Origin of the sequence: Brucella sp. 22210, from assembly GCF_052045675.1 — a bacterium.
GTDB lineage: Bacteria > Pseudomonadota > Alphaproteobacteria > Rhizobiales > Rhizobiaceae > Brucella.
In genome coordinates, this window is sequence record NZ_JBQEPD010000007.1 from 115,344 (window position 1) to 230,686 (window position 115,343).

Here is a 115,343-nt window from a genome sequence, read left to right on the forward strand (position 1 = left end):
CGATGATTGCAGTTGTACCGAGCGCGCGCAAAAGGCTGACGGTCTCGCGACGCACCTTTGCCCGCAGGCCGCGGTCGAGATTGGAAAATGGCTCATCCATCAATAGAAGATGCGGCTTCGGCGCGAGCGCGCGTATCAGCGCCACGCGCTGCTGCTCACCGCCTGACAGCATATGCGGATAACGCTCGGCCATATGCGACAGGCCGACAAGTTCAAGCAGTTCGCGCACTCGCTCCTGTGCCGCATCACGGCGCATTTTGCGCAGTCCGAACAGGACATTGTCACGCACGCTCAAATGCGGAAACAGCGCATAGTCCTGAAAGACCACGCCGATATTGCGCTTGTCCGGTTCCACGAATGTTGTGGGAGAGGCAAGCACCTTGCCACCCATACTCAGCGAGCCGCCATCTGGCGCGTCGATACCGGCGATTATGCGCAGCATGGAGGTCTTGCCGCAGCCGGAATGGCCGACGAGGCAGATGATCTCACCGGCCTGCACATCGAGCGACACATTGTTAAGCGCAAGGACAGAGCCAAACTGGCGGGTAACGCCCGAAAGCGTCAGAGCCGGACCAGATGCTCCGGCTTCTTCCTGCAATTGCTCAATCTGATTGCGCGCGTCCATGCCTGACCGGAATCCCCATATCCATTCCGTCGCATATAGACACTGTTTTTCAGCTTCGCCACTAAAACAGGACCGATTTTCTCAAGAACTGGATAAGCACCTCCATCTTTTTAAGAATTCGGTGTTGCTTTGGGTATCAACTTGGTTGATTGCCAGCAAAAAGCGGAGCATGTTCGGCACTCTTCCGCATGCCCAATCACACTTCAGGAGAATGATCATGGGGCCCGTCACGGACAAGGTCGCGACAGCCGAACGCCTGCCGCAAGAAACGAAAATTGCCATTATCGGCGGCGGCGTCATCGGTGTTTCCACCGCCCTGTTTCTGGCCGAACGCGGCATCCCGGTCGCCCTGTTCGAGAAGGGTGAAATCGCAGGCGAACAATCCAGCCGCAACTGGGGCTGGTGCCGTCGCACGGGCCGCGATACCCGCGAAATGCCGTTGATCGTTGAAAGCATGCGGCTTTGGGATGGAATGAACGAGCGCACGGGCCGCGAAACCGGCTTCCGCGTGACCGGCATCGCCTATGCAGCTGAAAAAGCCGAACAGATGGCGAGTTACGAGCAGTGGATTGCCGCCGCCCGCGAGCATGGCATTGAAACCGACATTCTGAACAGCCAGCAGGCCGAAGCACTGGCTCCCGGTCTGACCCGACGCCTCGCAGGCGGCATGATCACGCCACTCGACGGCCGCGCAGAGCCGCAAAAGGCCGTGCCCGCCTTTGCCGCCAAGGCGCAGGAAGACGGTGCTGTCATCATGCAGAATTGTGCCGTGCGCGGCATCGAGACGACGAATGGCCGTGTCACTGCCGTTTTAACGGAAAAGGGCCGCGTGCGTTGCGAGGCTGTCGTGGTGGCTGGCGGTGCCTGGTCGCGTCTGATCATATCGGAATTCAACGCCCGCCTGCCGCAGCTCAAAGTGCGTTCATCGGTGTTCCGCACCACGCCGATTGAGGCCGGTGTTGAACCTGCCATCGCCTATTCGGATTTTGCGCTGCGCAAGCGGCTCGACGGCGGCTATACGGTCGCAAGCCTCGGCGGCTCGATCGCCGATATCGTCCCCGACAGCTTCCGCTATCTGAAGGATTTTCTTCCGTCTCTGTCGAGCGGCGAATGGTTCAATGTGCGCTTTCGTTTCGGACAGCGCTTTTTCGAAGAAGCCTTCCAGTGGAAGCTGCGTCCTGCCGATCAGGTCTCTATCTTCGAGAAAGTCCGCACGCTGGACCCGGAACCACACCGCGCCGCCAATGCGGCCATTCTGGCAAAGCTGAAACAGGCGATCCCAGCCTTCGCATCTGTATCGATTGCGCAGGAATGGGCGGGGATGATCGACACCATGCCGGATATCATTCCGACCATTTCGCCAATCCCCGGTGTTGAAGGCCTGATCGTCGCAACCGGCTTCTCCGGCCACGGCTTCGGCATCGGCCCCGGTGCTGGCCGTCTGGTAGCGGATATGGTCAGCGGTGAAACGCCGGTGGTCGATCCATCACCGTTCCACATTTCCCGCTTTTCCGACGGCTCGAAACTCCGCATCGAGAACTGGGGCTAAGCCAGACGCAACACAATCCCCGGAGCCGACAACTCCGGGGCATTTAACGCGGACTATTCAATCACGCCGCAGGCAAAGCGTGCGCCACCGCCACCGAGCGGCTTTGGCTCATCCGAATAATTATCGCCGCCAACATGGATCATCAGGGCACGGCCCTTGACCTCATCCAGCGATTTGAGGCGCGGCGAAACCACACTGCCGGTAATCTTGCCGTCTGCATCCGCTTTCAAGAGCGGCAGGTCGCCCATGTGGCCCTCGCCTTCCGGCCCCATATGGTGCTTGGTATGGCCCGGATCGTAGTGACCACCAGCCGCCTGTGCGGCAACGGTCTTTCCGTCCTGTTCCGCTGGTGCACAACTTCCCTTCTCATGGACATGGAAGCCATGTTCACCCGCAGCGATGCCCTGAAGATTGGGCGTAAATTGCAGGCCGTCAGCGGTTTGCGAAATCGTAATCGTGCCGAGTTCCTTGCCCTGTCCTGTGGGCAGCGCTTCAAACATTTTCACGCTCACACCGTCCGCAAAGGCGGGCACGCTCGCAAGCGCCAGTATCGAACCTAAAATCAAACTGCGCATCGTCTCCTCCATCCTCAAATTCGTTTCCGATGCAGGATTAACGTGCGGACGAGCAAATTGTTCGGTCTTCGCATGGTGCGGATGATTGCGCGGCGGTGTTCCGCCGCGCAATCCGGCATCGGATCAGACCGTCACAAACTGTCCCATCATGCCGACATCTTCATGCTCCAGCACATGGCAATGGAACATAAACGGATGGCTGGGCACGGCTTCACGGTCGAAGTGCACCAGAAGCTCCGCCTTGCCATCGATCAACGCAGTATCCTTCCATCCCGATTGATGGGCGGGGGGAGCCTTGCCGTTCAAGGTCAGGATACGGAAAGAAGCCCCGTGGATATGAAACGGATGCGCCATTTCCTTCGTGGTCAGCTCCCATATTTCCCATGAACCCATCTTGGCCTCGACATCGATGCGCTTCATGTCGAAGGGTTCGCCTGCAATCGCCATGCGCACGCCGGATGTCAGCGCATCCAGCGCCGGACCTGCCTCGGCAGATGTGCGACTGCCATGCATCATATCGTGGTTCATCTCACCACCCGGCATAGCCCCCATATCCATATTGCCCATGTCCATATTGCCCATATTGTGGCCAGCATGGGGGTCTGCGGCAGGCTTTTGCATCATTAGCTTCATGTTTTCAGCCATACGCTCATCAAAGAAGAATGAACGCCTGCGCACCGATTTGCTGAGGTCTGGCACTTCCGGCGCTTCCAGATTTGCCGGTATGTTTTTGACACTTCCCTTGAGAGCACTATCGACAACGAACCGCATCAGCATCTGGTCCTTGCCGCCGCTGTCATCGCTTGCAGTCAGAAGTTCGACACCTTCGTTACCTGTCGAAAAGTCGACCAGCACCTCATAACGCTCGCCGGGGCTGATCGTCAGCCGCTCGACAGCTTCCGGCTTGCCGGTGAAGCCGCCATCGGAAGCAAACACATGCAGCAGACGATTGTCGCTGAAACGCACATGGAAATTGCGCGCATTTGCGCCGTTGAGAATGCGCAGGCGCACGACTGCCGCAGGCACTTTCGCTTCGGGCGCGATAACGCCATTGACGATCAGCCGGTCCCCGCGAAAGCCATGCATCAGATCCATGATATCGGGCTGATACACCTTGTCCCCTTCAATGACACGGCGATCCTGAAGCACCAGTGGAATATCATCCACACCATAGGTTTCCGGCAGGCCGCGCTCCGCATCCTTGCCGTCGCTGACGATCATCAGTCCGGCAATCCCCATATGCGCCTGACGGGCGGTCGAACCATGCAAATGCGGGTGAAACCAGTTGAACGAAGCGGGTTGATTGACCGTTACCTTCGGTTCCCAGCGATCTCCTGCCGGAACGAGATTATGCGGCCCACCGTCAAGGATGGACGGGACGAACAGCCCGTGCCAATGCAGGGTTGTCTCCTCATCCATGCCGTTCTCAACGGCGAGCGTGACGCTTTCGCCATTCTTGAGGCGCACAACAGGACCAAGATAGGTTCCGTTGATACCGGCGGAAGCCGCATCACTGCCCGGCTCGAACGAATGGCGGCCTTTGCCGATCTTGAGCTTTACGACGGCCGCGGCATCGGGTTCCAGCAAGGGCGGCATGGGCAGGCTTGGGCCCTGAGCCGCCGGGGCCATTTCTATGGCGCCATGGTCCATGTTCTGATGCGCATCCTGCGCAAAACCGGTCAAAGGGCGAATGGCGGCAAGACTTGCCGCGCCCGCGCCAAGCGCGAGCAGACGACGGCGAGTTAATCCACGCATGGTGAAGTCTCCAAATAGAATTCCAGACAATAATCCTGACGCCGCCGATGGATCGGCAGCGCATTCGGCGATTAGAGCGAGAGCGCTATTGGAGGTCGTAAAAGGTCGTGCCGGGGATTGCTGCTCATTGCAGCAACAAGCGGAGGAAGACCGAAATCCTGTGACGGTGCAAGCACACCGATATCGGCAGTCAACTGAACAATACAGCCGCAGGCCATCATCACACAGGCGACGGGCGCCTTTGCACCATGATCCGTGGGCGCTTGTTGTCCCGCATGGTGAGACGTCGGCATCGTGCTATCAGCAGATTGCTGTTCGCTCATGTGGCAGCCAACGGAAACGCCTACCGTCGGCATATCATGCGCCATAGCATAGCAAAGCTGTGTGGAAACCAGAAACAGCAGCGACAGAATCGTCACCAGTGCACGCGACTGCACGTGCAGGACGGAAAGTCCCCACATGTTGCGTCTGCCACTGATATTGCGTTTCATGAATTTCATATCCGCATCCGAGCTGATGCCAACTGGTTATCGACCCGAATCTAGGGATGCCGTGCGACAATTGAAAGGCCTATTCTTGCCTCCCATGATTTTGATCCCACTTTCACTTTTCTTTCGAAAAGAAGAGTTCTGCGTTCATAAAATTACGCAAACACCCTTTTCCGCTTGCGATTCCGTATCGCAAGGTTTTAAAGAACCTCATCTTGGCTGCTCCCAATTATAACAGCCCACAAAAACGGATAAGAAAAATGACTGTCGCTCAAGCGGTTGTTCCGCAGCAAAACTCCGCGCGCCGCGTTCTGGCCGCAAGCATGATCGGCACAACGATCGAATTCTTTGACTTCTATATTTATGCAACGGCCGCGGTGATTGTATTCCCGCATCTGTTCTTCCCGGCCAGCGATGGCAATTCTGCACTGCTACAATCGCTTGCCACCTTTGCGATTGCCTTCTTCGCCCGCCCGATTGGCGGCGCGCTGTTCGGCCACTTCGGCGACCGGATCGGCCGCAAGGCAACGCTGGTTGCAGCACTCATGACCATGGGTATTTCCACGGTCGCCATCGGCTTCCTGCCAACCTATGAATCCATTGGCGTCTGGGCAGCTCTCCTGCTGGCGCTGTGCCGTCTCGGTCAGGGCCTCGGCCTCGGTGGTGAATGGGGTGGCGCAGTGCTGCTCGCAACCGAAAACGCACCGGAAGGCAAGCGTACCTGGTACGGCATGTTCCCGCAGCTCGGTGCGCCGGTCGGCTTCATTCTGGCAACGGGCATTTTCCTGTTCCTGGCTGAAATCCTCACCGAAGAACAGTTCTTCGCCTTTGGCTGGCGTGTTCCGTTCATTGCCAGTGCAATTCTCGTCGCGGTCGGCCTCTTCATTCGCCTGAAGATCGCTGAAACGCCGGAGTTCCAGAAGGCCATCGACAAGGCAGAGCGCGTTGAAGTGCCGGTTGCCACGCTGTTCAAGCAGCACAAGCTGAACCTGTTCCTCGGCACCATTGCCGCAGTCGCAACCTTCGTGCTGTTCTACCTCATGACCGTGTTTTCGCTCGGTTGGGGCACGCGCGCCCTTGGCTACAGCCGTGAAGAATTCCTCGTCCTTCAGATGATCGGCGTTGTGTTCTTCGGCCTGACCATTCCGCTGTCGGCTATCCTGTCCGACCGTTACGGCATGCGCCCGGTGATGATCATCGTCACGATCCTGATTGGCGTCTACGGCCTGATCATGGCTCCGCTTTTCATGGGCGGTACGGCTGGCGTTCTGGCCTTCCTGATCATCGGCTTCGGCCTGATGGGCATGACCTATGGCCCAATCGGCGCAGCACTTGCCGAACCGTTCCCGACCTCGGTTCGTTATACCGGCGCATCGCTGACCTTCAATCTGGCTGGCATTCTCGGCGCATCGGTCGCGCCTTATATCGCGACCTGGCTCGCCACGCATTATAGCTTCGACTATGTCGGCTACTACATGGTGGTTGCGGCCCTGATCTCACTGATAGGCTTTACCTTCATCTCGTTCAAGCGCGGCAAATAAGACCAAGCTCAAGAACAAACAAAAGCCCGCGTGGAGCGATCCACGCGGGCTTTTTCTTTTCCTTCGCCGAAGCCTTATTCGACGTCGGCAGCTTCCAGAGCGATTGCGACCGACTGGATGATCGACGCAAAACGCGCTGCCGTCTGAATGATTTCCGTCGTCACATTGGCCTTGCGCAGCACATCTTCATGCGCGTCAATGCACATGCCGCAACCGTTGATCGCCGACACGGCAAGCGACCAGAGTTCGAAATCAACCTTGTCCACGCCCGGATTGCCGATCACATTCATGCGCAGCTTGGCTGGCAGTGTGCGGTAGTCCTTGTTCGAGGCCAGATGCACGAAGCGGTAATAGACATTGTTCATGCCCATGATGGACGCGGCCGACTTTGCAGCCTGCACCACCGATGCGTCGACCTTGCCAGCGGCTTCGGCAGTCAGCGCCTTGCGTACATCCGCATTGCGCGAAGCGATGCCGCAAGCCACGAACAGACCGTATTTCTGCTGCGGGGTCAGCGTTTCGTCGCTGGCCATGGATGACAGGTTGAGGCGGACATCCTTGGCGAAATCCGGAATTTTTGACTTCAGGTCGTCAATCGACATGGAACCCTCTTATTGCTTATTGCTGGATAAAAGAAAGGCGGGCCTGAACCCGCCTTTTGATTGCTTGTACGGGGCAGATCAGGCTGCCTTCAGCGTGTCGCCACCGACTTCACGGTTGCAAGGGCACAGTTCATCGGTCTGCAAAGCATCGAGAACGCGCAGCGTGTCCTTCGGAGCGCGGCCAACATTGAGGTTGGTTGCGTAAACGTGCTGGATCGTGTTGTCCGGATCGACAACGAAGGTGTAGCGGTAGGCAACGCCATCCGGCGAACGAACGCCGAGGCCGTCTACCAGCGAACCATTGGTGTCGGCAAACGACCAGATCGGCAGCTTGTCGAGATCCTTGTGGTCGCGACGCCATGCCAGCTTCACGAATTCATTGTCGGTGGAACCGCCGAGAACAACAGCGTCACGGTCTTCGAAATCCGAAGCCAGGCGGGCAAATTCAGCGATTTCCGTCGGGCAGACAAAGGTGAAATCCTTCGGGTAGAAGAAGATAACCTTCCACTTGCCTTCGAAGCTCGTTTCCGTCAGCTCTTCGAATGCCGAAACGCCGTTTTCTTCGTGATGGTTGAAGCCGGGCTTTACGCCGGTGACCTTGAAAGAGGGAAGCTTATCGCCAATACCGAGCATCTTAACACCTGCCTGTAAATTCTATAAAGATTCAGAAAATTCAGAATTTTCAGAACTTTCTGCTTGCGAGTCATCTATAGTCGGCTTGCCCATATCGGTCAAAGCGATTAAAGCGATTGTTCATATCGATTATAACGATAAGCCCTTCATTTTATGCTCAATATCAGCGTCCGCCAGCTTCACTATTTTCTCTCGCTCGTACAGGCAAGCTCCTTTTCGCGCGCTGCTGATGCTGTCGGCGTCACCCAGTCGACGTTGAGCGCCGCCATTCAGGCGCTGGAAGCGGAACTGGGCGTCACATTGATCGACCGTACGGGCCGACGCATGCAGCTATTGCCCGCCGGAGAGGATTTTCTGGCCCGCGCCCGTGATATTGTGGCGCGCATCGAAGAACTGCCCGAACATGCGCGACAGGCCGAACGTCCGCTGACCACGCGCCTGCGGCTGGGTGTTATTCCGTCCGTCGCACCTTTTTTCCTGCCGAAAGTCCTGCCTGCGACAGCCAGCGCCTTTCCCGAGCTGCAATTGACGGTTCGCGAAGGACTGACGCGCAGCCTGCTTGAAAGCCTGCGCTCTGGCACGCTGGATGTCGCGCTCGTGGCGCACCCCTATGATCTCGACGAGTTCGAAATGGCGGAAATCGGTCATGATCCGTTTTTCCTCGCCGTGCGTCGCGACCACGCGCTTGCCAACAGGGACCGCGTCGATGCCGACGACGTGCTGGATGAACCTTTTCTGCTTTTGGAAAGCGGCCATTGCCTGCGTGAACATGTGATGGCGGCCATCGGTTCGAAGCCTGCGCAAAGCGGTGGCGATGTGCATGCCACCAGCATAATGACGCTGGTTCAGCTCGTACAGTTCGGCATGGGTGTCACACTGTTGCCGGAGCTGGCGGTCAAGGCCAATGTGGCGCGCGGCACCGATCTCAGCATCGTGCCCTATGAAGGCAAGAACAATTACCGCTCGCTGGTTCTGGCGTGGCGGGCAAATGCGGCCCGGCGCAACGAATTTCAGCTATTCGCCAGCCATCTGCGCGACAACTGCATGGGCGACGAAGCCTGACCTGAATTACAGAACACCCCAGGCGCGAAAACGGCCTCGGCCCGTCATTTCCCGCAGGTTGAGTTCACCGACCAGTTTCAGCGCGCCCTGCTGCGTGACTTGCAGTTCCTTCTCGATCATCTGGCTTGAAACCAGCGGATTGCTCAGGATCATCTCCATCAATTGGGGCAAACGCGATGAAGAACGGCGCCCCTTCAGCTTGCGTTGCATCTGCTCGCGCGCCAGCATCAGGCGGTCATGCTCCTTCATTCCCGCCTCGGCAGCCTCTTCGATTGCCGCCAGAAAAACCTTGAGGCGCATCAGCCGGTTCGGCGCACGGCGTTCATTGGGCTTCTTCGTCTGTAACCCGACGCTGATCGCGGGCAGATGATGGGCGGCAATGCCCGACTGGCTCAGAAAGGAAGCCGTCAACAGGCGACCAATCCAGGATGAACGCTGCACCACCTGCATCGAGAACCAGGCGTCATGCATGATCGCGGCGCGCAGGAGCGGCGGCAAATGCCGGGTTGAATCGAAAATATCGCGCCATTCCTGCAGCCGCTCGGCCTCGTCCCAGTCGTCTTCATAGATCAGCGTATCGCGTGGCAACGGTTTCGGCTTGCGGGCTTCACTGGTCACGCCTTTCAACAGGGCATCAGTCCGCGCCAGAAGCGCATCGATATCATCGAGCAGCGGATCGCTGTCATCATCATCTGACAGCACGGATGGCTCCGGCTCCGGTGTTTCGGCGATATCGGGGTTAAGCCCCAAGAGCTGCCGCATACCGACAGGGCTCATCGCCCAGCCCGCAGCACGGTTCGCAATCTGGCGGCGCATGCGCAGCACCGCATGGGCGACGGTCAGGGCATGGCTCGGCGTGCGGCTATCCATCAGCGCATCATGGAGTACGAGGTCTTCCAGATGCACCAGTTCGCCTTCCAGCCACATGGATGAAACGGCGTCATGCATATGCATGCGCCGTATCAATCCGTCACAGATGGGAGAACGTGCCAGCCGCTCATCCAGTCGTGTCAGCGCGGCAGTCGCGCCAGTCACGGCCAGGAAAAGTTCCTCAAGCGGCAGGTCATCGATTTTGTAAGCCATATCCGCATATCGCAGCCTCACGACCGGAAAGGCAAACGGAAATCAATAGCTAGGCAAGAACGTCCGCAACTTTCACCGTGCGGCCCTCTTTAACCGAGCGCAAAGCCGCCTCGGCCAAAGCAAGGGCCTGCAAGCCATCCTCGGCTGAAGGCGACGGCGCTTTGCCACTATCCAGCGCATTGATGAAAGACGCGATTTCCGCTGCATAGGCCTGTGTGTAGCGCGTCATGAAAAAATCGTGCAGCGGCGGACGGGTGTATCCATCCTTGGACGCCACCTCAATCGACACCGGACGCTGGTTTTCTGCCGATGCCGCACCCAGCGATCCATGCACTTCGATACGCTGATCGTAGCCATAGGAGGCGCGACGCGAATTGGAAATAACGCACTGACGACCGGAAGCCGTGGTGAGGATGACGCTGGCGCTATCATAATCGCCAAGTTCGCCAATCTTCGGGTCCACCAGCACCGAGGCGGAGGCAGAAACGCTGTCGATCTCCTCGCCGAGAAGAAAACGCGCCATGTCGAAATCATGGATCGTCATATCGCGGAAAATCCCGCCTGAAACCTTGATATATTCAGCTGGCGGCGCGCCTGGATCGCGGCTCGTGATCGTGACCATTTCGACCTTACCGATCTGGCCATCGTCAATCGCCTTGCGGACGGCTGCAAAATGCGGATCGAAACGGCGGTTGAAGCCGAGCATCACCTTCGCACCGGTCTCCTTGATGACTTTCAGGCAAGCCCGCACCCGGGCGATGTCGAGATCAATTGGCTTTTCGCAGAACACCGCTTTGCCTGCCCGCGCAGAACGCTCAATCAGATCGGCATGGGTGTTGGTCGGCGTGCAGATCAGCACCGCATCGAAATCACCGGACTTCTCGATCTCATCGATTGTGCGCACTTCCGCACCTGCAGCGTCGGCAATGGCATGCGCCGCCGCTTCATTGGCGTCGGCGACCGCGACCAGTCTCGCGCGCTTGTCCGACGCTATCGCGCCCGCATGAACCTTGCCGATGCGACCTGCGCCAAGCAGTGCCAGACGTGTCACCATTGCCTTATCCCTCCTAGGAAACAGCCGTTGAACGGCTACAAAAATGCTTGATATTCCCACCGATGCATTTACCGCTAAATTGCCCCGTTTATTGGGGATCACGCGCAAGGCATATTGGAATATTTATTCTATTTTGCTAGAATGTAGCATAAAGATTGTCAAGACACCCTTTTGGAAAGTCCGCGATGGATAGTGTTTCCACTTCATCCCCAGCCCCAGCGACCGTCAAGGAATTCGAAGCGCGTTTGCTGGAAGTTTCCGACCGTCTGCCGAAACGGCTCAAGCAATGCGCGGATTTTGTCGCGGCCAATCAGGATCGCATCGCGGTTTCGACAGTGGCAGAAATGGCCGATGGTGCAGGTGTTCAAAGCTCTGCCTTCATGCGGTTTTGCCAATTGCTCGGCTTTTCCGGCTTCTCGGAAATGCAGAAGCTTTTCCGCGAATCGTATGCTGGCGGCTGGCCGGATTATTCGACCCGTCTGGAACATCTGCGCGAGACAGCAGCCAACAGCGCGCCTGCCTTGCTGGCCGAATTTGCCGAAGCCGGTCGCACATCGCTTGAAGGCCTGCTCAAGACAATAGAACCGGAAGCGCTGGAAAAGGCCGTGGAGATTCTGGCGCGCGCCGAGACCATCCATCTCGTCGGCATCCGCCGCGCATTTCCGGTGGCAAGCTATCTCGCTTATGCGCTGGAAAAGATGCAGGTTCCGGCCATGCTGCACAGCGCCGTCGGCAAGCTGGAAAACATGCACGCCATCCGCAAAGGCGATGTGCTTCTGGCAATCACTTTTTCTCCCTACTCTGCTGAAACCATTGAGATGGCGGAATCAGCTGCCGCTCGCGGCATCGATGTCGTTGGCATCACGGACACGATCGTCAGTCCCCTGAGCAAGCTTTCACGCCAGACCCTGCTAGTGTCCGAAGTGGATTTCGGCGCTTTCCGCTCTCTTTCCGCAACCCTTTGTCTGGCCATCGCGCTTGCCGTCGCTGTCGGCACCGCCCGCCAATCAGGCTAGGGCGGCGCTGTTTCTCATCAAAGCCGCCCTAGCATTTTGTTTATACGCATTTCCGAACGCAAAACCGCTTCACACTTTTGCTGGAAATGCTTGCATTCCATTTTTCGGTTGAAATGGAATAATAAATCCATTTTAATCAGAAATGGAATAACTGCTATGCGCACAGAATCGCATTGCGGTCATCATAAGAGGTGCCGAGGGAGGAAGCGCATTTCATGGAGAAGCCGCTCGACTTGATAACGATTGGCCGGTCTTCGGTGGACCTCTATGGCGCGCAGATCGGCGGCCTTCTCGAAGATATGGCTTCCTTCAACAAATATGTCGGCGGCTCACCGACCAATATAGCAACGGGCACCGCCCGGCTCGGCCTCAAATCCGCGCTGATCACGCGGGTTGGCGACGAACATATGGGCCGTTTCCTGCTGCGAGAACTGGAACGGGAAGGTGTCGACACGCGTGGCATCGTCACCGACCCGCAGCGTCTGACGGCACTTGTCATTCTCGGCATCCGTGACCAGCAGCATTTCCCACTCATCTTCTACCGCGAGAACTGCGCCGACATGGCGCTCTGCGAAGACGATATCGATCCGGATTTCATCGCTGAAGCCGGATGTGTTCTCGCAACCGGCACTCACCTGTCGCATCCGCGCACAGAAGCAGCGGTCATCAAGGCGCTGCGTCTTGCGCGTCAGAATGGCAGCCGCACTGCGCTTGATATCGACTTTCGTCCCAATCTCTGGGGGCTGTCGGGGCATGGCGATGGCGAAAACCGTTTTATCGAGTCGGTTGCCGTCACTGCCAAGCTGCAATCAAGCCTGCCGCTTTTTGACCTCATCGTCGGTACGGAAGAAGAGTTTCACATTGCAGGCGGCTCGACCGATACGCTCTTAGCCCTCAATGCTGTTCGCAAGATCACCGATGCTGTCCTTGTCTGCAAACGCGGGCCGATGGGTGCGGTGGTTTTCGAAGGCGATATTCCGGACGATCTCGACAAGGGACAAAGCGGAGAGGGCTTTCCCATCGACGTTTTCAATGTGTTGGGCGCAGGCGACGGCTTCATGTCCGGCCTGTTGCGTGGCTGGCTGAAAGGCGAAGACTGGCCGACCAGCCTGAAATTCGCCAATGCCTGCGGCGCTTTCGCCGTCTCCCGGCATGGCTGCACACCCGCTTATCCAAGCTGGGAAGAAATGCAATATTTCTTCCGCACTGGCATTCGCAATCAGGCGCTTCGCAAGGATGCGCAACTGGAGCAGGTGCACTGGTCCACCAACCGCAATGGTGACTGGCCGCATATGCGGGTCTTCGCTTTCGATCATCGCATCCAGCTGGAACAGATGGCTGCCGAGGCTGGCGTGGACAGTGCCAGGATCGGTGAGTTCAAACGGTTGTGCCTCGATGCCGCCTTGCAGGTATCCGGTGGAAGCGGCGGCTATGGCATCCTGTGCGACGGCAGGCTGGGCCGGGATGCGCTCTATCGTGCGGCTGGTTCCGGCCTCTGGATCGGGCGACCCACAGAATGGCCGGGATCGCGTCCGCTGAAGCTTGAACCGGACCTTGGGGCCGATTGCGGCGGGCTTGTGGAATGGCCGGTCGAGCATGTGGTGAAGCTCCTGTGCTTCTACCACCCGGACGATACCGCAGACATGAAGGCTGAACAGGAAGCCACCGTCAAACGGCTTTTCACGGCGGCGCGACGCAACCGGCTGGAATTCCTGCTGGAAATCATTCCGTCCAAGGCAGGCCCCGTCGATGACGAAACCACGGCGCGTGTCATTCAGCGCTTCTATGATATCGGCGTCTATCCCGACTGGTGGAAGCTGGAGCCGATGAAGACCAAGGCGGCCTGGGCCAATGCCTGTGAAGCCATCACCCGCAACGATCCATACACCCGTGGTATTGTCGTTCTTGGACTTGATGCGCCAGCGGAGGAGCTGGAATCGAGCCTCGGAATTGCGGCGGGCTTCGATCTTGTGAAAGGCTTTGCCGTCGGCAGAACCATCTTTGGTGACGCAGCGCGCAAATGGCTGAACGGCAAGATCAGCGATGATGAGGCCATTGCCGAAATGGTCGCGCGCTACAAAAACCTGTGCGATGTCTGGGACAAAGTGCGCAGACACTGATTCATATGTCGGGAGGAGACATGACAACCGTTCGACTGACCGCCGCGCAAGCGCTGGTGCGTTATCTCGCGAACCAGATGACACCGGAAGGCGACACATTCATCGCAGGCGTCTGGGCCATTTTCGGTCATGGCAATGTGGCGGGGCTGGGCGAAGCGCTCTATGGCATCCGCGAGCAACTGCCGACATGGCGCGGCCATAACGAGCAAACCATGGCCCATGCGGCCATCGCCTATACCAAGCAACTTGGTCGCAAACGCGCCTGCGCCGTCACATCCTCCATCGGCCCCGGCGCGACGAATATGGTAACAGCTGCTGCGCTGGCCCATGTGAACCGCCTGCCCGTTCTGCTTATTCCGGGCGATGTCTTCGCCAATCGCGGCCCTGATCCTGTGCTGCAGCAGATCGAGGATTTCGGCGACGGCACCATGACCGTCAATGACTGTTTCCGCCCGGTAAGCCGCTATTTCGACCGCATCACTCGGCCGGAACAGCTTCTCACTGCCTTGCCCCGCGCCTTCCGCACCATGACCGACCCTGCCGATTGCGGCCCGGTGACGCTCGCTTTTTGTCAGGATGTTCAAACGGAAGCCTATGACTGGCCGCTGGAATTCTTTGCGCCCAAAGTCTGGCATTGGCGTCGCCCTCCGCCGGATGAGCTGGAGCTGGCAACCGCCATCGCAGCCATAAAAAGTGCATCCAAGCCTGTGATCGTCGCGGGCGGCGGTGTGCATTATTCCGGCGCACACGAGGCTTTGAAACAATTTGCCGAAGCGCACGGCATTCCCGTCATTGAAACGCAGGCCGGCAAATCCGCGTTGCCATGGGATCATACGCTCAACTTCGGCCCCGTCGGCGTGACAGGTGCCGATAGCGCCAATGCCATTGCCGCCGAAGCGGATCTGGTGATCGGCGTCGGCACCCGCTTTCAGGATTTCACCACCGGTTCATGGGCGCTGTTCAAGCATCCGGGACGGAAGCTGCTGTCGCTCAACGTCCAGCCCTATGACGGGTCCAAGCACAATGCACTGCCTTTGGTGGCGGATGCGCGGATCGGTTTGCAAGCGCTTAACGCTGGGCTTTCGGGTTACAAGCGCCGGCCGGTCGACACGCGCTTGAAAGACAAATGGTTTGCCGATGCGGACCGGATTACTGCTGCACCGGCGGAAGGCAATGCACTGCCCACCGACATGCAGGTCATCGGTGCCGTGCAACGCCAGTCACGTGACAATACCGTTGTCATGTGCGCAGCCGGCACGATGCCGGGCGAGCTGCACCAGCTCTGGAAAGCCGGGCGCGCCATGTCCTATCACATGGAATATGGCTTCTCCTGCATGGGCTATGAAATCGCGGGCGGCCTTGGCATCAAAATGGCTGAACCGGATCGCGATGTCATCGTGATGGTTGGCGATGGCTCCTACATGATGGCGAATTCCGAACTCGCCACCGCCGTGATGCTTGGCCAGAAAATCACCGTTGTCCTGACCGACAATCGTGGCTTTGGCTGCATCAACCGCCTCCAGATGGCCACGGGCGGTGCGGAGTTCAACAATCTGCTCGACCATTCGGCCCATGTGAACCCGTCGCAGATCGACTTTGCCGCACATGCCCGCGCCATGGGGGCTGACACGCGCAAGGTTACCTCGATCAAGGAACTGGAAGCGGCTCTTGCCGAAACGCGCGAAAGCCCGCGCACAAGCGTGATCGTCATCGATACCGATCCCTATCCAACGCCTGATACCGGCGGCTGGTGGTGGGATGTTGCCGTGCCGGAAGTATCGGAGCGCGAACAGGTGCGCACAGCCCGCCGTGACTATGAAGCCCAGCTCAAGGAAAGAAACTGACCGATGATCCTTTACGGCACCAATCCCATTGCCTGGTCCAATGATGACGACCGCAGCCTTGGCGCGCATATCACGCTGGATCAATGCCTTGATGAAGCTGCGAAAATCGGCTTCGACGGCATAGAAAAGGGCCATAAATTCCCGCAGGAACCGCAAGCACTCAAGGCTGTGCTGGAGCCGCGCGGATTGCGCTATGTCTCAGGCTGGCACTCACTGAACCTGCTCGTTAATTCGGTCGAAGACGAGAAGGCCGCGATGCAGCCAGCGCTCGATCTTCTGAAAGCCATGGGCTCGAAGGTGATCATCGTCTGCGAAACCTCCAACGCCATTCATGGTGACAATGACAAGCCGCTTTCCGAGCGCCCTGTGCTGGAAGAAGCCCGTTGGGCCGCGTTCGGCGCAGGCGTCGAAGCGCTCGCCGCCCATGCGGCTGAACAGGGGATCGCGCTCGTCTATCACCACCATATGGGCACGATCGTGCAGAGCGAAGACGAGATCGACTTGCTGATGCAACATACCGGCCCGGCGACGAAGCTCCTGCTCGATACCGGACACTGCCTGTTCGGCGGCGGCGATCCTGAGCGCGCAGCGAAAAAGCACATGGCGCGTGTCGGCCATATCCATGCCAAGAATGTTCGCCCGGCGATCGCGACCGAAGTCAGCGACCAGAGTCTTTCCTTCCTTGAAGGGGTGCGTCGCGGCGTGTTCACGGTCCCCGGTGACAAGGAAGGCGCAGTCGATTTCGTGCCCGTTCTCAAGCAAGCCGCCGAACATGGTTATCAGGGCTGGCTCGTGATCGAAGCCGAACAAGACCCGGATATTCGCAATCCGTTCGAATATCAGACGCTTGGGCTGAAATCGCTGAAAGCATTCGCCAGAGAAGCAGGGCTCGACAAGGGAGACTGAGACATGGCCAATCTGTTACGCAAGCCACAGGGCGCGCATGGCAAAGTCCACGACATCACACCGGAAAGCGCCGAATGGGGCTATGTCGGTTTCGGTCTCTACCGGCTGAAACCGGGCGACACGGTCTCTGAGCGCACCGACGCCACCGAGGTCATTCTGGTTCTGGTAGAAGGCAAGGCCAGAATTACCGCATCAAGCGAAGATTTCGGCGATATGGGCGAACGCATGAGCGTATTCGACAAGCTGCCGCCGCACTGCGTCTATGTTCCGGCGGAAAGCGACTGGATCGCAATGGCGACGACCGATTGTGTTCTGGCCGTATGCACTGCGCCGGGCAAGCCCGGCCGCAAGGCGCAGAAACTTGGCCCCGAAGGCCTGACGCTGGAGCAGCGCGGCAAGGGCGCCAACACGCGCTACATCCACAATATCGCGATGGAAGGCCGTGACGTTGCCGACAGCCTGCTGGTGACGGAAGTATTCACGCCACAGGGCAACTGGTCGTCCTACCCTCCGCATCGGCATGACGAGGACAATTATCCGGATATGACCTATCTGGAGGAAACCTATTATCACCGGCTCAATCCGGCGCAGGGTTACGGCATCCAGCGCGTCTTTACCGAAGATGGCAGCCTTGATGAGACAATGGCCGTTTCAGACGGTGATGTTGTGCTGGTCCCGAAGGGACATCATCCCTGCGGCTCGCCCTATGGCTATGAGATGTATTATCTCAATGTCATGGCTGGACCGCTGCGCAAATGGCGATTCAAGAACCATCCCGACCACGACTGGATTTTCCAGCGTGACAACCCAACCTCGTAGAAGGTGAAAGCGAAGACGGCAATGCTGCCAGCTTGATCGAAAAGCCTGAATTCCTCAAATTTAAATGCAGTCATTTAGAATATTGAGGAAAACCATGCCTACCCTTGTGAAAGTATCCAACGAAACGGTCGGAACGCATATGATGTGTCTACATCAAGAGCTGGATGACAAAACGTTTGCCGTTATGCATTTAGACTTGGCGGGACAAATCCATCACCAAGGATATGATAATTGGATCATGCACCCAATCGAAGAAACGAATGTGCATTCAACAAACCAAACCACTTTCACCTTAGAGATGTACCCGCGCGAAGCCAATTTGGTCTTGCGGCAAGATTCGGACCCTACCAATCCTCACAGCTCTGCTCGGGCATGGGCCGCTAATCTTAGCAGCGCAATGCCAGTGTCTCTTACATACAACCCAGATGCGGGGACAATCACCACGGGTTCCGGATCGAACTTACTGTATCTCAGCACAAACAGAAGCGATCCTAGCGATACTTATGTTTATTTTACTGAAACGTCGACGGACCGCTGGAAAATCGAATACCTCAGATAACCATGAATAGAGCCCCGGAAATCCGGGGCTTTTTCTTATAATCCAGCGACTTTCTTCAGATCATCCACCGCACCTGGACCCGCAACGAAGACCTTGTTCCCCTTGGTGAGGTTTTCACCATCGGTCGGAAAAGGATGGGTATAACCACCAGCCTCGCGCACAAGGCAGATGCCCGCCATGCAGTCCCATGCGCGCATATAGGGCTCGTAATAACCAACGAGACGCCCCGCTGCCACATAGGCAATCATCAGCGCGCCAGAACCGTTGCGAATGAATGTGCCACCAGCTTCAAGCAGGTTCTCAACGATCTTCGCAATCGTCTGCGGGGTGACGTGATGGTTTGCGCCAATACCGGTAACCGCATTGCGAACGGTGCGCGACGGATCGAGCGTCAGCGTCTTGCCGTTGAGGGTCGCGCCCTGCCCTTCGGCTGATACATAAAGCTCGTCGAAGCATGGCGCATAGATGACACCGACAACGGGTTCACCATCCTTGAGAACAGCAATGGAAACGCACCAGCTCGGCATGCCATTGACGAAGGGGCTGGTCCCATCAATGGGATCGACCACCCAGGTATAACCGGACGATCCCGTGTTCAGCCCGAACTCTTCACCGAGAAATCCGTCTTCGGCAAAGGCTTCCGAAACCCGGGCACGAATAAGCTGCTCGACATCACGATCTGCGATAGACACCACATCCTGCAAGTCCCCCTTGGTTTCGATCACAAGCGTCTCGCGGCGATTGAAATAATCCAGCGCCTTCGTGCCCGCTTCCTGTGCAAGCGTCTGTGCGAGCGCCAGCCGCGCTTCAAGATTCTGTCGAGATTGCAATGTCATGACTACTTCCAGTGAGAATCAAACGAACAAATCTTTGTTGCGCTATCCCTCATGGATGACAAGTTTATGAAAAAGGCGGCCCTGAAGCCGCCTTTTTCAAATATGTAAACAGAGTGTGATCAGCCAATTGCCATCAGGCTGGCATTGCCGCCCGCAGCCGTCGTGTTGATCGAAGTCGATACCTCTTCCAACAGCCAGTTGAGGCAGTAGGCGTCATCCTTTGCGGCCAGTTCTTCCGTCGATGCCGCCTGCGTCAGAACCAACGGTCCCGGCAGCCCTGCGATCTTCTGGTTGACCTCAAGAATGCGCGCGCTGTCGCCTTCCACAAGTGCACCGGCGAAAGGCGCATCTGCCTGCCAGTCCTTGCTCCAGCTGATACGGGCAACGATACTGGCCGGAAGGTCCTTCAGGCTTGCCTGCAAGCCTGAAGCCGCATCGATTGCAGCCGTGTTGCCGGTGGCAAGCACTGCCGTCAGCTGGCGATAGAGACCGATTTCGGTCTGCGGCACCAGCAGAATGCGACCACGCGGATGCAGCGCATAGAGGTTGCGTTCGCCGACCGGACCCGGCAGCTCGATATCGAGACCAAGTGCCGAAACGCTACCCGTCTCACGCGCAGCCTGCGCCAGATCATTCATGCCGCGCTGGCCGAGCCACTTGGCGAAATCCTTGAGCGCAGCATCGGTGTGAACCGAGCTGTGGCGCGGCGGGATCGGCGCCGTATCCACCAACCGTCCGAGATAGAGCGGACCACCCGCCTTCGGGCCGGTGCCGGACAGGCCACGCCCACCAAATGGCTGCACGCCGACAATCGCACCGATGACGTTGCGGTTGATATAGACGTTACCGACGCGGATACGGTCGGCGACATTGGCGATGGTTTCATCAAGACGCGTATGCAGACCGAAAGTCAGGCCATAGCCCGTTGCGTTGATATCGTCGATCAGGCGCTCCATGTCATCGCGCTTGTAGCGGACCACATGCAGAACCGGGCCGAACACTTCACGCTTCAGGTCGCGCAGCGTTTCGATTTCGATGATGGTCGGCGCAACATAGGTGCCCTTGGCTGTTTCTGGTCCAAGCGGAAGCTGTTCAACCTTGCGGCCAAGCTCACGCATGCCCTGAATGTGCTTTTCGATGATGCCCTTGGCTTCATCGGTGATGACCGGACCAATATCGACCTTCAGCTTGTCGGTGCGTCCGATGGACAATTCGCGCAGCGCGCCTTTCAACATGGCCAGAATGCGGTCGGCCACGTCTTCCTGAAGGCAGAGCACACGCAGCGCCGAGCAACGCTGGCCAGCGCTGTCGAAAGCGGAAGCGATAACGTCGAAGACGACCTGTTCTGCAAGCGCCGAAGAATCGACGATCATCGCGTTCTGGCCGCCGGTTTCGGCGATCAGCGGGATCGGCTTGCCATTTGGCAGCAGACGGGACGCAAGCTGGGCCTGAATGAGACGCGCAACTTCGGTCGAGCCGGTGAACATCACGCCACAGGTTTCCGGCGCTGCAACCAGCGCTGCACCAATACGGCCATCGCCCGGCAGGAGCTGAAGTGCATCAGCCGGAATACCGGCTTCATGCAGTATGCGCACGCCCTGCGCGGCAATCAGCGGCGTTTCTTCGGCAGGCTTCGCCAGCACCGGATTGCCTGCAACAAGCGCTGCAGCAATCTGGCCGGTGAAGATGGCGAGCGGGAAGTTCCACGGGCTGATGCAAACGATTGGACCCAATGCCTTATGGGCAACGCCAAACGTGCGACGCGTCTGTTCGGCGTAATAACGCAGGAAGTCGATGGCTTCGCGCACTTCGGCAATGGCGTTCGGCATGGACTTGCCCGCTTCACGCATCACAAGGCCGAGCAGTTCCGGCATGTCGCGCTGCATGATGTCGGCAGCGCGATCAAGGCAAGCGGCACGCTCAGCAGGTACAACAGCCGACCAGCTCGCAGTCGCCGTCTTCGCAACAGCCATGGCCTTCGCAACATCAGCGGCATCGATTTCCGTAACCGTGCCGACGACGTCTTCGCGATCACCCGGGTTGAGTACCGGACGGCTTGCGCCTTTGACCTTGTTGCCTGCAACCTGCGGCTCGGACGTCCAGTTGCGATCTGCCGTTGCTTCAAGCTTCTTGCTCAGCGCGTCGAGCGTCACTTCGTTGGACAGGTCGAAACCAGCAGAATTCTGGCGAGCGCCATAGAGGCCTTCCGGCAACGCAATCTGGTCATGGCGCGCACCGACGACAGCCATGGAGCGCACGACCTCGACCGGATCGGCAACGAGTTCATCGACCGACACATTTTCATCGCCAATGCGGTTGACGAAGGACGAGTTTGCGTCGTTTTCGAGCAGACGGCGAACCAGATAGGCCAGCAGCGTTTCATGCGTGCCAACCGGCGCATAAATACGGGCCGGACGGCCAAGCTTGGACGGGCCGACAACTTCGTCATAGAGCGGTTCGCCCATGCCATGCAGGCACTGGAATTCGAACTGGCCGGTTTTAAAATCCTGTCCGGCAATGTGATAGATCGTCGCCAGCGTCTGCGCATTGTGCGTCGCAAACTGCGGGAAGACGGCATCGGTTGCCGCCAGCAGCTTGCGGGCGCAGGCGATGTAGGACACGTCGGTGTGCACCTTGCGGGTATAGACCGGGAAGTCTTCCAGACCGTCCACCTGCGCGCGCTTGATTTCGGCGTCCCAATAGGCGCCCTTCACCAGACGCACCATGACGCGGCGCTTGTTACTCCGAGCCAGATCGATAATGAAATCGAGCACAAACGGGCAGCGCTTGCCATAGGCCTGTACCACGAAGCCGATGCCTTCCCAATCGGCCAGATCCGGATCTTCGATCAGGCTCTGCAACAGATCGAGCGACAGTTCCAGACGGTCGGCTTCTTCGGCATCGATGTTCAGGCCGATATTGTAGGACTTGGCAATGGCCGCAAGCGCCTTCACCTTCGGCAGCAATTCACCCATGACGCGTTCGCTCTGCGAGCGGACATAGCGTGGATGCAGCGCGGAAAGCTTGATGGAAATGCCGGGGCCGTCATAGATGCCGCGACCGGCGGAAGCGCGGCCAATAGCATGAATGGCGGTTTCGTAATCCTTGTAATAACGCTCGGCGTCGGCAGCGGTGGTCGCGGCTTCGCCCAACATGTCGTAGGAATAACGGAAGCCGCGCTCTTCCAGCGGCTTGGCGCGCTTCAGCGCTTCGTCGATGGTTTCGCCGGTGACGAACTGCTCGCCCATCATGCGCATGGCCATGTCGACGCCACGACGGATGACCGGCTCGCCGCAGCGGGCGATAAGGCGCGTCAGCGCAGCCGAAAGGCCGCGATCATTGACGGTGTTGGTGAGCTTGCCGGTAACGACGAGGCCCCAGGTTGCCGCATTGACGAACAGCGAACGACCGCCGCCAATATGGGACTTCCAGTCGCCATTGGAGATCTTGTCGCGGATGAGCGCGTCGCGCGTTGCCATGTCCGGAATACGCAGCAGCGCTTCGGCAAGGCACATCAGCGCCACGCCTTCCTGGCTTGACAGCGAATATTCATGCACCAGACCTTCAACGCCGGTGCCCTTGTGCTTAGCGCGCAGCGCCTCGATCAGTTTGCGGGCCGTGGCGCGAACAGACTTGCGGGTTTCTTCCGGGAGTGTCGCCTGCTCAACCAGAGCCGTCACACATTCCGCTTCCGAACGGCGATAGGCGCTCGTAATGATCTGACGCAGAGCGCTCTGCTCGCGGATCGGCGGCGCGAAATTCTGGAAAACCGGATTTGTAGAGGCAGGAATTTTATCAGTCATGGTGCAAGGCTCGCAAAAGAGAACAGGCCCGGGCGTAGCGCCCAGTTTACCTCTGTTTTATTTGGGTGCACACTATCATCGGCGCAAATTGCATTCTGCCTTGATTTGAACCATATAAAGGAAAATCAATCTTATTATCGCGATCTATAAAGGCAAAATGAATGCGAAAAATAGAGTCTGTGGACGATCTGGATCAGTTCGACCGGCGCATTCTGGAAGTCCTGAGCGAAGACGGCAGAATTCCGGTCACCGAGCTGTCGAAAAAGGTCGGTCTTTCCAAAACGCCATGCCAGGCGCGACTGAAAAGATTGGTCGATGAAGGCTATATTCTGGGCTTTCGCGCGGCGATCGATCCGGAAAAACTGGGCATCGACCACATCGCCTTCACGACCGTCAAACTGTCCGATACGCGCGAGGCGGCGCTCAATGCTTTCAACACTGCCGTTCGCAAGATACGCGAGGTTGAAGAGTGCCACATGATCGCAAGTTCATTCGATTATCTTCTGAAAGTGCGAACGCCCAATATCCGTCGCTACCGTGAAGTGCTGGGCGAAAAGATTTCCAGCCTGCCCAATGTGGCAAGCACATCGACCTTCGTGGTGATGGAATCCGTCAAGGATAACCGGCCGGTGAGAGTCTATCCGGGCGCAATCTAAAAAAATGGCGGGCAATGCCCGCCATTTCCATTTTCCATTGCTGGAACTGATTAGTTCAGGCCGAGCGTGCCGCGCAGCGTGGACAGGTCTTCTGCCAGCGTGGTCACCGGACCGGCAAGCGCCTTGCGGTCGTCTTCCGACAGCTTGTCATAGGTCTCGTAGCCGTCGCCCTTCTTGTACTTGGCAAGAATATCGTCAACGGTCTTGAAGTTGGCTTCAACCTTCTTGATCAGATCAGGATTTTCCTTCTCGATCAGCGGCTTGAACAGCTCGACAATCTTCTGTGCGCCATCGACATTGGCCTTGAAATCCCAAAGGTCGGTGTGGCTGTAACGGTCTTCTTCACCCGAAATCTTGCCTGCGGCCACTTCTTCCATGAGCGCGGCTGCACCACCCACGACCTTCTCAGGCGGAACGGTCAGATCCTTGACGCGCTTCTGGAGTTCCAGAACGTCGGCATAGAGCTTGTCGGCAAAAGAAGCCAGGCCATCGGTCGTGTTCTGTGCGAACAGACCATATTCAAGGCGGTGGAAACCGGTGAAGTCGTCTGACTTCTCGCCATTTTCATGATCGTCAGCGCGGCTGTCGATGGATGCATCGAGATCGGCGAAAAGCTCGGCAATCGGCTCGATCTTCTCATAGGAGACGCGTGAAGACGGATAGAGTTCCTTGGCCTTTGCCAGATCGCCAGCCTTGATCGCATCCGTGAAAGCCTTGGTGTCTTTCACGAGAATGTCGAGGTGCTCCTGCACATAGACCTTATAGTCGGCAATCGGCTGGACGAGATCCAGCGGCGAAACCTCGGCCTTGGCAGCACCGAAGCTGAGCGAGAGCGCGACGGCGCAAGCCGATGCTAGTAATGGCAGACGATACTTCATGTTTAGCCTCTCCATGATGATCGACAGAGCGTTCCGGCCTCAACCGTTCAAAACGCTCTGTCATCTTGTTTGCGCATTTCACCAAACAGCTTGGGGCAGTTGGGAAATGCCTCCACCTCACCCGCGGGCGTTTTGCGGCCCGCTCGCCGCAAGCAATCCACGTGCGTAATAGTCCTGATCGTCCTTCACACCCGGCAGCGCGAAGAAATATCCGCCGCCGATGGGCTTGATATATTCTTCCAGCGGCTCGCCATTGAGGCGGTTCTGGACGGTGATGAAACCTTTTTCGAGATTGGCCTGATAGGCGATGAACAGAAGCCCCATATCGAGCTGACCCGACTTGGTGACGCCGTTCGAATAGTTGAAAGGACGGCGCAGGATCAGGTTCTCATGCGCCATGGCATCGCGCGGATTGGCCAGCCGGATATGTGAATCCATCGGCGTGACCTTGCCTTCATGATCCTTGGCGTAATCCGGCACATCGGCTTCGGTCTTGCCGTCGAACGGCGCGCCGCTATCCTTGCGACGACCGAAAATCGTCTCCTGTTCTTGCAACGGCGTGCGATCCCAGCGCTCCACCATATTGCGGATGATGCGCACCGCGACATAGCTGCCATTGGCAGCCCAATCGGGTTCGTCGCTTTCCTTCTGCACCCAGACGACCTGCTGCATCAGCTTCTTGTCGGACGCATCCGGATTGGCCGAACCATCGCGGAAACCGAGGAAATTGCGTGCGCTTTCCTTGGCTTTCGGCGAATGCGGCGGCTGGACCGGCACAGTGCCTTCCTGCTTCCAGCGCACCATCAGCAAGTCCGGCATGTTCTTCATGATGTCGCGGAGCGCGTGAATATTGGTGTCCGGCGTATTGGAACAGAACTGGATCATCAGATCGCCGTGGCAGATATCTTTCTGCAAGGCGTCGTTGGGAAAGCCGGTCATGCGCTGCAACTGCTGCGGTTTCATCGGCTTCAGACCAAACCGGTCATCGAACAGCGAATGTCCGAGAGCGATCGTCACGGTCAGATTGTCCGGCGTTACAGTCGGGCCAAGAATGCCTGAATCCGATGGCGGAAACTTCGCGTCAAGCTGCTGCGGCTCGCCGCCCTTCATCAGAAAGGCAGCGCGCTCGGTCAAAAGCTTGAACATGCGTTCGAGTTCACTGCGATCTCGCGCCAGAACGTCGAAGGCCGCAACCAGACCGGCCGCCGGACGCGCATTGACAATGCCCGGCTGGTGAACGCCATGGAAAGGCTGGCTTTCGTGAATTTTGTCGCTTTCCGGCGCATTGGTCACGCTGTCGGAAGACAGCGCATGAGCCGGTTGCGGTTTCAACACTCCCGCCACGGCGCCGGCAACGCCGGTTGCCCCGGCGCCAAGCAGCAATGCGCGGCGTGAAGGTGAAACAGGATTATCAGTTTTCAAAAATTTCTTGGTCATTAATCCACTCCCAATTGATCGCGGAGTTTAGAGAATTGGGCGGCAAGCGAAGCTGCGCCGTCCTTGATCTTCGCCTTTTCATCAGACGAGAGATTGTCGTAGGCCTTGAAACCATTGCCTTCGGCATTGGCGCTCAAAAGAGCCTTCACCGCAGCCAGTTCCTTGTCGATGCCTTCAAATGCCTTCGCATCGACCTTGTCCACGATGGGACGCAATACATCAGCCGTCTTGGCCGCACCTTCGATGAGACCGGCAAAGGCTTGCAGGTCGGTATGGGCATAGCGGTCTTCACCCGTATCGCCTGCCGTGGAGGCGAAGCGATCAAGCGCCGATGCGGTGCCTGCGAGCATACGATCCGGCGAAATACGCAGGGCGCGAATACGCTCCTTCAATGCACCGGCATCCTGTGCCAGCTTGTCCGCGACCGGGGCCAGACCTTCCGCTGATTTCTGCTCGAACAGGCCATATTCGATACGATGCAAGCCGCCGAAGGCGGGGTCCTGCTCACGCTTTTCGAAATAATCCGCACGGGCATTGATGGCCGTATCCAGATCGGAGAACGCTTCCGAAACAGGCGCAATGCGGGCATAGGCAGCGCGGGCCGGACCATAGGCGGCCTGCGCGGTTTCCAGATTGCCGCTGGCAACCGCAGCCGACAGATCGCCAGTCGCCTTCTGGAATTCCGCCACTTCGGTTGCGAGATAGATCTGATATTCCGCCAGCGCGCCGATGAAGGCGGTTAGCGGCAGCTTCTTGCCCTTTTCGGCATCGCTTGCGGCGGATGGCGTCACCGTCAGTTTGCCACGCGGATTGGACAGCAGGCCGCAGGTAATCTGATATTCGCCCGGAGCTAGCTTTGCCGTAATGGTCTGTTTGAAACCGGGCGCAATGTTCTCGCGCTCTTCCAGCACCATGACGCCGTCGAGGATTTCCCATTCGACGGTACGGTCAGACTTGTTGATGATCTCGAACACCGAGCGGCCAGCGGGAACGGTCAATTCGTTCGGCTCGCAGCTTTTCGCATTGATCGCCACCTGAATTTTGCCTTCGGCATCCGCATGGCGCGCCTTGTCCGAAACGCGCGAGGCGTAATAGAAGGCTGCGCCCGCCGCCACGAGCAGCAGCACGGCCAGCACCAGTCCGATGCGAACCAGATTGCGGGAAAACGGTTCGGTGGCTTTTGGGTTCGTCATGAAAATCTCGTTGACTAGGCGCTATGCTTGGCCTGCGCACCCTGAACGGGCGCAGACGACGGCATCAGGAAAAGAATGAGGGCTGGAACAAGGAAGGCGACATAGGCCACGACTTCGCTCACGGTCGGCGTGGCGATGTAGCCGAAGATGCCAGCCAGAACCGAACCAAGCGTGCTGTCGAGCGGCAGAACATCGCTCGCATCAAAGACGACCGTCTGGAAATGATTCCACAGACCAGCTTCATGCAGCGCCATCACCGAATTGGCCAGAATACCAGCGGCGATGATCAGGATGAAAACGCCAGTCCAGCGGAAGAAACGGCGCAGATTGAGCCTCAACCCGCCCTTGTAGATGCAATAGCCGACAGCAGCAGCAAGCAACACGCCCAACAAAGCACCAAGCGGTGCCGCTGGTCCTTCGCTTTGCTGGAATGCGGCCAGCAGGAAGAAGACCGACTCTAACCCCTCGCGAGCAACCGCGAAAAACACCATCAGGATAAGGCCGACACCTTTATGCGTCGGCGTTTCGAAAGCCGCATCGATGGAGTGGTGCAGCTCGGCCTTAATCGACCGCGCCGCCTTGCGCATCCAGAACACCATTGAGGTCAGCACGAAAACGGCGATCAATCCGATGGTGGCCTCAAAAAGCTCCTGCGCCTTTTGCGGAAACTCCGCGCTCAGAATTTGCAGGAACGCGCCGACCGTGAGTGACATGGCAAGCGCCAGCAAAATGCCGATCCAGACAACCGGCATCCAGGCGCTGCGTCCCGTCTGATGTAGATAGCTCGCGATGATACCAACGATCAGCGCTGCTTCCACGCCTTCGCGGAACATGATGAGAAACGGTACGAGCATTTCGATCTATCCAAACAGACAAAGAAACCGGCCCGCCCCTTTAATCAGTTCTCGGGCAAGTTCTCGGTCAGCCTAAGCCTTCTTCAATGAGTGCGCTGCGCGACCGGCCGGGCGCACAAAGCACGCACTTAACTTTTCAATCCACGCATCGTGCTTACAAAAAATCGCGCTCGATTTAAGTGCCGACGGTTGGTCACCTTTTATAAGTAGCTCGCGCCCACTGCAAGACAAATGAACATGACTACGATAGGAATGTTTTAGAATTATTCTAATGATTTCATGCGTTTATGGGAGCAAATAAGGCAAGCCTGACAAAATACGGACGTTTGATCCACCCCGACTCATGGGCTATCCTACGGAAAAGATTTTGTATTTTAGCAATCGCAACCTGATCCGAAATGAAACACAACCCATGTTTGCATCGTTAGCCGCGACCATAAACGGGTGAAAAACTTCATAATCTTCCGAAATCGTCAAAAAAAAGCGACTAAGGGGTTGAACAATGGGGCTAACTGATCCATATCGGAGTTACTTACCGCTGTGCCTCCTCCCATTGCGCGCGGTAAGTGTTCCCCTCTGGAGGTTTGCCCAAGTGGCACCTTCATAACTAAGCCGGACTTCTTAGTCCGGCTCTTTTTTTGCCCAGATTTCTGTAGCGCCCAATAAAAAGAAGCTCCACCGAAGTAGAGCTTCCGCATAAAATCAACTTATTTCTGGAATCTACCAGACTCGGTCAGCATGTATGATTTCCATAAGAGTCTATGCAACAACGTTTAGGAGGCGCACCCTCCCACCAACATTGTGCTGCAGCATCAGGCTCATTGGGCGAGACTTCAGCTTGCGATTCAATTGAGGCAAATCCAGTATAAGTAAAAGCGGCCAACGCAATCGAGACAATAAACTTCACAAATTCTCCGTATGATCGATATTCTACATCATTCAACACGTTAAATATATGTGCTAACTCGCACCGCACGCGAAATCCCAAGTTACAATAAAGATATTGCCATTAAAAAAGCGCCGCGTTTCCGCGGCGCTTTTGCATTTTCAATGGCCAGACCGGCAATCAACCATAGGCTGCAACTGGTGGGCAGGAGCAGATGAGGTTTCTGTCGCCACCGACATTGTCCACACGGCTGACTGGCGGCCAGTATTTTGCCGTCGCGTCGAATTCGCCGCCAAGGGCAATCGCCGGGAAAACCGCTTCCTCACGGGTGTAAGGATGCGTCCATTCGCTGGCCAGCGTATCGCCTGCGGTGTGCGGCGCATTGGCGAGTGGATTGTCGTCCTGCGGCCAGACGCCTTCGGCAATCTTCTTCGCTTCGCCTGCAATGGCAATCATCGCATCGCAAAGACGGTCGATTTCCGACTTCGGCTCGGATTCCGTCGGCTCGATCATCAGCGTACCAGCGACCGGCCACGACATGGTCGGCGCATGGAAACCATAGTCGATGAGGCGCTTGGCCACGTCTTCCACGGTCACACCCGCGCTATCTTTCAGAACACGCGTATCCACGATGCACTCATGTGCCACGCGATCATGCGCGCCCGTGTAAAGGATCGGATAAGCGTCCTTCAAACGATGCGCGATATAGTTGGCGTTGAGGATTGCAGCTTCGGTTGCCTTTTTCAGACCCGCGCCACCCATCATGCGGATATACATCCACGTAATGACCAGAATGGACGCGCTGCCGAACGGTGCAGCCGAAACAGCGTGCTTGGAACCGAGGTCGACATGACCCGGCAGATAAGGCACCAGATGCTTTGCAACGCCAATCGGACCGACACCTGGACCACCGCCGCCATGCGGAATGCAGAAGGTCTTGTGCAGGTTCATGTGGCAGACATCGGCGCCGATATCGCAAGGGCGCGCAAGGCCAACAAGCGCATTGAGGTTTGCGCCGTCGAAATAGACCTGACCGCCATTGTCATGCACGATTTCGCAGAAAGCCTTGATGCCTTCTTCGAACACGCCATAGGTCGACGGATAGGTGATCATGAAGGCGGCGAGATTATCGCGATGCTTCTCGGCCTTGGCCTTGAGATCGTCGATATCGATATCGCCATCCGGACGGCAATTGACCACGACAACGCTCATGCCTGCCATCGAGGCGCTGGCCGGATTGGTGCCATGCGCAGACGACGGGATCAGGCAGATGTTGCGATGACCTTCGCCACGCGACTGGTGATAATGACGGATGGCCAAGAGACCGGCATATTCGCCCTGGCTGCCTGCATTTGGCTGCAGCGAAACACCCGCAAAGCCGGTGATTTCGCAAAGCCATGCTTCGACATCAGCCGTCATCTTCGCATAGCCTTCGGTCTGTGCCGCAGGTGCGAAGGGATGCAGATTGGCCACCGTGTTCCAGCTCACCGGCATCATTTCTGCCGCCGCATTGAGCTTCATGGTGCAGGAACCGAGCGGGATCATCGCGCGGTCAAGCGCCAGATCCTTGTCGGCCAGACGACGCAGGAAGCGCATCATCTCGGTTTCGGAACGGTGCGAATGGAATACATCCTGCGTCAGGAAGCCTTCACCGCGCGCGTCGCCCGGAACGAGAACCGCGTCGCCTTCGACAGCCTTCGCGCCGAACAGAACAGCCAGTGCGGCCAGATCGTCTTCGGTCGAGGTTTCATCGAAAGTCACGCCAACTGTGTCAGCATCAACGACGCGCAGCAGACGACCGCCTTTATCGGCTTCGTCGGCGATTTTCGCAGCCTTGCCAGCCACCTTGACCGAAACCGTATCGAACAGGCTGTCACCCGCGATTTCGACGCCAGCAGCCTTGAGGCCAGCGGCGAAGCGGGCAGCAAGACCGGCAATGCGCGTTGCAATTGCCTGCAAGCCTGCCGGACCATGCCAGATGGCATAGGACACCGCCATATTGGCGAGCAGCGCCTGCGCGGTGCAGATGTTCGAGGTCGCCTTGTCGCGACGGATATGCTGTTCGCGGGTCTGGAGCGCCAGACGATAGGCCGCGCGGCCATGCGCATCGACCGACTGGCCGACAATGCGGCCTGGAATGATGCGGGTGAGCGGCTCGGACACGGCGAGATAAGCGGCATGTGGGCCGCCAAAGCCCATCGGCACGCCGTAACGCTGCATGGAACCGACAGCCATGTCCGCACCCCACTTGGCAGGGGCTTCCATGATGGTCAGCGCCAGCGGATCGGCAACGGCGATAACCAGCGCGCCCTTGGCTTTTGCATCGGCAATAACACCGGAGAAGTCGCCATAAACGCCTTTGGTATCCGGCCACGGCACGACGACCGCAGCGGTGTTGTCATCGACCGTGCTGCCAGCTTCAACCAGCCAGCCGAGCGGCTCGGCGCGCGTATTGACGACATCGACGGTCTGCGGATGCAGATCGCCAGCCAGAAGCACGCGGCTGCGCTTGTCGCGATGATGACGGCAGGCAACGCCCACGGCTTCGGCAACAGCCGTCGCTTCATCCAGCAGCGAAGCGCAAGCAACCGGCAAGCCGGTCAGTTCGGCAACCAGCGTCTGGAAGTGGAACAGCAGCTCCAGACGACCCTGGCTGATTTCCGACTGGTACGGCGTATAAGCCGTGTACCAGGCCGGATTTTCAAACAGGTTGCGCTGGATCACCGGCGGCGTGTGCACACCATGATAGCCCGCACCGATGAAGCTCTTCTTCACCACGTTGCGGCCCATGATTTCATTCAGTTCGGCCAGTGCCGCATGTTCGCTCAAGGGCGCTGGCAGATCCAGCGCACGGTTGAGGCGAATGGATGCCGGAACAGCCTGCGTGATGAGGGTTTCCATCGAAGGAAGGCCGAGCGCGGCCAGCATGGCGCGCTCGTCTTCAACTCTTGGCCCGATATGACGGGCAACAAAGGGAAGAACCTGCTGGGTCATCGCTTTATCCTACCAGTGCGTCGTAACCGGCCTTGTCGAGGAGACCGGAAAGCTGGCCTTCATCCGAAAGCTTCAGCTTGAACAGCCAGCCATCGCCTTCGGCAGCCTGATTGATCAGAGCCGGATCGGACGATACGGCTTCGTTGACTTCCACCACTTCGCCGTCAACCGGCGCATAAACGTCGGAAGCGGCCTTGACCGATTCCACAACCACGATGCCCTCGCCCTTGGAGGCGGTGCGACCGACTTCCGGCAGCTCGACGAAAACGAGGTCGCCCAGCTGTTCCTGTGCGTGGATCGTAATGCCGACAGTGGCGACGCCGTTTTCGACGCTGATCCACTCGTGATCTTCGGTGAACAGGATTTTGGCCATGGAAATTATCCTTTGCGATAGCGATGCGGTGTGAAGGGAAGCGCCGAAACGTCAACGGGAACCTTGTTGCCGCGAACGTCAGCGAAAACACGTGTGCCGGGGGTAGCGAGGCTGACCTCGACATAGCCCATAGCAACCGGAAAACCGGCGGAAGGACCGAAACCGCCCGATGTGACCGTGCCGATCTGGCGGCCGCTTTCATCGAACAGGTCTGCGCCGCCGCGTACCGGCTGGCGACCTTCCGGCTTGAGGCCGACGCGCTTGGCGCTCGCACCCTTGGCAATAGTATCAAGCACTGGCTTGGCGCCGTTGAAGGCAGCCTTCTCGCGTACAGGCTTGGTGATGGCCCAGGTCAGACCAGCGGAAACCGGGTCGGTTTCCGGCGTAATGTCCTGACCGTGCAGGCAAAGTCCGGCTTCAAGGCGTAAGCTGTCGCGGGCGGCAAGACCGATCCACGCAACGCGCTCGTCGGCGAGAAGCTTGGTTGCCAGCGCACGCGCCTCATCAGCAGGCAGACCGATTTCAAAACCGTCTTCGCCAGTATAGCCCGAGCGGGTCATGAACCAGCCCTGCTTGGGTTCAAAGCCGCTCATGAAGGCTAGATCGGCAGCGCCGGCCAGACCGGCATCGACGATAACGCTTTCGGCTTCCGGGCCCTGAATGGCAAGGAATACGCGGTCGAGCGGATTGACCGTAACCTGCTTGCCGGATGCGGCTTCATTCAGATGCTCAATGTCGGCATCGGCATTGCCTGCATTGGCGACGACCATGAAGCGGTCTTCGCCAAGGCGCGTGACGATGAGATCGTCGAGAATGCCGCCCTTGTCATTGAGGAAGAACGTATATTTCGACTGGCCGGTTTTCAGCACCGTCGGATCGAGCGGGCAGGTTTCCGCCAGAAGTGCCGCAGCATCGCTGCCGGAGACTTCGACCAGCTTCATGTGGGAAATGTCAAAAAGGCCCGCATGGTCACGCGTATGAAGATGCTCCTTCATAACGCCCAGCGGATAGGTGATCGGCATGTTCCAGCCTGCAAAGCCGCCGAAGCGCGCGCCAGCCTGTTCATGCAAATCCTGCAAAGGCAGGGTATTCAAATGTGCGGTATCGCCCATAACAACTCCAGAGTCGCACGTGTGCCTTCCGCAAAATGCGGTAGCTTCGTGCCCCTCTGTCTCAGGCCTGAGAGACTCGCATAGCAAAGCGCTATACTTACACCTTCGGCGCGGAGTTTCCCCCGACTTTCCAGAGTTGTCTTACCCGTCTGCGGTTCCTTGTACCTGAGAGATTTCGGGCGATTTCCCCTTCGGCGGCCAATTGGCGCTCTCCCGCAGACAGACAGTGAAAAAGCATTTGTAAAACGCATGCTTCGGCACCCGACACAAATCCCTTAGCTCAATCCGCTTTGGGAGTCATGTAGAATTGTGGTCTTCAACCGACAAATTCCAGAACTTTTGCGACAAAACTTGAGCCGCTTCGCCAGCCACCCGAGGATTGGCCGTCATGCATGTATAAATCGGAGATTTTCACTAGCCATACGGAAAATGATAGCGACGGATGCCGTTGAGAATCCAAAAAACGGTGATTTGGCCATGGAGAACGACAATTGTGATAACATAATGACCGATCTGCGTAAAAAACATGCAATCTCCAAGCTTAATTGCACATCAGCTATGCAAATCTGGCTCTCCTTTTTCAGAACGCACAAGCCTATAAGCTGTTTGCAACACAGAGAGATAGATTTTACTAGGTGAGAGAAATGAACCTGATCCGCTCGTACAACAACTGGCGCCGTTACCGTACAACCGTAAACGAACTGAGCCGCCTGAGCCCACGTGAACTGAACGACCTCGGCATCCTGCCATCGGAAATTCCGTTCGTCGCACGCAAGGCTGCTGCTCGCTAATCAGCGGGAAAAGCGCCACCAGAAGGCACCAGCCTTCTTTCAGGATCGCGACCTTCTAACCACGCGGTCCTTATGGTTTCCAGAGCATTCAATCGCTCAAACAAGTTATCGCCGGGGTTTCCTCCTCCCATTTTTCCCTGGCGATCAAAGACCGGACGTCCTCCTCCCCCCATTGTCCGGTCTTCCCCATAAGCACCCGTCGCTCCTCCCGCGACGGGTGTTTTTGTTTGTACGGACCGCTTGGATAGCCGGTCAGCCTTCCTGCGAGGCAAGCGTCGTCGCCGTTCCCCGATCCAGTAACATCGAAATTCCGAAGACAACCAAACCGGCAAGAGCCAACAGCGCGCCGACCGTACCGGTCGATGTCCAGCCATAGCCCCATGCAATTGCCAAACCGCCGAGCCATGCGCCGAGTGCATTGGCCAGATTGAGCGCTGAATGGTTGAGCGCCGCTGCAAGCGTCTGTGCATCGGCGGCCACGTCCATCAGACGGGTTTGTAGTGCAGGCACCAGCGCAAAGCCGCCGCCGACCAGAAGCACATTGAGAAAAGCAGTGAGCGGATGCTGCATCAACAGCGGGAATGCCAGCATCACCGCCATGTCGTAAAGCAGCACGATCCCGACGGTTCCCATGACGGATCGGTCAGTCAGCCTGGAGCCGACAATATTGCCCAGCACCATGCCGAGACCAAACATGACGAAGACCAGCGGCATCCATTTCACATCGATATGCGAAACTTCCGTCACGGTGGCGGCGACATAAGAAAAGACGGAGAACAGCCCGCCGGTGCCGATAGCCCCAATGGCAAGCGTAAGCAGCACCTGCCTGCGGCGCAGCGCACCCAGTTCACGCAGCGGCGACGCGCCTTCAGCAGCGGGCAGCTTGGGCACATAAAGCGTCACCATCACCATGGTCAGAATGGCAATCAGGCCGACAGAGCCGAACATGGCGCGCCAACCAGCCACCTGCCCCAGCCATGTCGCCAGCGGCGTACCGCACAGCGTGGCAATTGTCAGACCCATCATCACACGCCCTACCGCCTGCGCGCGCTTGCCCGGCTCGGCCAGCGATGCGGCAACCAGCGATGCAACGCCGAAATAAGCGCCATGCGGAAAACCTGCGATGAAGCGCATCATATAAAGACTGGAATAGTCCTGCATGAAAGCGCTGGCGAGATTGCCGAAGGCAAACAGGCCCATGAGCAGGAAAAGCAGCTTGCGCCGGTCGAGCTTCGCACCAATGACCGCCAGAACCGGCGCGCCGATCAGCACACCCAGCGCATAGGAACTGATGAGATGGCCGCCCTGCGGGATCGATACATTGAGATCGCGGGCAATATCCGGCAAAAGCGCCATGATGGCGAATTCACCGGTGCCGATGCCGAAACCACCAATGGCAAGCGCGAGTTCCGCCATACGCTCGGACGAGCGCGGCGAAGGTTCCCGCATCGCAGCGGAAGACTGAAATTCTGACATGAATAGGCCTGAAGGGAGTGGAGGATGCTGTGCAAACCTACCACCCATTTCAGGCAAAGGCGATACGCCTTCTTGTCACGCGTAAAGAATCAGAGCGCGGCGACGACTTCGATTTCGACCTTGAATTCCTCGCGGGTGAAGCCGGAAACGATCATCAATGTCGACGCTGGCGCTGGCTGCGGAAACAGCCGGTCGCGCACGTCCATATAAGGACGCATATGCGCACGGTCTGTCACATAGGCGTTGATGCGCACGACATTGGAAAGCTCCATGCCGCCATCGCGCAGGATGCGGCGGATATTCTCGAAGCAAAGCTCTGCCTGCGCGCCCGCATCTTCCGGCACGCTTCCGTCCGGCGCAATGCCAAGCTGGCCCGAGCAGAACACCAGTTCGGCACCGGCTTTCACCTTCACGCCGTGGCTATAGGCCGCGAAAGGCGCGGCCATGTCGGCGGGCAGCAAATGTTGCAAAGTGCTCATCGAATAATCCTTATGATTTAGGCGCGCTGGCCAGAAGTTCCTTCAAACGCGGCGCACCCGCCGCAATATCGGCTTCCGTGGGATTGATACCGGCAGCCAGCAGACGACGGGCGATCATGTGATCCGCCGGACGATTGATGGAATCGACCGCAACCAGCCTGTCACCGGCAAAATGGAAAACCGAAAAGGCATTATCGTCGGGATTGCCCGACAGAATATGACGGTCGGCTTCAAACGACAGGCCTGCCGTCTGAAGCTTCATGTCGCCCTGATCGGACCAGAACCAAGCCACTTCGCGGAACGGCGTGGCGCGACCGACAATGCTGCGGGCCACATGCTTGGCCTGATCGGTCGCATTCTGCACCGATTCCAGCCGCACACGACGACCGGCATGGAAATGATCGTAGCTCACACAATCGCCGATGGCGTAAACATGGTCCGCAGATGTGCGCATATGGTCGTTCACGACAATGCCATTGTCGATAACCAGTCCCGCGGCAGCGGCAAGTTCCACATTCGGCAGCGCGCCTGTGCCGATCACCACAATATCCGCCGGGAAAACGGTCCCATCGCTGGTCCTCACGCCCGTTACACGACCGTTTTCGCCCTCAATTGCCATCACGCCAAGCCCGGTATGCAGCGTGATACCGGCGGCGCGGCTGCGCGTTTCGACATGTGCGGAGATTTGCGTCGCGACCGAGCGGCCGAGAACACGCGGTGCTGCTTCGATCAGCACGGTGTTTTTGCCGAGCGCCAGCGCGCTATGCGCCATTTCAAGCCCGATAAATCCGCCGCCGATGATCACAACATTGCTGATCGTCGGCATCAGATCGGCAATGCGGCGCGCATCTTCCATCCGGCGCAGCGTGACCACGCCGTCAAGATCGATGCCCGGCATATCGGGAATGCGCGCGCGGGCACCCGTTGCAAAGACCAGATCGGACCAGTTCAGCACGCGGCCGTCATCAAGGGTCACCGTGCGCCCGGTCAGCGACACGCCCTCGACCCGATGCCCAAACAGCATCTCGATATTGTTGTCGCGATAGGCGCTTTCCGGACGCAGCACCAGGCCGCCATGTTCCGGCGCTTTGAGATAAGACTTGGAAAGCGGCGGCTTATGATAGGGAATATCCGCCTCATCGTTGATGAGGACAATGTCTCCGGCGTAGCCTTCCTGACGAAGGCTGATTGCGGCCTGCGAGCCCGCATGGCCCGCGCCTATAATAATGCATCTCTCGTCCATAGGACCTCCGGAAATTTCCGCGCATCATAGTCATGTGCTGGTCTGTCGCGTGGCGCATCTACCACGGATTCACATCTTAATTACACGCCGCCCGCGATTTTTAAACATTTAGTTTGACCAATCGGTCAGATTGTTTAGTAAGGTTCCTGCTTCAATACGCCAAACAAACTTGGAGCGCCGCCTTGAAACGATATTGGTCCGATTACACCAGCGAGGCGTTTTCGCGTCTCGAGCGCGACAAGCTCGTGGCGGTGTTGCCCGTTGGCGCAATCGAGCAGCACGGACCGCATCTGCCGATGTGTGTGGATGCCGCCGTCGCCGACGGCATGGTGGCGGAGCTGATCAAGCGGTTGCCCGACACAAGCAATGTTCTGTTCCTGCCGACACAGGCCATCGCCAAGAGCAATGAACACAAGCGCTATCCCGGTACGCTGACATTTTCAGTCGAGACGGTCATCCGCATGTGGTGCGAGATCGGCGCCTGTGTAGCGGCAAGCGGCGTACGCAAGATGGTGCTGTTCAACAGCCATGGCGGCAATATTCCGGTGATGGACATTGTTGCCCGCGAATTGCGCGTGCAGCATAATATGATGGTCTTCTGCCTCAACTGGTTCGGCCTTGGCATGCCCGATGGCGTTTACAGCGAGCACGACCTGAAGCATGGCATTCATGCTGGCGACATGGAAACATCGGTGATGCTGGAAATGCATCCCGATCTGGTGGTCATGGAAAAGGCGCAGGATTTCCGCGCGCTGACTGAAGTTTTTGCCGACGACTACAAGCATATCAGCCTCGGCGGCGGCGCCAAGCCCGCATGGCAGATGCAGGACATCAACGCCTATGGCGCAGCGGGCAATGCATCGATTGCAACCGCCGAAAAAGGCCGCAAGACCATTAATTTCGCCGCCGACCGGCTGATTGAAGCGCTGGGCGAGATTGAGCGCGCGCCGCTCTCCTGGCTCAATAACCAACCTGCCTGGTAAGGACGATGAGCGTGGCCCCCAACTCGCAGAACCAGTCACCACTGATCGACATCAACGGTTGCTACAAGCAGTACGGCACCGGCGTCATGGCCGTGAACGACATGTCGCTCAAGATCGAGCAAGGCCAGTTTGTCAGCTTTCTTGGGCCTTCGGGCTGCGGCAAGAGCACGGCTCTGCGCATGATCGCCGGACTGGAATCGGTTTCGGCGGGCGAAATTCGCGTCAATGGCCACGCTCCGGGCAAGGGCCCTTCAGGCGCGCAGGACATCGGCTTCGTTTTTCAGGAGCCGACGCTGATGCCTTGGGCCAGCGTCTACGACAATGTTTATCTGCCGCTGCGGCTTTCCGGTGTTTCGCGCAAGGAAGCCAAGCCCCGCATTGAAGAAGTGCTGACGCAGGTTGGCCTGTCTCGCTTTGCCAATGCTTTTCCGCGTGAGCTATCGGGCGGCATGAAAATGCGCGTTTCTATTGCGCGCGCTCTGGTCACGCGCCCACGCCTGCTTTTGATGGACGAGCCCTTTGCAGCGCTCGACGAGATGACACGCTTCAAGCTCAATAATGATGTGCTGCGCCTTTGGCAGGAGCACGGGCTGACTGTGATCTTCGTGACCCACAGCGTTTACGAGTCGGTCTATCTCTCCAACCGCGTGATCGTGATGGCGGCGCGTCCGGGCCGTGTCGTGTCCGATATTCCCATCATCGGCACTTATCCGCGGGCTGAAAACTACCGCACCACGGATTCTTACGCGAAATATTGCGCCAAGGTTTCCGATACGCTGACCGCGACGCTTTCCTCTGAAGATATCGATCACTGAGGACATGCAAATGAACCAGATGCAAAACGAACTGCCAGTCCTCAATTCCGAACAGGATCGTCTCGCGCGGCGCGAGCGCACCCTCCGCATCCTCATGCCGACGCTGGCGATCATCATCGCGCTCGGCTTCTGGGAAGGTCTGGTGCGCTTCTATGAAGTGCCGCATTACCTGATCCCGGCCCCGTCTCTGATTGCCGAAACGCTTTTCAAGGATGGCCCGTCGCTGATGGCCTCCATGTGGTTCACCGTCAAGCTGACGCTGATCTCGCTGGCCTGCGCCATTATTGGCGGCGTTCTGCTCGGCATGGTGTTTGCGCTGTCGCGCCCGATTGAAATGGCTTTCTTCCCCTTTGCCGTCATCCTTCAGGTGACGCCGGTGATCGCCATCGCACCGCTTATCCTGATCTATGTGCGCGATACTTTCTCGGCCCTGCTCATCTGCGCATGGATTGTCGCTTTCTTCCCGATCCTGTCCAACACGGTGATCGGACTGCGCAGCGCCGACCACAATCTGCGCGATCTGTTCAAGCTCTATCGCGCCTCGCCGTGGCAGCGCCTGCGCTATCTGCTGGCTCCGAGCGCTCTGCCCTATTTCATGGCGGCCCTCAAAATTGCTGGCGGCTTGTCGCTGATCGGCGCTGTGGTGGCTGAATTCGTCGCTGGCACCGCAGGCCAGAGCACCGGCCTTGCATCGCGTATTCTCGAATCGAGCTTCCGCAATGAAATCCCGCGCATGTTTGCAGCACTTTTCCTTGTTTCGCTGCTCGGCATTGTGATCTTCCTGATCACCAGCTGGCTGTCGCGCCTTGTCCTTGGACGCTGGCACGAAAGCGAAATCCGCAGAGATCGCTAAGATGAAGCCCGCTGACACGCTACACGGCGTTGCCATCGCAGGCCGTTCGGGCCGATATGACCTGCATGTCGAGCATAGCCGCATTGCCGCGATCACGCCATCGCAGTCGACGGGCGGCGGGTGTGTGACGCCGCTTCTGGCCGATGTGCATGTGCATCTCGACAAGACATTCACGATCCAGCGCATTGCGCAGAATGGCGACACCAAGGTCGAATGCCTTTTCGACGCCATAGACCTCATGAACACCGACCGCCAGAACTGGCATGCCGATGACATCCGCGCCCGCGCCACCCGTGGCCTTGAGGCCGCGTATGTGCAGGGTGTCGGCGCCATTCGCAGCCATGTCGACTGGACGAACCCGGGAGTTCCGACTGCTTGGCCGGTTCTCAACCAACTGCGTCAGGAATGGAAAGACCGCATCGACCTTCAACTCGCGGCCCTCGTCCACGGCGATCTGGTGCTGGAAGCCGGTCGTGATATCGCGGCCCGGGTGAAAGCCGATGGCGGCGTGCTTGGCGCATTCTTCTATCGCAATGCCGATCTTGCAGCCAAGATCGAGGAAATGTTTCTTCTCGCCGTCGAAAACGATCTCGATCTCGACTTTCATGTTGATGAAGGTCTGGATGTCGAAGCCGACGGATTTTCGCTGATCGTGGATGCCGCGCGGCGGCATCACATGGCGGGCCGCGTGCTGTGCGGCCATGCCTGCTCGCTTTCGCTGCGAACAGTGGACGAACTGACCCGCATTCTGGGTGCCGCCGCGCAAGCAGGCGTCGCACTTGTCTCGCTGCCCACCACCAATCTTTATCTGCAAGACCGGATCGGTGGAAAATCGCCGCGTCTTCGTGGCGTGGCTCCGTTGAAAGAAGCACGACTGGCCGGTGTTGAAGCCATGCTCGGCTCCGACAATGTGCGCGATGCCTTCTACCCCTATGGCGACTATGATCCGCTTGCGATCCTGCGCCTTGCAGCGCCTGTCTGCCATCTCGAGCCGGCAGAATGGCTCGACAGCATCACCACCCTGCCCGCACGCCTGATCAGGAGCGAGCGCGTGCAGGTGCTGTCAGCTGGCGGTGCCGCCAATTTCATCTGGCACGACGCCGAAGACCTCAACGATCTCATCAGCCGTCCGCAAGCCCTCCGCCGTGTCTGGCGCGACGGCATTGTTTCGGACCATGTTTACGGGAGAAACCCATGAATTCTGTCGCCCCGCAGCGCATCTATGACTGGGCCGCATTCCGCGCCGAAATCGACGGCATCCGCATCTATGACGACCCCAAGCAGGTCGAGCTGCGCTCCCGCGATTACTTCTGGTACAGCCCGATCCTGACCGAAGATATCGGCCATTATGTCGGGGACCTCGTCGTTATTCCGAAGGATCAGGACGAAGTGCGCCGCGTGGCGGCGGCAGCTGCGAAACTGCGCATTCCGATCACGATTCGCGGCGGCGGCACCGGCAATTACGGCCAGTGCGTGCCCCTTGAAGGCGGCGTCATTCTCGACATGACCAAGATCGACCGCATCATCGCCATTGAGCCGGGCAAGGTGCGTGTTGAAGGCGGTGCACGCATTTCGCGTCTTGACGATGCCGTGCGCGAAACCGGACAGGAACTGCTGATGTATCCGTCCACCCGCCGCATCGCCACCATTGGCGGCTTCTTCTCCGGCGGTTCGGGCGGCATCGGCTCGCTGCGCCACGGCATGTTGCGCGACGACGGTAATGTCTATTCGGTCAAGGTCCTGACCGTCGAGCCGGAACCGAAAATCATCGAACTGACGGGCCGCGACATCCACAAGGTCCAGCATGCCTATGGCACCAACGGCATCATTCTGGAGCTGGAAATCGGGCTGACCAAGGCGACCGACTGGATCCATACCGCTGCGCTCTTCGACAGCTATGAAGCAACGCTGAACTTCTGCCTCAAGGCGCTGGAAGAAAATCTGGATTGCTATCTGCTGACCACCGTGGATCGTCGCTTTGCGCGCTTCTACACCAAGTTCGGCGATCTGTTCCCATCCGACAAGGATGCCGTTTTCGCGATGATCGCGCCGGAGGAGCGCGAGCGCTTCGCAGAGCTTGCGACCGAATTCAACGGTCAGGTGTCGTTCTCCATGACGCTGGACGAGTTGCATAAGGCTGGCCTTCAGCCTGCCTATGAATGCGGCTGGAACCACACCACGCTTCAGGCGCTGAAGGCGGAACCGGGCTGGACCTATCTTCAGGTTGCCTATCCGCGCCCCTTCGACCCGGCATTGGTCAATCGCCAGATCGAACGTTATGGCGACACGCAATATATGCACCATGAAATGGCGCGCCTTGAAGGCGAAGTGCAGATTTTTGGCCTGCCGCTCGTCCGCTTCGAAGACCGTGATGCGATGTATAAACTCATCGCCGAACTGGAACAGGTCGACGGTTGCGACATCTACGATCCCCATGCCTATACCATCGAGGATGGCGGCATGAAGGAGATCGACGGCGTGCAGATCGAGTTCAAGAAACTGGCCGATCCTTACGGTCTGCTCAATCCCGGCAAAACGCGCGGCTGGACCGCCGACATGGCACTTTCGAACTGATAACAGGGGAACGAAACGAATGAAAAAAGCACTCTTTGCGGCAGTCGCCGCTTTCTCGCTTGGCCTTTCCGCACAGATGGCCTTTGCGCTCGACAAGGTGACGCTCGGCACCAACTGGCTGGCACAGGCCGGTCACGCCGGCTTCTATCAGGCGCTCGCCGATGGCACCTATGAAAAATACGGCCTCGACGTGAAGATCGAGATGGGCGGACCGCAGGTCAACAACCGTCCGATGCTGGCCGCAGGCCGCCTCGACTTCCTGCTCACCGGCAATCTGCTCCTGTCCTTCAACAATGTCGCCAATGGCGTTCCGACCACGGTTGTGGCTGCCTTCTACCAGAAGGACCCGCAGGCCCTGATGGCGCATGATGGCGAATACAAGGATTTCAAGGATCTGGTGAACGCACCGACGATCCTGATTTCCAAGGACGGCCAGTTCTCGTTCTGGCCCTGGCTGGTGAAGGAATTCGGCTTCAAGGACGAACAGCTTCGCCCTTATGGCTATAGCCTCGCCCAGTTCCTCGGTGACAAGAAGACCGTGCAGCAGGCCTATGCGACCGCCGAACCGCTTTATGCGGCCAAGGAAGGCGCAAAGGTCAAGACGTTCCTGCTCGCCGATGAGGGCTACAACACTTATGCGAACACCATCGAAACGCGTCAGGAACTGGTCGATAAGAACCCTGACCTTGTGCAGCGTTTCGTGACGGCTTCCATCGAAGGCTGGGTCAACTTCATGTATGGCGACCACAGCAAGGCCTATGAGATGATCCTCAAGGACAATGCGGATATGAGCAAGGAAACGCTCGACGCCGAATTGTCAAATCTCAAGGAACTGCAACTCATCGACAGCGGCGACGCTCTCACCAAGGGCATTGGCGCAATCGACATGAGCCGCGTCAAGTCGTTCTACGAGCTGGCGCGCAAGTCCGGCATCGTCAGCGGTGAAGAACTCGACATGAGCAAGGTTGCAACCGACGCCTTCGTCAACAAGGGCGCAGGCCTCGACATCAAGAAGCAGCTGGGCCAGTAAGGCTTCCCACGAAACGGAAAGCCGCCCGCATTTCTGAAATGCCCGGCGGCTTCTCCTCTGACCATGGTTACAAATATGACGATCGACGACGAGAATGATGACATCGAGCCGACCGGACGGGACAAGGTTCTCGACCGCCGGCGGCGCATTCTCGGCGCGATCCGCACCGCTGCTATCGATGAATTTGCGGAAAAGGGTCTGGTTGGCGCATCCACGCAAGGCATTGCGCAACGCGCTGGCCTGACCAAGCCGCAGCTGCATTATTATATTTCCAGCAAGGAAGAACTCTACGAGGACATCATCGTCTTCATCCTCGATGAGTGGGAGGATATCTTCCTCGATGCCAGCGCGGAAGACGACCCGGCCAAGGTGATACGTCAATATATCCGGGCGAAACTCGACTACAGCCAGAAGAACCCGAAAGCGTCGCGGCTTTTCACCACCGAAATTGCCAATGGTGCGCCCTATCTCAGCCGCCACTGGACCAAGCATGTCACCGCCACCCATCGCGCGGTCAAGCTAATCCAGTCATGGGTGGATACTGGCCGTATCAAGCCGGTCGACCCGCTGCTGTTCCAGATGCATATCTGGGCGGTGACACAGCATTATGCCGACTTTGAAACGCAGGTGCGCAGCATGATGGAAGTCGGCAAGGACGACCCGCTGGATTGCGAGCGCATCGAAAAAGAAGTCTCGACGCTGTTTTTGCGCGCCTGTGGGTTGGCTGACTGAAGTCAGCCGCATCGGTACTTGAATAGCAAAGCGCCGCCTGAAAACAGGCGGCGCTTTTTGTTGTTATGCAGTCGCCAGATTGCCGAGAGCGCTTTCCGCCTTTGCCCGTTCTTCAGGCGTCAGTTCGAGGCGCTCAAGCTGTTCATCGAGAAGGATCGGCAACGTGCCATCCGGATGCGCTGCGACAACGCCGAATGTCTCATCGCTCTTTTCGTCGTAATGGAAGAAAGGCGCTTCCTTCTTGCCGAAAACGGTCACGATATGCGGCGGCTTTTTCACACCGGTCAGCGGGCTGTAACCGATGCGCGACTTGCCCATGCTGTCCTTGCGCGAAAGAATTTTCGCCCAGTAGAGCTGCAATTCCGCTTCGCTTTTCGCGGCGCCGACCGTCTTCGAAATGTTGAGAAAACGCTTGATGAACAGGACAGAACAGCCAAGCATGATGCCAAGCAGGACGACGCCCACCGTCAGGCGGTTCCAGAACTCATCGAGAGCCAGCGACAGCGTGACATTTTCAGGATGCGATTTCTGCATCACGACATCGGTTTCATAATCGCCGCTTGAAAAGCTGACGAAAGAGAAATCGACGGATTTGATCAGGCGCTCGCCTTCATACTCATAGGAGATATTGGCCTTGCAGTCGGTGATCATCTTCTTTGTCCGGCAATTGCCGTCGAAAATGGTGGCATCTTCGATCACCACCGGATCCTGCTTGATCTGATAATCCGCATAGAGGCCCGGCCCCCAAGCCCAGACCACGACGAACGAAATGACAGGGAAAATAAGCGCCAGAAAAAGCATGCGCCAGCGATCGGCGAAGCCAGCTTTTCCTACCTTTATTTTGCGCGCGGGGAGAATGCCGGATAAATCCGGAAGAGAATAGGTTGGAGCCATGTTGCTAATAATTTCTGGATATTTTCTGGTTGGGAGGAACCCGAACCTAACGCAACGTTAGCAATGACTTAAATAGCTTTTATCGACTACTCAGTAACGTAAAGTTACACTTTTGAAACGAGTTGAACGCTGTTTCGGCGAAATCAGCGCAATCCTTCCAGTTCGGCAATGCGTGCGGCGCTGTCCTTTTCCAGCATCCGCGTCATTTCGCGAATAAGGGTTTCGGCCAGCACGAACAGGGCCGCCGACGAATCCCATGCGGAGGGTACAGCCGTGCGGCCAGCCAGCACATGGCGCGCAACACGGGCAATCGGCGACAGCCACTGGTCAGTCACGAGAATGACCTCCACGCCTCGCGCCCGCGCCTTTTCCGCAAGCTTCAGGAGACTGTCCTGATAGCGGCGAATGTCGAAGACGACGAGCACGTCGCGCTTGCCCATATCGAGCAACCGGTCGCGCCAGATACTTTCCTGTCCGCCAAGATGAAACACATGCGGACGGATGATCGTCATATGCGCCGTCATATATTGCGCGATCGGGTCGGTGAAGCGACCGCCGATCAGATAGATATTGCCCTTGGCATTCGAAAGCGCCGCCACCGCTTGCCGCAACTGCTTGGCGCCGAGGTGACGGAATGTCTCGCGGATATTCTCCTGCGTGTGCTCCACCGCCGGATAGGCCGTATCCGGGCTTTTGTCCGAGTGTTCATTGCGATGGTGCGGCGACTGCAATTGCGCTGCAAGTTCGTTTTGCAGATGTGCCTGAAACTCGGGATAGTTCTGGAAACCGAGTCGGTTCACGAAACGCAGGATGGTCGGAGAACTGACCCCTGCCTGCGCTGAAAATTCGGCCACCGTCTTCAACCCCAGTATGGGGTAATTGGCGATCAATGTCTGGGCTGCGGCACGCTCTCCGGCGGGCATCGTATCGATCCGTTCATTGATGCGTTCGGCGACGCTGGCGGTTTCCGACAAGGCGTTTTCCATTCGACGTTTCGGCCCGACAACACTTGTGAATTGTGAGCCAAATTATATTTGACAAATTATCATACGGCGTATCAAATAATCCGCAATAGCGCAGAATTTTAAAAAACGTAACATAAGTTACAGCGCAGGGAACAAACAGATGGCGGACGAGCGAGAGGGACGCCCGGCTTCGCATGAGCCGGTTTTTGTCGTCAACGAAACGGGGCAGAGTCCCTGGCTTTTCGTTTGCGAACACGCTTCCAATTTTGTGCCGGAACGTTTCGACGGTTTGGGTCTGGGCGAGGATGCCCTCAGCGCCCATATCGCCTGGGACCCCGGTGCAGTTGAGGTTGCACGGCATCTCAGCGCCGCGCTCGACGCGCCGTTGGTTGAGTCACGCCTGTCGCGGCTTTTGATTGATTGCAATCGACCACTCGACGCGCCGGACCTCATTCCCGAGGTCAGCGAGATGACCGTCATTCCGGGCAATCACGAGCTGAACTCGCTCGAACGCACGGCGCGAATCGACCTGTCGCACCGCCCGTTTCATGCGCGCATCGAACAACTGATTGCGGCGCGCGCAGTACGCGGCCTGCCATCATGGATCGTCACGATCCATTCATTCACGCCGGTCTATCGCGATGTGGCGCGGCCCTGGCAGATCGGCATTATTCACGACGCGGACGACCGTGTAGCCGCGCCATTGATTGCGGCGTTGAAGCAGGATTCCGCGCTCAATGTAGGCGTTAATGAGCCTTATGCGCCTTCTGACCGTGTTTATTACACGCTGGAACGCCATGCGCGCCCGCGCAATGCGCCCTGCGCCATGATCGAAATCCGCAACAATGAAATTGCCGACGCAAAGGCGCAGACAGCATGGGCTTCACGGCTTGCGGAAATCTTCCGCAACCTGAAAGCCTGATCAGGTTTTATGACAAGAGTAGAAGACTGAAAGTACCATCCGCATGAGTGAGTAGAGAGCAGAGATCAAAGGGGAACAACCATGAGCTCAGATTACTCCGATAAAGATAAAAGCGAGGACATCAAAGTCCTGCATGGCATGGGTTACGCTCAGGAACTGCAACGTTCCATGAGCCGATTTTCGAACTTCGCAATTTCATTTTCCATCATCTGCATCCTGTCTGGCGGTATCAACTCCTTCGCCCAGGCTATTTCCTCGGTCGGCGGCGCCGGCGCAGGTATTGGCTGGATTGTCGGCTGTCTGATTTCCGGCATGTTCGCCCTGTCGATGGCGCAGATCGCTTCGGCCTTCCCGACCGCTGGCGGCCTCTATCACTGGGCGTCCATTCTCGGTAACCGTTTCACCGGCTGGCTGACCGCATGGCTCAACCTGCTCGGGCTGATCACCGTTCTGGGCGCGATCAATATCGGCACCGCCTTCTTCTTTCAGGGGACATTCGGCCACCTGATAGGCATGGATACCTCGGCCGGGCATATCGTGCTTTTCGTCTCGATCATCACAATCGGGCAGGCCCTGTTCAACCATCTCGGCATCAAGGTCACGACATTCCTGACCGACATTTCGGGCTATATCATCTTTGTCACCACGGCCGCTCTGGTCGTCGGCTGTCTGGTCTATGCGCCAGCGCTGGATTTCTCGCGTCTGTGGACCTTCACCAACTATTCCGGCGCAGCGGGCGGCGAAGTCTTCCCGCAAAGCGACAATATGGGCTACCTGTTCCTGCTCTGCCTGTTGCTGCCGGTCTATACGATCACCGGTTATGACGCCTCGGCCCACACCTCCGAGGAAACCATCAAGGCAGCCCATACGGTTCCGCGCGGTATCGTATCGGCAGTGTTCTGGTCTTCGCTCGTCGGCTGGATCATGATCTGCGCCATCACGCTGGCGATCCCGGACATGAATGCAGCCGCCGCACAAGGCTGGGGTATGTTCTTCGGCACCATGGACGCTATCCTGCCCGGACCGCTGAAGAATGTGATCTATTTCGCCATCGTCATCACGCAGCTTCTCTGCGGTCTGGCGACGGTTACGTCCGCATCGCGCATGCTGTTCGCCTTCTCTCGCGATGACGGCATGCCGATCGGCTCCAAGACGCTCGCCAGCGTTTCGCCGAAATACCGCACGCCGGTTGCCGCGATCTGGACTGCTGCCTTCCTCGAAATCATCTATGTTTTCGCGGCGCAGTTCGTCTCCATCGGCGGCACCAACCTCTACACCATCGTCGTCAACTCGACGCTCGTCTTCCTGTTCCTGTCCTTCACCATTCCGCTCGTGCTGGCGATCTTCGCCTATGGCACGCCGAAATGGCCGAACCCGGGACCATGGGCCATGTCGGGCGGCCTCTACAAGCTGGTGACATTCCTTTCAGTCGTCGGCATGGCAGTGATCTTCTACATCGCCGTGCAGCCGCCAAACGACAAGGTGCTGTGGATCGTTGTCGGCTTCGTCCTGCTTGCCGGTGTTCTCTGGCTGACCGTCGAGAACAAGCGCTTCCAGGGCCCGCCTGTCGGTGACCGGATCGCCAAGCGTGCTGCTGAAATCGCAGCCGCAGAACGGGCCGTCGGCGAAACTGCCCACTAACCAGCAACTCTGGCCGGTTCATCCGGCCAGAGTTTCCCATCGGATAATTTTTGGAGAGCACAAGAATGGCTGGATCCCTATCGTTTGAAGAACTCAAGAAAGCCGTTTCCGCCGGAGATATCGATACGGTTCTCGCCTGCATCGTGGATATGCAGGGGCGCCTGATCGGCAAGCGCTTCTATGCGCCGTTCTTCGTGGAATCCGCCTATGACGAAACCCATGGCTGCAACTATCTCCTTGCCGACGATATCGACATGGAGCCGGTGCCGGGCTACGAGGCCGCGAGCTGGGACAAGGGTTACGGCGACTTCGTCATGAAGCCAGACCTTTCCACCATCCGGCTTGCGCCATGGCTGGAAAAGACCGCCATCATCCTTTGCGACGTGCAGGATCACCACCATCACGATCTGGCTCATTCGCCACGCGCTATTTTGAAAAAGCAGCTCGCCCGCCTGCATGAACGCGGCTATCGCGCCTATTTCGCATCCGAGCTGGAATTCTATATCTTTGACGAGTCCTACAAGACGGCCCGCAACAAACATTGGCAGGCTATGGAAACGGCCTCGCCCTATATTCAGGACTATGTGATCCACCTCACCACCAGAGAAGAGCCGGTCCTGCGCGCCATGCGCAATCAACTGGCTGCGGCAGGCATTCCCGTCGAAAACTCGAAGGGCGAATGGGGCCCCGGTCAGGAAGAGTTGAATGTGCGTTATGCCGAGGCGCTGGAAATGGCCGACCGGCATGTGATCATGAAGACCGCGATGAAGGACATTGCCGAACAGCACGGCAAGTGCATCACCTTCATGGCAAAATATGATTACAACAAAGCGGGCAGTTCCAGTCATGTGCACAATTCCGTCTGGAGCGCCGACGGCAAGGAGCCGCTCTTCTTCGACCCGAAAGCGCCGCATACGATGACGCCGCTGATGCGGTCATGGGTGGCGGGCCAGCTGAAATATGCGACTGACTACACTTATTTCCTCGCGCCCTACATCAATTCCTACAAGCGCTTTCAGGCTGGCACCTTTGCACCGACCAAGATCACATGGAGCGAAGACAACCGCACGGCGGGCTTCCGTCTCTGCGGTGAAGGCACCAAGGCGATCCGTATCGAATGCCGTATCGGCGGGGCCGACCTCAATCCTTATCTCGCTTTCGCAGCGCTAATCGCCGCCGGGCTTCAGGGCGTGGATGAAAAGCTGGAACTTGAAGAGCCTTTCGTGGGCGATGCCTATGGCGCGGTGAAACTGAAGGAAATTCCCTATACGCTGCGCGAAGCCGCCCTTGCTCTCAAGAACTCGTCTTTCCTGAAAGAGGCGCTCGGTGAGGATGTGGTCAGCCATTATGTTCACACGGCCCATTGGGAGCAGATCGAATATGATCGTCGCGTCACGGACTGGGAACTGCATCGCGGCTTCGAACGCTACTGACCGGCCACCATCTCGAATGACATATGAAGGACATGCCCGATGAGCGGCACCGCCAAGATCACCTCGCCTATCGACGGTTCGGTTTATGCCGAACGCCCATTTTTGAGCGAAACCGCCATCCAGTCCACGGTTGCTGCCGCGCGCGCAGCTCAACTTGCCTGGGCCGAATTGAGCATAACGGAGCGGGCGCGTTATTGCCGTGCCGCGCTTGCAGCGCTTGCCGCGATGCAGGATGAAATCGTGCCGGAGATTGCCTGGCAAATAGGGCGTCCAACCCGTTACGGCGGCGAAAATGGCGGCGTTCAGGAACGCGGTCAGTACATGATCGACATTGCCGGGGAAGCGTTGGAACCTTATCTCCCAGCGCCGAAAGACGGTTTCCGCCGCTATGTCAAACATGTGCCGCTTGGCGTCGTGCTGGTGATTGCGCCGTGGAACTATCCGTATCTCACCGCCGTCAACACCATCATTCCCGCCCTGATGGCGGGTAACAGCGTCATCCTCAAACATGCAATGCAGACGCTTCTGGCTGGCGAGCGCTTCGCACAGGCGTTTGAGAAGGCCGGGCTGCCCAAGGGTGTCTTCCAGAATGTCGTTCTGGATCATGCTTCCACCGAAAAACTGCTGGCTTCCGGCACGGTCGATCATGTGAATTTCACAGGATCGGTCGGAGGCGGGCGGGCCATTGAAAAGGCAGCCGCTGGCACCTTCATGACGATGGGACTGGAACTTGGCGGCAAGGACCCGGCCTATGTTCTGCCGGACGTCAATCTGGACCATGCCGTGGCCAATCTGGTCGATGGCGCTTACTTCAATTCAGGCCAATGCTGCTGCGGTATCGAACGCATCTATGTGCATGAAGATATCTATGATCGCTTTGTCGACGGCTTCATCGATCTGACACGCCAATATGTCGTTGGCAATCCGCTGGATGCTGGCACAACGCTTGGGCCGATGGCGCAGGCGCGTTTTGCCGATCTCATCCGCGAGCAAAAGGCCGAAGCGCTGCGCAAGGGTGCCAAGGCGCATGTGAATATGAAGGTCGATCATGATGAGGCCGGCTCGCCCTATATCGCGCCGGAAGTGCTCACCCATGTCGACCACCAGATGAGCGTCATGCGCGAAGAGAGTTTCGGCCCTATCGTGGGCATCATGAAAGTGCGCAACGATCAGGAAGCGCTCGCCCTGATGAATGACAGCATTTACGGTCTGACCGCTTCGCTTTGGACCACGGATACGGACCGCGCCGCAGCGCTCGGTGACCGCATCGAAACCGGTACGGTTTTCATGAACCGTTGCGATTATCTCGATCCGGGCCTTGTCTGGACGGGTGTCAAGGATACGGGCAAAGGCGCGTCCCTTTCGCCTATTGGCTACGGCAATCTGACCCGACCAAAATCCTTCCACCTGCGTGAAAAAATCTGATCTGATCCCTGTTCTGCCCCACTTTGAAAGCAATTGATATGACGACACTGACCGCTAAATGGAACTTCCCGACCACCGTTCTTTTCGGACCCGGGCGCATCAAGGAACTGCCAGCCGTTTTAAAGGCAGCAGGCATTGCGCGTCCGCTTTTCGTCACCGATCCGGGTCTGGCGAAACTTCCCGTGGTCGCTTCCACGCTGGCCATTCTTGATGCGGCGGGCGTTCAATATGGCGTGTTTTCCGACGTAAAGCCCAACCCGGTTGAGAGCAATCTCTATGCGGGCGTCAAGGTCTATCAGGATGGCAAGCACGATGGCGTCATCGCCTTCGGCGGCGGTTCGGCGCTCGATCTGGGCAAGCTGATCGCCTTTCAGGCGGGCCAGACGCGCCCGGTCTGGGATTTCGAAGATATTGGCGATTGGTGGACCCGCGCCGACAGCAATGCCATCGCGCCGGTGATCGCCGTTCCCACCACCGCCGGCACTGGCTCGGAAGTGGGCCGCGCAGGCGTGTTGACCAACGAAGCCACCCACACGAAGAAGGTCATTTTCCACCCCAAAATGCTGCCGGTTACGGTCATTGCCGATCCGGAACTTTCCACCGGCATGCCGCCTTTCATCACGGCAGGCACCGGCATGGATGCGCTGGCGCACTGCCTTGAAGCCTATTGCGCACCGGGCTTCCACCCGATGGCAGACGGCATCGCGGTTGAAGGCATCCGTCTTGTGTTCGAAAATCTGCCCAAGGCCTATGCCGACGGCAACAATATCGAAGCGCGTGCCAATATGATGGCCGCTGCCGCGATGGGCGCCACCGCCTTCCAGAAAGGGCTCGGCGCGATCCATTCGCTGTCGCATCCGATTGGCGCGCTCTACGACACCCATCACGGCATGACCAATGCTGTTTTCATGCCCTATGTGCTGCACCACAACCGCGCCGCGATCGAAAAGCGGGTCGAACGGCTTGCAGATTATCTGGGCATCAAGGGCGGTTTCGACGGCTTCGTCGCTGCCATCGTGAAGCTGCGCAAGGACCTTGGTGTGCCGAACACATTGCCGGAATTCATCAAGGGGCTGGAGATGGACGACGCCCGCAAGGATCTGATTGCCGAGATGGCAATTGTTGACCCGACAGCAGGCGGCAATCCGACCGAACTTACCAAAAAGGATGCGCTTAAACTTCTTGAGCAGAGCATCGTTGGCAACGGTTGAGGACAGCGATTATTTCCCGCAAAACTGCGTAACGTTTTGCTTGCAACATAAATATAGAAAGCTAATAGTTAGGCTGACAAAACAAGCATCGCTTCGAAGCGGGGGGCGATGCATCTGGAGAGCGGGTTCTTGGGGAGGAGCCCGCTCTCCTTCATTCTAGTGCTAGAGCGGTTCCTGTAATGACGGAATCGTTGGAACCGCTCCATCTATTTTTCACGTATTATCCGACGCATCGAAGCGGGACCAGAAATCGGTCCAGCGGACTGATTTCCCCGCGTAGGCGCTTCGCACTTTTGCTGGAAATCCTCTATTCATTGGATCGATAGTCAGCGCGGGTGATGCCATGGCGCTGCATCTTGTCGTAGAAAGTCTTGCGCGGAATGCCGAGCGCCTTGATCGTTTCCTGCACATTGCCGCCGTGGGCGGCAAGCGTTTCACGGATCAGCGTTTCCTCATAGCGCTCCAGACGCTTCGGCAAAGATTCCTGATCATCCGACACTGGACGAACCCCGCCGCTAGCGGACGAAACACCGAGCGCCACCCGGTCGGCGAAATGCGCCAGTTCACGCACATTGCCCGGCCAGGCATGGCCCATCAGATGGCGATGCGTGGCGGCGTCGATCTCCGGTACATCGCGATTGAAGCGCTTTGCCGCGCGCGTCAGAAAATGCGCGAAAAGCAACGGAATATCCTCGCGCCGTTCGCGCAGCGGCGGTATCGATAGCGTCACCACATTGAGCCGGTAATAGAGGTCTTCGCGAAAATCTCCGCGTTGCACCGGATCGCCGAGATCGATCTTGGCAGCCGCCACCACGCGCAGATTGACGGGGCGGACCTCATTGGTGCCGAGCGGGGTGATTTCACGCATTTCCAGCACGCGCAGCAGCTTCACCTGCGTTGCCGCGGGCATGCTTTCAATCTCGTCGAGAAACAGTGTGCCGCCGCTTGCATGTTCAATGCGTCCCAACCGCTTTTTCTGCGCACCGGTGAAAGCACCGGCCTCATGGCCGAACAATTCGCTTTCAATCACGGTTTCCGGTAGCGCGCCGCAGTTGAGTGCAACGAAATTGCCTTTGCGACGACGGCTCCAATTGTGCAGCAGTTGGGCCACCACCTCCTTGCCGCTGCCCGTTTCGCCCGCCACCAGCACGTCCACATCCGTATCCGCAATGTCGCGCAATGTCCGGCGCAGGTTTTCCATCGCAGGTGTCTGGCCGATCAGCGGCAGATCACCTTCCGCATCCGTCGCTGCGGCGCGCAATGCGCGATTTTCGAGCACAAGCTGGCGCTTTTCACCGGCACGCCGAATGCTGTGCACCAGACGGTCCGCTGCAAAAGGCTTGGCTATGAAATCATAGGCGCCGTCCTGAATGGCCTGAACCGCCATTGGAATATCACCGTGGCCGGTAATCAATATCACCGGAAGCTCCGCGTCGATGGCCTTGATACGTGCAAAAAATTGCAGGCCATCAATCTGTGGCATCCGCACATCGGAAACGATGACACCCTCAAAATCCGTCGTGATATCCGCCAACGCGTCGATGGCATTGGCATAATCGGCGACCTTAAACCCGGCAAGCTCCAGCGTCTGCCGCGTAGCGCGGCGCAATGCCTTGTCATCATCGACCAGAATAACGGGAAGAGAATTATCCATCATGCCTTTCTCAATTCGACGCGGAAGACGGTGCCCTCGGCACTGCTTTCCGCAGATATGGTCCCGCCATAATCGGTGACGATTTCCTTGACGATCACCAGACCGAGACCAAGGCCCTTTTCCTTCGACGTGTTGAAGGGCGAAAACAAGTTGTCGCGAATGTGTTGCGGCATGCCCGGCCCGTTATCGGATACGGTGACCAGCACCGTCTCGCTCTTTTCCGTGGCACGCACTTCGATGCGCCCTTCATTGCCTTTGACTTCAACCGCCTCCAGCGCGTTCTGAAACAGGTTGATGAGAACCTGTTCCAATCGAAGGGAATGTCCGACGACGCGCAGATCGGGCGGCGGCAACTCAATATCGAGCTGATCCATACGGCCGGAAAAACGGCTGCGCAGCAGCACGAGCGCACCCGATATGACCTGGCTGAGTGGTGTCGGCTCGGAAGGTGATCGCCCCTTGCGGGCAAGGGCCTTGAGGTCGCCGGTAATGGTGCCGATGCGGTCGGTCAGTGCGGCAATTTCGTCAAGATTTTCGGTCGCGGCATCCAGCTGGCTTCGCGTGATGAAGGTTTTCGCATTGTCCGCATAGGCCCTTATCGTCGCGACAGGCTGGTTGATTTCGTGCGCGACGCCCGCTGCAACCTGCCCCATAATGGCCAGACGGTTGGCGTGAACCAGATCCTGCTGCACCCCCTGCAACATGGATTCCGTGCGATGGTGATCGCTGATCTCCGCTTCGAGGCGATCTCTTGCCAGACTGAGATCGCGGGTACGTTCCTCGACGCGCTGTTCCAGCTCCAGTTGCGTACGTCCGGCGGCGGCTATACGCGCCACGACCTTCTGCCGCCTGCGCAGCAGCAGCCCGGCGATTGTCGCAATGGCCGCCAGAATGATGAAGGCAATCAGGCGCGCCTCGCGCACCGCGCCGGGAATCTGCGGTTTTGTCGGGGCCATGCTGTACATCTGCCAGGGCGTGGACGACACCGCGGAATGTATGGCCAGAAACTGCGTACTGCGCCCCTCGCCCGGCAGTTGTGCATTCATCAACAGCACATCGCCCTCGCCCACCGGCATCATGGACAACGGCAGAGGTTGCAACGAGACATCGCCAAATTGCAGGCTGTCGCGAATGGATTGCGATTGTTCCGGACCGATCCGACCGATGGTCATGAAACGCCATGACGGCAGGCTGGTTATGAGCACGATGTTGCGCTCGTCTGTCACGAAAGTGGGGCGGCCCGCATTGCGCCAGTCCTGTTCCAGATCGTCGAATTCCAGTTTGACGACGATGACACCAAGCGGCCCATTGGGGCCATCAACACGCCGCGAGATGTAAAGGCCCGGGCGAAAACTCACATTGCCGAGCGCAAAATATTCCTCGCCGCCATTGATCAGGGCTTGCTGGAAATAGGGCCGGAACTTGTAATCATTGCCGACGAAACTGACCGGTCCGCGCCAGTTGCTGGCCGCAATCGCGATACCGTCCATACCCACCAGATAGATCACCGCCGCCTGCGTACCCTCCGCTAGCGTTTCCAGTTTCCGGTTCGCGGGAGCGATGGTCGTAACCGTCTTGTCCTGAAGCGCCGATGCCAGTTCCTGATCCTTCGACAGGACAAGCGACAGAGCGCGTTGCTTGTCGAGGACAGCGCGTAGCAGCGCCGTGTTGAGATTAGCGTCGATGCGCGCCTGTTCGCTCAAAGCCACGACGGCCCGCTCATGCGCGGTGTTGCCGACCAGCCAGAACGCAAGCGAGAAGAACATAGCGCATATAAGCGCAAACAGAGCCCAGGCCCGCCGATTGGAGGCCCGAAGGGCTGCTTCGTCAATGATAGGCGGCACAAGCTTGTTCATCAAAATTATTGTGCGATATTTCGCACAAATAGAAAAGGGGAATGTGTAAAAGTTCGCACAGTATTGGGTAAGCTCAACACTGCATTTCTAATAATATTTATATTATTCAATAGGATAATTGATACCGCACAAACTGGCACGGACATTGCAAATAAAACCTCCAACAGCGGTCGAGGGCCGTTGAAATCCCAGACTGAAAGGCTCGGGAGGCTGGACAGTATCCAGACTGAGCCAAACGGAGGACACAATGATTGCAGTTCCGACAGGCACCGCGGATGAACCGCGCGGCCGCATCCCGCTTTATCGGCATCTCTATTTTCAGGTACTGGTTGCGATTGCCGCCGGTATTCTGCTCGGCCATTTCTATCCAGAGCTTGGCACGCAGCTAAAGCCGCTGGGCGATGCCTTCATCAAGCTGGTGAAGATGATCATCGCCCCCGTCATCTTCCTGACGGTCGCAACCGGCATTGCCGGAATGACCGACATGAAGAAGGTCGGTCGCGTTGCTGGCAAGGCGATGATCTACTTCCTCACCTTCTCCACGCTCGCTTTGATTGTCGGCCTCATCGTGGCCAATGTCGTGCAGCCAGGCGCTGGCATGCACATCGACCCGGCCTCTCTCGACCCCAAGGCCGTCGCGGATTACGCCACCAAGGCGCACGAGCAGAGCATTACCGGCTTCCTCAGCAACATCATCCCGACGACGATTGTGGGTGCCTTTGCCGAGGGTGACATTCTTCAGGTTCTGTTCTTCTCGGTCCTGTTCGGTATTTCCCTCGCCCTCGTTGGCGATCGCGGCAAGCCTGTCACCGACTTCCTGCACGTCCTCACCGCACCGGTTTTCAAGCTGGTGTCGATCCTGATGAAGGCTGCCCCCATCGGTGCTTTCGGCGCGATGGCTTTCACCATCGGCAAATATGGCATTGGCTCCATTGCCAACCTCGCCATGCTGATCGGCACTTTCTACCTGACCTCGCTGCTTTTCGTGCTCGTGGTTCTGGGTGCCGTGGCGCGCTATAACGGCTTCTCCATTCTGGCCCTGATCCGCTACATCAAGGAAGAGCTGCTGCTGGTGCTCGGCACCTCCTCGTCGGAAGCAGCCCTGCCAGCCCTGATGAACAAGATGGAACGCGCCGGCTGCAAGCGCTCGGTCGTCGGCCTCGTCATCCCAACCGGCTATTCGTTCAATCTGGATGGCACCAACATCTACATGACGCTGGCCGCCCTCTTCATCGCGCAGGCGACGGACATTCCGCTGTCGTTGAGCGACCAGATCCTGCTGCTGCTGGTGGCGATGCTCAGCTCCAAGGGCGCGGCAGGCATTACCGGCGCGGGCTTCATCACGCTGGCGGCAACCTTGTCCGTCGTTCCGTCGGTTCCCGTTGCGGGCATGGCGCTCATTCTCGGCATCGACCGGTTCATGTCGGAATGCCGCGCACTGACCAACCTCGTTGGCAATGCCGTCGCCACCATCGTCGTCGCACGTTGGGAAAACGAGCTGGATCAGGACAAGCTTGCAGCCGCACTGGCTGGCGCACCGGTCATCACTGATGCAGTGCCACAGCTGGAGCCTGCGGAGTAAACCTTATTCTCCCCCAAGCAGAAACGGCCCGCTTCACGCGGGCCGTTTTTTAAATGCTGCCGCCTTCGTCAAGAGAGCTGAAATGCTCGATCATGCGGTCGACTTTCGGCGTCACACCCGTGAACAATTCGAACGCGCCGACGGCCTGAAAGACAGCCATGCCACCGCCATTGACGACACCGCACCCGCGCTTTACCGCTTCGAGAAGAAGCTGGGTCTGAAGCGGGAAATAAACGATATCCGCCACCCAGTGCCGGGGCATCAGAAGGTTTGTATCCAGTGGTACGCCGGGATGCTTGGCCATTCCGGTCGGCGTGGCATGAGCCAATCCGTCGGCAGCCTCCAACGCGGCGGCAATATCCTTGCCCGATTCAAACCGGCAGGCATCGTGCCTTGGTGCAAGTTGCGCGATCAGAGCTTCGGTTCGGGCTGCATCCAGATCGAAAACCTGAACGGTTCGCGCACCCATCGTCGCCAATGCATGCGCAACGGCCACTCCCGCCCCACCTGCACCGATCAGCACAACATTGTCGACCCGGGCGTCAGGCAAAGCACGGCGGAAGCCTTGCGCAAAGCCCCACCAGTCGGTGTTGTAGCCCGTCCTACGGCCATTTTTGAATGTTACCGTATTGATCGAACCGAGTGCCGCCGCATCGGGCGACAATTCATCCACAAACTGGATCGCCGCCTGTTTGCAGGGATAGGTGATGTTTAACCCGGCAAAGCCATCTTTCTCCGCCTGATCCATCAGATGAGGCAACGCTTCCACGCCAACGCCCAGCACCGACAGGTCGAGCCGATCATAGCGGTAATCGATGCCGTTCAAGCGTCCTTCGTGCATATGCATGGCTGGAGTGCGAGAGGCGCCTATGCCGCTGCCAATCAAGCCCACGCGAACCGACCGCGTCACTGTTTCCGTCACGGAATTTAAACTCCACCCCTATCGTCCCGCCATTTTCGCACGGCAGGTTTCTTTATTGCGAAAATGTACGAACTAGTTAGTCAGGTCAATCTGGCATAACGACTATTTTTGCAAAGCGCACGACATTGACCGCGCTTTGAGTCTCACGATTTCAGGTAAGCCAGGATCATATCCGCGATCAGTTTGCGATGTCGTGTCCGGTACTCATCGGCCATCAAATCCCGATCGAAAAGCGCGCCGAATGTATGCCGGTTGGCAACCCGGAAAAAGCAGGCGGCGCTGATCATCTGATGCAGGTCAACCGGATCGACCTTACGGGTAAAAACACCGCTTGCTTCGCCGCGCGCCAGAATTCCCGCAATGATCCCGATCACGCCGGAATTGGTGCGCTGGAAAATGCTGGAATTTTTCAGGTGTTCGGCGCGATGGATGTTTTCGATGCTAACCAGCTGAACGAAATCGGGGTTGGTATCATCGTGATCAAATGTGGCTTCGATCAATCGGCGCATCGCCTCTTCCGGCTCGAAATCCTGAAGCTGAAGGCGGTTTTCCAGCGCCCTGATCTTGGCATAAGCGCGCTCCAGAACGGCCAGATAGAGGCCTTCCTTGCTGTCGAAATAGTAATAGAGCATCCGCTTGGACGTCTTGGTCTTCTCGGCAATCGTATCGACACGCGCACCCGAAAATCCCGAATGAACGAATTCCTCGGTCGCGACTTCGAGGATGTTTTCCTTGGTGCTGTCGGGATCGTTTTTCCGTCCCGCGCGGGCCTGTGCAAGCTCCACTGCGCTGTCCATTATAATCGCTAGGCTGTTTTAGAAATGTACGAACTGGTCTGTTATATATGCGTATAGCGCCGCAAGGGGCAAGCGTGAGCAGCCGGGCAGCATACAATTAAGACAAAACCGACGGCGGGACCTTTTGTACAGCAGCCAATTTGCGGCACATTGCCAAACAGCAATATTATTTCGTATAGACTTATTTATGTAGATATAATGCAAAGCGCGATCAGCTTTCCATTGCGCCTTGTTGCATGCCCGGTATAGGAAAGGCTGAATTGAACGTTAGCGCGCTTCATTCGCGACATGCAAGGCCACCCCTTTTTCAGGCCGTCTTGCCCAACCCCCATCGTTGAAGCTGCGCCTTCGGAGGAGTGATTATATGCAATATTGCGGCAAGGCGCCTCGTCGGCTTCCCGAGGAGAGAAGACGATGAACGCCCAAGTGAAGCTCGCCCAATCGAGCGAACCCGATACGACGGCCATCGAGCTGAAGAATGTACAGATATCGTTCAAACTGGCCGATGGCGGTCGGTTTGATGCGGTTGCCGAAAGCAATCTCAAGGTCGCGGAAAACGAATTCGTCGCCATTGTCGGGCCGACCGGATGTGGGAAGTCCACCTTGCTGAACGCGGTTGCTGGCCTTCTGACGCCTGCACAAGGCATCGTCGAGATCAATGGCCAGCGGCTGCAAGGGCTTAATCGCAAGGCGGGTTATCTCTTCCAGCAGGATGCATTGATGCCCTGGAAGACCGTTCTCGACAATGTCGCCATCGGCCTTGAGATTGCTGGCACGGCCAAGGCCGAGGCCCGCAAGAAGGCTCAGGAATGGCTTGCCCGCGTCGGGCTTTCGAGCTTCGGCGACCGTTATCCGCACATGCTTTCCGGCGGCCAGCGCAAGCGCGTCGGGTTGGCGCAGGTGCTGATCCGCAACCCGAAATATCTGCTAATGGATGAACCATTCGGTCCGCTCGATGCGCAAACCCGCGTCATCATGGGCGATTTGCTGCTTGATCTCTGGTCGCAGGACAAGAAGGCGGTCATGTTCGTCACGCATGATCTGGAAGAAGCTATCGCCCTTGCCGACCGCGTCGTCATCATGTCTGCCGGTCCACGCGCCCGCATCATGGCAGAATATCGCATTCCGCTCGAACGCCCACGCGAAATCTCCGAAATTCGCCTCGACAACCAGTTCCACGAAATACACCGTGAAATCTGGGGGGCGCTGAAGGAGGAAGTCCTCAAAGGCTATCAGCAGACCAGCGGAGAACGCGCATGAAAAAGCCCGTGCTGTTTCTGGCGCAGCTCAGTGTCGCTGTCGCCATTGTTCTCGTGTGGCACGTCTTCACCGCCACACATCTTTTCGGCAACCCCGCCAAAGCGAAGTTCTTCTTTGCCGCGCCGGGCGACGTCGCCTTGCGCATCTATAAATGGTTCGCCGAAGGCACGATCTGGTATCACCTCGGCATCACGCTGCTTGAAGCCATGCTCGCCTTTGCCATCGGCTCGATTGCCGGTGTTTTGATCGGCTTCTGGTTTGCGCGCAAGCCCATATTGGCAGCGGTTTTCGATCCCTATGTGAAAGCCGCCAACTCCCTGCCGCGCGTTGTTCTTGCACCGATTTTCGCTCTCTGGCTCGGCCTCGGCATCTGGTCCAAGGTTGCGCTTGGCGTCTCGCTGGTCTTCTTCATTGTCTTCTTCAATGTCTATCAGGGCGTGAAGGAAGTGAACCAGACCGTGCTGTCCAACGCCCGCATGCTCGGCATGAACGAGCGGCAATTGCTGCGGAATGTCTACCTGCCATCAGCCTTGTCGTGGATGTTTTCGAGCCTCCACACCGCCGTCGGCTTTGCCGTCGTCGGCGCGGTTGTGGGCGAATATCTCGGTTCGTCCGCCGGTCTTGGCTATCTCATTCATCAAGCCGAAGGCGTGTTCGACGTGACCGGCGTTTTTGCCGGAATGCTCGTGCTGACCGTCTTCGTCCTGATCATCGACTGGGGCGTGACCATCATCGAGGAACGCCTGCTTGTCTGGCGTCCGAAAGCGGCAACTCACAACGCATAACGGCGCATGCATTCTTACTAGGAGGAAAATCATGAAGATTAGTCGCAGAGACGCCCTGCTGGGCGCTGCCGCCCTTGGGCTGGCTGGCATTGCTTCCCGCCTGCCTGCCTATGCGCAGGATGCATCGGCAACGCCAGAAAAGCCCGAACTGATGTTCGGTGTCGGCGGCAAGCCGCTGTTCTATTACCTGCCGCTGACGATTGCCGAGCGCAAAGGCTTCTTTGAAGAACAGGGCCTGAAAGCGACCATCAATGATTTCGGCGGCGGTGCAAAGTCGCTGCAAGCCTTGATTGGCGGTTCGGTGGATGTCGTGACCGGCGCTTACGAGCACACGATCCGTATGCAGAACAAGGGCCAGGACATCAAGGCAATCTGCGAGCTTGGACGTTTTCCGGGCATCTGCATCGGCGTGCGCAAGGACCTCGCAGGCGAGATCAAGACCATTGCCGATCTGAAAGGCCAGAATGTCGGCGTCACGGCGCCAGGCTCCTCGACTTCACTATTCCTGCAATATGCATTGATGAAGAACGGTCTGTCGGAAGACGCCGCGTCCATCATCGGCGTTGGCGGCGGTGCGAGCGCGGTTGCAGCGATCAAGAAGGGCGAAATCGCTGCTCTGGTCCATCTCGATCCGGTCATCACCCGTCTCGAGGTCGATGGCGATATCACCTTGCTGATCGACACCCGCACCGAGGAAGGCACGCGCCAGCTGTTTGGCGGCGCCAATCCGGCTGCTACGGTTTACGTGCAGCAGAGCTTCATTGATGCGAACCCCATCACCACGCAGCGCGTCGTCAATGCTTTCGCCAAATCGCTGGACTGGATTCACAAGGCTTCGGCAGACGAAGTCGCCGACGCTGTGCCGGAGGAATATCTGCTCGGCGACCGCGAACTTTACAAGACCGGCTTCGAGAAATCCCGCGCCATGTATTCCGAAAAGGGCCTGATTGCCGAAGAGGGTTTCAAGAGCCTCTATGAAATGCTGAAAGCGCTCGATCCGGAGCTTGCTAACGCGGACATTTCATTCGCACAGACTTTTGACCCGCGTTTTGTGCAGGCGGCAAAAATCTAACAAACAAAAAGACCGGGATCGCTTCAGATCCCGGTCTTTTTTAATATCCAAATTGCGATAGGGAATTATACGCCGTCATGCGATGGACGGGCGATATGTCGTTTCAACAGCGCGGCTGCAAATTCGAAATCCCCGGCCTCAATGGCCTGGAGAATTTCCAGATGATCCGTGCAGGCCTGATGAATGCGCGCGTCGCACAGACGATCAACTTCGCAGGATTCCGTCAGTCGCCGCAGATGATTTTGCCAGCGGATGGTCTGGGTCAGGAAGCGGTTATTCGCCCATGATACAAGCGTTTCATGGAAGTTCGCATTGACGTCGAACCAGTAACCGTCTGGAAAATCGGATATCGAGCGTTCGAGTATCTCGATCTGCGCCTTTTTCAGCTCCTGAAGCTCGGACTGTACCGGGCTGTAATCGGCTTGCGTCAGCGCACCGCATTCGATGACCATCCGAAAAGAATCGCTTTCATGAACGGCATGTTCGTTATCGAGCGTTTCCGCAAAGCGCCAACCGTAGCCGGGCAGACGCTCAGCCAGCCCTTCAGCAGCAAAGCGCATCAATGTCCGACGCACCGTGCCGCGCGTTACTTCGAACTGGTCAGCAAGGGCAGCTTCCGAAATTTCGAGACCGACTGCACCGGACGCGCGGGCGTTCATCAGCCTGTGATAGAGGTCTTCGAAGTCGGAGGGTGGCAAAATCTCGTTCGACAGCTCATCGTGCTCGGGAAAACGCTGCAGCAGATAACCACGGTTCGGCGCCTGCGCGACAATTCCCCGTTGCACCAGAAGATGCAAAACCTGCCGGACCGGTGAACGGGAAACATGCAGTTCGCGCGCAATGGCAGCATCGGAAATGCGATCACCGATCTGCCAGCGCTCCTTGGTGATGAGCGCCAGCATCTTATGCGCTACCTCCACCTGAAGATTGCTCAAACCGGTTTGCGTCACTGTTCCGTCCGTCTTGGGTGCTGTCACGATGATGTTCACGCGCGGTAAATCCTCCATGACAAATTTATAACAGGAAACACTACGCGCGGGAGTTCCATTCACGCGTGGGCACGCCAATGTGATCAGCGCGTGATGACCTGAGACGACAGCGTTTTTCCAAGGGGAGTGGCATGTTTTTAACGACCGGGGAACGACTGTGCTCGACCCGGAATGGTGCGCCTCAAAGAAGGAAGCAGACGCCACAATAAAAAACAGGCGACAGATCGGAGACCTGTCGCCTGCCTATAACAATGGACTGGAGGTCACATTATTATCAGTTCGTCTTTTCAAGCTTCATCAGACGACTCGACACATTTCTGCGCACATGAGCCCAGGCGAAGCCTATTTGGATATCGGGGGATTACCCCGATATCCGATCTTCATACCCGTTATTAGAACGAGCGCTGGAAGCGAACGATACCGCCCCAAGCGTCCTTCTCGGAAACGCGATCGCGCCATTCGCCACCGAACTTGGTGTACGAAATTTCCGGGGTGATGGTGAAGCCAGGAACGAGCTGGTAAGCAACGTTAGCCGTAGCTGCGGTCTTGCCCCAATCGTCGTGTGCAGCCTGAATGTTGAAGACAGCCTTGTCGGTTGCCTTGAACTTCGCGCCGCCCCAGACAGCCCAATCGCCGCCCCACTGGCCGTAGTTCTGCAGCGGGGATTCTTCCGAAGCGTAACCGCCCTGTACCCAAACCGAGAAACGGTCCGTGATGTTCACGTCGCCGCGAACCTTTGCAGACCATTCTTCGATAACCGAGTCGTAAGCTGCGATACCAGCGATCGAGCCCCAGCCGCCTTCGTACTTCAGACCGCCGAGGATGTGCGGGGTGTAGCCGTCGATGACGTAGCCCGTGCCGCCTTCTTCAACAGCCAAGATAGCCGAGAAGCCGTTGCCACCCTTGTAGGTGTACGAAATCTGACCGGTGGTGTAGCTGCCTGCGCCGATCACGTCATCGTTGATGACGCCGCCGAGGTAACCGGTGAAGGTGTGGAATGCGGATTCATCGATACCGACGCGGAAGCCGCCGAGCTGGATGTAGCCGATACGGAAATCAACGCCGCTGTTGGTCGAGCCGTATTCACCGTCGTCGCGGGAATTGTTGGCGCCGTAGTTGAAGCGGGTTTCGGTGTAGGTCTTCAGGGTGCCGAGTTCGGTTTCTGAAGCGGTGTGGGTGCGGAGCGTAAAGCGAGCGCCCTTGTCCCAGCCCTTACGGTCGCTACCGGTGTAGACGTCATCGCCGCCCTTTACGTCGTAACGGACGTAGCCGCTGATGCGCAGGCAGGTTTCGGTGCCCGGGATGTAGAAGTAGCCAGCGCCGTAAGCATCGCAAACGCGGACATATTCAACTGCTTCAGGTTCCGGCGCAACGATTGCGTCGGCGGCCTGTGCACCGGAAGCTGCAACCAGAGCTGCAGCGGAGCCGAGAAGAAGGCTCTTGATGTTCATTTCTGACCTCCAGGATCAAGTGGATTGAAGTTTCGATTTTTTTACGAGTCGTTTTTTACGATTGCATAATACGATTTTCATTGATGGTTTCGTTAGTCAATGGCGTTTTTTCCTAATAAGATACAGACCGTTACTTCCACGACGACCGTTGAAAATCTGCAACACCTAGATCAAGCCACGGCTCATCCAGCCCCCGGTTTTGCGGGAGTTTCAGATTTTCATTGTCCCGGCAGTCCGGAACGCTGTTTGGAGGATTTCTGCGCTATCTTCGGCCCGGCAGAGCCGTTCAGAAGACCGGCCCGTCCGGGCACATGCAGATGACGGAAACGGCTACATGCCGCCTGCAACTTTCACGCATGCGAGCAACATCATGCGCCGCATCTGCATCGCGCAAGACATTTTCCCGACAGTGCCGATTGCCAAACCCGCCATATTTCACCCCTCTTGAACACAAAAACCAAAGCTCGTTGTCCCCCAACGAACTGCGGAATGGCCGGATGCTTCTCCTACTTCTGTTACAATCAGATGACGAACAGTGAGCGTTGCAACCTTTCTCTGCCTTTTTAAACAAACCGTGGCGGAGTTCAGCTTATAATTTTTCATTGTTTTGCAGGGATTTAGCAAAATTCCCTACTGACGCAGGTATTTTGTTTTACTGACGCTAATTTTCCGGCCAGCTTTCGGGAAATTCAAAGTGCGCCTCATCAGAAGCCCGCAATTTGGCGCAAATCGCGCACGATGTGATTTGCGGCACTGACTCGTCAAGCCGACACAAAATATAAAGCCGACAAACAATCAGGCGCCCTTGAAAAATAAGTTATATATGCGGCTCAATGGAGAACCGCTCTAATAAATGACCGTACAGAAAATCATTTGTGACATTTATATGTAGGAATCTTTAGTTTTAATCAGAATTATACAAAAAATTACATTCATTCACTGATACATATCGCCGAGCAATATTCATATAAACTTCATTGGAGGACTGTGTTCGGACCCGTTATTAGGGCGTGCGCTCAAAAAGATGCGCGTCTCAATATCGAGGGTTCTCATGCAGACCAAGGTTTTCAGCGCTATCGGCGCAGTTATCGCTACGGCTTTCCTTGCAAGTCCGGCTGCCGCCGAAAAGACCAAGATCGATTTCTGGTTCGGCAATTCCGGTGATATCGCCAAACGCGTCGAGGAACAGTGCGACCGGTTCAACAAGTCCCAGAACGATTATGAAGTCGTCTGCACCACACAGGGCACCTATGATGCCTCGTTGCAGAACACGATCGCCGCATTCCGCGCAGGCAAGCAGCCGACCATCGCGCAGGTATCGGATGCGGGCACGCTCGACATCATGCTTTCGGGCGCCTACTACCCGGCGAACAAGCTGATGGCCGATATGGGCTACAAGGTCGACTGGAACGATTATTTCTCCCGTATTTCCAGCTATTATGCGACGTCCAAGGGTGAAATGTATTCGTTCCCCTTCAACTCCTCGACCGCATTGTTCTACTGGAACAAGAACGCTTTCGCCAAAATCGGCAAGGACCATGCGCCTGCAACCTGGGAAGAAGCGGCAGCCGATTTCAAGGCTCTGAAGACTGCCGGCTATGCCTGCCCGTTCGGCTTCGACATTTCCAACAACGAAGTCTGGCAGCTCGTCGAACAGTTCGAAGCCGTGCATGGCGAACCGATTGCCAGCAAGCGCAATGGCTATGAAGGCCTTGACGCTGAGATGACCTTCAACAAGGGCAAGCTGGTCAATTTCATCAAGGAACTGAAGGGCTGGTACGATTCCGGCGAAGCCGTCATCAAGTCCAAGGCCACCGGCCAGACCTTTATCGAAGCTTTCTCGGCTGGTGATTGCCAGACGATGATGACCTCGGTCGGCGATCACGGCAATATCGGTCGCACGGCCAAGGAAGGCATGAACTGGGGCGTCGCAATGCTTCCGGTTTACGAAGGCACCGAACGCAAGAGCTCCTTCGTCGGCGGCGCTTCGCTCTGGACGCTGAAGGGCAAGTCGGAAGCCGAATATAAGGCTGCCGCAGCCTTCTTCGACTTCATCGCCAAGCCTGAGGAAGCCCTCACCTGGTCGACCGTTACCGGCTATATTCCGGTGCGCAATTCCGGCTTCGAATATCTCCAGAAACAGGGCTTCTACGACAAGGCTCCCTATGCCGGTCGTGAACTCGCCATCAAGAGCCTGACCGCCTCGCCTGCCAACGATCCTGCGCCGCATGGCATCCGTCTCGGCGGCCTTCTGCAGATTCGTCAGGAAATCGCCAACGGCTTGCAGGCGATCTTCATCAACAATGAAGATGTTCAGGCGTCGCTGGATGCTTCGGCAGAACGCAGCAACCAGATTCTCCGCCGCTTTGAGCGCACCTACAAGGGCGCGCAGCTTCCCTGATCGTTCAAACCACAGCCTGATCGGCGCGCTCTGCGCCGATCAGCTTCGTTGCATGCACTATCATTCGGCTGCTGCCACACCAGCGCCGAGGAAAGCGAATGACCTTCCATGGAAAAGCGCGTCACTTTTTCTTCCACGACAATCGGCCTTTTATTCGCATTGCCGATGCTGCTTCTCATCTTTGTCTTCTTCTATTGGCCGAGCGCACAGGCACTTTATTGGGCCTTCACGCTGGAGCAGCCATGGGGCGGCGGCAATGTCTGGGTCGGCTTCGATAATTTTACGCAATTGCTACAAGATCCGGTCTATTGGGGCGCCATCACCCGCAGCCTGATTTTCGGTCTCGCATCAACGTCGATTGCCATGGGCATCGCGCTGGTTCTGGCCCTGATCACCGACCGCGAACTGCGCGGTAACAAGCTTTACCGCTCGGTTTTCATCTGGCCTTACGCCATTGCAGCTCCTGCTCTTGGACTGGCGTTCCGTTTTATTCTGGCTCCCGAAGCGGGACTTCTTTCGGTCATCAACCAGGTATGGCCCGGTTTGTGGAACCCGGCCCTCGACGGCAAGGATGCGATGATCGCCGTCATCGTCGCCTTTTCCTGGAAATATATTGGCTATAATTTCATCTTCTTCCTGTCAGCACTTCAGGGCATTCCGCGCCCGCTCATCGAAGCCGCAGCCATGGACGGCTCAGGCCCGATGCGCCGCATCTGGGATGTTCAGCTGCCACTGCTGACGCCGACCCTTTTCTTCCTGCTGGTGATCAACATCACCGAGAGCTTTCAGGATTCCTTTGGCATCGTCGACGTTCTGACTCAGGGCGGTCCGGCCCGTGCCACGGAACTGATGGTCTACAAGATCTATTTCGACGGTTTCAAAGGCCTCGATTATTCCGGCGCTGCGGCACAGTCGATCATCCTCATGCTGCTCGTCATCCTGCTCACCATCGTCCAGTTCCGCTTTATCGAGCGGCGCGTGCATTACAAGTGAGGTCAGGATCATGATCGAACGCACCCCCGTCTTCAATTTCATCTGCTATGCGATCCTGGTACTCGGGCTCATCATCGCTCTGCTGCCCTTTGCAATCGTCATCATTGCATCGACACTCGACATCGCAGCCGTCAACACAGTACCTATGCCGCTGACGCCGAGCACCCATTTCTGGGAAAATATCCAGACCGCCTGGGCGCGTGCGGATCTCGGCACCAAGCTGCTGAACAGCCTCATTTTCGCCGCCGCTGTTGCGGCGGGAAAAGTGATCCTGTCGGCAATGGCGGCCTTTTCGATCGTCTATTTCCGCTTTCGCGGACGCCAGTTCATCTTCTGGATCATCTTCATCACTTTGATGCTGCCGCTTGAAGTGCGCATCGTGCCCACTTACTCGATTGCCGCCAACGCCTTGCAACCATTCCAGACGATCTTCGATTATACCGGCATTTCATGGCTGTTCGCGCACCTCTTCGGCATTGAAATCAAACTCGAATGGGGTCTGCTGAACTCCTATACCGGCCTTGTGCTTCCACTGGTCGCAACGGCCACCGGCACGTTCCTTTATCGCCAGTTCTATCTCACTGTTCCGGATGAACTTGCCGAAGCAACCAAGATGGACGGTGCAGGCGCGATCCGCTTTTTCAAGGATGTGCTGCTGCCCCTGTCGCGGCCCAACATGATCGCGCTTTTCACGATCATGTTCGTCTGGGCGTGGAACCAGTATCTCTGGCCGCTGCTGATCACCACCGATCCAAAATTCGGCATCGCCGTCACGCAGCTCAAGACACTTATTCCCTCCGAATTCGGCCTGCCCGACTGGAATGTCGCCATGGCCGGAACTCTCATCATCATGTCGCCACCGCTGATCCTCGTCATTCTGATGCAACGCTGGTTCGTGCGCGGCCTTATCTCCACCGAGAAATAAAGGATACTCTCTTGGCACCGATCTCCATTCGCGGCGTAAAGAAGAGCTACGGCAAAAACGCAGTCGTTCACGGCGTCGATCTCGAAATCAAATCCGGAGAATTCATCGTCATTCTGGGCCCGTCCGGCTGCGGAAAATCCACGCTCCTGCGCATGGTCGCCGGGCTGGAAGAAATCACCGGCGGCGAAATCGCGATAGACGGCACGGTCGTCAACCAGATGGAACCCCGTGCACGCGGCTGCGCCATGGTTTTCCAGAACTACGCCCTCTACCCCCACATGACCGTAGCGCAGAACATTGGCTATGCGCTCAAAGTGTCAGGCGTTTCAAAGGCCGAGCGCAACCAGCGCATTGCCGATGTGGCGAAGACCCTCGGACTGGAAGCCTTTCTGGATCGTCGACCCGCGGCATTGTCAGGCGGGCAGCGTCAGCGCGTCGCCATGGGCCGCGCCATGATCCGCGAGCCGAAGGTGTTCCTGTTTGACGAACCACTCTCCAATCTTGATGCGAAACTGCGTATCGCGATGCGTTCGGAAATTCGTCGGCTGCACCGCAAGCTCGGTGCGACGTCGATTTTCGTGACACATGATCAGCACGAAGCCATGACCCTTGCCGACAGGATCATCGTCATGAATGCGGGCAAGGTCGAACAGGTGGGCACACCCGCCGAGGTCTATCACCGGCCAGCAAGCCGCTTTGTGGCCAATTTCGTCGGCACGCCATCGATGAACCTGCTGGAAGGCAAGGTCGGCGACAACGGCATTCTGGTTCTCGATGGCGGCCAGTCGGTTGCCGTGCCACCCGCGAAAGTAAACATGCTGGCAGGACAGCGCGTGGTACTTGGCATTCGTGCCGAATCGACACGCCTCGTCTCGGCGGAAAAGCCGGGCGCATTGATTGCCACCACCGACTTTGTCGAAGAGTTGGGGGCAAGCCGCGTGGTCCACGCCGATCTCGACGGGACGCTCTTTGCCATCGCACTGACCGAAGCAGCCGATCACAAAACCGGTGAACGGGTGGGCATCGAGATTGATCCGCAGGCGATCCACCTTTATTCGGTTGAAACCGGCGCATTGATCGACACCGCCGCCGCGAACAATGCGGTTAAAGCCAAGACCACCACATTTGCGTGAGAACAGCGATGAACTTTCAGTCTTTCTTCACGAACCCGCACTTTTCCACCCGCGCAGGCAGTGATCGGTCGATCGTGACGCAAACCGTTGAAGCGCTCGACGTGCCGACCTCATCCTTCTGGGAGGATGCACGACAGGCAGCCCCGACGATGGAAGAACATGACCGGCTGATCGCGCAGCTTCCGTCATTGTCATCCATTGAGGTCAGTCTGCATGATGCCACAGCGCCGGCAGCTGAGACCGGCATGCTGTCGGTCGCCGCATGGAATGCGGAGCGCCTCAAATATCATACCGGCTCCGTCGCGCTTCTGGCCGCGCACCAGCCCGATATCGTGCTGTTGACGGAAGCCGATATCGGCATGGCCCGTTCCGGCAACCGGCATACGGTGGCCGATCTCGCCCGCGATCTGGGCATGTCCTACGCCTATGGTGTCGAGTTTGTCGAAATGGGTCTCGGTGATCGGCGCGAGCGCGAATGGCACAAACATGAGACGAATTCCATCGGCTTTCACGGCAATGCGGTGCTGAGCCGCCTGCCTCTGCTCGACGCCGCACTCATCCGTCTGGACGACGGCGGGGTCTGGTGGATCGACGAAACCGACGGTCAGGGTCGCTTCGGCAGCCGTATGGCGATAGCCACCCGCATAGAGACAGCGAACGGACCAATTGTTGCCGTCGCGGCGCATCTCGAAAGCAAGAGCGACGCGGAAGACCGTGCACGCCAGACCATTCGTCTGCTCGACGCTATCGACAAGCTTGCCGGAGATTTGCCAGTGGTGATCGGCGGCGATTTCAACACCAATGTCCTACCGGACGGAACCCGCGACTCGGCCCGGTTCGAACCGCTATTCGATGCGCTCACCCAAAAGGGCTATGACTGGGAAGCGGCCAATGATTTTGCGCAGACGCAGCGCATCCGCCCAGATGGAACACCGCAACCGCCTTTCGCCCGACTGGACTGGATTTTCACGCGTGGCTTCACGGCGCAAGAACCGCAAACCATTGCAGCCGTCGACAAGGACGGCGCAGCGATTTCCGACCATGAACTGATCGTCGCGACGCTCAGCGCCTGAATATTCAATAAAGCGCCTGTCTATTTCAGGCGCTAACAATATTTAAATACCGCGCATCGAAATTCATGGCTAAATATAGTCAGAACTCTCTTTCCGGATTCTGGCTATGATCATTGACCATCCGATGCGTCGGCAGCTCCACAACGAACTTCACGCACGGCCGTCGATCTATTTCGACGCGCCTGCGGTTGTCTGGCATGACGCCTTCTATGTTCAGGATGCGATCAGCGAAATTCCGCAATCCCTGCTAGATCTCAATGGCGCCAATACGCTCGACGGAAAGAGCGGCATCGTCCGCACGACCAGCGGCCAGATCAAATGGGAAATGCACACCGAATTTGTGTCGCTCACCTATGTCGTGCCGTGGAACGGCGACCCGGATGTCATTCCGCTAAAGGACGCCACCTGGACCGACCTTGTCGGAAAGATGCCGGGCGAGCGCATCACCTCGGTGGAAGTTCTGGTGGGCAAGGCTGGCACCCATGACGCCAAGCAACTGCTCGGTTCGCATTCCGATGCGGTGGCCTCAACAGTCGGCGCTGGCGACGCGGAAGTTTGGACGACCTTCCGCCTGAATGAGCGCAATGCGATGCGCATCGTGGTGCTGAACCGTGCGCTGAATGACTACCGAACCGGGCGCATGGTCCGGCGCATTCTCGAAATTGAAGACTATCGTATGATGGCCCTTCTGAGCCTGCCCTTGGCGCAGGACGCGTTCGTACAAGGCGCCAAGTTCGACAGCCGGTTGCGTTCAATCGTCGACGAGCTGGGCGCAGGCACCAGCAGACAGGACGCCCTGCTCGACCGGATCGCCAAGCTTTCCGCAGACATCATCGATTTCTCAGGCAAAACGCGTGAGCGTTTCAGTGCTACGGCGGCCTATGCCGATCTGGTTTTTGCCCGGCTGGAAGAAATTCGCGAGCAAAGGCTTGATGGCCATCAGCGGCTCGGTGTCTTCATCGACCGCCGCTTTCGCCCTGCGGTTCGCTTCTGCCATCAGGCCGACAAGAAAATCGAGAATTGCGCAGTGCGCACATCCCGCGCCAGCGATCTGTTGCGGACCTCCGTTCAGGTCGAACTTGAACAGCAGAACGCCCTGCTGCTCGAATCCATGGAAAAGCGGGTCTCGCTGCAAGTGAAACTTCAGGAAGCCGTCGAGGGCCTTTCCATCGTGGCAATCAGCTATTACGCGCTGGGTATCATCAAAATGTTTCTGGAGAGCTTCGGCAAATATTACCACAATGAAGAGGTGCTCAAGGGGCTCTATCTTGCCGCCATACCGGCGGTGATCCTGCTGGTATGGTTCATCATAAAACGAACGAAGCAGAAGATCACCGGCGGCGGACACTAACCCTTTGAAAGCGCGATAACCGGATCAAGCTGCGAGGCGTTTCGCGCCGGGAGATAGCCGAACACGACACCGATCAGTGTTGAACACAGGAAGGCCGCGACAATCGACGTGGTCGAATAGATCAGGCTGAAATTCGAGCTGATCAGGCTAAACAGCAATCCGAAGCCAAGCGCCGTCAAGATACCCAGAACGCCACCGATCAGGCAGACGAGCACAGCCTCGATCAGAAACTGCTGCAAAATATCACTCTGCCGTCCGCCGACAGCCATGCGCACCCCGATTTCCGAAACACGTTCGGAGACGGTGACGAGCATGATATTCATCACCCCGATGCCGCCGACAATCAGCGAGATGATAGCAATTGCCGCTACCAGAAGCGTCAGCGTCTGGGTCGTGCTGGTGATCGTCTTGCGAATATCGTCGGTGTTCAGGATATAGAAATCCTTGGTGCCGTGGCGCTGTAGCAGAAACTCGGTGACTGACTGCTCGGCCAGCGCCGTATCGATTCCGTCCTTGACCTGCAAGGTGATGCTGCGCAACGAATTGCTTCCCAGAAACCGCGCCTGAACAGTCGTATAGGGCAGATAAAGCGACAGATTCTGGTTCGAGCCGAAACCGCCTTGCTGCGGCTCCATCACGCCGACAATCCGTGCCGGAACATTGCCGATCAACAGCACCTGCCCGACCGGATTGGTATCTGCAAACAAGGCGTTCTTGGTGTTCTGGTCGATAACGACATCCGGCGCCGTGGTCCGCACGCTTTCGCGGTCGAAGAATTGCCCATCGGCAATCTTGCTGCCCTTGGCAACAAAATATTGCTCGCTGACGCCGTTCACCAGCGCATTGGACTCCTGTGAGCCGAAACGCACCGTGCTGTTCGTTGAGACCGTCGGCGTTGCAGCGGCAACATAGGGCTGTTTGGACAGTTCTATTGCGTCGGAAACCACCAGCGTGGTGATTTTTCCGGATCGCACATCGCCAAAATCCTTACCGGCAAAAATTTCCAGCGTGTTGGTGCCGAGGCTGGAAATATTGGCCAGAACCCGTTCCTGCGAGCCGCGCCCCAGCGCCACGACGCTGACGACCGACGCAATGCCGATGATAATGCCGAGCATGGTCAGGAAGGTGCGCAGCTTGTGCGCACGCATCGAGAGCAACGCCATCAGAAAGGCTTCGCGAATAGACCCCATCAGCCCGTAGAGCGACAGCGCGCGCTTGCGGGTCGACGCTGCATCGTCGGGATTGACGGTGCTTTCAACGATCTCGGTCTTTTCCACCGGGCGGTCGGCGATAATCTCGCCATCGCTGATTTCGATGATGCGCTCCGCCCTGCTGGCAATCGACATATCGTGGGTGACGATGATGACCGTACGCCCCTCGGCATGCAGCTCTCCCAGAATGCGCAGCACCTCTTCGCCGCTGTGCTTGTCGAGTGCGCCGGTCGGCTCGTCGGCCAGAATGAGGCTGGCATCGTTCATCAGCGCGCGCGCAATGGATACGCGCTGCTGCTGGCCGCCAGATAGCTGACCCGGACGGTGATGCATCCGGTCGCCCATGCCAAGACGCGTCAGCAAGGCCCCGGCACGCTTGGCGCGTGTCGACGGGTCAATCCCGGCATAGATTGCCGGTATCTCGACATTGCCGACTGCCGTCAGTTCGGGCAGCAGATGATAACGCTGGAAAATGAAGCCGAAATGCTCGCGCCGCAGCGCGGCCAGCTCATCGACATCCATGGAGGCGGTTTCCCGCCCGTTGATTTCGTAGCTACCGGACGTCGGGCGATCCAGACAGCCAAGAATATTCATCAGGGTGGACTTACCCGACCCCGACGCACCGACAATCGCCACCATCTCGCCAGCCTCGATGGTGAGATCGACGTCTTTCAGGACTGCGATAGAACTGTCACCCGACGGATATTCCCGCCGGACTTTTCTGAGACGGATCAACGGTTCCGTCATGATCAGAAGCCCATCGGCGGGCCGCGTCGACCGCCCGAACCGGAACTCGCTGCAGAACCTGCCGCCAATTCGCCACTGATGACGCGATCACCTTCATCAAGGCCGGATTTCACCTGAACCATGACCTTGTTGTTCAAGCCGATCTCGATCTTCTTGCGTGTGATATCGCCCTTGTCGTTAACCACTCGGACCGTATAGCGACCATCCGCATCGGGCGCGCCCAAAGCAGAAGACGGAATGGTCAGGACATTCTTTTCCTGACCAAGAACGATATGGACTTCTGCCGTCATATAAGTGCGCAAATGCCCATCTTCATTCGGGATGGTGAAGAGGCCATTGTAATAGATCGCTTCCGACGAGGTGCTGGTCGACGATGATGTCGATGTCGAGCTTGAAGAACTGAAACTGCTGTCGCTCTTGATCGATTCCGGCGCCGGTTCCACCGATTCAAGGCTTGCTTCATAGCGGCGATCCTGATCGCCGAGCACCGTGAAATAAAGCGGCAGACCTGGCTTGACCCGAACGATATCGGCCTCGGAAATTTCCGTATAAACCGTCATGCGGTCGAGCTGGCCGAGAATGACAATGGTTGGCGCGGATTGCGTTGCATTGACCGTCTGGCCTTCCTGACTGACGATGGAAAGAACGGTTCCCTCAATCGGCGCAGTGATCTGCGTATAGCCAAGATTGGCTCTGGCGGTCTCGACGGCGACTTCGGCCTCCTTGATCTGGGCCTTGATAGATTCAATCTGCGCCTGCGTGACATTCAGATCGGCGGCAGCCGTATCGTAATCGGCCTGCGATACGGCACGTTTGGCGAGCATGGATTTCTGGCGCGTCAGCGTCTGCTGGTTCAGCACCAGTGTCGCCTGCTTTTCCTTGAGCTGCGCCTGCATATTGGCAAGCGACGCCTCGGAGGTTCGCAGATCGTTTTTCTGTGTCGTGGAGTCAATCTCGGCAATGAGATCGTTCGCCTTGACGGTCTGTCCGAGCTTGACTTTTACCGATGTGATACGGCCCGATGCCTGCGCACCGACGGCAACCAGACGAACAGGCTTGACGGTTCCCGTGGCAAGCACCGTGACTTCGATATCACCCCGCGCCGCAGCAACGGTCATGATCGACTGCGACTGTGATCCCGATTGGCTGCGCCAGTAAAAATATCCGCATACGGCCACAGCGATGATGGCTGCGATCGTGACGACGAGACGTTTAAAGCGCATTCAGGGAACCTTGCATCTGCTCGTGGATTGAATGTGACCTCTGAAACCGGCCAGACGGGCCGCATGATCAAGTGTCGTATTCGAAAAATCCACTAAAAATCTGTAATTGCCAGCAATCTTTTCAACTCCGGCATCTGCTCAGGCTCAGTTGTGAGGCTGGAAGCAGATGCCGGAATAAGATCGCCAATCCGGGTGAAGGGCCGGATAACCGGGTTTGCGTTTAGTTGCTGGCGGCTGCCGCCACCGCTTTTTTCTTCGGAAGACGTGGACCCGTATTCACGTCCACCACTTCCGGTTTGGAAACCTCGATGGCACCGCTCCAGCCGCCGCCAAGCGCCTTGTTGAGTGCGATGTAATCGGTCGTGATCAGAACCTGGCTGGCGATCAGCGAATCTTCCGCCGAATAGAGCGAACGCTGCGCTTCCAGAAGATCGAGGAAGCTCTGCGTACCCGACTGATAGAGCGAACGTCCAAGCGATGCCGCTTCGCGATAATGACCGGCTGAGGTTGCTAGCTTGGAAGACTTGATGCGCTCCTGCGCCAGCGACACGATCGCGTTTTCAACTTCTTCAAGCCCGGTCAGGATCGAAGAACGATAGGCGATGAAATACTGGTCGCGCTGTGCTTCCGCCAGCTCGACCGCTGCCTTGAGCTGACCGCCATTGAAGATCGGAACCGAGAGGCTTGGGCCAAACGACCAGCTGATCGAAGAGCTTTTGCCAAGATCGCCGATCTTCGTGGCTGATGTCGCAATATCGCCCGTGAGGCTGAGGCTCGGATAACGGGCGGCTTCCGCCTGACCGACCTTGGCTGTGTATTGTGCATATTGACGTTCGGCCAGCCGCACATCCGGGCGCGACAGCAGAATATCTGCCGGAATGCCGGTGGGCATTGGCAGCTTCGGCTTGGGGATCGCCTTGACCTTCTTCATCCGCTCGGCCAACGCCGCAGGCGCACGACCCGTCAGCACGGACAGGCGATGCACGGAAGCTGCGTAAGCGGCTTCAAGGTCTGGAATATTCGCTTCCGTCGACGCAGCCTGCCCCGATGCATTGGAAAGATCGACCGCCGAGGACGCGCCCGCCTCGAACTTGTTGCGCGTCAGTGTTGCCGTCTCGCGTTGCGAAGCGGCAGTCCGTCGGGCCAGAGCGATACGGGCCTGATAACCGCGAGCTTCAACATAGTTGGTCGTCACATCGCCGATCAACGTCACGAGCGTGTTGCGCAGGTCTTCCTCGGAGGCGTCCATACCGTATTTCGCGGCTTCCACCGACCGGCGGTTGGCGCCGAACAGATCGATTTCCCAGCTTGCATCCAGTCCGCCCTGGAACTGGTTGCTGGTGCTCGCAGCGCCATCCACCGAAGAGCCGGTCCGGCTGCGGGTCGCCGAAGCAGAACCGTCCAGCGATGGCAGCAATGTACCGACCGACTGGCGATAGGTCGCACGCGCTTCACGCACACGGGCCTTGGCGGTCGCAACGTCCAGATTGCCCGCAACGGCTTCCTCTACGAAAGCATTGAGCAATGGATCGTTGAGCCGCTTCCACCATTCGGCCAGCTCTGCCGGCTTGGCCGGCTTTTGCTGCTTCTTGTTGCCCCAGTTCGAAGGCATGTTGATCAAGGGCGACTGATAGTCTGGCCCAACCACACAACCACTGACGGTGGCGACGAGGCACAGGGTGCCCAGCACTTTCAGATAGCGGCGGACACGCTGATCCTGTCTGGTGCAGGGCTTATGGTCAAAAGTCGCTGCAACGCGGGTAAGATCATTTGTCGTCATGGTTTGATTCCGTCTGCGTCTGCGGCGACACCGGTTGAGTTTGACTGGATTTGCCCTTGAACACACGTCGAACGGTAACGAAGAGCAGCGGAACAAGGAAGACACCTACCACGGTTGCGGCGATCATCCCACCCATAACGCCGATACCAATTGCGTTCTGTGCACCGGAACCGGCACCGCTTGCAATGGCCAATGGCGTAACGCCCAGAATGAAGGCGAAGGATGTCATCAAGATCGGTCGCAGGCGCTGTCGCGAGGCTTCCAAAGTCGCCTCTACCAGCCCCATGCCTGCGGCCTGCCGCTCTATCGCAAATTCGACGATCAGAATGGCATTTTTGGCAGCAAGGCCGATGGTCGTAAGAAGACCGACCTTGAAATAAACGTCGTTGCTTTGGCCGAATAGCGTCGCCCCAAGCAGAGCGCCGAAGATGCCGATTGGCACCGACAGCATGACCGCAAACGGGATCGACCAGCTTTCATAGAGCGCCACGAGGCACAGGAAGACCACCAGAACCGAGATTGCATAGAGAGACGCGGCCTGATTACCGGACAGCTGCTCCTGATAGGAAAGCCCCGTCCATTCATGCGCAAAGCCGGAAGGCAACTGCTTCATCAGATTGTCGATTTCATCCATGGCAACGCCGGAGCTGACACCTTCAGCGGCAGCACCCTGAATTTCCACAGCGGACGACCCGTTATAGCGTTCCAGTCGGGGCGAACCGAATTTCCAGTAGCCGGTCGCGAAGGCCGAGAACGGCACCATGGTTCCAGCCGAATTGCGAACCTGCCATTTGGCCAGATCTTCCGGCTGCATGCGGAACGCGCTGTCACCCTGAATATAGACCGGCTTGATGCGTCCCCGGTCGATGAAATCGTTGACATAGGCGCTACCCCAGGCGGTGGAGAGCGTGCTGTTGATATCGGCCAGAGAAACGCCAAGCGCGCTCGCTTTTTCCTGATCGATATTGATGCCGAATTCCGGCGAGTCTTCCTGCCCGTTCGGGCGGGTGCCGGACAAAAGACTGCTCTTGCCGGCGAGCGCCAGCAACTGATTGCGCGCCTCGATCAGCTTGGCATGGCCCACGCCATTGACATCCTGCAGGAAGAAATCGAAGCCGCTCGAATTGCCCATACCCTGAATGGCAGGCGGCGCAAGTGCAAAAACCTTACCGTCGCGGATTGTCGAGAAATATTTCATGGCGCGTCCGGCAACAGCACTTGCCGAGAGATCGGCAGTCTTGCGCGTTTCGAAATCTTTCAGGCGCACAAAGGCCAGACCGACATTCTGTCCCTGCCCGCCATAACCGAAGCCGATGACGCTCATCACGCCTTCGACGGCATCTTTCTCCTGATTGAGATAGAAATCCGTCACCTGCTTCATGACGCGCTCGGTACGGTCCTGCGTTGCGCCCACGGGGAGCTGAACGCTGGTCATGAGCGTGCCCTGATCTTCTTCCGGCAGGAACGAGCTTGGGAGGCGGTTGAACAGCCAGCCCATAGCGATGACGATCAATACGAAAATCACCAGAAAGCGCGACGAACGAGAGAGAATTCCGCTGACGCCGCTGCGATAGGCGTTCGTCGTGCGGTCGAAACCGCGATTGAACCAGCCCGAAATTCCGCGCTGTTTCGCATGACCATGAACCGGCTTCAAAAGCGTGGCGCACAGCGCCGGTGTCAGGATGAGTGCGACCACCACGGACAGAATCATCGCCGATACGATGGTCACCGAAAACTGGCGATAGATAACGCCGACCGAGCCTCCGAAGAAGGCCATCGGGATAAACACGGCAGAGAGAACCGTCGCGATACCCACCAGTGCGCCGGTGATCTCGCCCATGGATTTGATCGTGGCTTCTCTTGGTGGAAGCCCCTCCTCCTCCATCACGCGCTCGACATTTTCCACAACGACAATCGCGTCATCCACCAGAAGGCCGATGGCCAGCACCATGGCAAACATGGTCAGTGTATTGACGGAATAGCCGAAGACCGCCAGCACCCCGAAAGTACCCAGCAGAACGACCGGAACGGCGAGTGTCGGGATGAGCGTTGCGCGGATATTTTGCAGGAATACCAGCATGACCACGAAGACGAGAACAATAGCTTCAATAAGCGTCTTGATCACTTCCTCGATGGACAGGCGCACGAATGGCGTCGTGTCATAAGGATAAACGACCTCCACACCGGCCGGGAGTGTTTCCTGAAGGTTGCCGATGGCGGTCTGTACGCCTTCGGCGGTGCTGATCGCATTGGCGCCGGTGGCAAGATAAATACCGATGGCGCCCGAAGGCAGACCGTTATAGCTGGATTGGCTCGTATAGCTTTCCGAGCCAAGCTCCACGCGGGCCACATCATTCAGCCGCACCAGCGAACCGTCGGTCGTGCTTTTCAAAATGATATTGCGGAACTGCTCCGGCGTCTGAAGACGGCTCTGGGCCGTCACCGTCGCATTGAGCTGCTGGCCTTTTTCAGCGGGCATCGCACCGAGCTGACCCGCAGAAACCTGCGTGTTCTGCGCTTCGATGGCCGTAGTAATATCGCTCGGCATGAGCGCGTATTTCGTAAGCTTGTCCGGGTCCAGCCAGATGCGCATGGCATAGCCAGCACCGAAAATGCGTGTATCGCCAACGCCTTCGACACGCTTCAGCGTATCGTTGAGCGTGCTGTCGATATAGTCAGCGAGATCGTTCGCCGTCAGCTTTTTGTCTGTCGAGACAAAGCCGATGACCATCAGAAAGCTTTCGGACGACTTGCTGACCGTGATCCCGGTGCTCTGCACGATTTCCGGCAGCTGCGACTGGACGAGCTGCAGCTTGTTCTGCACCTGCATCTGCGCCACATCAGGATCAGCGGCGCTGGTGAAGGTCAGCGTGATGGTTGCAGCCCCGGTCGAGGTCGAGTTGGCCGTCATGTAATCCAGATTATCGATACCGGTCATGCCTTGCTCGATCACCTTGGTGACCGAGTTTTCGACCGTTTCGGCATCCGCACCCGCATAGGTGGCGCTGATGCGCACTGTTGTCGGCGCAATCTGCGGATATTGCGAGATGGACAGCGAATTGAGGGCCAGCAAACCGCCAAGCATGATGACGATCGCGATAACCCAAGCGAAATTGGGTCGGTTGATGAAGAAATTCGACATGGTCTATTCCTTCACCGCCGCGCTGCTTGCCTGACCCTGAGCAAGCTGGGTGGCGGAATCTTCCGTCGCCTGAGCCTGCTTGCGCTCGCGCACTTCGCCCGTCGTATCGTCGACGGTTACATCCACTGGCTCGACATCCTGACCGGCGCGAACGAGCTGCGAGCCTTCGACAATAACCCGGTCGCCAGCGGCAACGCCGCTGATGACCAGCCAATTGTTGCCGACGCTCTGGCTGACTTCCAGAACACGTTCCTCAATCTTGTTTTCCGCATTGACGAACAGACCGGTCGGCTCGCCCTTGGCGTTGCGTGTCACACCGCGCTGCGGCACGAGGAAACTGTTGGGCGCGACGCCTTCTTCAACCAGTGCACGAACAAACATGCCCGGCAACAGCAGGCGATCCGGATTGGGGAATGTCGCGCGCAGCGTGAAGGTGCCCGTGGTTTCGCTCACGGCGGATTCGGCAAATTCCAGCTTGCCCGACAGCGGATAGATCGCGCCGGTTTCGAGCTTCAGGCGAACAGTGACATTTTCACCGCTGATCTTGATGCGGCCGTCCTGAATTGCCTGACGCAGATTGAGCAGATTGGTGCTCGATTGCGTCACATCGACATTGATCGGGTCAAGCGTGCGGATCGTGGTCAGCGCCGTATCCTGGCTGGCTGTCACCAGCGCGCCCGGCGTCAGGGTCGACCGGTCGATGCGCCCGCCGATGGGGGCTTTGATAGACGTATAATTGAGATTGATCTGCGCTGTATCGAGCGCCGCCTTGGCAGCCGCAACATCCGCATTGGCCTGCGCCAGCGACGCGATTGCATTGTCGAGGTCCTGCTTGCTGACTGCGTTCTGCTTGATCAGGCCCTGATAGCGCGTCACCATGGATTGCGCGCTCGGCACAGTGGCTTCCGCTTTCTGGAGAGCCGCCGCCGCACTGTCATAAGCAGCCTGATAGCTGGCGGGATCGATCTGATAGAGCGCGTCGCCCTCATTGACCTCGCCGCCTTCGGTGAACAGTCTTTTCTGAATGATACCGCCAACCTGCGGCCTGACTTCAGCCACCAGCGACGCCGTCGTGCGCCCTGGCATTTCCGCATTGATGGACACCGATTGCGGCTGCAAGGTCACAACACTGACCTGCGGCTTGGGCGCACCACCGGCGGCGGCATTCTGGGATTGCTCTTGAGAACAGGCCGACACTATCAGAAGCGAGGCGGCTGCGAGCGCCATTCCGAAAGACCGCACACCTGGGAGGGAGCTGCGGGGCTTGCCATGGGAGATCAGCGGCTGAACCATACTATAGACCTTGTTTACTGAGCGATTTGGTTGCGACCGGCAGTGTCACCGTTTGTGCAATGCCGTTCGGCGTCTTGTTGGCGATATCGATGCACCCTCCCATGCGTTCGATAATCTCCTTTGCGATAGCTAGTCCAAGTCCTGCACCGGGATGCATTTTGCGGCGTCCCGCATCCACCCGGAAAAACGGCTCGAAGATGCGTCCCATCATCTCCTCCGGAATGCCCGGTCCGTCATCTTCTATAAGAACGATTGCCTTGCCGTTCTTCTCAACACTCGACACAACCGCGTGATGACCATGGGTTGCAGCATTGATCATCAGGTTGCGCAGCGCCCGTGTCAGCGCAATCGGGTTTGCCTGCACCATAATGGGCTGTGTGACTTTTGCTGTCTGCAACTCTGCCGAATAGCCAATCGCCCGCAATTCCGTGACCAGTTCGGTCACGAGGCGGTCGAGTTGCAAAATCTCCGTCGCACCATTGCTGTCCACTTCCTCGCGCACGAGGCGGATCGCGCTATCGGCAATCGAATCGAGTTCTTGCAGATCGGCCAGCCACTTTGTGCGCTCCGTCTCGTCCGTAACGAATTCGGCACGAAGCCGCATACGCGTCATGGGAGTCCGCAAGTCGTGACCGGCGGCAGCGACCAGCCGCATACGGCTTTCCATCGCGGCTTTAAGCCTTGTCGAAAGCTGGTTGATAGCCTTCGCGGTGGCTCGCACCTCGCCCGATCCCGTCTCGGGTATCAGCGGCAGCACGCCATCCGGCCCGATACGCGTGACCGCGCCTTCCAGCAGGCGCAGCGGTTTGGTAATCTTGTCGGCGGCAAACAATGAAATGGCGGCACTGCCCAGAACGATCAGACAGATCCACAGCGCCAGCACCCGGGCCGCTCCATCCGGTGGGCCCATCTGCGGGATTTGCAGAATCAACCATTGCTCTTCACCAAGCTTGACAGAAACATTCTCTGTCCTCGGTGCATCCGCGCGACTGACAATCAGCGGCCAGTTTTTGCCATTCGCCGCCAATGCGCGTGAAATGAAACTTGTGCCTCTTTCATCGACGTCATTATCGACCGGCTGCTTTTGAAGCGTGAAACCGAGCTTCTCTGCTTCCTCCGGATTTTTATCAAACAACGAAACGAGCAGGATGATCTGGCGCGCCAGCGGATCAGATGTCAGTTCACGCGACGGCGGGCTGAGCACACGGTCTGCCGCAAAAGTCGCAAGCCCCACAACGGCGACAATGGCGCAGATCAACAACAGCGCGATTCGATTGCGCAACGTGTTCATCGCGTCACGACCGATGTCTTGACGGGCACGGTCAGCTGATAGCCGCCATTGCGAACAGTTTTAAAAATATCCCCGGCCTGACTATCATCCAGCTTGCGGCGCAACCGGCTCATGAGAACGTCAATCGAACGGTCCAGCGGGCCACGGCCACGGCCCTGCGTGAAATCGAGCAGCTGATCGCGCGACAGCAGGCGTCCCGGACGTTCCACAAACACTTTCAACAAGTCAAATTCAGCTGCCGTCAGTTCGATCTGTGCGCCATCCTGCTTCACAACCTTGCGCAATTGCGGGTCGAGCGAGAAATCACCGAAATGAAAAATCGTCACATCGTCGTTCGTCGTTGAGGCAACATGCTGGCTGCGGCGCAGCACAGCCTTGATGCGCGCCGTCAGCTCCCGCGGATTGAACGGCTTGCCGAGATAGTCATCAGCACCGATTTCCAGACCGATGATACGGTCGACATCCTCTTTCAATGCCGTCAGCAGGATGACCGGAATACTTGGCTCCCGATCCCGCAGCCGCCTGCAAATATCGAGGCCGGAACCGTCCGGCAGCATGACATCCAGCACGATCAGATTGGGGTTGGTTTCCGTGAAGCGCTTTTCGCATTCGCGCCGATCACCCGCCACAGAAACACGAAAACCCTGCTCGCTGATATAGCGAGACAGCAGTGATCGAATTTCCGGGTCGTCATCGACAATCAGTATATGCGGAGGAACACTCATTCAGACTCGTGTCGTTTAACATGCAGATATTGTTGCACGCTACTATAGCTGCTTCACGACGAGTATTTCTTATTTTTTTGTAACTGAATATTTCCAAGTGAAAGCGAGAAACATTCAGCAACAAATTTGCTGAGACCGCATGCACAGCAACACTTCGGATGTTGGCGATCAGGCCCTTTCGCTGATTACTCGCCGTAAAAGCGTGTTGGCCGTATTGATATCCCTGCTCTCAAACTCCCGGAATATTTTCTGATGTACACCATCAAGGAGCTTTTGCATGATGGAAACGACGCGGTGCCCCTCTTCGGTCAGCCTGATCCTGTTCGCTCGTCTGTTGTTCTCATCCACCTCGCGACGCGCAAGCTGAAGTGCTTCCAGTGAATCGATCATCCGCACCAGCGATGCCGCCGTCAGCCCCATTTCCGTTGCGATATCAATCTGCTTGGCGCCATCCCCCACATGCGCAATCCAGAACAGGCAAGCCGCGATCCCCGAATCAAGTCCGAGATCGAGTAACGCCTCGTTTGCGAGTGATCGCCATATTTTCGCGGAAACAAGTATATTTGCCATCAAATCCCGCAACAAAGTCAATTTTTCTGCGTCAATTGCCATCGATAATACTTCTTTTCCAATTACTCGCCCCTCAAGGCACGATTAAAAGCTCACATTCTGAAACGAATGGTTATACTATCAGTCAAATTCAAAAAATCGCAACTTTTTGAAAAGTAATGACAATTATATAATTAGCCTACCAATTATCATTTAGACATAATTATAAAATGAGCACCAATTTGATATAAATAAAAAGTATAAATAATAATATATTGTGGTAATTGGTATCATTGCTGCAACATTTAAATAACAATTGAATGAATTACTTTTTACGTTGTTGAGGCAGAACGGTCACGGATGTATAAATGGGCCTCATAAAATTCACGCTGAATCGAGGCAAATCTTATGAAAATGAAGACCGTTCTGATCTCTTCGGCTGCGACGATGATCTCCTTTTCATCCTATGCTGCCGACGCAATCATCGCGCCAGAGCCTGAAGGCGTTGAGTATATGCGTGTTTGCGACGCCTATGGCACGGGCTATTTCTACATCCCCGGCACAGAAACCTGCCTGCGTATCCACGGCTATCTGCGTTACGATATTAAGGGCGGCGACGATGTCTACTCTGGCATTGATCGCGAAGGCTGGGACAAAACTGCCCGTTTTGCGCTTCGCACCTCGACCGGTTCGGAAACCGAATTCGGCACCTTGAAGACTTTTACTGAAACCCGCTTCAACTATTAGGCAAACAGTTCCGGCATCAGCGATGTATATGGTGATGCGGATTCGGATGTTGTCCTGCGATATGCCTTTATCGAACTCGGCGGTCTGAGGGTCGGTATCGACGACTCGGAATTCCACACCTTCACCGGCTATCTCGGCGATATCATCAATGATGACGTGGTTTCACCCGGCGCTTATCGCACCGGCAAGATCTCGTACACATTTGGAGGCAGCAGCGGCTTTTCAGCGGTCATTGCCCTCGAACAGGGTGGCGACAATGACGGCGGCTATATCAACCCCGACGGTCACGACTACACCATTGACGGTTATGTGCCGCATGTCGTCGGCGGATTGAAATATGCGGGCGGCTGGGGGGCGATCGCAGGTGTCGTGGCCTATGACTCAGTCATTGAAGCGTGGGCGGCCAAAGTCCGCGGCGACGTCAATCTGACCGACCGTTTCTCGCTCTGGCTGCAGGGCGCATATTCTTCTGAAGACGATCCGGATCAGATGTATGGCCAGTGGGGCGGCGACTGGGCGGTATGGGGCGGCTTGAAATTCAAGGCGACCGACAAGGTGGCTTTCAATCTGCAAGGCGCGCATGATGATTGGGGCAAGACCGCTGCTGCGGCCAATATCGCCTATCAAATCGTCCCCGGTTTCACCATCACGCCGGAAGTCAACTACACCAAATTCGGTGGCGAGTGGAAGCGCTATGAAGCTGATGTGCGCGACAATCCCGTTAACGATGCCTGGGGCGGCACAGTTCGCTTTCAGCGGTCGTTTTAAAAGCAAAGCCCAATCCGGCATTGCCATTGTGATGATCTGACCTCCAGTCGAGATAACATCACAAAGGGGCAGCGACAGACATCATGTCTGTCGCTGCTTTCTATACTGCAAGCAAAGATCCGTTTGTTGCCTTATGCAGACAGTCTTCCATAGCTGGCCAGAACCTCGCGCAGCTTGTCGTGGTCGATAGCCTGAATGAGCAGACGGTCATAGGAAGTCCCGCCCATATCCTCAGCTGCAATCATCGCATTGACCACCGCTTCCTCCACGCTGTCGACCGCAGCGAGATAGAAAGGATCAAGCGGTTCGTCATTGACCACTTCCATCTGGAGGAAGGGCTCGGAGCGGTGTTGCATCGGACGCTGATTGGCCGTCGAGAAGGCCAGGAAAATATCGCCTGAGTTGTTGCCGCCCGGCGTGCCGTTGCGACCGATACCGATAGCGGCGCGGCGCGCCAGCCGCTGCAGCTGATGTGGCATCAAGGGCAAATCGGTTGCCAGCACCACGATGATGGAACCGCGCTCCTGCAACTGGCTTTGCGGGGTGCCGTCGCGCATATGCTTGCCGACCGGAACACCGGCAATGGTCAACCAGTCGCGCTGGCCATGATTGGCCTGCACCAGCGCACCAATTGTGAAGCTGCGACCACCGAACTCCACAACGCGGGATGCCGTACCCGTGCCGCCTTTGAAGCCATAGGTGACCATAGCCGTACCGCCACCGCAATTGCCTTCCTGCACCGGGCCGGAAGCAGCGCTGTCGAGCGCCTTGCGCACATCGGTTTCCGTGACGGGAAAGCCGTTGATGTCGTTCAGCGCACCATCATAGGTTTCGGCAATAACCGGCATGATCCAGAGGAAATCGTCAGTCTGGTAGGTCGAGGCATAGCGGTCCACCATCCAGCGTGTGGTGGCATGATGAGCCATGCCGATACCGTGCGTATTGGTGATGACGACGGGGCCAAGGAAATAACCGCCATCCGCGATCCAGTGCGTGCCCGTCATTTCACCATTGCCATTGAAGCGATGAATACCGGCATAGACCGGAACCGGTGTCTCCGACTGCATATGCGGCACAATTGCGGTCACGCCACTGCGCGCCGGACGCTTGCGACCCGGACGTGGCTCGTTCTCGATGATCGTCTGGAAGCCGACCCCGATACCATCGACATCGGTGATCGCATTATTGGGGCCAGTGCGCCCGGTAAAAGGAATGCCGAGGTCACGGCCACGCGGTTTGCGGATAGGTGTCTGTGAAGTCATGTTATTTCTTCCGAGAGCGAAGATAGAGACCGAGCGAAGCCACGACGAAAGAGAAGGTCAGCATCATGACGGCGATCGCATTGATTTCCGGTTTGATGCCGCGTCGCAGCATGGCGAAGATGAACATCGGCAGGGTCGTAACATCAACGCCTGCGATGAAATAGGTGATGACAAGGTCATCCATGGAAATGATGAAGGCAAGCAGTGCCCCACCAAGAATGCCAGGCATGAGCTGGGGCATGACGACCTTGCGGAACGTCGTCCATTCATTGGCGCCGAGATCTGCCGATGCATGTTCCAGCGTGCGGTCCATACCGGCCAGCCGGGCCGAAACCACGATGAATACATAGGAGATCAGAAACGTGCATTGCCCGATGATGATCGTCGTTAGTCCCAGATGAATACCCGCATTGACGAAGAAGATCAAAAGCGCAATGCCCAGTACGATATCCGGCATCAGCATCGGCATGAAAAGCGTCACCTGATAGAAGCGCTTTCCCAGAAAATTGTAGCGATGCATGGCCAGCGCCAGTGCAGTTCCGAGAACGGTCGAGATGAGCGTCGTCGAAATCGCGATTTTCAGGCTGTTGAACACGGCGGCCACAAGCTGGTCGGTCGATTCGATATAGAGCGCACTTTCGGAAACGCCTGTCTTGAAGCCCAGCACCTGCGCATACCAGTCGGTGGTAAAGCCGCTCCACACCATCATGTTCACCGGATTGGCGTTGAACGAATAGACGATGATGAGCGCAAGCGGGATATAGATGAAGGCGAAGAACAAGGCGACGTAGAGCAGCAATCCGCCGTTGAAGAGAGTACGGGCGACTTTCATGAATATCTCCCCTTACTGCGACAGCGCTTCGGCGGCATTACGCCGGTTGGTCAAAAGCACATAGAACAAGAGCAGCACCAGCATGACGGCCATCACCATCATGGCGAGCGCCGACCCGAACGGCCAGTTGCGCGCCGAGAGAAACTGCCCTTCGATGAGATTGCCGAGCATCATCACCTTGGCACCGCCGAGCACGGCAGGCACAACGAAATTTCCAAGCGACGGAATGAAGACAATCACCGAACCGGCGGCAATGCCGGGTGCGGTCAGCGGCAGGACAATCCGGAAGAATGTCCGCACCGGACCTGCCCCCAGATCCAGCGACGCCTGTACCAGACGCCAGTCCAGCTTTTCAATGCTGGCATAGACCGGCATGAACATGAATGGCAGGAACACATAGACCATGCCCAGTACGATGGCCCCGTCGGTATAGATCATGTCCAGCGGACGCGAAATGATGCCGAGCGACATCAGCGTTTCATTGATGAGGCCTGTCGGGCGCAGGATCATCACCCAAACGAACAGCCGCACAATCAGGCTGGCGAAGAACGGCAGGGTAATGAGAAAAATGCAGAAATTCTTCCACCGGTCGGGAAGCCTGCTGATGTAGAACGCGGCGGGATAAGCGACCAGCAAGGCGGCGATGACCGTCACGATGGCGATCCGGACTGAGCGAAAGAAAATCGATAGGTAGATGGGGTCGTATTCCTCGAATGCCGGGTCGGCAAAACCCAGAATGCGCCCGAAATTATGCGGATAGAACTCCCATTCGACACCGCCATAAAGACCGGGCGCGAGAAAGCTCGTCACCACCATAATTCCGAGCGGAATGGCAAAGAAGACGATCAGGAACAGTGTCGCCGGTCCAAGCAGAACCGTCAGTTGCATGCGCCGCAGGGCAGCGAGATTCATCACGCACCCTCCCCTTCACACAGAAGGTGGACCGTAGCCGGATCGTAATACCAGCGCGCGGCCTGCCCCGGCTGCAGATCATTGACCGTGTTCCGGTCCACCGCCGGAATCTGCGCCATCAGCTTGCGCCCGGACGCGAGACGCCCAAGTAGTTCGAAAGACGAGCCGACAAAGACAATCTGATCGAGCGTGACATCAAGCGCGCCATGTCTTTCATGGCGCGCGACAAGCGAGAAATTTTCAGGGCGCAGAAGTGCGGTAACCTTGCCTTTGGCTTTGCCGTCACCGTCGTGATGCAACACCGTCCCATCCCCCAGCACGAAGCCGTTGGCGTCGGCTTGCCCTTCCAGCAAATTGCTGGCGCCAACGAAATTGGCGACGAAGGCATTGACCGGGCGATCATACACAACACGCGGCGCGTCCAGCTGCTGGATGCGCCCATTGGAGAGCACCGCCACGCGATCCGACATGGTCAGCGCTTCCTGCTGGTCGTGGGTGACGAAGATGAAGGTAATGCCCAATTCGTGCTGCAAGGTTTTCAGCTCGAACTGCATCGCCTCGCGCAGGTTTTTGTCGAGTGCGGATAGCGGCTCATCCAGCAGCAGAACTTTTGGCCGCGCCACAATGGCCCGGGCCAATGCGACACGCTGCTGCTGACCACCGGAGAGCTGACGCGGCAAGCGCGCTTCCATACCAGCCAATCCCACCATCTGCAAAACAGCCCTGACGCGCTCCGTGCGCTCGGCCTTGCCGACACCCGCAACTTCGAGAGCATATCCGGTGTTCTGCCCGACGCTCATATGCGGAAACAGCGCATAGTTCTGAAAGACCGTATTGACCGGTCGGCGATAAGGCGGTCGATCCGTCATGTCGACGCCGTCGATCTCGATCCGCCCGCTATCCAGTGCGGCAAACCCGCTGATTGCCTGGAGCAAGGTTGTCTTGCCGCAGCCCGACGGGCCCAGCAATGTGATGAACTCATTCCGACCGATATCCAGATCGATACCGTCCAGTGCCTTGACCTCGCCGCCCTCCGGACTGGCAAAGGTCTTGGCGGCGGACACCAGCCGCACAATCGCATCGCGCATTTTTCGTTCCCCGAAATGTTATTGAATTAACTCTTGCGTGATTTGGTTATGTTGATACCATATTCCGGTACAAGTCAACGCCTCGAAGACCCATCCTTTCCGTCACCAGCGATAAGCGGGAAAGGTTGCGGCCTTTGAGAAAAATGTGACAAACGACAAGGGGAACTACAATGACGACCTTCAAGGGTGCCGTTCAGCGCCTCGGGCTGATTGCGCTTACGGTTATGGGCATGTCTACCGGCAAAAGCTTCGCAGACGAGTTGAACATCTATAACTGGGGCGAGTATATCAATCCCGCCGTTCTTCAGAAATTCGAGGAAGAGACCAAGATCAAGGTCAATCTTTCCACCTATTCCTCCAATGAGGAAATGCTGGCCAAGATTCAGGGCGGCGCCAGCGGCTATGACATCGTGTTTCCGTCCGTGCATATGCAGGACATCATGGCCAAGCTCGATCTGCTGGCCAAGACCGACATCAACACCTATGAGGGCTTCAAGAATATCGATCCGAAGTTCCTTCGCGCCAAAAGCGACCCGAAGGGCGAATATTGCCTGCCCTATGCCTTCGGAACGGTTGGCATTCTCTATAACCGGCGTGTGCTCGGCAAGGATATAACCGGCTGGAAAGACCTGCTGGCGACGGTCAAGGAAAAGAAGCTCAAGATCACCCTTCTCGACGATATGCGCGAAGTGCTGAGTGTTGGCCTCATCCTCAACGGCAATTCCGTGAATTCGACCGACCCGGCGCAACTTCAGAAAGCCGCCGATACGGTGATCGAGATGAAGCCTTATGTGGCCGCTTTCACCTATGATTCCCGACCGATGGTCGGCGCAGGCGATGTTGCCGCCGCGCATTTCTTCGTCGGCAGCATGATCGACGTCTTCGGCAACCCGAAAGACCTCGGCTATGTCATTCCGGAAGAAGGCGCGACCATGTATCAGGAAGATATGTGCGTTCTCAAAACGTCTCCGAACAAGGACAATGCCATCAAGTTCATGCAGTTCTACACGCGGCCTGAAATTGCTGCGCTCAATGTTGCCCAACAGACCAACGGTACGCCCAATGTGCCGGCCCGCCAGCTGACGCCAGACAACATCAAGAGCAGCACGGAAATCAACCCGACCGACGAAACGATGAAGCGGCTTCAGATCTTCGAAGATCTTGGCTCCGGCGTTCGCCAGCTCGACCGGGTCTGGACAAAGGTAAAAACGGCACAATAAGCTGTTGCGTCACCTCCAGTCGCCGCTATAGCGACTGGAGCACATCCCGAAAATCTTGATACGATTTTTGGATAAGATGTGCTCAAAACAAATAGATAGAGCGGTTGGATGATTCAGTTCCAAGGGGAACCGCTGTGGTGCTTACGGGAGGGGTAAGATTTGGCTAAAGACATTCTCGTACGCCTGCAAAGCGCCGAGCTGCGTAAATCCAAGGCCGACAAGCTGATCGCCAGCTATATCGAGCGCAACATCGCCGATCTTCCATTTGAGACGGCAAAGTCCATCGCCGAACGGCTGGGCATTTCTCAAATGACCGTGGGGCGTTACCTGCGACGGCTGGGCTTCGACGGACTGGAAGAACTGAAAACGGCGCTCAGGCGCGGTCGTTCCAATCCGGCATGGCAGGTGAAGGGACCGGTCGCCCGGCTTCAGCAGGATTTCCGCGAAGGAAAACTGCTCGCCGGTCTGGTACAGGAGCAGATCGAGAATCTCGGCACCGTCTACGAGCTTACCACCAGCCCGGAATGGCAGCAGACCATCGACGCGCTGATCGACGCGCGCGAAGTCTATGTTGCCGCCTATCAGAATGTGCGCGGCATTGCGCAATATTTTGCATCGCAACTTTCCTATTCGCGCCCCGGCGTCTCCTTCGTGGATGGACTGAACGGCACCTATGCGGAACTGCTGGACGGCTCCGTCGAAAACCGCGTGCTGTTTCTGCACGATGTGCGCCGCTTTGCCTCCAAGGCGCGCCCTCTGGCGATCGAAGCGCGCCGTGTCGGCGTGAAGGTGATCCTGCTGACCGACGAGTTCTGTTCCTGGGCAAATGAAGTCGCCGACATCGCGCTCATCGTCCCCGGCTCTCACGGTCCGCTCTGGGATGGCGCGGCGACGATGACGGCCATCATGGACCTCATGCTGTCGCATATCATCATTCTGCTCGGCAGCGCTGTCGATGAACGCGTGCAACAACTGACCCGCTTGCAGGATATTTTCGGCGACTTCGAGAGTTAGGCGTTCACCTGCTCCACGAATTCATGCACGGATATGGTGCTGTTCCCGGTCCCGGCTGCCTGAATCGCCAGCACGGTCGCGAGTGTCATCATGCCATCGCGTGCGGACACCAAAGGCTCCGCCTCGCGACGGATGACCGACAGAAAATGGTCGAGCTGATTGACATAGGCGCGCGACCGATCCAGCGAAACATGCTGGCACAGAAGCGGGTCCTGCCAGTTTCCATCCGGATTTTCGTGCCGCCACAAATCCATACCGGGTGCCGTTAAACAGCCTTTTGTGCCGCCGAAATAGTAGGCATTCTCCGGCTGATGCGGGAAGTAAAGCGCCTGTCCCGCAGCCGTGCCCCAGTTGAAAGACGAGACCACCGTATCGCTCATCAGGAAACTGCCGAGTGCACCGTTTTCAAACCGGAGCCCAATGCTGGCCGTGTCTTCGACTTCGAACGCACGGACAGCATTGGAAGTGAAAGCCTGTACGGAATGGATATCACCGCAAATATATCGCAGGCAATCAATGTCATGGATCAGATTGATTAGCAGTGGTCCACCACCTGCCCGGCGACGCCATTCGGCATTGAAATAGTGCCCCGGCTTGTCGGTGAGCCACATGCCATGCACGGCAACCAGCCGACCGATCATTCCCTCGGCAATCAATTGCCTGCTTTTCTGAATGTCGGGGCTGTGCCGACGTTGATGTCCGACCAGTACCGGCACACCTGAACTTTCGCTGGCCCGGACCAGCGCAACTGCGGTTTCAAGCCGGTCGGAAATCGGCTTTTCGACGAGACTGACGATGCCGCGCTCAACGCAGGCCAACGCTGCCGAAACATGCAATGCATTCGGCGAGGCGATGATGACCCCATCGGGTTTGACCTCATCCAGCATCGTTTCAAAATCGAGAAAGTGGCGAACACCGATGGCGGAAGCATAGAACACGCTTTCATCCGACACATCCGAGATCGCAACCAGTTCCGCATCTAGGTTTGCCGATATCAACGTGACATGTTCACGGCCAATCAAGCCTGCGCCAATCAGCGCGATGCGAAGTGGCGCCATCAGCACACACTCTCTCGGCCAAGCAGACGTGTGATCTTCAAACCGCGCGATTTATCAAATGATCTGTCCGTCATTGTTCCTCCCCAGGATATTTCGTCAGCTCTCACGATCAGGGACGATCCACAGATCATCCGAGAAAGTCTCAAACCCTACCGCAAGTCAGGATATCACATTGTAACAGGAACGCGAGACATGTATGATAAAGTCTCGAATATCTGAGATATCTCCTAATGCGTTACGAATCTTCCAATGAGTCCATCGCTGAAAGCTGCTATCGCCGCATTCGGACCGATATTATCTTCGGGCGTCTGGCGCCTGCACAACGGTTACGGCTGGAAAGCCTGAAGGATTCCTACGACACCAGCGTCAGCACACTGCGTGAAATTCTCAACCGTCTGTCGTCGGAGGGCTTCGTCGTCGCCGAGGGTCAGCGCGGCTTTGAAGTCGCCCCCATGTCGGATGCCGATCTCAAGGAAATCGCCGCACTGCGCCTCCTGCTGGAAACCCACGCGCTTGAGCAGTCCTTCGCCTTCGGCGGCATGGATTGGGAGGCGCAACTGGTCTCGTCGCACTACAAGCTGGCACGGATGGAGCAGATCATGGCGTCAGGTGATGCCAGCCGGGCGGAAGAGTGGAAGCGCTATGACTGGGAGTTTCATCAGGCGCTGATTTCAGCCTGTGGTTCCCGGCTGCTGATGGAAACCCATGCCACCGTCTTCGATAAATATCTGCGCTATCAGATGGTTGCGCTGTCCTATCGCGGCGACGTCGCGGAAAAGGAACACAAGCAGTTGCTCGATGCGGCACTGGCGCGCAATGCGACCGAAGCAAAAGCCATTCTTATCAAACATATAGATGGCGGCGTCCAACATGCGCTGACCGGGGGCACGCTGCCCTGATCGGCGCCCCTTCCCGCTACCACTATTGAACGTGACCGCCACGCAAAAGGAAACACCATGCTGCGGGAAGACAGTGCATCCACCGAAACCGTCAGCGATGTGGTTTTCCGGCAGATCCGCAAGGACATCATTTCCGGAACATTGCCGCCACGAGCCAAGATCAAGCTGGAACAGGCGAAAGAGCGCTATTCGATCAGCGTTTCGTCGCTGCGCGAAATCCTCAACCGGCTGACGACGGAAAATCTCGTCGTGGCCGAGGGGCAGCGCGGCTTCGAAGTGAGCCCCGCCTCCCGCAAGGAACTGGAGGAACTGGCCGATCTGCGCGGAGTTCTCGAAACCCATGCCATCGCGCTTTCCTTTGCAGCTGGTGACCTTGAATGGGAAGGCCGTATCGTTGCGGCCCACCACAAGCTCGCGGCGGCCGAAAGGGTTCTGCTCGCGGGCGATGCATCGCGCACCATCGAATGGGTTCGTTACGACTGGGAATTTCATCAAGCCATCGTGTCGGCATGCGATTCGGAAACGCTGCTGACGGCGCTATCCTCGGTGTTCGACCGCTTTCTCCGCTATCACATGCTGGCACAGACATTTCGCGGACGCCCTGTCGTGGATGACCACAAATTGCTGTTTGAACTGGCCGTTGCGCGGGACGTCGAAGGTGCTCAAGCCGTGATCCGCCGCCATATCCAGAGCGGCGTGGAGCATATTCTCAAAAGCGGACGTATTACCTGATCCACCATCCAGCCGATCACACCGGCTGTGGTGACGGGCGGGAAAATCTGTTTTATGTAAAATTCAAAATCTCATATGATTTTGATAAACTCGGTTGATTTGCCAAGCATCATCTGCCAAACATATAATCATACGGCCATCTGATCCACGGGAGAGGATCGATAGAGCGCCAGTTTTGGGAGGAGGAACGAATGTTTAAGTCTATGCTGACACGTCGTCACATGATGCTGGGCGCGGCAGCGCTGGTGGCAGCCGTTGGGCTCGCCAAGCCCGCAGCCGCCATTACGCCAGAGGAAATCAAGGCGCGCGGCAAGCTCATCGTCGGTATTCAGGGCGACAATCCACCATGGGGTTTTGTGACGAGCGCAGGCCAGCAGGATGGTCTCGACGCCGATATCGCCAATCTGTTCGGCAAGGAACTCGGCGTGCCGGTAGAATTCGTACCGCTTGAAGTGAACAACCGCATTCCCGCGCTGACAACGGGACGGGTTGACGTGCTGTTCGCGACCATGGCCATGCTGCCGGAGCGCGCCAAGGCTGTGCAGTTCAGCAAGCCTTATGTGGCGAATGCCATCGTACTGATTGGCCCGAAATCCATGTCGATCAAAACCAATGACGACATGGCCAATCTCACCATTGGCGTTGCCAAAGGCGCTGCACAGGACACGCAGGTTACCAAGAACGCGCCATCCAGCGCCACCATCCGTCGTTATGACGGCGATGCACCGAGCGTACAGGCACTGGCGTCCGGTCAGGTGCAGGCGCTTGGCGGCAACATCTTCTATATGGATCGCGTCGAAAAGGCCCGTCCGGGTGAGTTCGAAAACAAGCTGGAATTCCAGAAGCTCTATAACGGCGCTTGCACGCGTCTGGGCGAAAAGGAACTCAACGCTTCGATCAACACCTTCATCGACAAGATCAAGGACAATGGCGAGCTGAAGAAAATCTACGACAAGTGGATGAAAGTGCCTGTTCCGGAATTCCCGGAAAAGCTTGAAGGCGTTTCCTTCACGGCGAACTGATAATTCAGCGATCCTGATTGCAGACGCTGGCTAACAGCATTTTCGGCAAAAGCGCGAAGTCGCTTTGCGTTCAAGTGCATAAAAACGAGAATTGGGGAGGCTCCGGGGGGCGCTTTTCCGATTAACAAACGCCAGCGTCTGCAACCGTTTCCTCATGTCGTAAAACGGCCCACCCGCCGTTTCGGGAAGCACCATGTCCAGAACCATCTTTATTTTGAACGGCCCCAATCTCAATCTGCTCGGCGAGCGCGAGCCGACCGTCTATGGCACCACGACGCTTGCCGATATTCGCGACCGCGCGACACAAGTGGCCGAGACGCTTGGTTTTGCGGTGGACTTTCGCCAGACCAATTTTGAGGGCGAACTGGTGGAAAGCGTGCATCAGGCGCGCAAGCAAGCTTGCGGTATCATCGTCAATCCGGCGGGCTATACATTCACTTCAGTCGCCTTGCTTGACGCCTTGAAGATGTTCGACGGCCCGAAGATCGAGCTGCATATTTCGAACGTCCATGCCCGCGAGAGCATCTACCACAATTCTCTCATTTCACGCGTCGCAACCGGCATCCTGATCGGGTTCGGCGCAAATGGTTATGAGTTGGCCGTGCAAGCCATGGCAAAGATGGTCGACAAAGACTGACCGACAGACATCTGGCCGCATCGGTCAATTGGAGCAAAGAGAACAACGGCGACCAAAAGACGACCCGTCGCCCAAGGCTCAGGGCCTGTTGTTCAAGAGCAAACAGACAGAGCGAACGATGAATTATACTCTGGATTTCACGCCGGTCATCGATGGCCTCCCCAACCTGCTGCTTGCCTGTTTGGGAACCTTTACCATGGCCATATTCGGCATGTTGCTGGCAATCGTCATCGGTATTGGCGGTGTTCTGCTGCGCGGCTCCCGCTTCTGGTTTCTGCGCTGGCTGGTCATCGGCTTTGTCGAACTCATCCGCAACACGCCATTTCTCGTCCAGATCTTCTTCATCTATTTCGCTTTACCGCTTGCCGGTGTCCGGCTCGACCCGACGCCAACCGCCATCATCGCGCTGGGCATCAATGGCGGGGCCTATGCCATCGAGATCATTCGCGGCGGCGTTCAATCCATTCCAAAGGGCCAGATCGAGGCTGGCATCGCGCTTGGCCTTCATAAGGCGCAGGTCTTCCGGCTGATCGTGCTGAAACCGGCCTTGCGGGCGATTTTTCCGTCGCTGACAAGCCAGTTCATCCTGTTGACGCTGACAACCAGCATTGCCTCGGCAATCTCGGCCTATGAACTGACTTCCGTTGCCCAGCGCATCGAATCCGACAGCTTCCGCAGCTTCGAGGTCTATTTTACCGTCACGGCGTTCTATCTGGTGATTTCCTGGGTCATGATGCGCCTCTTCTCCTTCATCTCGGCGCGCTATTTCGCCTATCCGGTCAAGTAGGAGTTTCCCCATGGGTCACGATGAATTTGTCTTCCTGCTGATCGGATTGAAGTGGACGGTAGCGCTCTCGGCTGTTGGCTTTGTCTGCGGCTGCACGGCAGGTCTCGGCATTGCCTTGCTGCGCACTTCGGGCATTCCAGCACTGGAACGGATGACGGCAACCTATATCGCGGTCTTTCAGGGAACCCCGCTTTTGATGCAGCTCTTTGTGGTCTATTACGGCCTTGCGCTCATCGGGCTGAAACTCGATGCATGGCTTGCCGTTGCTATCGGCCTGACACTGCATGCCAGCGCCTATCTGGGCGAAATCTGGCGCGGGTCCATTGAAGCGGTGCCCAAGGGCCAGACAGAAGCTGCAAAAGCGCTCAGCCTTCGCTATTTCTGGCGCATGAAGGATGTGATCCTGCCGCAGGCGATCCGCATTTCGCTGCCTGCCACCATCGGCTTTCTGGTGCAGCTGATTAAGGGAACCTCGCTTGCCTCCATCGTCGGCTTTACCGAGCTGACGCGGGCCGGAAACATTATCTCCAACCAGATTTTCGAACCGCTCACCGTCTTCGGCATCGTTGGCGCGCTCTATTTCCTCATGTGCTGCCCGCTGACAATCTTCGGCGCTCATCTTGAACGCAAATTTGCAGCGTCAAGCCGCTGACCACTACGACACTACCCGGAGTGACCCGATGATCCACCAGCCCTCTGCTGAGACTTCCGATGCGATGATCCGCTTGCAGAATGTCGAAAAATGGTACGGCAATTTTCAAGCCTTGCACGACATCAATCTGACGGTGCGCAAGGGAGAAAAGATCGTGCTCTGTGGACCGTCCGGCAGCGGAAAATCGACGCTCATTCGCTGCATCAACCATCTGGAAACCTACCAGAAGGGCGAAATTCATGTCGGCGGCATTCTGCTCGGCCATGCGGGCGAATCCATCGATGCGGTGCGTCGTGAGGTTGGCATGGTGTTCCAGCAGTTCAATCTCTTCCCGCATCTCACCGTGCTGCAAAACTGCATGCTCGCGCCGATGCGCTCGCTTAAGGCCAGCAAGGCAGATGCGGAAAAGAGCGCCAAGGCGCTTTTGAACCGCGTGAAAATTCTGGAGCAGGCCGACAAATTCCCGTCGCAGCTTTCAGGCGGTCAGCAGCAGCGCGTCGCCATTGCCCGCGCGCTGTGCATGAAGCCGAAGGTCATGCTCTTCGACGAACCGACATCCGCGCTCGACCCGGAGATGGTCAAGGAAGTGCTCGACACCATGGTCAGCCTTGCGGATGAAGGCATGACGATGATCTGCGTTACCCATGAAATGGGCTTTGCACGGCAGGTGGCCGACCTCGTGATCTTCATGGCCGAAGGCGCGATTATCGAACAGGCTTCTCCGGACGAATTCTTCGCCAATCCGAAGCAGGAACGCACGCGCAAATTTCTGGGCGAACTATTGCATCACTAACAGTATCAAAGCGCTGTTCCGCCTGTGCCTGCACCGGGCATGGCGCGAGATAGCGAAGCGCCGGAAACATCACGCAATATCTGGATGAGCATTTGCCGCGACCCGGAACTGACCGTATCCGTCCGCATTGTCAGGCCCACAGGGCCGACCGTTTCGCTGGTATCGATCGGCAGCATGACCAGTTTGCCTTCGGTCACATCGCGCGCCACGACACCTTCGGAAATAATCCAGATCGCATCGCTGTCGCGAACAAAAGCGCGCCCAAAGGCATCCGATACGGTTTCAACCTGAATGGGCAACGCGCCGATGCCGTTGGCGATCAGCAGCCGTTCCACAAACGGGCGGATGATCGAATTTTGCGTCGGCATCAGCACCGGATAATCCGCCAGATGATCGAAGACCGGTCGTCCGTCCGTGAGCGGATGCCCTGCCCGGACCAGAAACCGCACCTGCTCGGAATAGAGATGCTCGAAGGAAAAGCCCGTCATCTTTTCCGGCGCGGCCAGACGCCCGACAACAAGGTCGAGATCGCCAACGCGCAATTGCTCCAGCAGAACCGCGTTCTCGCCCGTGACGATCTTCACACGACTGCCCGCCTTCTCCGCCAGAAACAGGCTCATGGCTTTTGGCATGATGCGTGTGGAAACGGTCGGCAGAGCGCCGATACGGATCGGCGGGCCGGAACCGTCCAGCTCATGCGAGACTGAATCGAGCCCCTGCCGCAAGGCCGTCAACGCCGTTCCCGCATGGCGCAGAAACACCTCCCCGAAACGCGTCAGGCGAATTCCGCGACCGTCACGCTCCAGAACCGGAACGCCCAGCACATCCTCCAGCTCACGGATTGTTTTGGTGACGGCGGGCTGGCTGATATTCAAAATCTCCGACGCCTTGACCACGCTCTTCTGACGCGCCACTTCAACGAAGGTGTGCAGATGGCGAAACTTGATCCTGTTCCCGATCACGTGATTAGATAACCTATAAGTTATGATTTCGACTGATAATATCATTTTACTTAACCAATTGGAAAGCGCAACACTGCTGATCAAGAGGAGAAAGCCGTGCAATTCGCCAACGTAAACGACGTCGTGCTTCACTATGATTTGCAGTGGAGCGGGGATGAAAAGCCTGTTCTGGTTTTCATCAATTCGCTGGGAACCGACATGCGCATCTGGGATGATGTTCGGGCAAAGCTCGGCAACGATATCCCGACGCTGGTTTACGACAAGCGCGGACACGGCCTTTCCGATATCGGCGACACTCCCTACTCCATCGCGCTTCTGGCGCAGGATCTGATCGCGCTTCTCGAAAAGCTGTCGATCCGCCGCGTGGTGTTGTGCGGCCTTTCGGTCGGCGGTCTGATTGCGCAGGGTGTCTATGCCGCCCGCCCTGATCTCGTCGCGGGCATGATCCTGTCCAACACCGCACACAAGATTGGCACTGCGGACATGTGGAACGCCCGCATCGACGCTATTTTGCAGAACGGTCTGGCAAGCATTCTGGACGGCACCATGCCGCGCTGGTTCACCGACGATTTCCGCAAGCCGGACAATGATGCCTTCCGCGCCTATTGCAACATGTTCGTGCGCCAGCCGCTTGATGGCTATGCAGCCACCTGCGCAGCCCTGCGTGATGCCGATTTCACGGATGCGGCGAAGGCGATTTCCGTGCCTGTGCTATGTGTCGTCGGCGATCAGGATGGCGCAACGCCGCCTGCACTCGTCAAGGAACTGGCAAGCCTCGTGCCCGGCGCGACTTTCGCTGAAATCGCGCATAGCGGCCATATACCCTGCGTGGAACAACCGGACGCCTATGTCTCGCTGTTGCGCGATTTTCTTTCAACCCGCCTTTCAAATTAAGCTTCCAGGGAGAATAACCATGGGTGACACTGCCGAGCGCTCCGAGCGTTACAAGCTTGGAATGAGCGTCCGTCGCTCGGTTCTTGGCGATGCGCATGTGGACCGGGCATCGAATGGTGCCACGGGTCTTGATGCACCGTTCCAGGAGCTTATCACCGAGACGGCATGGGGAACGGTCTGGTCGCGTCCGCAGTGGACCAAGCGCGAGCGTTCCATGGTAACGATCGCGCTTCTGGCCGCACTTGGCCAGGACGATGAAGTTGCAATGCATATCCGCGCCACGAAGAATACCGGCGCGACCAAGGAAGACATCTGCGAAGCTCTGCTGCATGTTGCGATTTATGCGGGCGTGCCCGCATCGAACCACGCGTTCAAGATCGCCAAACAGACCTACGCACAGATGGAAGCGGAGGAAGCCGAGAAATGAAAAACACACCGCCGGAAACGAGCCCCTTTTTCGCTCGCGATCTGACCATGCATCCACCGGCCTATACGCCGTGGTACAAGACATCCGTTCTGCGTTCGCCCACCCGCGCGCTGCTGTCGCTGGAAGGCACCAAGAGCGAGATTACCGGCCCGGTTTTCGGGCATGGCATGCTGAACGAACTCGATAACGACCTGATCCGCAATTATGCGCGCCCCGGCGAAATGCCGGTCGGCCCGCGCATTCTGGTGCATGGTCGCGTGCTGGACGAAAGCAATCGCCCGATTCCGGGTGCGCTGCTAGAATTCTGGCAGGCCAATGCCGGCGGTCGCTACCGCCACAAGAAAGAAACCTATCTCGCCGCCATCGATCCGAATTTCGGCGGCGTTGGCCGCACCATCACCGATGAGAACGGCTATTACTGGTTCAAGACGATCCAGCCAGGCGCTTATCCGTGGCCGAACGGCGTCAATGACTGGCGCCCGGCCCATATCCACTTCTCGATCTTCGGACATGGTTTCGCGCAGCGTCTGATCACCCAGATGTATTTCGAAGGCGATCCGCTGATCTGGCGCTGCCCGATCGTGAAAACGGTGCCTGACAGAAGCGCGGTCGAGCGCCTCATCGCGCCGCTCGACATGAATGCGACCCTGCCGATGGATATGCTGGCCTACAAGTTTGACATTGTGTTGCGCGGACGCCGCTCGACCTTCTTTGAAAACCGTCCGGAGGGCAACTGATATGGTACAGCCACTGGGTTATCTCAAGGAAAGCGCATCCCAGACCGCGGGCCCTTACGTCCATATCGGATTGACGCCGAATTTCGTCGGCATCCATGGCGTCTTCGCGGAAGATCTCGGAACGAGCCCGCTAACCAACGACAAGACGCTGGGCGAGCGCGTGACCATCAAGGGTCGCGTTCTTGACGGCATAGGCGCGCCGCTGCGCGATGCGCTGGTGGAAATCTGGCAGGCCGATGCCACGGGACTGTACAACAGCCCTTCGGAAACCGGCGGCAAGGCCGATCCCAATTTCCGTGGATGGGGCCGCTGCCCAACCCATATGGAAACCGGCGAATTCACTTTCGAGACGATCAAGCCCGGTCGCGTTCCCTTCCGGGACGGACGCCTGATGGCGCCGCATATCCTTTTCTGGATCGTCGCGCGCGGCATCAATCTCGGCCTGCACACACGCATGTATTTCTCCGACGAGGCCGACGCCAATGCGGAAGATCCGGTGCTGGCGCGCGTCGAGCACCGCATGCGCGTCCCGACCTTGATCGGTCAGCGCGAAGGTGACATCTATACTTTCGACATCCACTTGCAGGGCGAAAAAGAAACAGTCTTTTTCGATATTTGACGCATGAGCATTTCGGTATTCGAACATCCGTTTCTGGCAGGACTTTTTGGCGATGACGAAGAGATTTTAAGTCTCTTCACCGCGGCTGCGGATATTGCCGGAATGGTCCGCTTCGAAGTGGCGTTATCGGATGCCCAGGCTTCACTGGGGATTATCCCCCATGAAGCCGCCAATGCGATCAGGCTTGCAGCCGAGACTTTTGAACCGGACCTGTCCGTTCTTGAAAGCGGGACTGCACGGGATGGCGTCATCATCCCGGCACTCGTCAAGGAACTGCGTCAGGCGACCGGTCCGGAATTCGCGGCCCAACTGCATTTTGGCGCAACCAGCCAGGACGTTATCGATACGAGCCTGATGCTGCGGCTGCGTGAGGCAAACGCCATTTTACGCGGTCGGCTGCAACATTTGTCCGACCGCTTCAAATGGCTTGATGCGACCTTCGGCAAAAATGGCCTGACGGCCTATACCCGGATGCAGGCCGCCATCCCCGTAACGGTTTCAGACCGCATCACGAGCTGGCAGACGCCAATCGCCGATTATGAGCAGAAGCTCGCCGCTCTCGCCTTCCCGCTGCAATTCGGCGGAGCTGCCGGAACACTGGAAAAGTTTGGCGAAAATGGCCCTGCACTGCGCGCCCTTCTGGCAGAAAAACTCGGCCTCTGCGACCGACCGCAATGGCAAAGCCAGCGCGCATTCATTGCCGAGTTTGGCAGTCTTCTGTCGCTGATCACTGGCACGCTTGGCAAATTCGGACAGGACATCGCGCTGATGGCCGAGCTTGGGGCAGAGCTTTCCCTGTCGGGCGGTGGCGGCTCATCCGCCATGCCGCACAAGCAAAACCCGGTGGGTGCTGAAGTGCTGGTCAGCCTCGCCCGTTTCAACGCGGTTCAGGTTTCAGGCCTGCATCAGTCGATGGTGCATGAGCAGGAACGCTCGGGCGCGGCATGGATGCTGGAATGGATGATCCTGCCCCAGATCGTGACCGCCACCGGCAGCGCGCTCAATCTGGCCTTGGCACTCGTAGACAAGATCGTTCGTATCGGTATCGAGTAAACACCCCTTCTTCGTATCAAAATTCGACGCTATCGCCGCCTGAATACGGAACCATTTGTGTTTTCAGGCGTTTAGATGCGTTGTTCCATACGGAGGGTTGCACATGAACATATTGAAAAAGGCGTGCGCGGGGACCTTGGCGCTGGTCTTTGGTATCACATCTATCGTTCCGAGCATGGCTGCGCCGATGAACCTTGAGCGTCCTGCGCTTAATCAGAATGTCGAACAGGTTCGAGATGATCGCCGTCCGCCGCGGGGCCATGCCCAGCGTCATAAACGTCCGCCGAGCAATGCCCACAGGCCAGGCCGCCCGCCGCATCACGCCAACAGGCCGGGGCGTCCGCCACACAGCAGCCACCGGCCTTCGAACCGCCCCGGCTACTGGCACGGTCATCATGGCTCGCGCTATTATCGCAACGGTTATCGCCGCCACAGCGACGGCTGGTGGTATCCGCTGGCAGCCTTCACCGCCGGTGCGATTGTCGGTGGCGCGCTCAACCAGCCGCGTGTTGTGCACACCAACAACCACGTGTGGTGGTGCCAGAACCGTTATCGCACCTATCGCGTTTCGGATAACACTTTCCAGCCGAACAGCGGCCCACGCAGACAGTGCGTTTCGCCCTATCGGTAAGAGAACCATCGACAAACGGAAAGCGCCCCGCGGGGCGCTTTTTTATTGCCTGACGATATGCTGAAGGCGTTGTGGCAACAGTGATCGCAAAGCAACGTGCCGGCACATCTTTCTTCTGGACGCTTTGTTCAAGCAGGAATAAGCAATCTCGACGTCCGTCCTGCCCACAATTGAGAATTTCTACAATTCGATTGCTTTGCGACATGACAGACGGTTTTGGAACATGCGTAGCAGAAAAAATGTGCTGAATTCGCTCTGCAACGCCGGTTCATCTTTCGCATGTCGGACCTCATCGCATGCCCGCAGCATCCATCATGCAGGCGGCTTTAGGCGTTCGACACAAGACCGAGTTTGACCCCGAGTTTGACATGTCGCAGACGACCGCCCCAGAGAGCCCCGTAACGAGCCCAACCCCTTCCAACGCCCAATCCTTTGGTCAGCGCTGGGCCATGCCAATTCTGGTGGCCGGCGGCTTTGCCATTGCCAGCTCGCCGATTTTCGTTCGTCTTTCAGAAGTTGGCCCGCTTGCCACCGGATTCTGGCGCGTGGCGCTGGCGGTCATCCCGCTCATGCTGATGAGCGGGCGTGAGCGCGGTGACATCAAGGACAATGCGCGCCTCACCCTCACGGACTGTCTGCTGCTTGCCGTGCCTGGCCTGTTCATCGCTGCCGATCTCGGCGCGTGGCATTTGTCGCTGCATTACACATCAGTCGCCAATGCGACGCTTCTCGCCAATATGGCCCCGATCTTCGTAACGCTTGCGGCATGGCTGCTCTATAAGGCACATGTCAGCCAGTCGTTTATCATCGGGCTGGTGGTTGCCGTCCTCGGCGTGGTCGTGCTGAAAGGCGGCCCCGGCGAACTCCTGCATTCGCAATCATCCGGCGATGCGCTCGCGCTCCTCGCGGCTGTCTTCTATGCCGGATACATTCTGTCGGTCGGGCGCTTGCGCAACCGCTTTTCGACCATGCGTATCATGCTCTGGAGCAGCGCCATTGCAGCAATCGTATCGCTGCCGGTCGCTTATTTTGCAGAAGGGCAGATCATGCCCACCACGCTCTATGGCTGGCTTGTGCTGGCGGGCCTTGCATGGCTCACCCATGCCGCCGGACAAAGCATGATCGCCTATGCTCTGGCCTTTCTGCCCGCTTCCTTCTCGTCGCTCACCTTGCTGCTTCAGCCGGTTGTGGCGGCGTTCCTCGCCTGGACTATTCTGTCCGAGCCGCTCGGCATGATGCAGGGGCTTGGCGGCGCGATTGTCATCGCCGGTATTCTCATCGCCCGCAGGGGATAAAAAAAGCCCCGCATGAGCGGGGCTTTTCCATCTCTAGACTACCGATTATTCGGCAAGCCATTCCTTGATGCGATCCGGGTGGTCGGCGATATATTTATCGACGGCCTTCTCGTAAGACGTCTGCTGTGCGTCGAACATTGCCGATTCAAGTTCGTTGATCGGAATGTCGATCTTGGTCAGTAGCGCCGCGACCTTCGGGTTTTCTTCCTTGAAGCCCTTGCGGACGATAGCGTCCACATGCTCTGCACCGCCCAGCGCGCCTTCAGGATCGGCGATATAGCGCAGTTGGTACTTGCCGAACATCCAGTGCGGGCTCCACGACGTTGCCACAAACCAACCGTCCGAACGGGTTGCGCGATCAACCGTCGTCAACATGGCCGCTTCACTCGAAATATTGAGCTTGTAATCGAGCCCGTATTTCTTGATTGCTTCCTGCGACAGACGTGTCAGACCGGCGCCCGGATCGATACCCTGAATTTCGCCCTTCAGCTTTTCCTTCACTTCCGGCTTCTTCAGATCGGCAATAGAGCTGATCTCGCTTTCCGGGATGTAATCGGGAACGATCCAGCCAAGCTTTGCACCTTCATAGAGCGGTCCGAGATTTTCGACCTTGCCCTCGATGCGCTTGTAGTAATCAGCGTGGGTTTCCGGCAACCAGGCCATCAGCATGGCATCGATATCGCCACGGCTCACGCCCTGATAAAGCGGTGCAACATCGGTCTGCACCAGCTCGACCTTCTGGCCGAGATTGTCTTCGATCAGCTTCTTGGTCAGCTTGGTGACGAACTCGGCATCGGACCACGGGGCCCAGCCGATCTTTACCGTCTTACCGTCCTGGGCAAAGGCCGCGCCCATTGTCATGGTACCCGCCACCACTGCAGCCAGACCGAAACCTGCAAGTTTCTTCAACATGCCTACTCCTTTTCGATTGGATTCAGTTCCCGTTTTATTATTCTTTGGAGCGCATTTTTGCCCGAAAACCGGTTCCCATTTTTCGGAATGCACTGCCATTATTTTATTGTTCTGTTTCATGCTTCCTGCTTGCGAAAGGATGAGGCAGACTGTGTGTCTGCCGCCTTTCTCATTGATGCCAGCCGCTTGAAGAAGCCGGTGCCATTTCCCTTGCCGAAGCTCTGGGTGATGCGGTCGAGAATGACCGCCAGAATGACCACGGCCAGACCGCCTTCGAAGCCAAGGCCCACATTGAGGCGCTGAATGCCGGTCAGGACTGTATTGCCAAGACCGCCTGCGCCGATCATCGACGCGATGACCACCATCGACAGGGACAGCATGATTGTCTGGTTCACGCCGGCCATGATCGACGGCATGGCGTTCGGCAGCTGCACCTTGAACAGGAGCTGTCGCGACGTGCAGCCGAAGGCCAGACCCGCTTCAACAAATTCCGCGTGAACCTGACGAATGCCGAGATTGGTCAGGCGCACCACTGGCGGCATGGCAAAGATCACCGTTGCAATCGTGCCGGGCACGGCGCCAAGGCCGAAAAACATCGCCGCCGGAATAAGATAGACGAAGGCTGGCATTGTCTGCATCAGGTCGAGCACCGGGCGCACAATCGACGCCACCATGTCGCTGCGCGCCATGGCGATACCCAGCGGGATGCCGATCACCATCGCGATAACGGTCGATGCCAGGACCAGCGACAGGCTTTCCATTGTGCCACTCCACAATTCCATGTGGATGATGAGCGCCAATGCGAGAATGGTGAAGATCGCGAACTTCCAGCCGACGCGCCACAGCGCGAGCAGGGTGAGGATGGCCACACCGACGACAGGTGGAATTGCGATGAGAGCGTTTTGAATACCATCGGTAACAAAGCCGATGGCCGCTGCGATTATGTCGAGTGCAGGCGTGAAATGGTCGAGAATGTAATTGACCACCACATCAGCCGCACCACCAACACTGAAATTCAAATCCATGTTTTACCGTCCATTTCCGTATTTCTGGACTGGGTGGGAAGCATTTCCAGCAAAAGTGCGAAGCGGTTTTGCGTCCGGAAATGCGTCAATAAATGCATGCGAGAAAAATCTGGAGGCGGGCAATCAGCCCGCACGACCCAAAGTTTCAAGCAATGACGATTTGCTGATCGCGCCAACGTAGCGGTTCTGCCGGTCGGTGACGGGCATCGGCCAAGGGCTGGCTGCAACCTGCGTCAGCAGACCGGACAACGGCGCTTCCGCCTCGATGGCAGTCACATCGTCAAGTCGCGTTCCGGCTTCGGCGACAGCGCCCTTGGCGAGCGCATCCCGGCTGACAAGGCCGCGATAGGTGCGGTCGGCATCAACCAGCACGCCAAACACCTTGCCGCTGGCATCAAAACGCTCCAGCGCAGTTGCAAGCTGGTCCGGTTCGAACATGATCAGCTCATCCTCGCGGGCGACGTCGGCGGCCTTGAAGACACGCGACACATCCACATTGCGGAAGAAGGACCGGACATAATCGTTGGCAGGCTCCGAGACGATCTCGTTCGGTGTGCCGACCTGTACGACCTTGCCGTGCTGCATGATGCAGATACGGTCGCCAATGCGCATCGCTTCATCAAGGTCATGGCTGACGAAGATGATGGTGCGGCTGTGCTGGGCCTGAAGGCGCTTCAACTCGTCCTGCATCTCCGTGCGGATCAGCGGATCGAGCGCGGAAAACGCTTCATCCATCAGCAGGATGGTCGGCTCGCTGGCCAAGGCCCGCGCCAGACCGACGCGCTGCTTCATACCGCCGGAAAGCTGGTCCGGCATGCTGTTGGCATAAGGTTCAAGACCAACGGCTGCGAGCGCGCTCAGCGCCTTTGCGTGACGCTCGGCTTCACCCATTCCGGCCACTTCAAGGCCGAAGGCGGCGTTGTTCAGCACCGAACGATTGGGCAACAGTGCGAATGACTGGAAAACCATGCTCATGTCGCGGCGGCGAAGGTCGATCAGCTCGCGCTTCGTCATTTTGACGATATCGCGGCCTTCAACTTCGATGGAACCAGCGGTCGGTTCGATCAGCCGATTGAGCAGGCGCAGGAGGGTCGACTTGCCCGAACCGGACAGACCCATGATGACGAATACTTCGCCTTCATAAATATCAAAACTAGCATCGTCGACGCCAATGGTGGCCCCGAGATCGCTGTAAATCTGCGCTTTTGACTTGCCTGCGCGCAACGCTTCCATTGCACGCTCCGGGTCGTCGCCGAAGACTTTAAACACGCCATTCAAGCTTATCTTTGTCTTAGCCGGCGACTTCATACTTTCATCCTTGTATAAAATACCATGCATTAAGTTTAACCCCGCTGTGCTGGCGGACTTAATCTCCTTTTCAAGATTGATAAAACTTCATTCCAGCGCAAATTGCGCACACACGATCTGCGTTCCGCGAACGAAACGCATGGAATGATTAGCGAAAGATTGCCTGATTCTATATAGGTCATTTCCCGACATGTCCACCCACAGCCGTGAATTCATCCAAGCGCACCCATCCCCTTTAGTGATTTTATGAAAGGTTGCGCGACGAAATATGCAGGCTGGCCGGGGCATTTTTAAGTAGGTCGAAGTCGGCCAGCATGAGGACAATAGTAGTCCTCCGCCACTCAATTGCACGAACGGCGTGCGACAAATATGCCATCAGCTGCGACATCAGCCCTATGACTATAGATTGAAGACGAAATAGCTATAATTTGAGAAAAACAGTATGATTATACTATGGATCGACATGTATTCGTCTATACATGAAAATAGGCGCAAACCGGCCTCATTTGCGCCCAAAAAACACCTGAATCCGCTATTTTTTAGCGATATCTCATATAACCAACGAAGCCCGTAATTTTCCAGTGTGCGCCATCGCGACGGCAGAAATAAAGCGTCTGCCAGTTGAGGCGATCGACCGAGCCATCTTTTTTTGCGATGGTGCCGTAAAATTTCTTCCGCGCAACTGCGACATCGCCCGTAATGTCGATAACGCTGAGATCCGTAGCGCGGAAAATGCCCTCTGAAAGAGATTCGGCAAATTCCGTCGCAGCACTTTCCGCCGCCTGTCGCAGCCACTCGTCGCGATAGGCCGCCAATGTCGGGAATCCGGCATCCCATTTATCGGGATCAGCTTCATGATGCGCATGAATGCCAAGGAAGCGCATTTCGTCGAAATCATCGGCCACCAGCGCCCAGTCCTGATTGACGAAAGCCTCGATATCACGCCTCACCAGCATGTCCCAGATCTGCGCGCGATCCTGATCGCCATCGAAAGGATTGATCGTTCCCGTCATCTTCATCCCCTTGCTTGTCGCGGCTCTCTATGCCTCGGCTATATGCATTACAATGATCTCAGTCGCCCAGCGGCAGACGCGGATCGTCGATTTTGAGCGTGTTCAGGCTATGTTTGATCCGGCGCAGGTTTTCCAGCACCTTCGGCCCGCGCGCCTCGGCCGTCGCTGTGGCGATCATGTCGAGAATGGCAAGCAGCGCAAAGCGCGAGGACGTCGGCTTGTAAATATTCCCGTCCTCATCAGCCTGAAACGGAATGATCCTGTCCGCCGCCTGGGAAAGATCGGAATCAGCCGCTGTAATGGCAATCGTCACAGCCCCATATTGCTTCGCCACCAGCACCGCCTCCACCACGGAGCGCGCAAAGCCCGAAACCGAAAAGGCGATCACCGTCGTTTCGGGCGTAGTCACTGCGGCATACATCGGCTGCAACTGGCCATCCACCTGCGCGCTGACCGGAATGCCGAGACGAAACAGCCGGTTTTGCATTTCGGTCGCCAGCATGGAGGAGATACCGCCCGATCCCAGACACAGAACAGGACCGCCAGCAGCCAATCGCTCAGCTGTTTTCATCACCACGGCCATATCCAGCCCATCGCTGGCGCGCTGAAGCGCGGCAATGGCAGCATCCGTTACCGCTGTCGCAATGCGGTTCTCGCCGATGTCGCGAGCGGGGAGTTCAGCGGTCAGATACTGGCCGCCAATGGCCAGTGCCTGCGCCAGAAAGAACTTGAACTCACGCACCCCATCGCAACCGAGCGCACGACAAAAGCGCGTCACCGTCGGTTCGCTCACACTGGCCCGCGCGGCAATGTCGGAGATCGCGGCTTTTGACGCATAATCCGGATCGGCCAGCACCAGCGCAGCCAGTTTGCGGTCGGATTTTGACCCGTCCTGCGCCACGACATGCAGCCGCGTTATGATGTCGGCAACCTTGCTCATGACAATCGGAGCGGCAAGCCGCTGCCCTTTCCCATCGGCCTAGTTTCCTCCGAGAATATCGTCGATGAAAGGCCTGCTGCCCGCAGTCAACCCGGCATCGACCGGCAGGATCGCACCTGTAATCCCCGATGCGCGATCAGAGGCCAGAAAGGCCACCGCCTCCGCCACCTCACGCGTATCAACGATACGCCCCAGCGGATAAAGGCGCTTCAAGCGCTCCAGCACGGCAGGGTTCTGCGCAATGCGGTGATCCCAGGCGGGTGTGCGGATCGATCCCGGACACACGACATTGGCGCGCACGCCCTTTTGTCCGAACTCGACTGCAATGGCCTTGGCGAAAGCGTTGATCCCGGCCTTCGCGGCTGCATAGGCCGGATTGCCAAAATGCAGGACGGCATTGACGGAAGAGATAAACACGAAGACGCCCCGCCCGCGTGCCGCCATAGCCTGCGCCATGACGTTGGAAAACCCGGCCACGGCGGTCAGATTGAGGTCGATTTCCGCCTCGATTTTGCTCTGGACAAGACCGTCGAATGTTTCCGCGCGCGTCCAGCCCGCATTGTTGATGACGATATCCGGCAGACCGTCCGCAGCAATGATTTGCGCTGCCGCTGGCTCCAGCATGCTGCGGTCCAGCAGATCAAAGGCATGGCGGCTATGAAGCTCTTCCGCCGTCAAATGGTCCAATGTTGTGTCGCAGCCGATGACACGCGCGCCATGCGCTGCAAACAGCTTCACAAGCGCACTGCCAACACCGCCGCCTGCGCCGGTGATCAGAACCGATTTTCCCGCAAATTCGCCCGCATGCGCCATGCCATTCCCCGTCGTGATGACGGCTTTTAACTGGTTTGCCGCCTTGATATTTGCAGCAGCGTAAGAGCGAGAATGTAAGTTTGCAACAGAGATTTTTGCTCAACAGAGCCAATAATGTAATAAAATGACAGAGCCGCCTTTGGCACGTCAGCAAGGGCGGCACTGTGCGCCGTGAAACGAAAAAGGGGAGCCAAACCGGCTCCCCTTTTCTCGATAACGCGGTTTATTAAGCCCGCTCGATCACGATTTTCAGCACATTGCGGTCGCTGTCCCAATAGGGCAGCGCCTGTTCGGCTTCGTCGAATGGAAACACTTTCGAGATAAGCTTGTCGGCATCGGCGCCCAGCTTTTCCAGATGTGCGACAACGGCCTCGAAATCGGTCAGCGTCGCATTGCGTGACCCCATAATGTCCAGTTCCTTCAGGTTGAAAAACTGGGTCTGGTAGGTCACTGGCGATTTCGAATAGCCGACATAAACCACACGTCCCGCAAAGCAGGCAAGGTCAACCGCCTGCGTGAAGGTGATTGGCAAGCCAACCGCTTCGAAAGCGACATCCACGCCGTCGTCTCCGGTCAGTTCCATGACCTTTTGCACGACATCTTCGCCGCTCGCCAGAACATGCGTTGCGCCGAATTGCAGCGCCAGTTCGCGCTTTTCGGCGCTCGGATCGATGGCGATCACCTTGGCGCCACGCGCCACCGCGCCGATCAGCACACCCATGCCGATCATGCCGCAGCCGAGCACGGCCACCGTATCGCCAGCCTCGACGCGCCCCCGCGCCACGGCATGGAAGCCCACCGACAGCGGCTCGACCAGCGCCAGATGGCGTGGCTCCAGCGTATCGTTCAGGATCAGCTTTTCGGCAGGCAGCACGATCTGGTCGGCCAGGCCGCCATTCTGCTGCACGCCGAGCGTTTTGTTATAGCGACAGGCATTGAGCCGCCCCTTGCGGCAGGACGAGCACTCGCCGCAATTCGTATAGGGCAGCACGATGACCCGCTTGCCTGCAGCATAAGCCGCATCGACGCCCGCACCGGCCTCGATGATTTCGCCGCCGATTTCATGCCCCGGAATACGCGGCAGCTGCACCAGCGGATTGAGACCCTTGAAGGTGTTCAGATCGCTGCCGCACAGGCCGACATGGCGCACCTTGACGCGCACATGACCGGGCAGCAGCGGCGCTTCATCGATCTCAGCGAAGCGGGTTACGTTTTCGCTCTCGATACGCAGAGCTTTGACCATCGGATATTCCTGTCGATTACATATTGAAAGATGCAGATCAGGTGACGGCGCCGACCTGCCATGGCACAAATTCATTATCGCCATAGTCGTAGATTTCGCTCAGCGTCTTTTCGCCGGAGGCGGCCGCAATGATATATTCGAAGATGCGCGTGCCGGACTCTTCAATGGTTTCCGCGCCGGTGACGATGCCGCCGCAATTGATATCCATGTCTTCCTTCATGTGCTCGTACATTTCGGAATTCGTGGCGATCTTGATGCAAGGCGAAGGCTTGAAGCCGGAAACCGAACCACGGCCCGTCGTGAAGCAGATGACATTGCAGCCGCCCGCCACCTGACCGGTCACGGCCACCGGATCATAGCCCGGCGTATCCATGAAGACGAAGCCCGGCTCGGTGACGGTTTCGGCAAATTCATAGACGGCCTTGAGCGGCATGGAGCCACCCTTGGCAACCGCACCGAGCGACTTTTCCAGAATGGTGGTGAGACCACCAAGCTTGTTGCCATGCGATGGATTGTTGTTGAGTTCATCGCCGTTGCGCGCGGTATAATCGCGCCACCAGTCAATGCGCTGCAACAGCTTTTCGGCCACCGCAGGCGTCACGGCGCGGCGCGTCAGCAGATGTTCTGCGCCATAGATTTCCGGCGTTTCCGCCAGAACGGTCGTGCCGCCATTGCGCACGATAAGGTCCGAGGCATAGCCCAGCGCCGGGTTGGCCGATATGCCGGAATAACCGTCCGAACCGCCGCATTCCAGCGCCACTTTCAGCTTCGACAAGGGCTGCTTGGTGCGCACCGCAGAATTGACCAGCGGCAGCATTTCCTTGATCTCGGAAATCGCATGATCGATGGTCTTGCGCGTGCCGCCATGCTGCTGGATCGTCATGGTGCGCAGGCGCGTGCCTTCTTCCATGCGATAATGTTCGAGGATCGGCGCGATCTGGTTGGTTTCGCAGCCAAGACCGATCAGCAGGATGCCGCCAAAATTCGGGTGCTTGGCATAGCCCTGAATGGTGCGGATCAACAGGCGATAGCCTTCCGACTTGGTGTTGATCGCGCAGCCGCTGCCGTGCGTCAGCGCGACGACGCCATCGACATTGTCGAAACCATCAAGACCGCCCATGCGGTTGAAATAGTCGGCGATATAACGCGACACGGTGGCCGAGCAGTTCACCGACGAGATGACGCCGATATAATTGCGTGTGCCGACACCGCCAGCGCCGCGATCATAACCCATGAAATGGCGGCGTTCGGCTTCCGGTAGCATGCCGCGTTCTTCGATATCGATGGAGAACTGGTGCTCATGTTCGGAAGGCAGCATTGCGAGGTTTTGCAGATGCACATGCTCGCCGGCTTCAATGTCCTTGGTGGCGACGCCGATGACCTGTCCGTATTTCAGAACTTCCTTGCCTTCTGGAATGGCGCGAATGGCAACCTTGTGGCCACGACCGATCAGCTCGCGGGCATGGATGCCTTCCAGCCCGATGGGGTCGCCAGCGCGAACGGAAATGCGCGCAACCGCGACGTCGTCGGATGGATGCAGCAGGATGACCGGCGTTGCAGCCGGGGAAACGGAAATATTCATATGTCTGACCTCACTCCCAATTCATGTCGCCGCGAATGACCTGTCACGCGGCTCGTTATCCATCCAACGCTGTTTGGATTGCTCCAGATGCGTTCGCATGGCCGCCTGCGCCTGAAGCGGATCCCTCGCCTCCAGCGCCGCATAGATGATTTCGTGCTCTGCCAAAGCCAGAACCCACGTATCGTTATTCTCAAACCGCGTCCTGATCTGCGACGTCAGCGGGCTGTGCCGCTCGTCGAAGAGGTCGCGGATGATCCGCACCACCACCGAATTGCCCGCCTGTTCGGCCAGCAACAGGTGAAACTGCCGGTCAAGCTCCATCGCCCGGCGGTCGACATGCACATTGGCCCGCATCTCGTCGAGCGTCGCGCGCAATGCGGCAAGCGGCTCCGGCGTCATGCGCGCGCAGGCCATCACGACCACGCTGCCTTCAATCAGCTCGCGCGCCTGCATGATTTCCAGCGGGCTTTCGCCAATGGATACACCTTGCGTAACGACACGCTTTTCCGGATCGGCATTGACATAGATGCCGGAACCCATA

101 protein-coding genes and 1 riboswitch (2 of these 102 cut by a window edge) are annotated in these 115,343 nt (G+C 57.4%); of the genes, 48 read left to right on the forward strand and 53 right to left on the reverse strand.

Annotation, left to right across the window (positions count from 1 at the left end):
* Nucleotides 1-625: the 5' portion of an ABC transporter ATP-binding protein gene (locus tag ACTJKP_RS11540; RefSeq protein ID WP_440630748.1), read on the reverse strand. The gene continues 473 nt to the left of window position 1, outside the view; the window shows 625 of its 1,098 coding nt (coding positions 1-625); it begins with the start codon at nucleotides 623-625; the stop codon falls past the left edge of the window.
* A 217-nt stretch (nucleotides 626-842) separates the two neighbouring features.
* On the opposite strand from ACTJKP_RS11540, the gene ACTJKP_RS11545 reads away from it, so the two are divergent.
* Nucleotides 843-2,174 carry an NAD(P)/FAD-dependent oxidoreductase gene (locus tag ACTJKP_RS11545; RefSeq protein WP_182519789.1) on the forward strand — a complete coding sequence of 444 codons (1,332 nt, stop codon included), beginning with the start codon at nucleotides 843-845 and terminating at the stop codon, nucleotides 2,172-2,174.
* A 53-nt stretch (nucleotides 2,175-2,227) separates the two neighbouring features.
* Here the strand turns inward: ACTJKP_RS11545 and sodC are convergent, their stop codons facing one another.
* The 3 genes from sodC to ACTJKP_RS11560 form a co-directional block, all read right to left on the reverse strand.
* Entirely contained in the window at nucleotides 2,228-2,749 is a 522-nt protein-coding gene (sodC, locus tag ACTJKP_RS11550; RefSeq protein WP_440630749.1) for a superoxide dismutase [Cu-Zn] SodC, read from the reverse strand.
* A 123-nt stretch (nucleotides 2,750-2,872) separates the two neighbouring features.
* Complete coding sequence (gene cueO / locus ACTJKP_RS11555) at nucleotides 2,873-4,504, reverse strand: multicopper oxidase CueO (RefSeq protein WP_440630750.1); 1,632 nt, start codon at nucleotides 4,502-4,504, stop codon at nucleotides 2,873-2,875.
* A gap of 71 nt (nucleotides 4,505-4,575) precedes the next feature.
* Nucleotides 4,576-5,004, reverse strand: a complete 429-nt coding sequence (locus ACTJKP_RS11560) for a hypothetical protein (RefSeq protein ID WP_440630751.1) — start codon at nucleotides 5,002-5,004, stop codon at nucleotides 4,576-4,578.
* A 248-nt stretch (nucleotides 5,005-5,252) separates the two neighbouring features.
* Here ACTJKP_RS11560 and ACTJKP_RS11565 point away from each other — a divergent pair, with 248 nt between their 5' ends.
* The gene (locus ACTJKP_RS11565; protein WP_440630752.1) at nucleotides 5,253-6,533 is read left to right on the forward strand and encodes an MFS transporter; all 1,281 of its coding nucleotides are present in this window, start codon (nucleotides 5,253-5,255) and stop codon (nucleotides 6,531-6,533) included.
* Between the two features lie 74 nt (nucleotides 6,534-6,607).
* On the opposite strand, the gene ACTJKP_RS11570 is transcribed toward ACTJKP_RS11565, so the two are convergent.
* Together ACTJKP_RS11570 and ACTJKP_RS11575 are read right to left on the reverse strand one after the other, a co-directional pair.
* Entirely contained in the window at nucleotides 6,608-7,135 is a 528-nt protein-coding gene (locus ACTJKP_RS11570; protein WP_440630753.1) for a carboxymuconolactone decarboxylase family protein, read from the reverse strand.
* 78 nt (nucleotides 7,136-7,213) lie between these two features.
* Nucleotides 7,214-7,768: a peroxiredoxin gene (locus ACTJKP_RS11575; protein WP_078336808.1), complete on the reverse strand. Its 555-nt coding sequence runs from the start codon at nucleotides 7,766-7,768 to the stop codon at nucleotides 7,214-7,216.
* A gap of 153 nt (nucleotides 7,769-7,921) precedes the next feature.
* On the opposite strand from ACTJKP_RS11575, the gene ACTJKP_RS11580 reads away from it, so the two are divergent.
* Complete coding sequence (locus ACTJKP_RS11580; RefSeq protein ID WP_440630754.1) at nucleotides 7,922-8,830, forward strand: hydrogen peroxide-inducible genes activator; 909 nt, start codon at nucleotides 7,922-7,924, stop codon at nucleotides 8,828-8,830.
* 6 nt (nucleotides 8,831-8,836) lie between these two features.
* Here the strand turns inward: ACTJKP_RS11580 and ACTJKP_RS11585 are convergent, their stop codons facing one another.
* On the reverse strand, nucleotides 8,837-9,913 hold the full coding sequence (locus ACTJKP_RS11585; RefSeq protein WP_440630755.1) for an RHE_PE00001 family protein: 1,077 nt from the start codon (nucleotides 9,911-9,913) through the stop codon (nucleotides 8,837-8,839).
* A gap of 49 nt (nucleotides 9,914-9,962) precedes the next feature.
* A complete protein-coding gene (iolG, locus tag ACTJKP_RS11590; RefSeq protein WP_440630756.1) occupies nucleotides 9,963-10,967 on the reverse strand; it encodes an inositol 2-dehydrogenase in 1,005 nt (334 codons plus the stop codon).
* A gap of 185 nt (nucleotides 10,968-11,152) precedes the next feature.
* Here iolG and ACTJKP_RS11595 point away from each other — a divergent pair, with 185 nt between their 5' ends.
* The 5 genes from ACTJKP_RS11595 to iolB all read left to right on the forward strand — a co-directional run bounded on the left by ACTJKP_RS11595 (nucleotide 11,153) and on the right by iolB (nucleotide 17,672).
* Nucleotides 11,153-11,983 (forward strand): MurR/RpiR family transcriptional regulator, encoded by an 831-nt coding sequence (locus ACTJKP_RS11595; RefSeq protein WP_440630757.1) that lies wholly within the window; start codon nucleotides 11,153-11,155, stop codon nucleotides 11,981-11,983.
* A gap of 215 nt (nucleotides 11,984-12,198) precedes the next feature.
* Nucleotides 12,199-14,103, forward strand: coding sequence for a bifunctional 5-dehydro-2-deoxygluconokinase/5-dehydro-2-deoxyphosphogluconate aldolase (locus tag ACTJKP_RS11600; protein WP_440630758.1), 1,905 nt, complete (start codon nucleotides 12,199-12,201; stop codon nucleotides 14,101-14,103).
* A gap of 20 nt (nucleotides 14,104-14,123) precedes the next feature.
* Nucleotides 14,124-15,947 carry a 3D-(3,5/4)-trihydroxycyclohexane-1,2-dione acylhydrolase (decyclizing) gene (gene iolD / locus ACTJKP_RS11605; RefSeq protein ID WP_440630759.1) on the forward strand — a complete coding sequence of 608 codons (1,824 nt, stop codon included), beginning with the start codon at nucleotides 14,124-14,126 and terminating at the stop codon, nucleotides 15,945-15,947.
* A 3-nt stretch (nucleotides 15,948-15,950) separates the two neighbouring features.
* The gene (gene iolE, locus ACTJKP_RS11610; protein WP_440630760.1) at nucleotides 15,951-16,853 is read left to right on the forward strand and encodes a myo-inosose-2 dehydratase; all 903 of its coding nucleotides are present in this window, start codon (nucleotides 15,951-15,953) and stop codon (nucleotides 16,851-16,853) included.
* A gap of 3 nt (nucleotides 16,854-16,856) precedes the next feature.
* Nucleotides 16,857-17,672, forward strand: coding sequence for a 5-deoxy-glucuronate isomerase (iolB, locus tag ACTJKP_RS11615; RefSeq protein WP_440630761.1), 816 nt, complete (start codon nucleotides 16,857-16,859; stop codon nucleotides 17,670-17,672).
* Nucleotides 17,673-18,266: 594 nt separating this feature from the next.
* On the opposite strand, the gene ACTJKP_RS11620 is transcribed toward iolB, so the two are convergent.
* Nucleotides 18,267-19,067 (reverse strand): inositol monophosphatase family protein, encoded by an 801-nt coding sequence (locus ACTJKP_RS11620; protein WP_440630762.1) that lies wholly within the window; start codon nucleotides 19,065-19,067, stop codon nucleotides 18,267-18,269.
* A 119-nt stretch (nucleotides 19,068-19,186) separates the two neighbouring features.
* Nucleotides 19,187-22,870 (reverse strand): trifunctional transcriptional regulator/proline dehydrogenase/L-glutamate gamma-semialdehyde dehydrogenase, encoded by a 3,684-nt coding sequence (gene putA, locus ACTJKP_RS11625; RefSeq protein WP_440630763.1) that lies wholly within the window; start codon nucleotides 22,868-22,870, stop codon nucleotides 19,187-19,189.
* A gap of 161 nt (nucleotides 22,871-23,031) precedes the next feature.
* Here putA and ACTJKP_RS11630 point away from each other — a divergent pair, with 161 nt between their 5' ends.
* Nucleotides 23,032-23,526 carry an Lrp/AsnC family transcriptional regulator gene (locus tag ACTJKP_RS11630; RefSeq protein WP_078336797.1) on the forward strand — a complete coding sequence of 165 codons (495 nt, stop codon included), beginning with the start codon at nucleotides 23,032-23,034 and terminating at the stop codon, nucleotides 23,524-23,526.
* A 50-nt stretch (nucleotides 23,527-23,576) separates the two neighbouring features.
* Here the strand turns inward: ACTJKP_RS11630 and efeO (ACTJKP_RS11635) are convergent, their stop codons facing one another.
* From efeO (ACTJKP_RS11635) to gcvT, 7 genes are all read right to left on the reverse strand, one after another.
* Nucleotides 23,577-24,404, reverse strand: a complete 828-nt coding sequence (efeO, locus tag ACTJKP_RS11635; protein ID WP_440630764.1) for an iron uptake system protein EfeO — start codon at nucleotides 24,402-24,404, stop codon at nucleotides 23,577-23,579.
* 117 nt (nucleotides 24,405-24,521) lie between these two features.
* Nucleotides 24,522-25,841 (reverse strand): iron uptake transporter deferrochelatase/peroxidase subunit, encoded by a 1,320-nt coding sequence (efeB, locus tag ACTJKP_RS11640; RefSeq protein ID WP_440630765.1) that lies wholly within the window; start codon nucleotides 25,839-25,841, stop codon nucleotides 24,522-24,524.
* Complete coding sequence (efeO, locus tag ACTJKP_RS11645; protein ID WP_440630766.1) at nucleotides 25,841-27,034, reverse strand: iron uptake system protein EfeO; 1,194 nt, start codon at nucleotides 27,032-27,034, stop codon at nucleotides 25,841-25,843. Before efeO (ACTJKP_RS11645) ends, efeB begins: the two co-directional genes overlap by 1 nt.
* Nucleotides 27,035-27,048: 14 nt before the next feature.
* Complete coding sequence (gene efeU / locus ACTJKP_RS11650) at nucleotides 27,049-27,888, reverse strand: iron uptake transporter permease EfeU (RefSeq protein WP_440630768.1); 840 nt, start codon at nucleotides 27,886-27,888, stop codon at nucleotides 27,049-27,051.
* Nucleotides 27,889-28,954: 1,066 nt separating this feature from the next.
* Nucleotides 28,955-31,768, reverse strand: coding sequence for an aminomethyl-transferring glycine dehydrogenase (gcvP, locus tag ACTJKP_RS11655; protein ID WP_440630769.1), 2,814 nt, complete (start codon nucleotides 31,766-31,768; stop codon nucleotides 28,955-28,957).
* A 4-nt stretch (nucleotides 31,769-31,772) separates the two neighbouring features.
* The gene (gcvH, locus tag ACTJKP_RS11660; RefSeq protein ID WP_078336790.1) at nucleotides 31,773-32,141 is read right to left on the reverse strand and encodes a glycine cleavage system protein GcvH; all 369 of its coding nucleotides are present in this window, start codon (nucleotides 32,139-32,141) and stop codon (nucleotides 31,773-31,775) included.
* Nucleotides 32,142-32,146: 5 nt separating this feature from the next.
* Entirely contained in the window at nucleotides 32,147-33,253 is a 1,107-nt protein-coding gene (gene gcvT, locus ACTJKP_RS11665) for a glycine cleavage system aminomethyltransferase GcvT (RefSeq protein WP_440630770.1), read from the reverse strand.
* A 142-nt stretch (nucleotides 33,254-33,395) separates the two neighbouring features.
* Nucleotides 33,396-33,479: riboswitch (glycine riboswitch) on the reverse strand.
* A gap of 418 nt (nucleotides 33,480-33,897) precedes the next feature.
* Here gcvT and ACTJKP_RS11670 point away from each other — a divergent pair.
* Nucleotides 33,898-34,044 carry a DUF1127 domain-containing protein gene (locus tag ACTJKP_RS11670; RefSeq protein WP_078336788.1) on the forward strand — a complete coding sequence of 49 codons (147 nt, stop codon included), beginning with the start codon at nucleotides 33,898-33,900 and terminating at the stop codon, nucleotides 34,042-34,044.
* A gap of 252 nt (nucleotides 34,045-34,296) precedes the next feature.
* Here the strand turns inward: ACTJKP_RS11670 and ACTJKP_RS11675 are convergent, their stop codons facing one another.
* From ACTJKP_RS11675 to ACTJKP_RS11685, 3 genes are all read right to left on the reverse strand, one after another.
* Nucleotides 34,297-35,520 (reverse strand): MFS transporter, encoded by a 1,224-nt coding sequence (locus ACTJKP_RS11675; protein ID WP_440630771.1) that lies wholly within the window; start codon nucleotides 35,518-35,520, stop codon nucleotides 34,297-34,299.
* A gap of 89 nt (nucleotides 35,521-35,609) precedes the next feature.
* Nucleotides 35,610-35,999 (reverse strand): RidA family protein, encoded by a 390-nt coding sequence (locus ACTJKP_RS11680; protein ID WP_440630772.1) that lies wholly within the window; start codon nucleotides 35,997-35,999, stop codon nucleotides 35,610-35,612.
* Between the two features lie 10 nt (nucleotides 36,000-36,009).
* Nucleotides 36,010-37,242: an NAD(P)/FAD-dependent oxidoreductase gene (locus ACTJKP_RS11685; RefSeq protein ID WP_440630773.1), complete on the reverse strand. Its 1,233-nt coding sequence runs from the start codon at nucleotides 37,240-37,242 to the stop codon at nucleotides 36,010-36,012.
* Nucleotides 37,243-37,424: 182 nt separating this feature from the next.
* Here ACTJKP_RS11685 and ACTJKP_RS11690 point away from each other — a divergent pair, with 182 nt between their 5' ends.
* The 7 genes from ACTJKP_RS11690 (at nucleotide 37,425) to ACTJKP_RS11720 (ending at nucleotide 44,229) form a co-directional block, all read left to right on the forward strand.
* The gene (locus tag ACTJKP_RS11690) at nucleotides 37,425-38,225 is read left to right on the forward strand and encodes a creatininase family protein (protein ID WP_440630774.1); all 801 of its coding nucleotides are present in this window, start codon (nucleotides 37,425-37,427) and stop codon (nucleotides 38,223-38,225) included.
* 5 nt (nucleotides 38,226-38,230) lie between these two features.
* Nucleotides 38,231-39,040, forward strand: coding sequence for an ABC transporter ATP-binding protein (locus tag ACTJKP_RS11695; RefSeq protein WP_440630775.1), 810 nt, complete (start codon nucleotides 38,231-38,233; stop codon nucleotides 39,038-39,040).
* A 10-nt stretch (nucleotides 39,041-39,050) separates the two neighbouring features.
* The gene (locus ACTJKP_RS11700; RefSeq protein ID WP_440630776.1) at nucleotides 39,051-39,893 is read left to right on the forward strand and encodes an ABC transporter permease; all 843 of its coding nucleotides are present in this window, start codon (nucleotides 39,051-39,053) and stop codon (nucleotides 39,891-39,893) included.
* A 1-nt stretch (nucleotide 39,894) separates the two neighbouring features.
* Nucleotides 39,895-41,091 (forward strand): amidohydrolase family protein, encoded by a 1,197-nt coding sequence (locus tag ACTJKP_RS11705; protein WP_440630777.1) that lies wholly within the window; start codon nucleotides 39,895-39,897, stop codon nucleotides 41,089-41,091.
* A complete protein-coding gene (locus ACTJKP_RS11710) occupies nucleotides 41,088-42,467 on the forward strand; it encodes an FAD-binding oxidoreductase (RefSeq protein WP_440630778.1) in 1,380 nt (459 codons plus the stop codon). The genes ACTJKP_RS11705 and ACTJKP_RS11710 overlap by 4 nt, the downstream gene beginning before the upstream one ends.
* A 19-nt stretch (nucleotides 42,468-42,486) precedes the next feature.
* Nucleotides 42,487-43,497 (forward strand): ABC transporter substrate-binding protein, encoded by a 1,011-nt coding sequence (locus tag ACTJKP_RS11715; RefSeq protein WP_440630779.1) that lies wholly within the window; start codon nucleotides 42,487-42,489, stop codon nucleotides 43,495-43,497.
* A 75-nt stretch (nucleotides 43,498-43,572) separates the two neighbouring features.
* Nucleotides 43,573-44,229: a TetR family transcriptional regulator C-terminal domain-containing protein gene (locus tag ACTJKP_RS11720; RefSeq protein WP_440630780.1), complete on the forward strand. Its 657-nt coding sequence runs from the start codon at nucleotides 43,573-43,575 to the stop codon at nucleotides 44,227-44,229.
* Nucleotides 44,230-44,292: 63 nt separating this feature from the next.
* Here ACTJKP_RS11720 and ACTJKP_RS11725 read toward each other — a convergent pair whose 3' ends face one another.
* Entirely contained in the window at nucleotides 44,293-45,123 is an 831-nt protein-coding gene (locus tag ACTJKP_RS11725) for a hypothetical protein (protein WP_440630781.1), read from the reverse strand.
* Between the two features lie 143 nt (nucleotides 45,124-45,266).
* A complete protein-coding gene (locus tag ACTJKP_RS11730) occupies nucleotides 45,267-46,109 on the reverse strand; it encodes a MurR/RpiR family transcriptional regulator (RefSeq protein ID WP_440630782.1) in 843 nt (280 codons plus the stop codon).
* Nucleotides 46,110-46,248: 139 nt separating this feature from the next.
* Here ACTJKP_RS11730 and ACTJKP_RS11735 point away from each other — a divergent pair, with 139 nt between their 5' ends.
* The 5 genes from ACTJKP_RS11735 (at nucleotide 46,249) to ACTJKP_RS11755 (ending at nucleotide 52,720) form a co-directional block, all read left to right on the forward strand.
* Nucleotides 46,249-47,010 carry an N-formylglutamate amidohydrolase gene (locus ACTJKP_RS11735; protein ID WP_440630783.1) on the forward strand — a complete coding sequence of 254 codons (762 nt, stop codon included), beginning with the start codon at nucleotides 46,249-46,251 and terminating at the stop codon, nucleotides 47,008-47,010.
* Between the two features lie 81 nt (nucleotides 47,011-47,091).
* Nucleotides 47,092-48,651 (forward strand): amino acid permease, encoded by a 1,560-nt coding sequence (locus ACTJKP_RS11740; protein WP_113533412.1) that lies wholly within the window; start codon nucleotides 47,092-47,094, stop codon nucleotides 48,649-48,651.
* A gap of 65 nt (nucleotides 48,652-48,716) precedes the next feature.
* The gene (locus tag ACTJKP_RS11745) at nucleotides 48,717-50,084 is read left to right on the forward strand and encodes a glutamine synthetase family protein (protein WP_138784849.1); all 1,368 of its coding nucleotides are present in this window, start codon (nucleotides 48,717-48,719) and stop codon (nucleotides 50,082-50,084) included.
* 39 nt (nucleotides 50,085-50,123) lie between these two features.
* Nucleotides 50,124-51,509: an aldehyde dehydrogenase family protein gene (locus ACTJKP_RS11750; RefSeq protein WP_440630784.1), complete on the forward strand. Its 1,386-nt coding sequence runs from the start codon at nucleotides 50,124-50,126 to the stop codon at nucleotides 51,507-51,509.
* Nucleotides 51,510-51,547: 38 nt separating this feature from the next.
* A complete protein-coding gene (locus tag ACTJKP_RS11755) occupies nucleotides 51,548-52,720 on the forward strand; it encodes an iron-containing alcohol dehydrogenase (RefSeq protein ID WP_440630785.1) in 1,173 nt (390 codons plus the stop codon).
* 307 nt (nucleotides 52,721-53,027) lie between these two features.
* On the opposite strand, the gene ACTJKP_RS11760 is transcribed toward ACTJKP_RS11755, so the two are convergent.
* Together ACTJKP_RS11760 and ACTJKP_RS11765 are read right to left on the reverse strand one after the other, a co-directional pair.
* Nucleotides 53,028-54,374, reverse strand: a complete 1,347-nt coding sequence (locus ACTJKP_RS11760; protein WP_440630833.1) for a sigma-54-dependent transcriptional regulator — start codon at nucleotides 54,372-54,374, stop codon at nucleotides 53,028-53,030.
* A complete protein-coding gene (locus ACTJKP_RS11765; protein ID WP_440630786.1) occupies nucleotides 54,374-56,230 on the reverse strand; it encodes a sensor histidine kinase in 1,857 nt (618 codons plus the stop codon). The genes ACTJKP_RS11760 and ACTJKP_RS11765 overlap by 1 nt, the downstream gene beginning before the upstream one ends.
* A 247-nt stretch (nucleotides 56,231-56,477) precedes the next feature.
* Between ACTJKP_RS11765 and ACTJKP_RS11770 the strand changes: the two genes are divergently transcribed.
* Entirely contained in the window at nucleotides 56,478-57,812 is a 1,335-nt protein-coding gene (locus tag ACTJKP_RS11770; protein ID WP_078336771.1) for a dicarboxylate/amino acid:cation symporter, read from the forward strand.
* A 49-nt stretch (nucleotides 57,813-57,861) separates the two neighbouring features.
* Here ACTJKP_RS11770 and ACTJKP_RS11775 read toward each other — a convergent pair whose 3' ends face one another.
* Both ACTJKP_RS11775 and ACTJKP_RS11780 read right to left on the reverse strand, forming a co-directional pair.
* Nucleotides 57,862-58,734, reverse strand: a complete 873-nt coding sequence (locus ACTJKP_RS11775) for a shikimate dehydrogenase (protein ID WP_440630787.1) — start codon at nucleotides 58,732-58,734, stop codon at nucleotides 57,862-57,864.
* Nucleotides 58,735-58,877: 143 nt separating this feature from the next.
* On the reverse strand, nucleotides 58,878-59,531 hold the full coding sequence (locus tag ACTJKP_RS11780) for a TetR/AcrR family transcriptional regulator (protein ID WP_440630788.1): 654 nt from the start codon (nucleotides 59,529-59,531) through the stop codon (nucleotides 58,878-58,880).
* A gap of 414 nt (nucleotides 59,532-59,945) precedes the next feature.
* On the opposite strand from ACTJKP_RS11780, the gene ACTJKP_RS11785 reads away from it, so the two are divergent.
* Genes ACTJKP_RS11785 through ACTJKP_RS11795 form a run of 3 tightly spaced genes read left to right on the forward strand, consistent with a single transcriptional unit; the run spans nucleotide 59,946 to nucleotide 62,648 of the window.
* On the forward strand, nucleotides 59,946-60,791 hold the full coding sequence (locus tag ACTJKP_RS11785) for an ABC transporter ATP-binding protein (RefSeq protein ID WP_440630789.1): 846 nt from the start codon (nucleotides 59,946-59,948) through the stop codon (nucleotides 60,789-60,791).
* Entirely contained in the window at nucleotides 60,788-61,576 is a 789-nt protein-coding gene (locus tag ACTJKP_RS11790) for an ABC transporter permease (protein WP_078336767.1), read from the forward strand. The genes ACTJKP_RS11785 and ACTJKP_RS11790 overlap by 4 nt, the downstream gene beginning before the upstream one ends.
* Nucleotides 61,577-61,607: 31 nt before the next feature.
* Nucleotides 61,608-62,648: an ABC transporter substrate-binding protein gene (locus ACTJKP_RS11795; RefSeq protein ID WP_440630790.1), complete on the forward strand. Its 1,041-nt coding sequence runs from the start codon at nucleotides 61,608-61,610 to the stop codon at nucleotides 62,646-62,648.
* 65 nt (nucleotides 62,649-62,713) lie between these two features.
* Here ACTJKP_RS11795 and ACTJKP_RS11800 read toward each other — a convergent pair whose 3' ends face one another.
* Both ACTJKP_RS11800 and ACTJKP_RS11805 read right to left on the reverse strand, forming a co-directional pair.
* Nucleotides 62,714-63,637, reverse strand: a complete 924-nt coding sequence (locus tag ACTJKP_RS11800) for a GntR family transcriptional regulator (RefSeq protein ID WP_440630791.1) — start codon at nucleotides 63,635-63,637, stop codon at nucleotides 62,714-62,716.
* 392 nt (nucleotides 63,638-64,029) lie between these two features.
* A complete protein-coding gene (locus ACTJKP_RS11805) occupies nucleotides 64,030-65,088 on the reverse strand; it encodes a porin (RefSeq protein ID WP_440630792.1) in 1,059 nt (352 codons plus the stop codon).
* Nucleotides 65,089-66,139: 1,051 nt separating this feature from the next.
* On the opposite strand from ACTJKP_RS11805, the gene ACTJKP_RS11810 reads away from it, so the two are divergent.
* From ACTJKP_RS11810 to ACTJKP_RS11835, 6 genes are all read left to right on the forward strand, one after another.
* The gene (locus tag ACTJKP_RS11810) at nucleotides 66,140-67,489 is read left to right on the forward strand and encodes an extracellular solute-binding protein (protein WP_440630793.1); all 1,350 of its coding nucleotides are present in this window, start codon (nucleotides 66,140-66,142) and stop codon (nucleotides 67,487-67,489) included.
* A 108-nt stretch (nucleotides 67,490-67,597) separates the two neighbouring features.
* Entirely contained in the window at nucleotides 67,598-68,482 is an 885-nt protein-coding gene (locus tag ACTJKP_RS11815) for a carbohydrate ABC transporter permease (protein WP_440630794.1), read from the forward strand.
* A gap of 10 nt (nucleotides 68,483-68,492) precedes the next feature.
* Nucleotides 68,493-69,407: an ABC transporter permease subunit gene (locus ACTJKP_RS11820; protein WP_078336761.1), complete on the forward strand. Its 915-nt coding sequence runs from the start codon at nucleotides 68,493-68,495 to the stop codon at nucleotides 69,405-69,407.
* An 11-nt stretch (nucleotides 69,408-69,418) separates the two neighbouring features.
* On the forward strand, nucleotides 69,419-70,540 hold the full coding sequence (gene ugpC, locus ACTJKP_RS11825) for a sn-glycerol-3-phosphate ABC transporter ATP-binding protein UgpC (RefSeq protein WP_440630795.1): 1,122 nt from the start codon (nucleotides 69,419-69,421) through the stop codon (nucleotides 70,538-70,540).
* A gap of 8 nt (nucleotides 70,541-70,548) precedes the next feature.
* Nucleotides 70,549-71,613, forward strand: coding sequence for an endonuclease/exonuclease/phosphatase family protein (locus ACTJKP_RS11830; RefSeq protein WP_440630796.1), 1,065 nt, complete (start codon nucleotides 70,549-70,551; stop codon nucleotides 71,611-71,613).
* A 106-nt stretch (nucleotides 71,614-71,719) separates the two neighbouring features.
* Nucleotides 71,720-72,964 (forward strand): DUF3422 domain-containing protein, encoded by a 1,245-nt coding sequence (locus ACTJKP_RS11835; protein WP_078336758.1) that lies wholly within the window; start codon nucleotides 71,720-71,722, stop codon nucleotides 72,962-72,964.
* Here ACTJKP_RS11835 and ACTJKP_RS11840 read toward each other — a convergent pair.
* The 14 genes from ACTJKP_RS11840 to ACTJKP_RS11905 form a co-directional block, all read right to left on the reverse strand.
* Nucleotides 72,961-74,922, reverse strand: coding sequence for a MacB family efflux pump subunit (locus ACTJKP_RS11840; protein WP_440630797.1), 1,962 nt, complete (start codon nucleotides 74,920-74,922; stop codon nucleotides 72,961-72,963). The genes ACTJKP_RS11835 and ACTJKP_RS11840 overlap by 4 nt on opposite strands.
* Nucleotides 74,923-74,924: 2 nt before the next feature.
* The gene (locus ACTJKP_RS11845) at nucleotides 74,925-76,145 is read right to left on the reverse strand and encodes an efflux RND transporter periplasmic adaptor subunit (RefSeq protein WP_440630798.1); all 1,221 of its coding nucleotides are present in this window, start codon (nucleotides 76,143-76,145) and stop codon (nucleotides 74,925-74,927) included.
* A 220-nt stretch (nucleotides 76,146-76,365) separates the two neighbouring features.
* Entirely contained in the window at nucleotides 76,366-77,925 is a 1,560-nt protein-coding gene (locus ACTJKP_RS11850; protein WP_440630799.1) for an efflux transporter outer membrane subunit, read from the reverse strand.
* Nucleotides 77,912-81,067, reverse strand: coding sequence for an efflux RND transporter permease subunit (locus tag ACTJKP_RS11855; protein WP_440630800.1), 3,156 nt, complete (start codon nucleotides 81,065-81,067; stop codon nucleotides 77,912-77,914). Before ACTJKP_RS11855 ends, ACTJKP_RS11850 begins: the two co-directional genes overlap by 14 nt.
* Nucleotides 81,068-81,070: 3 nt before the next feature.
* Nucleotides 81,071-82,294 (reverse strand): efflux RND transporter periplasmic adaptor subunit, encoded by a 1,224-nt coding sequence (locus tag ACTJKP_RS11860; protein WP_440630801.1) that lies wholly within the window; start codon nucleotides 82,292-82,294, stop codon nucleotides 81,071-81,073.
* A 67-nt stretch (nucleotides 82,295-82,361) separates the two neighbouring features.
* Nucleotides 82,362-83,651 carry an ATP-binding protein gene (locus tag ACTJKP_RS11865; protein ID WP_078336753.1) on the reverse strand — a complete coding sequence of 430 codons (1,290 nt, stop codon included), beginning with the start codon at nucleotides 83,649-83,651 and terminating at the stop codon, nucleotides 82,362-82,364.
* On the reverse strand, nucleotides 83,648-84,376 hold the full coding sequence (locus ACTJKP_RS11870) for a response regulator (RefSeq protein WP_440630802.1): 729 nt from the start codon (nucleotides 84,374-84,376) through the stop codon (nucleotides 83,648-83,650). Before ACTJKP_RS11870 ends, ACTJKP_RS11865 begins: the two co-directional genes overlap by 4 nt.
* A 168-nt stretch (nucleotides 84,377-84,544) precedes the next feature.
* A complete protein-coding gene (locus ACTJKP_RS11875; protein WP_440630803.1) occupies nucleotides 84,545-84,988 on the reverse strand; it encodes a MarR family winged helix-turn-helix transcriptional regulator in 444 nt (147 codons plus the stop codon).
* Nucleotides 84,989-85,384: 396 nt separating this feature from the next.
* The gene (locus tag ACTJKP_RS11880; protein WP_440630804.1) at nucleotides 85,385-85,789 is read right to left on the reverse strand and encodes a hypothetical protein; all 405 of its coding nucleotides are present in this window, start codon (nucleotides 85,787-85,789) and stop codon (nucleotides 85,385-85,387) included.
* A 264-nt stretch (nucleotides 85,790-86,053) separates the two neighbouring features.
* The gene (locus ACTJKP_RS11885; RefSeq protein WP_440630805.1) at nucleotides 86,054-86,467 is read right to left on the reverse strand and encodes a hypothetical protein; all 414 of its coding nucleotides are present in this window, start codon (nucleotides 86,465-86,467) and stop codon (nucleotides 86,054-86,056) included.
* A gap of 104 nt (nucleotides 86,468-86,571) precedes the next feature.
* Nucleotides 86,572-87,702, reverse strand: coding sequence for a DmpA family aminopeptidase (locus tag ACTJKP_RS11890; protein WP_078336749.1), 1,131 nt, complete (start codon nucleotides 87,700-87,702; stop codon nucleotides 86,572-86,574).
* Nucleotide 87,703: 1 nt separating this feature from the next.
* Nucleotides 87,704-88,534 carry an ABC transporter permease gene (locus ACTJKP_RS11895; protein ID WP_440630806.1) on the reverse strand — a complete coding sequence of 277 codons (831 nt, stop codon included), beginning with the start codon at nucleotides 88,532-88,534 and terminating at the stop codon, nucleotides 87,704-87,706.
* 12 nt (nucleotides 88,535-88,546) lie between these two features.
* Nucleotides 88,547-89,446 (reverse strand): ABC transporter permease, encoded by a 900-nt coding sequence (locus ACTJKP_RS11900; protein ID WP_440630807.1) that lies wholly within the window; start codon nucleotides 89,444-89,446, stop codon nucleotides 88,547-88,549.
* On the reverse strand, nucleotides 89,446-90,534 hold the full coding sequence (locus ACTJKP_RS11905; protein ID WP_440630808.1) for an ABC transporter ATP-binding protein: 1,089 nt from the start codon (nucleotides 90,532-90,534) through the stop codon (nucleotides 89,446-89,448). Before ACTJKP_RS11905 ends, ACTJKP_RS11900 begins: the two co-directional genes overlap by 1 nt.
* 170 nt (nucleotides 90,535-90,704) lie before the next feature.
* Here ACTJKP_RS11905 and ACTJKP_RS11910 point away from each other — a divergent pair, with 170 nt between their 5' ends.
* On the forward strand, nucleotides 90,705-91,754 hold the full coding sequence (locus tag ACTJKP_RS11910; RefSeq protein WP_078336745.1) for a polyamine ABC transporter substrate-binding protein: 1,050 nt from the start codon (nucleotides 90,705-90,707) through the stop codon (nucleotides 91,752-91,754).
* Nucleotides 91,755-91,913: 159 nt separating this feature from the next.
* A complete protein-coding gene (locus ACTJKP_RS11915) occupies nucleotides 91,914-92,768 on the forward strand; it encodes a MurR/RpiR family transcriptional regulator (protein WP_078336744.1) in 855 nt (284 codons plus the stop codon).
* Here the strand turns inward: ACTJKP_RS11915 and ACTJKP_RS11920 are convergent.
* Complete coding sequence (locus tag ACTJKP_RS11920) at nucleotides 92,765-93,826, reverse strand: Gfo/Idh/MocA family protein (RefSeq protein ID WP_440630809.1); 1,062 nt, start codon at nucleotides 93,824-93,826, stop codon at nucleotides 92,765-92,767. The genes ACTJKP_RS11915 and ACTJKP_RS11920 overlap by 4 nt on opposite strands.
* A 230-nt stretch (nucleotides 93,827-94,056) precedes the next feature.
* Between ACTJKP_RS11920 and ACTJKP_RS11925 the strand changes: the two genes are divergently transcribed.
* The 7 genes from ACTJKP_RS11925 to ACTJKP_RS11955 all read left to right on the forward strand — a co-directional run bounded on the left by ACTJKP_RS11925 (nucleotide 94,057) and on the right by ACTJKP_RS11955 (nucleotide 99,348).
* Entirely contained in the window at nucleotides 94,057-94,725 is a 669-nt protein-coding gene (locus tag ACTJKP_RS11925; protein WP_440630810.1) for a GntR family transcriptional regulator, read from the forward strand.
* A gap of 57 nt (nucleotides 94,726-94,782) precedes the next feature.
* Entirely contained in the window at nucleotides 94,783-95,457 is a 675-nt protein-coding gene (locus tag ACTJKP_RS11930; RefSeq protein ID WP_440630811.1) for a GntR family transcriptional regulator, read from the forward strand.
* Nucleotides 95,458-95,648: 191 nt separating this feature from the next.
* Complete coding sequence (locus ACTJKP_RS11935; protein ID WP_078336740.1) at nucleotides 95,649-96,479, forward strand: transporter substrate-binding domain-containing protein; 831 nt, start codon at nucleotides 95,649-95,651, stop codon at nucleotides 96,477-96,479.
* Between the two features lie 193 nt (nucleotides 96,480-96,672).
* Nucleotides 96,673-97,116, forward strand: coding sequence for a type II 3-dehydroquinate dehydratase (aroQ, locus tag ACTJKP_RS11940; RefSeq protein WP_404572448.1), 444 nt, complete (start codon nucleotides 96,673-96,675; stop codon nucleotides 97,114-97,116).
* 118 nt (nucleotides 97,117-97,234) lie between these two features.
* Nucleotides 97,235-97,903: an amino acid ABC transporter permease gene (locus ACTJKP_RS11945; protein ID WP_078336738.1), complete on the forward strand. Its 669-nt coding sequence runs from the start codon at nucleotides 97,235-97,237 to the stop codon at nucleotides 97,901-97,903.
* A 10-nt stretch (nucleotides 97,904-97,913) separates the two neighbouring features.
* Nucleotides 97,914-98,555, forward strand: coding sequence for an amino acid ABC transporter permease (locus ACTJKP_RS11950; RefSeq protein ID WP_151592029.1), 642 nt, complete (start codon nucleotides 97,914-97,916; stop codon nucleotides 98,553-98,555).
* Between the two features lie 64 nt (nucleotides 98,556-98,619).
* Entirely contained in the window at nucleotides 98,620-99,348 is a 729-nt protein-coding gene (locus ACTJKP_RS11955) for an amino acid ABC transporter ATP-binding protein (RefSeq protein WP_440630834.1), read from the forward strand.
* A gap of 5 nt (nucleotides 99,349-99,353) precedes the next feature.
* Here the strand turns inward: ACTJKP_RS11955 and pcaQ are convergent, their stop codons facing one another.
* Complete coding sequence (gene pcaQ, locus ACTJKP_RS11960) at nucleotides 99,354-100,310, reverse strand: pca operon transcription factor PcaQ (RefSeq protein ID WP_440630812.1); 957 nt, start codon at nucleotides 100,308-100,310, stop codon at nucleotides 99,354-99,356.
* Between the two features lie 96 nt (nucleotides 100,311-100,406).
* On the opposite strand from pcaQ, the gene pcaD reads away from it, so the two are divergent.
* From pcaD to ACTJKP_RS11995, 7 genes are all read left to right on the forward strand, one after another.
* Nucleotides 100,407-101,204: a 3-oxoadipate enol-lactonase gene (gene pcaD, locus ACTJKP_RS11965; RefSeq protein ID WP_440630813.1), complete on the forward strand. Its 798-nt coding sequence runs from the start codon at nucleotides 100,407-100,409 to the stop codon at nucleotides 101,202-101,204.
* A gap of 19 nt (nucleotides 101,205-101,223) precedes the next feature.
* Complete coding sequence (gene pcaC, locus ACTJKP_RS11970; RefSeq protein ID WP_113533406.1) at nucleotides 101,224-101,631, forward strand: 4-carboxymuconolactone decarboxylase; 408 nt, start codon at nucleotides 101,224-101,226, stop codon at nucleotides 101,629-101,631.
* Nucleotides 101,628-102,368 carry a protocatechuate 3,4-dioxygenase subunit beta gene (gene pcaH, locus ACTJKP_RS11975; RefSeq protein WP_113533405.1) on the forward strand — a complete coding sequence of 247 codons (741 nt, stop codon included), beginning with the start codon at nucleotides 101,628-101,630 and terminating at the stop codon, nucleotides 102,366-102,368. Before pcaC ends, pcaH begins: the two co-directional genes overlap by 4 nt.
* Before the next feature lies 1 nt (nucleotide 102,369).
* Nucleotides 102,370-102,987, forward strand: a complete 618-nt coding sequence (gene pcaG / locus ACTJKP_RS11980) for a protocatechuate 3,4-dioxygenase subunit alpha (protein ID WP_078336732.1) — start codon at nucleotides 102,370-102,372, stop codon at nucleotides 102,985-102,987.
* A 3-nt stretch (nucleotides 102,988-102,990) separates the two neighbouring features.
* The gene (locus tag ACTJKP_RS11985; protein ID WP_440630814.1) at nucleotides 102,991-104,040 is read left to right on the forward strand and encodes a 3-carboxy-cis,cis-muconate cycloisomerase; all 1,050 of its coding nucleotides are present in this window, start codon (nucleotides 102,991-102,993) and stop codon (nucleotides 104,038-104,040) included.
* A 103-nt stretch (nucleotides 104,041-104,143) separates the two neighbouring features.
* Nucleotides 104,144-104,671 carry a BA14K family protein gene (locus tag ACTJKP_RS11990; protein WP_440630815.1) on the forward strand — a complete coding sequence of 176 codons (528 nt, stop codon included), beginning with the start codon at nucleotides 104,144-104,146 and terminating at the stop codon, nucleotides 104,669-104,671.
* 368 nt (nucleotides 104,672-105,039) lie between these two features.
* Nucleotides 105,040-105,966: a DMT family transporter gene (locus tag ACTJKP_RS11995; RefSeq protein WP_280993183.1), complete on the forward strand. Its 927-nt coding sequence runs from the start codon at nucleotides 105,040-105,042 to the stop codon at nucleotides 105,964-105,966.
* Between the two features lie 45 nt (nucleotides 105,967-106,011).
* Here ACTJKP_RS11995 and ACTJKP_RS12000 read toward each other — a convergent pair whose 3' ends face one another.
* The 9 genes from ACTJKP_RS12000 to ACTJKP_RS12040 form a co-directional block, all read right to left on the reverse strand.
* On the reverse strand, nucleotides 106,012-106,878 hold the full coding sequence (locus tag ACTJKP_RS12000; RefSeq protein WP_440630816.1) for a glycine betaine ABC transporter substrate-binding protein: 867 nt from the start codon (nucleotides 106,876-106,878) through the stop codon (nucleotides 106,012-106,014).
* A gap of 116 nt (nucleotides 106,879-106,994) precedes the next feature.
* Nucleotides 106,995-107,903, reverse strand: coding sequence for an ABC transporter permease (locus ACTJKP_RS12005; RefSeq protein WP_440630817.1), 909 nt, complete (start codon nucleotides 107,901-107,903; stop codon nucleotides 106,995-106,997).
* A gap of 123 nt (nucleotides 107,904-108,026) precedes the next feature.
* Nucleotides 108,027-109,211, reverse strand: coding sequence for a glycine betaine/L-proline ABC transporter ATP-binding protein ProV (gene proV, locus ACTJKP_RS12010; RefSeq protein ID WP_440630818.1), 1,185 nt, complete (start codon nucleotides 109,209-109,211; stop codon nucleotides 108,027-108,029).
* A gap of 539 nt (nucleotides 109,212-109,750) precedes the next feature.
* The gene (locus ACTJKP_RS12015) at nucleotides 109,751-110,224 is read right to left on the reverse strand and encodes a hypothetical protein (protein ID WP_440630819.1); all 474 of its coding nucleotides are present in this window, start codon (nucleotides 110,222-110,224) and stop codon (nucleotides 109,751-109,753) included.
* 58 nt (nucleotides 110,225-110,282) lie between these two features.
* Entirely contained in the window at nucleotides 110,283-111,164 is an 882-nt protein-coding gene (locus ACTJKP_RS12020) for a MurR/RpiR family transcriptional regulator (protein ID WP_440630820.1), read from the reverse strand.
* Between the two features lie 39 nt (nucleotides 111,165-111,203).
* Entirely contained in the window at nucleotides 111,204-111,977 is a 774-nt protein-coding gene (locus tag ACTJKP_RS12025) for an SDR family oxidoreductase (protein ID WP_078336726.1), read from the reverse strand.
* A gap of 226 nt (nucleotides 111,978-112,203) precedes the next feature.
* Nucleotides 112,204-113,220: a zinc-binding alcohol dehydrogenase family protein gene (locus ACTJKP_RS12030; RefSeq protein WP_440630821.1), complete on the reverse strand. Its 1,017-nt coding sequence runs from the start codon at nucleotides 113,218-113,220 to the stop codon at nucleotides 112,204-112,206.
* Between the two features lie 37 nt (nucleotides 113,221-113,257).
* Nucleotides 113,258-114,802, reverse strand: coding sequence for a UxaA family hydrolase (locus ACTJKP_RS12035; protein WP_440630822.1), 1,545 nt, complete (start codon nucleotides 114,800-114,802; stop codon nucleotides 113,258-113,260).
* A gap of 21 nt (nucleotides 114,803-114,823) precedes the next feature.
* On the reverse strand, nucleotides 114,824-115,343 hold the 3' portion of the coding sequence (locus ACTJKP_RS12040) for a FadR/GntR family transcriptional regulator (RefSeq protein ID WP_078336723.1). Its footprint extends 206 nt past the window's final position; only the last 520 of its 726 coding nucleotides appear in the window; its start codon lies beyond the right edge, outside the window — the gene reads right to left on this strand; it ends in the stop codon at nucleotides 114,824-114,826.

Bases quoted from the DNA above. Each gene is read 5' to 3' on its own strand.
- ACTJKP_RS11545 (WP_182519789.1), top strand. From the start codon at position 843: ATGGGGCCCGTCACGGACAAGGTCGCGACAGCCGAACGCCTGCCGCAA.
- sodC (WP_440630749.1), bottom strand. From the start codon at position 2,749: ATGCGCAGTTTGATTTTAGGTTCGATACTGGCGCTTGCGAGCGTGCCC.
- cueO (WP_440630750.1), bottom strand. From the start codon at position 4,504: ATGCGTGGATTAACTCGCCGTCGTCTGCTCGCGCTTGGCGCGGGCGCG.
- ACTJKP_RS11560 (WP_440630751.1), bottom strand. From the start codon at position 5,004: ATGAAATTCATGAAACGCAATATCAGTGGCAGACGCAACATGTGGGGA.
- ACTJKP_RS11565 (WP_440630752.1), top strand. From the start codon at position 5,253: ATGACTGTCGCTCAAGCGGTTGTTCCGCAGCAAAACTCCGCGCGCCGC.
- ACTJKP_RS11570 (WP_440630753.1), bottom strand. From the start codon at position 7,135: ATGTCGATTGACGACCTGAAGTCAAAAATTCCGGATTTCGCCAAGGAT.
- ACTJKP_RS11575 (WP_078336808.1), bottom strand. From the start codon at position 7,768: ATGCTCGGTATTGGCGATAAGCTTCCCTCTTTCAAGGTCACCGGCGTA.
- ACTJKP_RS11580 (WP_440630754.1), top strand. From the start codon at position 7,922: ATGCTCAATATCAGCGTCCGCCAGCTTCACTATTTTCTCTCGCTCGTA.
- ACTJKP_RS11585 (WP_440630755.1), bottom strand. From the start codon at position 9,913: ATGGCTTACAAAATCGATGACCTGCCGCTTGAGGAACTTTTCCTGGCC.
- iolG (WP_440630756.1), bottom strand. From the start codon at position 10,967: ATGGTGACACGTCTGGCACTGCTTGGCGCAGGTCGCATCGGCAAGGTT.
- ACTJKP_RS11595 (WP_440630757.1), top strand. From the start codon at position 11,153: ATGGATAGTGTTTCCACTTCATCCCCAGCCCCAGCGACCGTCAAGGAA.
- ACTJKP_RS11600 (WP_440630758.1), top strand. From the start codon at position 12,199: ATGGAGAAGCCGCTCGACTTGATAACGATTGGCCGGTCTTCGGTGGAC.
- iolD (WP_440630759.1), top strand. From the start codon at position 14,124: ATGACAACCGTTCGACTGACCGCCGCGCAAGCGCTGGTGCGTTATCTC.
- iolE (WP_440630760.1), top strand. From the start codon at position 15,951: ATGATCCTTTACGGCACCAATCCCATTGCCTGGTCCAATGATGACGAC.
- iolB (WP_440630761.1), top strand. From the start codon at position 16,857: ATGGCCAATCTGTTACGCAAGCCACAGGGCGCGCATGGCAAAGTCCAC.
- ACTJKP_RS11620 (WP_440630762.1), bottom strand. From the start codon at position 19,067: ATGACATTGCAATCTCGACAGAATCTTGAAGCGCGGCTGGCGCTCGCA.
- putA (WP_440630763.1), bottom strand. From the start codon at position 22,870: ATGACTGATAAAATTCCTGCCTCTACAAATCCGGTTTTCCAGAATTTC.
- ACTJKP_RS11630 (WP_078336797.1), top strand. From the start codon at position 23,032: ATGCGAAAAATAGAGTCTGTGGACGATCTGGATCAGTTCGACCGGCGC.
- efeO (WP_440630764.1), bottom strand. From the start codon at position 24,404: ATGAAGTATCGTCTGCCATTACTAGCATCGGCTTGCGCCGTCGCGCTC.
- efeB (WP_440630765.1), bottom strand. From the start codon at position 25,841: ATGACCAAGAAATTTTTGAAAACTGATAATCCTGTTTCACCTTCACGC.
- efeO (WP_440630766.1), bottom strand. From the start codon at position 27,034: ATGACGAACCCAAAAGCCACCGAACCGTTTTCCCGCAATCTGGTTCGC.
- efeU (WP_440630768.1), bottom strand. From the start codon at position 27,888: ATGCTCGTACCGTTTCTCATCATGTTCCGCGAAGGCGTGGAAGCAGCG.
- gcvP (WP_440630769.1), bottom strand. From the start codon at position 31,768: ATGACCCAGCAGGTTCTTCCCTTTGTTGCCCGTCATATCGGGCCAAGA.
- gcvH (WP_078336790.1), bottom strand. From the start codon at position 32,141: ATGGCCAAAATCCTGTTCACCGAAGATCACGAGTGGATCAGCGTCGAA.
- gcvT (WP_440630770.1), bottom strand. From the start codon at position 33,253: ATGGGCGATACCGCACATTTGAATACCCTGCCTTTGCAGGATTTGCAT.
- ACTJKP_RS11670 (WP_078336788.1), top strand. From the start codon at position 33,898: ATGAACCTGATCCGCTCGTACAACAACTGGCGCCGTTACCGTACAACC.
- ACTJKP_RS11675 (WP_440630771.1), bottom strand. From the start codon at position 35,520: ATGTCAGAATTTCAGTCTTCCGCTGCGATGCGGGAACCTTCGCCGCGC.
- ACTJKP_RS11680 (WP_440630772.1), bottom strand. From the start codon at position 35,999: ATGAGCACTTTGCAACATTTGCTGCCCGCCGACATGGCCGCGCCTTTC.
- ACTJKP_RS11685 (WP_440630773.1), bottom strand. From the start codon at position 37,242: ATGGACGAGAGATGCATTATTATAGGCGCGGGCCATGCGGGCTCGCAG.
- ACTJKP_RS11695 (WP_440630775.1), top strand. From the start codon at position 38,231: ATGAGCGTGGCCCCCAACTCGCAGAACCAGTCACCACTGATCGACATC.
- ACTJKP_RS11700 (WP_440630776.1), top strand. From the start codon at position 39,051: ATGAACCAGATGCAAAACGAACTGCCAGTCCTCAATTCCGAACAGGAT.
- ACTJKP_RS11705 (WP_440630777.1), top strand. From the start codon at position 39,895: ATGAAGCCCGCTGACACGCTACACGGCGTTGCCATCGCAGGCCGTTCG.
- ACTJKP_RS11710 (WP_440630778.1), top strand. From the start codon at position 41,088: ATGAATTCTGTCGCCCCGCAGCGCATCTATGACTGGGCCGCATTCCGC.
- ACTJKP_RS11715 (WP_440630779.1), top strand. From the start codon at position 42,487: ATGAAAAAAGCACTCTTTGCGGCAGTCGCCGCTTTCTCGCTTGGCCTT.
- ACTJKP_RS11720 (WP_440630780.1), top strand. From the start codon at position 43,573: ATGACGATCGACGACGAGAATGATGACATCGAGCCGACCGGACGGGAC.
- ACTJKP_RS11725 (WP_440630781.1), bottom strand. From the start codon at position 45,123: ATGGCTCCAACCTATTCTCTTCCGGATTTATCCGGCATTCTCCCCGCG.
- ACTJKP_RS11730 (WP_440630782.1), bottom strand. From the start codon at position 46,109: ATGGAAAACGCCTTGTCGGAAACCGCCAGCGTCGCCGAACGCATCAAT.
- ACTJKP_RS11735 (WP_440630783.1), top strand. From the start codon at position 46,249: ATGGCGGACGAGCGAGAGGGACGCCCGGCTTCGCATGAGCCGGTTTTT.
- ACTJKP_RS11740 (WP_113533412.1), top strand. From the start codon at position 47,092: ATGAGCTCAGATTACTCCGATAAAGATAAAAGCGAGGACATCAAAGTC.
- ACTJKP_RS11745 (WP_138784849.1), top strand. From the start codon at position 48,717: ATGGCTGGATCCCTATCGTTTGAAGAACTCAAGAAAGCCGTTTCCGCC.
- ACTJKP_RS11750 (WP_440630784.1), top strand. From the start codon at position 50,124: ATGAGCGGCACCGCCAAGATCACCTCGCCTATCGACGGTTCGGTTTAT.
- ACTJKP_RS11755 (WP_440630785.1), top strand. From the start codon at position 51,548: ATGACGACACTGACCGCTAAATGGAACTTCCCGACCACCGTTCTTTTC.
- ACTJKP_RS11760 (WP_440630833.1), bottom strand. From the start codon at position 54,374: ATGGATAATTCTCTTCCCGTTATTCTGGTCGATGATGACAAGGCATTG.
- ACTJKP_RS11765 (WP_440630786.1), bottom strand. From the start codon at position 56,230: ATGAACAAGCTTGTGCCGCCTATCATTGACGAAGCAGCCCTTCGGGCC.
- ACTJKP_RS11770 (WP_078336771.1), top strand. From the start codon at position 56,478: ATGATTGCAGTTCCGACAGGCACCGCGGATGAACCGCGCGGCCGCATC.
- ACTJKP_RS11780 (WP_440630788.1), bottom strand. From the start codon at position 59,531: ATGGACAGCGCAGTGGAGCTTGCACAGGCCCGCGCGGGACGGAAAAAC.
- ACTJKP_RS11785 (WP_440630789.1), top strand. From the start codon at position 59,946: ATGAACGCCCAAGTGAAGCTCGCCCAATCGAGCGAACCCGATACGACG.
- ACTJKP_RS11790 (WP_078336767.1), top strand. From the start codon at position 60,788: ATGAAAAAGCCCGTGCTGTTTCTGGCGCAGCTCAGTGTCGCTGTCGCC.
- ACTJKP_RS11795 (WP_440630790.1), top strand. From the start codon at position 61,608: ATGAAGATTAGTCGCAGAGACGCCCTGCTGGGCGCTGCCGCCCTTGGG.
- ACTJKP_RS11805 (WP_440630792.1), bottom strand. From the start codon at position 65,088: ATGAACATCAAGAGCCTTCTTCTCGGCTCCGCTGCAGCTCTGGTTGCA.
- ACTJKP_RS11810 (WP_440630793.1), top strand. From the start codon at position 66,140: ATGCAGACCAAGGTTTTCAGCGCTATCGGCGCAGTTATCGCTACGGCT.
- ACTJKP_RS11815 (WP_440630794.1), top strand. From the start codon at position 67,598: ATGGAAAAGCGCGTCACTTTTTCTTCCACGACAATCGGCCTTTTATTC.
- ACTJKP_RS11820 (WP_078336761.1), top strand. From the start codon at position 68,493: ATGATCGAACGCACCCCCGTCTTCAATTTCATCTGCTATGCGATCCTG.
- ACTJKP_RS11830 (WP_440630796.1), top strand. From the start codon at position 70,549: ATGAACTTTCAGTCTTTCTTCACGAACCCGCACTTTTCCACCCGCGCA.
- ACTJKP_RS11835 (WP_078336758.1), top strand. From the start codon at position 71,720: ATGATCATTGACCATCCGATGCGTCGGCAGCTCCACAACGAACTTCAC.
- ACTJKP_RS11840 (WP_440630797.1), bottom strand. From the start codon at position 74,922: ATGACGGAACCGTTGATCCGTCTCAGAAAAGTCCGGCGGGAATATCCG.
- ACTJKP_RS11845 (WP_440630798.1), bottom strand. From the start codon at position 76,145: ATGCGCTTTAAACGTCTCGTCGTCACGATCGCAGCCATCATCGCTGTG.
- ACTJKP_RS11850 (WP_440630799.1), bottom strand. From the start codon at position 77,925: ATGACGACAAATGATCTTACCCGCGTTGCAGCGACTTTTGACCATAAG.
- ACTJKP_RS11855 (WP_440630800.1), bottom strand. From the start codon at position 81,067: ATGTCGAATTTCTTCATCAACCGACCCAATTTCGCTTGGGTTATCGCG.
- ACTJKP_RS11860 (WP_440630801.1), bottom strand. From the start codon at position 82,294: ATGGCGCTCGCAGCCGCCTCGCTTCTGATAGTGTCGGCCTGTTCTCAA.
- ACTJKP_RS11865 (WP_078336753.1), bottom strand. From the start codon at position 83,651: ATGAACACGTTGCGCAATCGAATCGCGCTGTTGTTGATCTGCGCCATT.
- ACTJKP_RS11870 (WP_440630802.1), bottom strand. From the start codon at position 84,376: ATGAGTGTTCCTCCGCATATACTGATTGTCGATGACGACCCGGAAATT.
- ACTJKP_RS11875 (WP_440630803.1), bottom strand. From the start codon at position 84,988: ATGGCAATTGACGCAGAAAAATTGACTTTGTTGCGGGATTTGATGGCA.
- ACTJKP_RS11885 (WP_440630805.1), bottom strand. From the start codon at position 86,467: ATGGCAATGCCGGATTGGGCTTTGCTTTTAAAACGACCGCTGAAAGCG.
- ACTJKP_RS11890 (WP_078336749.1), bottom strand. From the start codon at position 87,702: ATGACTTCACAGACACCTATCCGCAAACCGCGTGGCCGTGACCTCGGC.
- ACTJKP_RS11895 (WP_440630806.1), bottom strand. From the start codon at position 88,534: ATGAAAGTCGCCCGTACTCTCTTCAACGGCGGATTGCTGCTCTACGTC.
- ACTJKP_RS11900 (WP_440630807.1), bottom strand. From the start codon at position 89,446: ATGAATCTCGCTGCCCTGCGGCGCATGCAACTGACGGTTCTGCTTGGA.
- ACTJKP_RS11905 (WP_440630808.1), bottom strand. From the start codon at position 90,534: ATGCGCGATGCGATTGTGCGGCTGGTGTCCGCCGCCAAGACCTTTGCC.
- ACTJKP_RS11910 (WP_078336745.1), top strand. From the start codon at position 90,705: ATGACGACCTTCAAGGGTGCCGTTCAGCGCCTCGGGCTGATTGCGCTT.
- ACTJKP_RS11920 (WP_440630809.1), bottom strand. From the start codon at position 93,826: ATGGCGCCACTTCGCATCGCGCTGATTGGCGCAGGCTTGATTGGCCGT.
- ACTJKP_RS11925 (WP_440630810.1), top strand. From the start codon at position 94,057: ATGCGTTACGAATCTTCCAATGAGTCCATCGCTGAAAGCTGCTATCGC.
- ACTJKP_RS11930 (WP_440630811.1), top strand. From the start codon at position 94,783: ATGCTGCGGGAAGACAGTGCATCCACCGAAACCGTCAGCGATGTGGTT.
- ACTJKP_RS11935 (WP_078336740.1), top strand. From the start codon at position 95,649: ATGTTTAAGTCTATGCTGACACGTCGTCACATGATGCTGGGCGCGGCA.
- aroQ (WP_404572448.1), top strand. From the start codon at position 96,673: ATGTCCAGAACCATCTTTATTTTGAACGGCCCCAATCTCAATCTGCTC.
- ACTJKP_RS11945 (WP_078336738.1), top strand. From the start codon at position 97,235: ATGAATTATACTCTGGATTTCACGCCGGTCATCGATGGCCTCCCCAAC.
- ACTJKP_RS11950 (WP_151592029.1), top strand. From the start codon at position 97,914: ATGGGTCACGATGAATTTGTCTTCCTGCTGATCGGATTGAAGTGGACG.
- ACTJKP_RS11955 (WP_440630834.1), top strand. From the start codon at position 98,620: ATGATCCGCTTGCAGAATGTCGAAAAATGGTACGGCAATTTTCAAGCC.
- pcaC (WP_113533406.1), top strand. From the start codon at position 101,224: ATGGGTGACACTGCCGAGCGCTCCGAGCGTTACAAGCTTGGAATGAGC.
- pcaH (WP_113533405.1), top strand. From the start codon at position 101,628: ATGAAAAACACACCGCCGGAAACGAGCCCCTTTTTCGCTCGCGATCTG.
- pcaG (WP_078336732.1), top strand. From the start codon at position 102,370: ATGGTACAGCCACTGGGTTATCTCAAGGAAAGCGCATCCCAGACCGCG.
- ACTJKP_RS11985 (WP_440630814.1), top strand. From the start codon at position 102,991: ATGAGCATTTCGGTATTCGAACATCCGTTTCTGGCAGGACTTTTTGGC.
- ACTJKP_RS11990 (WP_440630815.1), top strand. From the start codon at position 104,144: ATGAACATATTGAAAAAGGCGTGCGCGGGGACCTTGGCGCTGGTCTTT.
- ACTJKP_RS11995 (WP_280993183.1), top strand. From the start codon at position 105,040: ATGTCGCAGACGACCGCCCCAGAGAGCCCCGTAACGAGCCCAACCCCT.
- ACTJKP_RS12000 (WP_440630816.1), bottom strand. From the start codon at position 106,878: ATGTTGAAGAAACTTGCAGGTTTCGGTCTGGCTGCAGTGGTGGCGGGT.
- ACTJKP_RS12005 (WP_440630817.1), bottom strand. From the start codon at position 107,903: ATGGATTTGAATTTCAGTGTTGGTGGTGCGGCTGATGTGGTGGTCAAT.
- proV (WP_440630818.1), bottom strand. From the start codon at position 109,211: ATGAAGTCGCCGGCTAAGACAAAGATAAGCTTGAATGGCGTGTTTAAA.
- ACTJKP_RS12015 (WP_440630819.1), bottom strand. From the start codon at position 110,224: ATGACGGGAACGATCAATCCTTTCGATGGCGATCAGGATCGCGCGCAG.
- ACTJKP_RS12020 (WP_440630820.1), bottom strand. From the start codon at position 111,164: ATGAGCAAGGTTGCCGACATCATAACGCGGCTGCATGTCGTGGCGCAG.
- ACTJKP_RS12025 (WP_078336726.1), bottom strand. From the start codon at position 111,977: ATGGCGCATGCGGGCGAATTTGCGGGAAAATCGGTTCTGATCACCGGC.
- ACTJKP_RS12030 (WP_440630821.1), bottom strand. From the start codon at position 113,220: ATGGTCAAAGCTCTGCGTATCGAGAGCGAAAACGTAACCCGCTTCGCT.
- ACTJKP_RS12035 (WP_440630822.1), bottom strand. From the start codon at position 114,802: ATGAATATTTCCGTTTCCCCGGCTGCAACGCCGGTCATCCTGCTGCAT.